Source organism: Niabella beijingensis (assembly GCF_020034665.1).
GTDB classification, from domain to species: domain Bacteria; phylum Bacteroidota; class Bacteroidia; order Chitinophagales; family Chitinophagaceae; genus Niabella; species Niabella beijingensis.
The window spans coordinates 115343-230685 of sequence record NZ_JAIQDI010000001.1 but is presented as its reverse complement, the minus strand read 5'-3'; the positions used below and the strand labels follow the sequence as shown (position 1 = coordinate 230685).

Sequence of the window (115343 nt, the reverse complement as noted above, 5' to 3'; positions counted from 1 at the left end):
TACGGTATCGTTCCAGCCGGATGTATGGCCGATCCCCAGGAGGCTTAGCGTGGGGAAGCGTTCTTTTATGGCGGATGCCCACAGGCGGAGCCGTTCTGCATAAACGGTGTCCGCATCCTGTATCCTTGCGGCCCGGCTTGGCAGGTAGTTCTCATTACCAATGCCCCAGTATTTTACGGCGTAGGGATCTTTATGGCCATTGTATGCCCGCAATTTCCCCATGTGAGAACTCTCTGGTCCGTTTACATATTCGATCCATTCCAATGCCTCCCGGAGCGTGCTGCCATAGAGCGGATGGGTCCCCATATTCAGGTTGATATAAGGAGTGGTCCCGATCTTCCGGCACCATTGCAGGAATTCATCCGTGCCAAACTGGTAGTTCTCTTTTCCCCGCCAGGCAAGCGTGGGCACTACGGGCCGTAAAGAACGGGGGCCGATCCCATTGCGCCAGTGGTATTCATAAACCACGGTGCCGCCCGGCCATCGCAGCACCGGTACCTGCAGGTCTTTTAACAGGGGAATGACCTGCTTTTGCTCATTGCCCTGCAGGTCGGTAACACCGCTGTAGATCATGCTGTCGTTCACATTTTCCAGCATTTGTCCGTAGATCATCGGATCTACCGAAGCCGGCTCCCGTGGTATGTGAAGCGTGATACTGGTTTTTTCCTGTCCGTGACCGCAGAGCTGCATGGTCGTGAAAAGCAACGCCAGCAGCGGCTTCCGCTTAAATAAAAATGAGACTGTTTTATGGGTTCGTTGCATGAGCTGATAAATACGATAACAAGCCAATAAATTAATACCCGGGATTTTGAGTGAGTTGTTTGTTGGTCTGTATCTCAATATCGGGTATGGGCCATAAATAATTGGCGGGATTAATGAACGTGCGCACCTGTATCACCCGCATCTTGTCCCTGTCTGGTACATTGGCATAATCCGGCGTGCCGTTGGCATCGATAGCGGGTGCCGCAGAGAGAAATCCCCTGGGGTTGCGGCCGTAGCAGGGACCGTTGAGCACGCGGTCGGCGATCTTCCAGCGGATGATGTCGAAATAACGCAATCCTTCACCGGCCAGCTCTACCTTGCGTTCCTTGCGAACGATCGAGCGTAGCTCTGCGGTGGATTTACCTGTGGTAATATCCGGCATGCCGGCCCGTTTGCGGATCTTATTGATGGCCGTATAGATCGACTCATCAGTTTGCCCGGCCTCAATTTTTGCTTCTGCATAATTGAGCAGCACCTCCGCATAGCGGATGATGATCGGGTTGATCTCCGACCGGGTGGCATGGGTCTCCGTAGGGTCCGCATATTTCCGCCAGCAATAACCGGAGAAACTGGCGAAGGTATGCGTGGCATCCAGGTTATCGACCCGCACCGCCGGTGATACATTGTAGTTCCAGCATTTGAGACTGTCCTTATGCGTTTCGAACTGGTAACCGTAATAAACGGATCCGGGCAGGGCAATGGTCTTGGCCAGCCGGGGATCGCGGTTTTCAAACGGATGTGCAGGATCATACCGGGGAGATTTATCAATGGGCAATCCATCCGTACAATCATAGGCATCCACCAGCGCCTGTACCGGTATCCGGTTGCTGTATCCTGCTGCCATCCTGGACCGGAAGGAGAGGGGTGTTTCATGAAAGATATCGTTGTAGTTGAATTGTATGGCCCAGATGATCTCTTTAGAGGTCTTTCCCGCGCGTTGCGCGATCGTGGCATAATCAGGATTGAGCACAAACTCCGTTCCTTCCTGCCCCATTACTTTTTGGGCTGCTTCAATCGCATCGGTCCAGCGCTCATTATACAGCGCCACACGAGAAGCCAGTGCCCATGCGGCCCCGGAGGACAGGTTCATGGTGTTGGGCTGGTTGGTGGCGGGAAGTAATGTAGCCGCCTCCTTAAATTCGGTAAGGATAAAATCCACCACTGCTGTTTTTGCTGTGCGGCTGATATAGGCTTCGTCCAGGCCAAGCGTTTTGGTGACCAATGGTACATCTCCATACAATTGAGAAAGAATACTGTAACAATAAGCCCTTAAGAACCGCGCAGTGCCGGCCACTTTTGCCTTTGACTGATCAGTGGCCCCGGTAACCCGGTCCATATGATCCAGCAGGAAGTTACAACGGGAAATAACGGTATACATCGTATTCCAGATGGTATTTACATCTCCGGAAGTGGGCGTGCCCCAGGAGGCATTGGGTGTAACATCCCGGTTGGCTGCAATGTCCGAATACATTTCAAACCAGATGGCATAAGGATTCTCCCCAAACCGCAGGTTTAATGGTGAAAAGCAACCCACCAGCGCCGCCTGCATTTCGGACTCCGTGGCAGGGAAGGTCTCGGTGGATGGCGCATCCAGCGGCAGCCTGTCCAGCTCCCGCGTGCAGGCCGTCATCAGGAGGATGATATATATAAAGGAGATCTTTTTCATTTGTATCATTTTGAATGTTTAATAGCCATTGGCTGTTTCGTTTGAAATATGCTGCTATCAGAATTTAAGATTAATGCCGAGGTTATAGGTTTTAACCTGCGGATAATACGCGCCATTACTGGCTGCATCTATTTCCGGATCCCAGCCCTGCCAGAACTTATCTGCGGTGAGCAGGTTCTCGCCGGAGAGGTAGATCCGCAGCTGGCTGATACCGGCCTTTTGTAACAGCTGTTTGGGAATGGTATAGCCCAGTTGTACATTCTTGATCCGCAGGTAGGCAGCGCTCTTCATCCAGAAATCAGAGATCTGGGTATTGTTGGTTTCCCCAAACGCAAACCGTGGAAAAATAGCGTTGGGATCGGGATTGTCAACAGTCCACCGGTTTTTCTGGTATTCATATGCCGTACCGCCGGCAAGGAAGGGGGTAATAGCGTTGCCCGTCAGGTAACCATCGCGCTTGCCTACCCCCTGCAGGAATATGGAAAAATCAATGCCCTTATAATCTGCATTCAGGTTAAGACTGTAAGTGAAACGGGGAATGGTGCTGCCCAGTACCTGGCGGTCGCTGCCATTGATGATACCATCTTCCACTACGTCTGTATAGCGGATATCGCCCGGGCCGAGCTTGCCAAACTGCTGCGCATATAAGTATTTGCCGCTGGCATCAAAATCAGCTGCAGACAGCAGTCCCGCTGATTTTAAAAGATACAATGAGTTGATGGGATAACCCTCACGGTTTACCAGGGTGCCTGTCTGCTGAATGCCTTTGATGTCGAGCACTTTATTTTTTACATCAGACAAAGTGAATGTGGCCCCATACTTAAACGCATGGGCGGAGTTGGTATAATCCACCTGGAAGTCCCAGCCTTTGTTCTCCACCACACCTGCATTCTGGAAGGGAGCCGCTACCCCCATGGTCTTGGGAATACTGAGCTCCAGCAGAATGCCTTTGGTTTTCTTGTAGTAATAATCAAAAGACACCGACAGGTTACGGAACAGGCGTGCATCCAGTCCGATATTGCTCATCTCTGTGGTCTCCCAGGAAATATTGGTGTTGGCCAGGTTGAGGATGGCGGCGCCGTTCTGGATCTGTCCGTTGGAAATATATTTCGGATCGAGTGATACGGTGGGTGCAAAGGGGTAGTTGGTTCCGATCTCCTGGTTGCCGAGCCGTCCCCAGGAAGCTCTTAATTTCAGTTCACTCAACACATCTTTTGTAGCAGCCATGAATTGTTCTTCAGAGATACGCCAGCCGGCAGAGAAGGAGGGGAAGGTTCCCCATTTGTTACCGGCGGCAAACCGGGAAGAACCATCGTACCGGAGGTTGGCTTCCAGAAGGTACTTATTGTCAAATGCGTAGTTAACGCGCCCGAAGTAAGAAATCAGCGTCCATTCCGTAGCATATCCGCCGTTTTTCATATTGGCAGAAGAACCGCCGGAAAGCACAGGGTAATCAGGAAACAGGAAGTTATCGCGGAAGGCGCTGAAACCGCTGTTGGACCCGGTATAATACTGGTAACCCGCCAGTGCGCCGAGGGAATGTTTGCTGATGTTTTTGGAAAGGGTCAGTGTCGCTTCGAGCTGATTGGTCTTGTCCTGCGCTGTGCTTTGATCCATCGTGTTAACACCGGGAACCGTAAAACGCAAGGTACCGTTGGGATCGTAGGTCTTCACCACATTTACAAAGGAACGTACATTGGGCTGCGAATACGTAGGCGCAAAGCTGATCTTACCGGTTAAAAATTCAAAGGGCTTATAGCTTAAGGAAAAATTACCGGATATGGGATAACTGGTCTCCCGCCAGAAGCCACCATTGCGGATGATGGCAACGGGGTTCACCCCATTCTGCCCTTCCGCCCATTGCCCGTTGGAATAGTTCACTGCCTGTATCGCCGGCAGCTTATTCATCAGTCCGAATATAAGCGCGGTACCCGTAGTGCTGCCAAGCGCAGCGCCGGAGCCACCCGGGAACTGGGCTACGGATTTGCGGTCATTATTTACCAGGAATACATCAAAGGATCCGCTGAGCTTGGGAGAGATCTGCACGTTGGTGTTTAGACGCGCATAGTAACGCCGGAAATTCACATCGTCGATCAGTCCGGCCTGATTCAGATAACCAAAACTGCCAAAGAACTGCACCCGCTCGGTACCACCCGAAAGTGCAATGACATGGTTGGTCTGGATACCGCTGCCGGATAGTACTTCCTTTTGCCAGTCGGTATCGGGATACAGATCCGGGTTACTTTCTTTATTAGTTTTATAATTATTAATGTATTCTTCAGAATACAGCGGACTTAATCCAACATTGGTATGCGCTTCGTTGATGAGCAGCATATGATCCAGTCCGTTTACCATTTTGGGGCGGTCGGTAGCGCTTTGCTTGCCTACATAGCCATCATAGGAAAAAGAAAATTTTCCTTTCTTTCCTCTTTTGGTGGTGATCAGGATCACCCCGTTTGCCGCGCGTGATCCGTAGATGGCGGCGGAGGCCGCGTCTTTTAATACGGAGATCGATTCAATAGAAGATACATCCACGGCGTTCATAGACATCACAATCCCATCCACTAATACCAGCGGATTCGAATTGTTGAGCGTGCCGATACCACGGATGCGGATGGTGCCGGCGTCCACACCCGGCTGGCCGCTGCTTTGTGTTACCGTAACACCCGGTGCCACGCCCTGTAATGCCATGGACGTCTGGCCTACCTGGCGTTTGGCCATGTCTTCACCGGAAACGGCGGATACCGCACCGGTAAGGTTGACCTTCTTCGTGGTGCCATAGCCGATGACGACCACTTCTTCCATCCCTTTGGTATCCGCTTCCATTGTTATGGGCAGCGATGTTCTTCCTTCTACCGGCAGCTCCTGTGTAATATAGCCGATGGCAGAAACGATGAGTACCGCATCCGGAGCGGTTTCCAGCCGGAAGTTGCCCTGCTCGTCGGTTGTTGTTCCCTGAAGCGGATTGTTCTTTACGCTTACGGATACACCCTGCAACGGACTACCGGGTGCAGCGGTGATGGTTCCGCTTACCGCTTTTTTCTGCTGGGCAGCGACAGCCGCCGAAATAAGAAGACAGGCGAGTAAGCAGTGCAATAGCGGACTACGGGCATGGTGCAATAGCTTTTTTATCATATGGACATAATTTTGGTGATCAATGTTAATGTTGCAATCGTCAGATCTATAAGTTTTTTAAACCTTATAGGTTTTTAAAGTTGAATGATCCGGCCCAGTTTGCCGATCAGTAGTTGTACGCCAAAAAAGGTAAGCAGGTACATCAATCCTACGGCAATAAAGACCGGCGTATAAGAAAGGTTCTGAACCGTCCACCCGATGGCGAATTGCGTAAGGATGGATGCACATCCGCCGAGTGTGCCACCCAGTCCGGTGAGCGTGCCCTGTACCGCCTTGGGAAATACTTCAGCAGGAATGGTAATGTTTCCCCATAACCCATGCCCGAACATCACTCCGGTAAGGGCGAGTAAGGCGATCGTCAGACTGTGTGAAGTGAATAACAACAGGCAACAAAGGGGGATAAGCAGGGAGGCCGCAAGCATCACGGTTTTGCGGGCACGGTTCAGCGACCAGCCGCTGCCGATGAGCCGCCGCGGAATGATGCCACCGGCAATGGTACCGATGGCCAGCGCCAGGTAAGGGATCCAGGCGAAATAGCCTACAAGGCTCAGCGTCATACCCTGTTCTTCCTGTAAATATTTCGGGATCCAGAAAATAAGAAAATAGGTACAGGGATCGATAAAGATCCGCGCCACAAAACAACCCCAGGATTGCCGCATACGCAGCAGCCGGCCAATGCTTATTGTTTTCTTTGTGTTCTCCGGCTCTGCGTCGCTTTCGATGTATTCCAGTTCTCGTTTTGAAATACGCGGATGGGTTTGGGGCGTATAATAATACTTCCACCAGAAATACACCCATATAAAGCCGATAAGACCCGTTGCAACAAATGCGGCCTGCCAGCCCCAGGCAATGGTGATAATGCTTACCAGCGGAGCCGCTACTGCTGCGCCCGCAGAAGAGCCGGCATTCAGCAGCCCGATGGCCAGGGCACGTTCTTTTAACGGGAACCATTCGGCAGCTGCTTTTACCCCGGCAGGAAAATTGCCGCTTTCCGCCGCACCCAGTAAAAAACGGGCGCCACAGAACTGCGCTACGGTCTTTGCAAAACCATGCAGCACATTGGCCACCGACCAGCTGCCGGCAAACCACAGCAGGCTTTTACGGGTTCCCCATTTATCTACCAACCGGCCGCTGATGGCATACATGATGGTATAACTGAGCAAAAAAGAAGAGGTGATATAGGAATAGTCGATATCCGACAGCCGCAGCTCCTTCTGGATCGAAGGTGCCAGTACCGAGAGCACCTGGCGGTCCAGGTAGTTCAATGCCGATACAAAGAACAGCAAAGCACCAATGCCCCACCTTAGATTCCCCTTGCTTTTATCCATGTTCAATGTCTTTAAACGGATTAAAATGACTGGCCGTGGCGCCCGAGCCTTCTCCTTTGTTGAGCGCCAGCCGGGGATCGGCTTCCAGGGCGTCTTCCATACCGATCAGGTATTGTCCCTGCCGGATCAATGTTTCCCTCACCGCACCTGTATCCACCTGCCTTGTGGTCAGCTGCTCTTTGATCATGGCAGCGGCAGCCACACCGGCACCCTGTCCGATGCCCATACAGGTGGCCATCACACGTGCAGAGCCAAAGGCGGTATGCGTGGCAGAAATGCTTCTGCCGGCTACCAGTACATTATCCAGCCCGGCAGGTAATAAACTCCGGTAGGGGATCTCATAAACAGCCTTGCCGGACCCGGTAAAGATCTGCTGTTCGCCTTCGGGCGGATGAATGTCGATGGCAAAAGTACCGCAGGCAATACCGTCTTCAAAGGCACGGTTGGAAAGTACATCCTGTTCGGTAAGTTTGTAATCGCCCTGGATATGTCTTGTCTCGCGCACACCTACCTGCACGCCGGTGTCGAGGATATAAGATTGTTCAAAGCCGCCCACATGTTTTTTCAGAAAATTATGGATCTGCCAGGCCTGTGAGCGGGTCTCTACTTCCGCTCTTGTAAGATCGGCGGCGTTGGTGCCGTCAATACCCTGGAGCCTCGTGGCATTAACAGCGATCTGTCCTTCTACCGGCAGCTGATAAAACAGGATCCTTGGTGCTGCATCTTTGGGGAACTCGCCGCTTTCCATTCCTTTTTTTACCAGTTCCTTTAGGCCCAGGAATGCAATGGCTTCACTGGAATCGATTTCTTCATCCGTAGGGGCATCTTTCAGCAGATCCCGGTTTTGCTTCATCCAGCTTCGGAGCGCGATCATGTCAATGCCACCGATACGGTAAAATAGCGTTACCGGCTGCATGGCACCGTCTTCTTCGCGGCCTTTTACAAAAGGAACTCCGGCCATAGCGGCAATGTCGGCATCGGCGGAGCAGTCAATGATCACCTGTGGACAGATGGCCTGGCGGCCTGATTTATTTTCAATGATGACGGCTGTTACTTTCCCATTTTCTTTTTGCACGCCGACGGCCCAGGTATGCAGCAATAATTCTACCCCGGCTTCCAGTGCCATCTGAAATAAAAGATACTTCATGCCTTCGGGATCAAAAGGGGTCATGGAAGCATTATCAAAAGTGAGATCCGTAATATGTCCCTGTGAGGATTTTAACGCCACCAGGCGGTTCACCAGTTCACCGGCAATACCGCGGATCACCTGTTTGCCCTTTACATCATGAAACGTAAACATCGGGTTTACCATAGCAATGGTGAGATTGCCGCCAAGAAAACCATAGCGTTCCAGCAACAATACTTTCGCCCCGTTCCTGGCTGCAGCGATGGCCGCACCAATACCTGCCGGACCTGCGCCCACTACCAGTACTTCCGGACGGGCATACACGGGCAGCTCGCGTTTTTCTTCTTCGATCACATTCATATGACAAATAATTTTCTGCTAATCTATTACCCTCTTTTGGATAAAACAATGATCGGACCGGTAAATTCCGCGGGAACATTCCCGCAACCGTTCCCGCAATTTCGTATCTTTCCGCAAGACCAATGATTTTGTTTTTATGGAGAGAACCCGGTTGTTTTGCGGGGGATTATTGCGGGAGTAACGAACCCTGCTGCATTATCAGGTTGTTGCGGACGCGCCATGACCACTGTAATAAATAAAAAAAGCAATAGATGAAAAATCATCAGGTAACGATTGTTGATATAGCCCGGGAACTGGGTATTTCCAAATCCACCGTTTCCCGTGCATTGACCAACAGCACGAATATCCGCCCGGAAACGAGAGAAGCGGTACTAAAAAAAGCCAAAGAGCTGGATTACCAGCCCAATATGCTGGCGCTGGGGCTGATCCGTAATGAGTCGCGCACGCTTGGAGTTGTGATACCGGATATCCAAAAACCTTTTTTTGCGGCCATTGTAAGCGGTATTCAGCACACCGTAAGCCGCATCGGTTACCGGATCGTTATTGCGCAGTCGGATGAATCACCCCTGGAAGAAAAAGAGAATATAAAGGCCCTGATGCTGAGTCGCGTGGATGGGTTTATTGTTTGCCATACCCGCGACACCAGGGATTTTGAGCACATCAAGCTCCTGCATGGTAAGGGCTATCCGCTGGTATCGTTTGCGCGTATCTGTCCGGAGCTGCCCATTCCTAAAGTGGTGGAAGATGATTTTAACGGGCTTTATACCACCACGCAGCATCTGATCGAACAGGGAAAACGACGCATTGCACTGCTGGCAGGACCAAGGCAATTGCTGGCCAGCAAACTGCGGGTGAATGGTTACAAAGTAGCGCTGCAACAGCACGGCATCCCTTTTGATAAGGAACTGGTGGCGCATACAAAGTTCCTGCATGATCAGGTAGCAGCCGCGCTGGAACGCTGGCTCAGCCTGAAACGCCCGCCGGACGGCATTTGTACGGTGTATGATGCGGGAGCGGTAAAACTGATCGAGTTACTGAAACAAAAAGGGATCAGGATCCCGGGGCAAATTGCTGTGGCCGGTTTTGGGAATGATCCGGCCGCATCCATTATTGAACCGGGATTGACCTCTTACGCGCAGCAACCCTATGAGATCGGCGTGATCGCCGGCCGGTACATGCTGGATCTGCTGAGTAAAAAATACCCCGTGCATCATTCGGATATGACGATTTGCAAAGGTGCGCTGGTGATAAGAGGCAGCACCGATAAGTGATTGTTTTTTTATTAACCAGGGTAATTATGGACCCGGCTGCAGCACTGCTATTGGGCCCGGTTGCGTCGCACACTTCAGGGGCGGAATAGATCCGTTTAGTGAGACGAGGGAACCCAGGGTACATCACTGTTCCACATGTAATTATTGATGCTGCAAGGTCTTCTGGATATTTTTTAACAGCATACATAAGTTATTTTAGCGTCATTATCGAGCATAAAAAATAATTAAATAATAAATACAGTTTTGCACTCCTTATGAGAAAAACGCGTAATATAGCAAAGCTTTTGTTGGGGATAACAATAATGATGTTCTCTTTAAAAACAACCGCTCAAAAAAATATGCGACCCATTGATGAACTTATAAATACCACGGATCCGTCCTGGCCCCTGTTGCAGGACTGGATCAAAAATGCAACGAACAAAGTGGAAGTGTTACCGGTGGATTCGGTCAAAGCCAAAGACGCCCTGTTTAAAGTGCAGGTGACCACCCGGTCTCCCATGGGAGCAGTTGTTTATGAAACAGGCGGATTGCTGATCGACGACGGCTGGATCCGGATCCTGGGTTCCGGTAGTGAAAAGCTCAGTCGCAGCCTGCCTGACTGGAACAAAGGCAAAGCTTTTAAGGATTACGGTGCAGCCCCTTCCTTTTTATTGATAGCGGATGATGCCATCGGCGGGTTTTTCCTGCTGAACGGAGGAGCACTGGGTGAGGATGCGGGCAAGATCTATTATTTCTCACCGGATAACCTGGAGTATGAGCCACTGGGCATCTCCTATACCGAGTTCCTGAATTTTTGTTTTAATAGTGACCTGGAGCGGTTTTATGAAGGCAACCGCTGGACGGACTGGCGGAGTGAGGTGCTGAAACTGGAGGGAGATAAGGTGTTTAATTTTTATCCCTTCTTATGGTCAAAGGAAGGTAAGGAGATCAACAAAAATTCAAGGAAGATAATACCGATTGAAGAACAATATCATCTGAACATCGACTTCCGGAAACAACTGGGGCTGGATAAGTAGTTCCGTTGAGCTGTTAAAAGTTATAAATGAAATCCTGTGAAATTCTTTAAGAAAAAGACCACCACAAAAACCTTTGACGATTTCCCGCCCATCGGAGGACTGATGGTCTCAAAAATGGTAGTGGACAAAAAGATAAAACCCCGGTTTATGTACCGGGAAAAGCGCATCCGTCCGGAAGACAGCGGCTGGCGCATCTTTACCGGAATGGAAACAGATGCATACCTCGATGATCCCCAAAATTCGGGGATCTATAACCCGTCGACCATTCTTGCTATTGATCCATCGATAGAAACGATCCTGTTAAAAGGTATTGGCTCGGTGTACGAGCGGGCGGGTGATCAATCGGACTGGTATAAGGTAACCGACTATAAGCTGGAAGATGATTTTATGGTTACACACCGGCTTACAGAAAAATGGACCATCCAAATCAATAACCTTTTTGAGCGTAAAATAGAGGATAGCGGTGATCTGTTGTATACGACAGGGGATAAGTCGGTACGGCTTACGATCTGGAATGATGCGAATAAAAACAAGGAACAATTATACCAGGAGCACAATAATCTTATAAACAATCGCGATCAGAACAAGGCAGCTACTGTCAATATATTTGATTTTTCCGACGCAACGGTCTTCCGGACAGGTTACCTGATAAAAGAATCTGACGGTTCTAAATCCTATGATGTGATCTATGGCTTTTCGATCATTGACAACCAGGTGATCCAAATAGCGCTGTACTTTGACGAACCCCAGGACCAGGACTGGGCGATCACAACCTGGAAAAATATAAGGCTACTCAGTTAAGTACTAATAAATGAAGGTGCAAATAGTGGCTTTTAAATTAGTTATTGTCAGTATGAACGAGTAAATGAGAAGGTTAAAATAGTACTAGAACTATTGGAAATTCTTATAACACGCCTCTTATGGAGTTTAATAAAATAGTGATTTAATTAAAAGCGGTAAATACTTATGTTGATTTCAAGAGAATACAAGCCGAAGAAGAATGAACTGATATATCACTATTGTACATCTGACACATTTCATTCTATTTGTGTAAATAAAACTATTAGACTGAGTGATCTGTTCTCAATGAACGATTTTTTGGAAATTCACTGGGGGTATTCGATTTGGGAGAAGGCAGCTAATCAAGTTGTAAACCAAGTTGAGGAAGGTTTTTTGGAGAGGATTGATTCTATTATTAAGGCGTCAAGCCTAAAGACGAATATTCTAGCCAGCTGTTTTTCCCTCAAACCTGACATTTTGAGTCAATGGAGGGCATATTCCAATGATGGAAATGGGTACTGTATTGGATTCAAGGCGAGTGACGTTTTGCGACTTCCTGTACGCCCACTGAAAGTACTATATGACGAAAAGAAGCAAATTAAAGAAACAATCGCTATGCTTAAGGCCATTCATGAAGTGGAGTGTTTTGAAAATCAGAATGACAAGTATGGTGCAGATTTTTTTCGAGCGTGTGCTACTTTGGCCGTAGATCTAGCTGCGTATAAGAATCCGGCCTTTGCTGAAGAATTGGAGATTAGATTACTACATCTATTGAATTTTGTTCCAAGCAACAGATTTCTGAAATTAGTGGATAACGGTGGTACTTATTTCGGGGATGAAAAAACAGGAGAACTAGTTAAATTTAGAATGGCTCAAAATTTACCTATACCATATATCGATATAAACTTTACCAATGGGGGTGAAGTTAATCCGATAACGAAGGTTTATATTGGACCTAAAAATGACTCAAGGGAAACAGCTATTTCAGTTTTTTTGGAAACTGTTGGGATTGGGAATGTACAGGTTGTTAAATCAAAAGCTTCATATAGATGAATTAAATGGTGTATCTCTGTAAAACTGAAGTATGAGCTTCTTTTATGATGTATGAATGTGGATTTCAATGTGAGCAAGGAAAAGACAATAGACTGATACCTGGTGAATTTGAAAAAAGGCAACAGATAGATTAAAATACTTTGCAGCTCGGATCGAAACTACTCTCCGGAACCGGTGATACAGGATACACAGGATAAAAAGATAAGGCAGAAAAATAGCTGCATATTCCTTGAGACTTTCCGTAATAGCGCCCATTAACGCCAGCAGCACAGCGGCGGTAGGCAGCGGCAGCAGGAAAAAACTGAGCAGCGACAGCCAGCGGCGGGTCCGGATCTTTTTATAAAGGTTCAGATAGACGGTTGTGGTGCTGAGGGTGAGCAGAATGATAACACCCCATCCTATCCCAAATAGCAGACCTGAGAAATCGCAGCGGATAGTATTGTGGTCTGGAGGACGTTGCGAAAGAAGGAACATCAACAGGAGTGTTGTTGCCGCCAGACTGGTCAGCAGGGTAACGAATAAAAGAAGGGTGAAGCGTTTTGCTGTTTTTGACACGGAATGCTTTATGCCTTTATTTCATAATGTTAAATAAGTAACCCTGTGAGACAAGGAAGGCAGCAAGGTCCCTTTGATATTAATCGTCAATCTCCCGGTTATAGCTGCTCTTTTCTGCCATCAGTAAAAGAAATAGTTGCTGATTTTTATATTCTATTTCAGATATGGCAGGCTTTTCCACATGCCAGCCGTTGATCTCCGTTTTCCCAAAGAATCTGAGAGCAGCCGACTTTTTTATTTTCAGTTCCTCTGCTTCCATATCGTTAAAAAAATCAATGAAACTCGTCCAGTAAGGAGCCGCTTTCTCTAGCGTAAATTGCAGCGCCGCCTGTGTGGGAGTATCGGCTGCCACATTAAATTTCTGATAATTAGGCATCACATGCAACAATTGCACATCGAGCATGTGCAATTGAAAAAGATCCGGGCTATAGCTGCGGTAATTTCTGAAATGCTGAATAGCCGTCATACGTTTCGATTCATTCAGGAAAGACCTGTACTCCTCTTTGATAAAATGAATTTTTGATCTGTACTCATTGAAAGGCAACGGGTATTTCAGTGTTACCTGTAGTAGTTGCGGAATGTATATGTCGGCATAATAGGTCAGGAGTTCTTGTTGATAGTCTATATTGGGTTTTATTTTTTCATCTTGCTGCTTTAAGAAAGCAATGGTGTGCTCTATATCAGCGGTACGTTTTTTCTGATAAAGCGCAAACTGCTCTGCGTCAAGAATTTTTTTGAATATGTGATGATCATAGTCGTATTGCTCCCATTTTGTTAACCAGTTTTCAGCGGAAATGGAGGCTGTTGCATTGTAATGTTTCCAGATACGTACTGCCTGTTCATCAGTAAGCTGATAGCTGGAATATTGCTGTTTTATCTGCAGGATCTCTTCTTTGTACAGATTTATATCCATTTTTTATTATTAAATAAAAGCAGTTTTTCATCCACCTGCCAGTGGTGGAGTTAAAAAATATAGGCCAGTTTTAACCCGAGGTTATGTTCATTCACATTGGCAGGGCGGTCTTTTTTCTCGAACCGGGAGCGACCTACTTTTACGGTGACATCAAAGTGGGTTGCAAATTCATATCCCAGGGAAAAATAATAGGTAAAGCCACCCGGTATCTTTTTCCCATCCTTTATAAAGTGCACATCAGTAGCAAAAGTATAACCCATGGCATCCTGTCCGTACAGGTTTTTGATAAGAGGCAGTGGGTATTTGATCACGGCCAATACAGGAATGGCATTATATCGTATTGTTCCCGATGGGATCAGCGGCCGGGTGCTGGCGAATCGCAGGAAGCCGGTATTCAGACCCAGGCCCAGGCGCTCTTTTACCCACACTTCACCCTGTACTGAAGCACCGGCGCCCCAGAACGGCATGTCATGATTGAAGGACCGGAGCAGTTCCGGACCTGCATTGACTTTGATGGTCTGTGCTTTTACTGCACAAGCAAAACTCAGCAATGTGATCAGCAGGTATAACTTTCGCATCTATTTTATTGTATGTAAAATTAATAACTACTTTATATCTTCCGGCCGGTTTATCGTGGAAGCGCCCGGGAACCTTTTCTCCGTTCTAAATAATACATCAGGTATTCTCCCAGTTTTCTTCGTTTGCCGGATTCTTTCTCAAAGATAGCGGACAGTTCGGGATCTTTTTGCAGCAGCTCTCTTAGAATGCCTTTTGTCAGTTCGGTCATACCGCCGGTCCTCAGGTCCAGCAGATTGCCCCGCTGGTATAACGTGCGGCTTTGCCCCCCGTACGCCATCCCGTTTGCCCCCATCATCGGAGCTCCAAAGGATTGCACCACGCCTATATCTTCGAAATAGCTAAGCGTATCCAATAGCAGCAACTTGGTAAAACGCGTTTTTGGCCCGATGATATCACTGGAGAATGAAGAAAAAGCGCCTCTTTTATAGGAACGTACCCATATATAAATAGCAGTGCCGTCACAAAAGCCAAACACCGGCCCGATCTTCTTGCCTTCTTTTTTTCCGACCTCCAGCCCGTAAAGACGTTGTGGCCGGTTGTTGAAAAGGGAAATGCTGATGTCATCGGTAATTACCTTGTATGAAAGAGGCAACGACGGATTATTATCCCTGAATTCTTCGAAATTCCTGTAGAGGCCCGGTTTATAGCCTGCTTTCTGCAAGATCGGGTACTGTGCTTGCACAACAGTGGTGATTAGCAACAGAAGTAAGGTCCATTCTTTTCTCATAACGGTTTGTTTTGTGCGGCAAAGATAGGGGAAACGCACTTTGTAAGCTATCGCTCATACAACTCGATCGGCAGGCCATCGGGGTCAAAAAAGAAAGTGAATTTTTTACCGGTGTATTCATCAATACGGAGGGGCTCGGCCGTTATATTTTTTGCCTGCAGCTCCCGGATCGAAGCTGTAATATCCTCCACTTCAAAAGCGATATGCCGCAAACCGGTGGCTTCGGGTCTGGTGCGGCGTAGCGGCGGATCCGGGAAGGAAAATAATTCGATAAGGTAGCGGTCGTTCAATGACAGGTCCAGTTTGTACGAAGCACGCTCTTCCCGGTATACTTCCTGCAGGACCTTAAACCCCAGGACTTCTGTATAAAATGTTTTAGAGCGTTCGTAATCGCTGCAGATAATGGCAATATGATGGAGCCTTTTTAATGATAACATAGAGCCGGTTTGTACTTGTTACAGATAAAAGAAGTCTTCCGGATTGGGGTCTTCTTTCGAGTATATTTTACTTGTACTTTTCACCATTTACTTTATTACGGTAACCCTGCCGCCCTCGCTGTGTGCGGTAAACTCGGGGGCGTACATGCACTGGATACTGGTAATGCCATTGCTGAAATTTCCGGCAACTGTTGCAAACAGACTGTATTCGAATACATAAGTTCCTTTAGGCAGGTATCCGAAAAAGAAATTGGTGCTGGCGTCTTTTGTGGTTTCATAATAACCCAGTCCGCCCTGCCACTTATAGCTGCTCAGCACATTCACCGGCTCAAAACCGCTGGCACGCATATCCTTCATATGCACGTATTCCATATCGCGGTCAACCCGTAACTCCACGCGTACTTTTATTTTATCGCCTGCTTTTACCGTACCTCCTGTTGCTATGGGGGTTAACACCGGTCCCCGGTCGCTGTTGGTCTCGACAAATAATTTCTTGCTGAGTTTTAGCGGTGTTTCAGCAAAGCTGATCTTGTCGAGATCTTCAAAATATTGCCAGTATAAGCTCCCCCAGGTTGGTAACGTATTGCCTGTAGCCGGTGTGCCGGCGGGAGCCGCTACAGACACCGTAACAGCGCCCATTGCCGGTCGTACTTTTTCTCCGGGAATGGTCTTTTTAAAATAGCCTGTTCCGGCACTGGTCTTTTCCAGCGCAGATTCCACCTTTAATCCACCCAGGTCAATGGTTACTTCAGGGGTAATGGTTAACCATTGTGTGCCCTGTAATAATAAAGCATAGCAGGCTTCTGCGGTGGCTTTTGTACTTTCCCAGTTATTGGTCTGTTTGTTTTTCAATAACCAGGTCCTTAAATCATCTGCTGTTTTTTTGTCTTTGGCAATCTCTTCAAAAGCTTCAATGATCAGTGCCTGGCGCTCGATGGGAGCCTGGTACCACCACCAGCTGCGTGCAGCGTCTTTATAATACATGCCCAGCTCTTCATTATTGATGGCGGTTTCCTGCAGCGATTTTAAAATAGCATTGGGAGTGGCCGCATCCCCTTTACGATGCAGTGCCAGAGCGGTCATCCCCTGCATATATTTGTTTGCTTGTGTCCATGTCCGGGTTGCCCGATCAGTAAAATAAGCCATGGCCTTCTGTGCCCCGGGAGCTACACGGATATTGCTGAAAAAACTCCGCATGTATAAATACTGGATCACATAATAGGAGGGAACGTATTCACCCAATTTTGTTTTGCTACGGATGAGCTCCTCATACTCTTCTTTTATTTTTCCATCCAGATAGGGGATCGCCCTGTTTATGATATTATCCAGTTTTTGTGTCTGCGTTTTTTCGATCGCGTTTATTTTTTTCAAATGCCCGATGCCTGTTACGATGTATTGTGTCATATAGCGGTCGTCCCTGCCGCCTTTGAACCATACAAAGCCGCCATTCGGGCTTTGCAGCTGACTGAGCTTGTCGTATGCCGTGTTCAGTTCCCTGCTCATACGCACCAGGTCAAACAATAAAGCAATGTTCTTTTTTTGCTGGGTCTCGCTCTGCGCCTGTAATACCCACGGGGTTTCCTCCAGTAATACGGCCTTCAGTTCCTGGTTCTTTTGCAGGTTGCCCAGCAATGCAGCAGTATCCTGTGTTTTCCAGCTGTCAAAGACCTGTTTGATCTTTGGCGAGCTGTTTGCGATCAGGGTGGCCAGGGAATTGGCATAGTAGCGGTTCCAGGTTTGCTCCGCACATTCATAGGGGTATTCCATCATATATGGTAAGGCCTGTACGGCATACCAGGCAGGATTGGAAGTATACTCCACGGTTAAAGCCTGTGTGGTCAGTGTTTCGCTGCCACCACTTTTGAGCAGCTTGTCGAAACTGAATTTTTTGGAACCAAAGCCGCGCAGTTGAAGCGGCAATGTTTCGGTAACCAGCATGCGGTTGGTCAATACCGGCAGAGCGTTTTCTTCCCCGTCACTCAATGCTGCTGCATCGTTGCTGGTTACCTTGGCTATAATGCGCCAGTTGACCGGCTTACTGAACTGATAGGGGATTTCTGCGGGGAAGGCGACTGCCTGACTTTGTCCTGCTGCAATGGTGAAATATTGTTGCGGAATGGCATTTTTAAACCAGCCGTCAACCGCCTCGCCGGTGGCTGCATCAAAAAGCTGAAGTGTGGCGATGCCGGTCACTTCTTTTGAAGAAAGGTTGACCACCTTGCTGCTGAATTCCATTTTATCGCCTTCTCTTAAAAAGCGGAGCATATTGGGCTGTACCATCAGCTCCTTTTGGGTAACGATCTCTTTCGAAGAATAGCCAAATGCCAGTTCTTTGGTATGCGCCAGCGCCTGGAACTTCCAGCGGGTCAGTGCTTCAGGCATGGTAAATGAAAAACGGATATTCCCTTTTTCGTCGGTCTTCAGATCGGGGAAGAAAAAGGCGGTCTCATTAAAGTTCTTCCGGATCCGGGTTTCCGGGCCTTGTGCGGGAGCTTCCTGCGGAGCAGGCTGGTTGGTTGCCTGGTCGTTTACTTCAATGATTCCTTTCGGAGCGGGTTCAACACCTTCAGGAGGAGCAGCGGCCGCTACGCCTCTTAACCGGCTTGCGGACTGGGTAACAGCATTTTTCTTTTGTGCGCCGTAACCTACGGTCACTACTTCTTCCAATGCAGCATCTCTTGTTGCTAATCCTCCGATACTACCGCCCCATCCGTCGGCCATACCCGATCCCAGTATCCAGTCATACCGTTTGTCAAAACTCCGGTAATCGCTCGGGATAGTGCGTTTTGTAAGGGCCTGCACCGTGGTGAAATTAACACCTGTATTCCAGTTGCTGTAATTGTAACGGGTAGTCCATACAGACGGAAGCTGCCACTGGTGCGGATAGAACTGATCCAGCGAAGCATCATACATGCTGGCCAGTAGTTCGGCAGCAACCTTGTCACCCTTATATCCGCTGAATTGCATGCTCCATTTTTCTTCCGCTCCCGGCAATGTCTTATCACGAAAGGTCTCATAGGTGATCTTTAGTTCCTTATTGCTCCAGGGGACAGGGATGTTATTATCATTGCTAAAAAAGCGGTTATTTTTTACAAACATGTAGCTGACCTTGTAGCCGCCGCGGTCGGCTTCTGTGGCACCGAATTCAAACTGTTTGATCTCTTTGTTGAGCGGCATATACGTGTAAGCCGTTTTTTCCTTGGTGAGTCCCTGCACCAGGAATACGTCCGGTGCGGCGCTGCCGATCCGGATCATAGTTTTTTCTCCGGGTTCTATGGCTCCGGGGCCGGTGGTCCATAGGTATTGTGGAAATGCCGGCTGCTTTTGGTCTGCTTTATATACTTCTGCGTATTTAATATCCTTTACCTCGTTGCCATCCTTGTCTTTTGTGATAATGGTGACAGCGTAGTACCCCGGCTCCGGTGCACCGGTAAGAATGAATTGCCCGGTAGAGTCCGTTGGTCCGGTTTGTGCCAGCACCTCCTTGTCTTTAGGCCAGCTGGCCGGTTCCTGCTCATTTTTATAGATATCATTGGGGAAACTGCTGATATAGGCTTCCTTTGTCATGACAAACTGATCGGGTTGTTCCCATAAGCGGCTTCTTAATAACCGCGGCTCGGGCTTGAGCCGCGTTACCGCTACACGGATATCGGCTTTCTCAAATTCACCGGCCATGTTTTCGGTACGGATATGCAATGTCTTTAGCTGTTCTGTGGTTAACCGTTCCGGTATAGCGGCTTTTATCAGTAATGATTTATAGCCGACCGAAATTCTTTTTTCCCCGCTCCTTACCTCGCCGTTTATGTCGGTTACATCCGCATAGATCTTATAATCAAATACCGGCTCCATTTTTGGATCGATGGTAAGGTCCGGAAGAGCTGTGAATGTAACGGTGAACCGGCCTTCTGCATCCGTCACTGTTTCGCCATGCGTCATCTCTGTTTGCTGCTGGTTGACCGGCCACCAGTAACGGGAAAAGATCCAGGGGTAAGGGAACCGGGCCTCGCGTACCACACGGAAGCTGACCTTTGCACCATCCACTGCATTGCCTGCGTAAGCCTTCGCAATACCAGGTACTTTAATGACCTCATTTAACTTGTAAGTGCCCTTCATTTTCTCAAAATCTGTAAGAAAAGTGGGGCGTTTGTATTCTTCCATTTTGAAAGAGGCGGTGCCCTGGGGGGTGGAAATACTGAAATTCCCGTTCAGGCCGCCTTCGGGCAATCTGAAACTGCCATTGAACGATCCGAATTCATTGGTGGTTACGTCCAGGTCGGTTACTTTCTGCCGGTTGGCATCATAAAGCGTGGCAGTGGTTTTAAGACCGGCCAGCACCGATGATCTTTTTTCTGAAGGGTCATAGTTTACTGCAATGCCTTTAAAATACACGGTTTGCCCGGGGCGGTAAAGACTCCGGTCGGTAAACAGGAAAATAGAGGTCGTTTTCTTCCTGCTTTCTGCCTGATAATCGTTGTAATAGTAATAACCGTAATACTCCTCATCCATGAAGAAACGTTCATCGCGGTAGGTGATATCCAGGAGGTAGTTGCCGTTGTTCCGGATCTTTGCTTTTGCAGCGGAAGTCGTGGTTTTAAAAACAAAGTGCCCGTTCCTGTCCGTAACCGCTTCGCCGATTTCGGTGTTCCGATAGGAGCTGGACTTGTAATCGTATTCTTTTTGCCAGATGGTGACGTTGGCTGCAGGCAGTGGCTGCCCGCTGTTACGGTCCAGGACAAAGAAATCATTCTTATTATTTACATAACTGATGCCGGATACGTATACCAGCTGAAAGGTAAGGATGTTTTTTTCCTGGCTAAAATTCTTGTTTAAAGACGTTACGATATAGTATTCCCCCGCAGGAAGCCGGTCTGCTTTGATTTCAGCAGTGTGCGGTTTATAATCATCTGCTGCCGGAAGCGCCTGTTGCCATTCATTTACAGGTGTTGCTGCAGCCAGCTGATTCCAGTATTTTTCTTTTCCGCTGCGATCTTTCACTGCTGCTTTTAATGCCGCCGTGGCTTTTATGGCACGCAGGTAAACAACCGGTACATTCCGGTAGGACACCAATACCCGGAACGGTGCATCCGGCAGGGTTACTTTTTCCATCTGGAAACTGAATTCCGGTTGTTGGATCTGTTGCAGCAGGTTGTACGCGTTGGCACTGCCTTCGCTTTTTTCCGGCCGGCCGGCAATGGGTTCGAGCAGCGCCCTGGCCTTCATCATATCCCGGTTTTCCGGGTTCTTACTGTTAACCGGCAGCTGCGCCTGGCTGTAATGCCATTGTGCCATCAGGAATGAAGCTTGTTGCGCAACGGGTTCTGAAGGGTATTTTTCGGCTATGGCCTGTAATGCTTTATAGTAAAGTGCTTCTTTACCCGGGTGAACCGCATTTTGATAAACAAACTGAATACGGCTGATATCGGCATCGATCAACGCATCAGGCCGTGCATCCTGCAGGTGAAATGCCACCAGCTTTTGATAAAGCTGCAGCGCTTTGAATGATAAAGACAGGGAATCCCGGGTTTCAAATCGTGCCGCAGCAAATACTGCAGCGGGTGCGAAAGCGCTGTCCTGACTGATCGTAAACGCATAGGCCGGTCGGGTCACCGAGCGTTCACTGCTTTTGAAATAGTTCAGCGCGCGAAAGGCCAGCAGGTCATACAGGGTAGGGCGCAGGTAGCGCATATTCCCTTTTTCGATCAGCGCATCATAGTTTTCCAGTCGCACCTGACGCAGCAGGGCTTCCTCTTTCAGGGACTCCAGATAGAGACTGCTGATCTTTTGTGTGAAATCATCGATGGTCCAGGTAGCCGGGTCTGACTTCTCAAAACCGGTCGTATTGGTGCGGTCATAAAGTTTATAACGGTTGCGATTAAAGTACTGCTGGTACACCCCGGCGAGATAACTGTTGAGCAACGCCGCTACGGTGCCTTTATTCCCTTTTATTGTTTTCTCCAGCTCCGTAATGCTGGTCAGTTCGTTGTTCTCGCGGTTCTCATCCTGAAGCTGGTTCATGTAGATCAATGCCTTTACCTGCTGGGCTTCCTGGTGATCCGCCGTTGCTTTGGCGTATATATCCTTTACCGTGGCAAGGGCAGAGGCCGGTAAACCCTTGTTGATATGATCCTCAACGGTTTTCCAATCGGCTTCGTAGTTTTTAATGGTTTGTGCGTTTGATTTCATAAATGCAACTAGAATGATCAGTAATAAAATGGTGCGGCTGCTCAGGAACTTCATAAAAAATGGTTTATTTATAGATGCGCATTGCTGTAAAATTACATAAACCCTGCGCATTTTACCGATGGTAACGAAGAATGGGGGAGGAACGCAACATCCGGTGCTGCCGCGATCTGCGGATGGGGATAATATTTGGCGGATATATGTAGCAAATCGCCCCGGCTTTTTTACATTTGCACTCTTATGAGGAGGACGTTAGAAGATACATACAGACATAAGGGATTAAGAAAAAAGCTGGTAGAAGTAATAAAGGAAAAAGGAATCACAGATGAAACGGTGCTGGATGCCATGAACACCATTCCCCGTCACTTCTTTTTGGATTCAGCCTTTGATGATGTGGCCTATGAAGACCGCGCCTTTCCTATCGGGGAAGGACAAACCATTTCACAGCCGTATACTGTAGCCTATCAGTCGCAGCTGCTGGAAACAGCACCGGGACAAAAAGTGCTTGAGATAGGCACGGGAAGCGCGTATCAGGCCGTGGTGCTGGCAAAGATGGGGGTAAAATTGTTTACCATCGAGCGCCAGAAAAAGCTGTTTGAAGAAAATAAGAAATTTGCTTACCTGAAGCAGTTTCCTTTTATAAAATTCTTTTATGGTGATGGTTACCAGGGATTGCCTACCTATGGGCCTTTTGACCGGGTGATCATTACTGCTGCTGCCCCGGAGATTCCTCAAAAGCTGATCGAGCAGCTGAAGCCGGGTGGCATGATGGTAATACCCGTGGGGGCCGGGAACGTACAGCAGATGCGGCGGATCCATAAACAGGCCGATGGCACCATAAAAGAGGAATTGTTTGATAATTTTTCATTTGTGCCGATGCTTGCCGGCAAAAACTAAATGATAAACCGTGACGGAACAACAGCGTGGGGGACTGATACGAATTTTTTTTACCGGGATGCTGGTCAGTTTCCTGGGCTCGCTTCCGCTGGGAACATTGAATATCGCGGCTATGCAGATCGCGATCAGCCAGTCGGTTAAAAACGCCCTGCTGTTCTCCCTGGGTTCTTTAACGGCGGAGATGGTCTATGTACGCCTTTCACTGGTGGCCATGGATTGGGTACGCAAACAGGAAAAGATCTTTCGTCTGCTGGAATGGCTCACGCTGGTCATTATCGTTGCCCTGGCGGTTTCCAGCCTTTATGCTGCCATGCATCCTTCGCAGGGGAAAAATGTAATACTGAACAATAACCTGCCTTCTTATTTACTGGGGCTGACCATGAGTGCCGTAAACCCGGTACAGATACCGTTCTGGTTTGGCTGGAGCACGGTATTATTCACCAAAAATGTGCTGAAGCCCAAAGCCTCTTTCTACAATTTTTATATCGTGGGCATCGGGTTAGGGACCCTGGCCGGCAATTGTGTGTTTATTTTTGGTGGCCGGCTGATCGCGAGTAAGATCCAGAACAACCAGTCGTTGATGAATTATATCATCGGCGGTGTTTTTGTTATCACCGCGCTGATCCAGGCCTGGCGGATGTTTGTGAAGAAAAAGGATATTGCTGCCAAGCTGCACGAAACGGAGAAAAAAGATTGAACGGATGCGCTTTGTTCGCGCTGTTAAAAAAGATGCTTACAGCGAATAACATTTTAAAGGGCGGCACCTTAATACGAATACTGCTGCCGGCAGACCGGCTCACCGCAAAAGATCAAACAACCTGCTGACGAAAAAGCATACAGGATTTATACGGTCTGTGTCCAGGCATCGCGGTCGTCCGGACTGAATTTCCAGGGAGCAAAGTTGTTCTCCACATTGCTGAACAAGGTATTCCATTCCTGCGGGGCATTGCTCTCTTCCATTACGAGGTAACGGCGCAGCTGCAGGATAATATCAAGCGGGTTGATGCTTACCGGGCATTCCTGCACACAGGCATTACAGGTGGTGCAGGCCCTCAGCTCTTCCACCGAAATATAGTCGTGCAGCAGGCTCTTGCCGTCTTCTTTCCATTCCTTGTTTTCATTCAGCTGTTTGCCGATGGCTTCCGCCCGGTCGCGGGTGTCCATCATGATCTTGCGGGGTGAAAGCAGCTTGCCGGTAAGGTTAGCCGGACAGGCCGCACTGCAGCGCCCGCACTCGGTACAGCTGTAGGCGTCCAGGAGGTTCTTCCAGCTGAGATCGGTAACATCTTTTGCGCCAAACCGCATCGGCGGCGCTGCTTCAGCAGGCGCCAGCTCCGGTTGCATGGCGTATAGTACTTCATTTTGCACGGATGGCATGTTCTCCATTTCACCCATGGGTATCAGCCTCGAATAATAAGCATTGGGGAATGCGAGGAGGATGTGCAGGTGTTTGGAGTAGGGGAGATAATTGAGGAATGCCAGGATGCCGATAATGTGCAGCCACCAGCAGGCACGCTCCAGCAATTCCAGCGATCCGTCGGACAGCCCGCTGATCAGCGGCTGAAGATATTGGGAAACGATAAAATTACCGGTAGGATGAACCGCATAATGTTCCGCCCCGCGGGATTGTAACAGGGTATCACTGGCGTTCATGGTGAGAAACAATGTCATCAGCACGATCTCTGTAATGAGGATGTAATTGGCGTCGCTGCGGGGCCAGCCATTGAGATCCCCGCTCAGAAAACGCCGGATCTTCAGGGCATTTCTGCGGACCAGGAAAATGGCGCAGAAAACAAGGACAGCCAGTGCCAGCAACTCAAATGCATTGATCAGGAAGGTATAGAATCCTCCCAGTACCCCGGCAAACAGACGATGAGTGCCAAATGCCCCGTCCAGGATGATTTCAAGAACCTCGATATTTATAATGATAAAACCGGCATATACAAAGAAATGGAGTACACCTACCAGCGGGTTCCGGAACATTTTTTTCTGTCCGAGTGCCAGCAATAACACATTGCGCCAGCGTTGTGCAGGGTGGTCATTAATGGCCTCATCCCGGCCCAGATTAATGTTCCGGCGTATCTGTGTTATCTTTTTGGTGAAAAATACAACAGCGAGTATAAATAACAGTACAAATAAAATTTGTTGAGCAATTTGCATGAGCATTCAGTTACAAAGTGCTAATTTACGGCTTCCTTTACAAGTAGAGGCATTTTGAAAGCAAATTAAACAGACAGCAGGTGAAAAAATATTTACTAAATGCGGAAACCGTGGAGAAAAAACTGCAGCGGCTGGCGCTGGAGCTGATCGAGAATAACCTGGATGCGGAGGCCCTGATTCTGGTGGGAATTGAAGAGAATGGCGTGGTGCTGGCCAAAAACATACAGCAACGGATTCAGAAAAACAGCAAGCTCTCCTCGGAACTGCTGACCCTGCGGTTGAATAAAAAGAAGCCTGCGGCAGTGACACTCAGCAGGGAAATGGATTTTACCGGTAAAGTGGTGGTGCTGATCGATGATGTTACCAATAGCGGCAAAACGTTGTTGTATGCCCTGAAGCCCTTTCTGAACTATCACCCTGCAAAGATCCAGACCCTGGTGCTGGTGGAGAGGACACATACTGTATTTCCCATTACACCGGATTATAAAGGGATTTCGCTTGCCACTACCCTGCAGGATCATATCTATGTGGAAGTGGAAGGCGATACCGTAACCGGCGCCTACCTCAGTTAGGATCCTGCAACCGGTGTACCGGACCAGCCGTGAATTACTGAAATATCTTTTCCAGGAATTTTTTCATTTCCTCCCAGGAGGCTTTATCCGCTGCTTCGTCGTATTTGATGTCCAGCTTGAATTTTTCGCCCAGTGCAGTGGCGCCGGGATTGGTGAAGGCATGTTTGGCATTAGGATAACCAATAAACTGCATGGAGGCATTGGCCGCTTCCATTTCCTTTTTAAATTCATTGACCGTACTTACAGGAACAAAAGAATCCGCATCCCCGTTTAATACTAAAACCGAAGGGATGATGCCGCCTTTGCGCGCCGTGATACCGTGATTTTCCAGTCCGCCGTGAAAGCTGACAACCCCTTTAAGGCGCTCGCCCAGACGCGCCATGTTCAACACCATGGTACCGCCAAAACAATAGCCAATGGCAGCAATTCTGGAAGTATCGGCCTGGGGGTAGGACCTTGCTATAGCGAGCGCATTATCAAACCGCTCCTGTGCCAGTTGTGGGTTTTTGTAATATTTCATGGCCTCATTTCCCGCATCTTTTGGATTGCTGAGTACCTTGCCGCCGCCATACATATCCACTACCATCGCGAAATATCCCAGCTCTGCAATCTGTTTTGCGCGATCCTTGACATAATCGGTAACCCCCCACCATTCCGGTATGATCAGTACAATGGGCTTTTTACCTGCATTCGCGCTGTCGAAAGCTGCAATGCTGTTAAAAGTCTTGATCCCGTCCTCATATTCAACCGGCTCTGTTTTCACATGTGGAAGCTCCCGCACCACAGCGCCATTGGTAGTGGCCGCACTGTCTGTGTCTGTTCCCGCAGCAGGTGTTTTATCTGCCCCGCTGTTGCAGGAAACAAGGATCAGTAATGCAACGGCCGGGAAGATGGAGGAGATCTGTTTTACTGTCATAGTAGAAGGTTTGTCTGAATATACGAATAAGATTTCAATTGAAGTACCGGATGCAAATTTATTCCAAAAGCCACAAATTTCCCTTAATAAAATTGTATCTTGCCGCTGAAATGATGCAGGGCAGTATTCTGTGTTTTAAGGAGGTACAGCAGATAAAATGAAAAAGATCATTGTTGCTATAGATGGTTGGTCCAGTTGTGGGAAAAGTACTCTGGCTAAACAGATGGCTAAAGAACTCGGATATGTTTATGTGGACAGCGGTGCAATGTACCGGGCTATTACCCTTTATTTCCTTCGGAATCATATCGACTGGAATGAAAAGAAAGAAGTAAAAAAAGCCTTAAAAGATATAGAACTGGACTTCCGGCTGAATGAGCAGAATGCCAATGTGGAGATCTACCTCAATGATGAAAATGTAGAGTACCTGATCCGCGATCTTATTGTTGCAGAAAAAGTAAGCGAGATCGCTGCCATTAAAACGGTGCGGGAATTTGCAGTGGATCAGCAGCAAAAACTGGGAAAGAAAAAAGGAATTGTAATGGACGGACGGGATATCGGAACCGTGGTATTTCCCAAAGCCGAACTGAAAATATTTATGACCGCGGATAATGCGGTACGCGTTGAACGACGATTCAAAGAGCTGGTTGATAAGAATCCTAATATAACGATTGAAGAAGTAGCCGAGAACCTGCAAATGCGCGACTATATTGATTCCAACCGGGAAGTAAGCCCCTTACGCCAGGCAAAGGATGCGATCGTGATCGACAATACGAACCTGACGCAGGAAGAACAACTGAAAAAGGCATTAAAGCTTGTAAAAAACATAACGGGATAACGAGCCGCCCCGATCCAGTAACCGGTGCGGTGCGCCCTGAACCCTTAAACAATCATTACATGAGCACACGCCGGAATTTCCTCCAGAAAATGGGGCTGTCTGCCCTTGGTATCTATACATTTAACGGTCTGAATGCCGGACCTCTTTTTGCTGTCACCCCTACAGCGGAAGGACCTATTTTAAGAGTGGCCTTAATGGGGCTGGGAGGGTATGCCACACGCGTTGCCGAATCCATGCAGCAATCCAAACGGGCTAAAATAACCGGTCTTATCAGTGGAACCCCGGAAAAACTGAAAACCTGGGGTGAGAAATATGGCGTGCCCGAAAAAAGCCGTTATAATTATGAAACCTTTGATGCCATAAAAAATAATCCGGACATTGATGCGGTATATGTCATTACCCCCAATGCGCTGCACCATGATCAGGTGATCCGCTGTGCCAAAGCCGGCAAACATGTGATCAGTGAAAAGCCGATGGGACTGAATGCACAGGAAGGCAGGGAAATGGTGGAGGCCTGCAAGAAAGCAGGAAAGCAATTACTGGTAGGTTACCGGATGCATTTTGAACCGCTTACCCTGGAGATCCACCGCATGCGGACCGCCGGAGAACTGGGCAGTATAAAATTCTTCCAGGGACTTTCCGGCTTTAAGATCGGCGATCCCACACAATGGCGGCTGAATAAGGCATTGGCGGGCGGAGGCGCATTGATGGACATAGGGATCTATGCACTGAACGGCTGCCGTTATATGGTAGGTGAGGAACCGGTATGGGTCACCGCACAGGAAACAAAGACCGATCACGTGAAATTTAAAGAGGGTGTGGATGAGACCATTACCTTCCAGCTGGGATTTCCCAGCGGTGCAACAGCATCCTGCCTTTCGTCGTATAATATGAATAACCTGGACCGCTTTTTCCTGAACGGAGAAAAAGGGTTTGCGGAGCTGCAACCCGCCTCCAGCTATGGCCCCATCAAAGGGCGTACGAACAAGGGGCCGCTGGAACTGACCAGCGACCGCCCGCAGCAGGCGATACAGATGGATGAGATGGCGGCCATCATTCTTGATGGTAAAAAGCCGGTCATTCCCGCTGACGGGGAAGAAGGCGTGCGCGACCTGGTAATCATTGACGCCATTTATAAAGCCGTAAAAACCGGCGGCAAGATCACATTAGCCGGAATCGGATAAAAAGGCTTCCAGCCATTATTAAAGACCGGGATCAATAAGCGCATACGGTACACGAATGGCCTTCGGCCGGTAATAGTCGGGGTTCATGCGTCCGTTCTCACAGGTATTGACACAACTGTCGTACCCGTTTATGCAATAAGTGATCAGCAGCTCGTTATTGTCACTGAACTGTGGATGTGCGTTGGCGATGTAAAAGAACGGATGATGCCCTTCCAGCGTGTCGTCCACTTCCCAGACCACATGCCGGTTTGTAAAGGGACCATAGGGCTGATCGCTTACAGACACAAAGATCTCCTTTCCCTGATCGCATCCCACGCTTAAAGCCGTAGTGATTAAAATGTATTTCTTGCCGATCTTACATACATTGAAACTGGCAGTGAATTCCGAGTGGATGGGATGCGCTTCCCCGCTGCTCCTGCTCCATCCGGTACCATCGAAATATTCCCGGGAATGAACAACAGCGCCGGCCTTAAAGCGGGCGACAAAAAGATCATTGCCCATACCATTACTCTTGATGCCATACACATAGCAGGTGTCATTAAGACCCTTTACTACTGCGCTGGTAAAAACAATACCATTTGATGGCGGAAGCAGCCTGTAATCCACATGGGAGAAATTATCTTTACGGATAACAGCCACATAACCGGAATCCACATTTTCAAACCCCCACATGCCTCCCGGGCCCGTTTTGTGCAATCGCCCGAGGAAAATATAAACAGAGTCGCCATGCGCATAACCACTGCCCGGCCAGAACCAGTAATGAGGGTCATGGCCCAATGAAAAATAAGAGGGCGGAGTGGCAGTACCGGTATAGGTTATGGTACGCATGGGATACCGCTGATCCATTGTAAATACGGCATTCCTTACCTGGAAGAGACAGGGTGTTGTTTGGGTACTGGAGTCAAAATCGTTGATGTGGCTGTCGCCAAAGGTCCACAGGGACTGCCCGTTTCCCAGTGGGATGGAATAGGCCCCATCTCCGGCGATCCAGCCGGATGTCTTCTGAAAGTAAGAAGTGAACAGGTGATCCTTCCTGGCTGCAGGGGCTTGTTGTGCCTGGCAGGAACAACAGCACAAGAGGATCCCGCTAAAGATCCCGGCGGTGATATGTGATAAAAATCTCATGGTATTGCGGAAGATGCTGGCGTATCGTTATAAAGATAAATTATTTCCCATGAACCGTAAGCGCCTTCTGCTGTATAACGATGCAGGAGCGTGGTTTTTGCCTCTTCGGTGCCGGATGAAAAAAAGTATTCTCAAAAGGCAGGAATGATATTTCCAACGATTAATTTTATAGAAAATTTTAATCTATGCCTATCAGAATGACAGATGATCCCAATAGCGGGGATAATGACTTTAATGATGACAGCGGCGGTGGCGGTGGCCGTGGCCCCGGTGGTGGTGGCAGTGGCTTATTTGGTCTGCTGCCTTTATTGCTGGGCCTGTTCCGCGGAAAGGGTATTATTCTGCTGGTAGTGATCGCTGCAGCCGTTTATTTTCTGGGTGGACGTGGTGGCTGCAGTAATATCGGGGGGCTTAGTGATGCGGCAAAGCAGCTTTTCTCGCAAAGCGGTTACAGTTATAATCCCAACGAATTCAATAAAGCGAAGATCTATGAAGGGCTGGAGGACAACAGCGGAAAGAATCCGTTGCCGGAGGCGGTTTCCCTGCTGCGTTTTGCGCCGAAGCGGGGCGATCAGGGGCAGCAGGGGAGTTGTGTGGCCTGGAGCAGTGCTTATGCAGCACAAACCATTCTTACTTCAGCCGCAACGGGGCAGGATCCCAATTCCATTGCCTTTAGTCCCTCGTACCTGTACAATCAGATCCGGCTGGGCAGCGATTGCCAGGGCTCTTATATACAAAGGGCTATGGAGGCCATGAAGGCAAACGGCGGTGTTGCATTGCGTAATTACCCCTACAACGACCAGGATTGCAGCAGAACACCCGATGGTGCTGTTATACAGGAAGGACGGCAGCATACCATTCATGGATTTACGCGACTGACCCAGGGCGACAACCTGAACCAGATCAGCGTGCGGGCGGTAAAGGAACACCTTGCCAAAGATGCCCCCGTGGTAATAGGGATGATGGTGGGGCAGAGCTTTATGCAGGATATGATGGGCCGGGACCTGTGGCAGCCGCAGGGAATGGACCAGTCGCAGGTAGGTATGGGCGGTCACGCCATGTGCGTGATCGGGTATGACGACCGGAAATACGGGGGTGCCTTCCAGATCATGAACAGCTGGACGCCGCAGTGGGGAACCAACGGCATCGCCTGGGTGCGCTACGGCGATTTTAAGAGCTATGTGCGGGAAGCTTATGGTATTGATCCCCTGCCCAAAAATGCCAATGTAGCGGCCATGCCGCTGGAATGCAATGTAGGACTGGTAGATAACAGCACCAAACAATATATTAAATTAAAAACAGCCGGCACAAATGCTTTTCAGACGGCTGCTCCTATAAAGATCGGTACCCGGTTCAAGATGGAAGTAAAAAACACAACAGAGTGCTATATCTATATTTTCGGGCAAGAAACCAATGGCAGCAGCTACGTGCTGTTCCCTTATCTGAAACCCGGGCAGGCGGTTTCCAAACACTCGCCCTATTGTGGCATCACCGGTTACCGCCTGTTTCCGAAATCAGAATCCATGGAAGCCGATAATCAGGGCACCAGGGATCAGATTGCAATTGTAGCCAGTAAAAAAGAACTGGATTATAACAAGGTCAATGATGCCATTACCGCCAGTGCGCAAGCTACTTATGCGGGGAAGGTGAATGAAGCACTGAAAAGCCTGCTGGCGCCCGGTGCCAGCTATAACAGCACATCCGATGGCCGCATTTATTTAAAAGCGACGGTCAATCCCGGCCAGGCAATAGCTACCATAGTCGCTTTTGACAAAGTGCCGTAAAAAGCAATAAAAGAACAAAATGGTTTCCCGGGGCGGTGGCCCGGCAGGGAGCCCCTTTTTTTGTTCCGGAACTGCAGGACGGCTCTTATAGAACGCCGGTGCTTTCCCGCATTACCAGCATATAGTTCAGGTCTGTCATGGGCGCATCGGTAAACCCGAGTGCTCTTCCAATGGTTACCAGTTGTCCGCGGTGATAGGTGCTGTGATTGAACAGGTGCTGAAGATAGATATAACGGGGGGAAGCGCAGCTGAACCATTCATTGATGATCTCTATCGTTGCTTCCAGTTCTTCCTCCGTGTAGGAGCAAACCAGCTCTTCCAGTTCTTCCGATTGACGCACGAGCGCTCCGAAAACCTCAATGCCGCTGGGGTCTTCATCAAAATGCCGGGTATGGGCGGGAGGCGTCCGGGTAATGATGGAGTGCCAGTACTCCTCCGTGGCCAGTATATGATTGGCCGTTTTTACAAGACTGCTGAAGCTGGAAGGAATTGCTGTATACCAGGTCTGCTCCGGCTTTGAGCGGATATAGTCAATGAGGGTTCTGTTGGCCCAGGCATTGTAACGGGCATACTCGCTGATTAAATTTTTTAAGCTCATGGTATTCTTACTTTAATACCTCAAAGCTAAAAAGGGCCTGTGACAGCCTAATGTCAGGAGGTTTTCAGGAACCGGATTTTTAATTGAAAGCGATAAACCCGTTGTTGGCGTGACCGGAGAACTGCGCAATCGGTTGCTTTACCGGCGTACTGTTTTTATTGATAAATTACATATAGAAACGGTGAAACGATTGTGACGGCGAACAGCAGCCTTGTTTTTTAATCTCAATAAATACACTTATGAACCCTCAAAAAAAAATGATCGCTTTGTCTTTGCTGGGACTGAGCCTGATGTCCTGTCAGAAAACAACTTTTCAGGGTGAGCCGGAAAACGGTACGCTTGCAAGGGCCGTTACACCTACCTCAAATGCAGCACCTTCCATGCACCTGATCCAGCAATTCGGGTCTCAGTCGGTACTGAAAATGCAAAAGATCAAAGTAGTGCAGACCGCTTACGCGGAGTACTTTGAAGTGAACAGTTTTACAGGCGGCTATGCAGGTCTGCAACACACTATTGACAGTGCATCTGCAGGAGGCAGTACTTCAAAAACGCTGATCGCGTCCTTGTGGGATCCCAATACCGCGGGCGGCATTCATGCCTATGCGTCCTACAGGGGCACCAACACGGTTTACAGCCGGTTTGGTGGTGAAGGAGATGGTGCCAAAACGGTAAATCCGTACGGCTGGAAAATAAACAGCTGGTATAATATCGCGCACCGTTCATGGAAATCGGGCGACAGTATTTTTATCGCCACTTTTATACAGGACCTGTCAACCGGAAAATGGTTTCACACTTCCACACTTTCCGCACCGGGAACATCGGAAGCCCTGGGCAATTATAATGATTCCTTCCTGGAAGACTGGGTAGGCAATGACGACCGGATGGACGGCCGGTTCCCGCGGAAAGCATTCTTTAAAGATTGCTGGGCATTAACGGCGTCCGGGACCTGGCAAAAGCCCTCCGGCCGGTATGTAAGCATTAATACCAGCAGTGCCGACTCAGCGCGTAATGGTATTTATAACAATAGTTTTGATGCAGGGTATAATAATACGGAAGATGCCTTTTATATGGCCCACGGGGCGGGAGTTACACCCTCTTCGATCTTTAACGGAACACGTTCCGCAAACCTGCCGGCACAGACGGGGCAGGGTACAGCACCTTCCGTTACTGCGGTGGTCACCGATTCGCTGACCGCCTATTATTCCGGAAATAAAATAGAGATCAACTGGGTGAATAATACCGCCACCGGTCCGCAGCTCTCAAGCAGGATCGAAGTATTGAACGCGTCCGGAACCGTTATAAAATCCGTACAGGATACGATTCCCCAGAAACGGAAGGCCTCTATATCCCAGTTGCTGAGCGATGGTACTTATACCATTCGTGTTACTGTGACGGATATCTTTAATAATACCGGAAGTCCTGTGGCATATCCCCTGGTCGTTAACGGGGGCACCAGTATAAAACCCAATGCAGTCTATGAATTAAAACCGGCCAGCGCACCCGGAAGGAACCTGGATGTGGACTATTCCGGTACCGCCAGCGGATCCAATGTGTCGGTATATACGGATACAAACGGCAACAATCAGCGCTGGCGCATTGCTTACACCGGAAACGGCTATTTCAGATTAACGCCGCTGCATGCCCCGGGCCAGTCACTGGATGTTTATGCCGGGTCTTCCGTGTCGGGCACCAATGTAGAAATATATGCCAGTCACAGCGGTGCGGCCCAGCAATGGAAATTTCTCAGCCTGGGTTCGGGATATTACCGGCTGCAGCCGGGTTGCGGACCACTGCTGAGTCTTGGTACAGCCGCCGCTACGGATACAAACGGCAATGTAAATGTGACAACAGACACCGGAGCCGGCACCCAGAAATGGATGCTGACCTATGTTTCTGATTAAGGATAATGGCCGTTTGGGAACGGGCGCAGCCAGATGTCTTTTTTGATGACTATTCTTCTTCATCGTAACCCAGCAAATTCAGGTCTACCGACTCCAGTCCGCTGATGCCGTCGATGGATCCCCGGATATGCGTGGCGTTGAGCAGCACTTTCTCCAGTTGTTTTTCACGGGCCTTCCAAAGACGCTCCATGGCGTCACGCTCACGTTGGATGGAGACCTTCATGCTCAGAAAACCCTCCCGGATGGCCTTCCATTGTTCGGCAAATTCGGGGCTGGTAAGATAGGAGTAAAGCAGGTTCATTTTATCCCCCTTATTTTCCTGGCTTTTGGAGCTATTGAACACCTTTATGATCCCGTCGCGGAGCACGCTGGCCAGCGCCCTGGCTTCACTGAAATTGCAGATCCAGACACCTTCTTTCTCACCAAAGCGCTCCATATCCTTCGGGTAGCGTCGTGTTACCAGTACGGCCACATCTGCACCCTGGCTACGCATATCGGCTTTCAGCTTTTCGATCCAGTCGCCGCCGAAGTTCTCCGCCCTTTTGCTTTCCCAGATGATCTTGCCGCATTCCATACCCAGGTTGTTGCGGACGATCTGTATCGAATCCGCGCCCCGTACGCCTTTGCCTACTTCTGTGATCAGGTCGAAAGGAAATGCGGTGGTGAGCATTTCTTCCAGGGCCAGCTCCTGGCTTTCGCCCTGCAATTGCATGGAGCCCTGTTCCGCCTTGCGCTGCATTTCTGCAGCCAGTTTTTTCTGTTGTTCCAGCTGGGTCTCCAGTTCTTTTAGCTTTAACTGGTATTCGCTTTCCTTAAGTGCCGCTTTTTCATTTTCGATCCGCCGTAATTCCTCCGCCAGCCTTTCGCGTTCCTCATTGAGTTTTTTCTGGACCGTGATCTCGAGTTCGGCCTCCCGTGTTTTAAACTCCTGCTCCATCCGCAGAAAGGCCGCTTCCTTTTGCCGTGCCAGTTTCAGTTTCTCTTCATTTTCCTCGTTGGCCTTCTGAAGCGAGCCAATACGGTTTTCAAAATCGTTGCTGATGCTTTTACGCAATTGCTCTTCCAGTTGCTGTTGCAGGAGTCGTTTTTCATTGTCGAGCTTCTGCTGCCATTGTTCATTTACCTTGGATGCTTCGGTTTCCGCTACTTTTTTGAGTTGTGCGATCTCGTCGTCCTTATTTTTTTTATAATCCTGCATTTGTTTGCGCAGGGTGTCCTTTTCTTTTTCGATCACCTCTTTTAACTCATCCGTCAATGCCGCTTCCAGCGGGAATTCATGAAAACATTTGGGACATTTTATTTTTGTAGGCATAATTTTCTCATTCTGTCGACCAAACTTACAAAAAAAAACCACGCTGGTTTCCCAGTGTGGTTTTTTAGTTAAACGGATTCCTTTTGACTAAGCTTCTTGCTTTTCAGCTTCGGTCACTGTATTTCTGGTGCCCAGCAGTTCCCTGCTTGTAGCAACCCAAACATAAGTATTGTTTTTTACCGAAGGCGCAACAAAAGCTTGCGGGGGAGTAGGTGTAACTGTTGTGTCTTCTTTTTTATCTGTGTCTGTTTGTGTGGAATCAGTAGCCACAACGGTGGAGTCTGTTTTTGTACTGTCTACCTGAGCAAATGCACTTCCGGTGATTACTGTTGCTGCCAATGCCAACATTACTGTTTTTGTAGTTCTTTTCATGATTAAAATTTTAATAAAAAGTATAAATAAAAAAGGTTTACTTACTTGTTTAAAAACGTAGAAAAGTAGTTGTTGTTATACAGGAGTTGTTAAGAAATAATATCAAAAATCTTAAAACGTTTTCGGCTGTAAGCCAATCCTGCACACGGTTTAAAGGCTGATATCAATAAGATATAAAGAGCTTTTCCAAGTATTTTTCTAATTAGTAACAATGCGAATACTGATTAGTAACATGCAAATACAATACCACTAGTGGCCAAAAAATAAAAAGAAAATGTTAATGTGCAAATGCAACAGCTAACTGACTGGCATCAAAAAAAATAGATATAGGGATAAAGTGGCAAGGGTTTCATCAGAGTTTCCAGTCAACGATCTCGTTCTCCCATTCCCGGCGGTAAGGAGTGGTGATACGGATATAATTATCCGTATAGCCTTCCATCATACCATTCTTATTATGGTTTTCAAACAACACGTTGCGGGTTTGTCCGGCATGCTGCTGCTCGAAATACTGCATCTTCATATAAGAAAGGTTACGTAGTGTTTTGTTCCGCTCATTCCTGATGGATACGGGAACAACAGGTCCAAGGGTGAGCGCATGGGTATTGGGGCGTTCGGAATAGGTAAAGACATGAAAATAAGAAACTTCAAGTTCGTGAAGGAAATCACAGGTTTCTTTAAAATGCTGTTCGGTTTCACCGGGAAAACCCACGATCACATCCACACCGATACAGCAATGGGGCATCAGGGTCTTTATCAGCCCCACCCGTTCGGCATACAGCTCTCTTTTGTACCTTCTGCGCATGGCGCCAAGAATGGCATTGCTGCCGCTTTGCAGCGGGATGTGGAAATGCGGCATGAACCGGTTGCTGCTGGCAACAAATTCAATGATCTCATTGCTTAAGAGGTTGGGCTCGATAGAAGAGATCCGGAAACGTTCAATGCCTTCTATATGATCCAGTTCCTGTATCAGCCGGTAAAAATTCTCCGGCCGCCCGCTAATGGCGGCAGCTGCAGCTCCATCCGGCCCTTTACCGAAGTCGCCGAGGTTGATCCCGGTAAGTACGATCTCTTTCGCACCGGCAGCAGCGAGTGACCGGGCATCGTTGATGACCGCATCTATCGTAGCGCTGCGGCTTTTGCCCCTTGCCATGGGTATGGTACAAAAAGCACAGGTGTAATCACACCCGTCCTGAACCTTCAGGAAGGTCCGGGTCCGGTCATTGATCGAGTAGGAGCTGTGAAAACCGGTAACCGCTTCAATATCACAGCTGCAGATCTTTGCCGCATCATTTTTTGAAAGCTCTTTGATGTGTTTTACGATATTGAATTTCTCTGCAGCACCCAATACCAGATCCACGCCCGGTATGGTGGCGATCTCTTTGGGTTTCAGCTGGGCATAACAACCGGTGATGACAACCACGCTCTCGGGCGCTTTACGCTGGATCCGCCGCACCAGCTGACGGCATTCCTTGTCGGCATTATCCGTTACCGAGCAGGTGTTGATCACGTATACGTCTGCAACGTCGGTAAACTCTTTTTTTTCGAAACCCTCCTGCTCCATCAGACGGGAAAGCGATGAGGTTTCAGAATAGTTGAGTTTACAACCAAGTGTGTGAAATGCCACTGATTTTGAACGTTGCATAAGGGCTGCAAAATTACGGAAAAAACCTGAAGCGGTGTTTTTTGACAAATGTTGAGAAATAACAGTGTTTGATGTTGCATAACCATTTATTTTTGAGAGCCTAAGCAATATGTTGCGCGTACTTTATACCTGTTATGCAGCGGTGATCTTCCTGGTAGTGATGCTGCTTATTTTTCCGCTCTGCGTTATTGCGGCCTTTTTCGGCCGGATAAGGGGCGGGAACATCATTTACGGACTCTGCACCATCTGGGCTGATCTTTGGTTTGCCCTTACTTTCATCCGTGTAAAACGGTTTTATGATGCGCCGTTTGATACCGGAAAAAAATACATACTTATCGCCAATCATATATCCTACCTGGATATTCCTGTAATGGTAAAAGTGTTCAGAAAACCCATGCGGGCGCTGGGAAAGAAAGAAATGGGAAAGATACCCCTGTTCGGCTTTATCTATAAACGTGCCATCGTAACGGTAGACCGCAATTCAACGGAAGGCAGGGCACGGAGTATCCGGATATTGCGTTCAGTCATCCAAAAGGGGATCTCTATTTTTGTTTTTCCCGAAGGGACTTTTAATGAAACCAATCAACCGTTAAAGGCGTTTTATAACGGGGCGTTCCGGCTGGCATTGGAAACCAATACGCCGATACGACCGGTATTGTTCCTGGACACCTACGACCGCATGCCTTATACGCGGCCTTTTTCGCTCAATCCCGGAAAGTGTCGGGTGATATTTATGGAGGAGGTGCCGGTGGAGGGCTGGTCTGTCAAAGATCATGAAAAATTAAAGCAACAGGTTTTTTCACTGATGGAACAACGGCTGGAGGCCTCCGGTGCTTCCTGGATAAAACACGAGAAGGAGAACCAATGAGTAATGAAATACCATATATAGAGGGCGCCGGAACAGCAGATTTTGCTGAAGTGGTAATTCCGCTGGCATTGCCGCTGAACTATACCTGGTCGCTGCCTGCGCATCTGAAAGATGCAGTGGCAGTGGGGTGCAGGGTGGAAGTAAACCTGGGGAAGTCCAAAAAATATGCAGGAGTGGTGAAGAAGATCCACCAGACACCTCCCGAATTCTTTGAGGCCAAAGAGGTGGTCAATGTGCTGGATGCGGAACCTGTTGTTTTTGAAGAACAGCTGAAACTGTGGGAATGGATGGCCCGTTATTATATGTGTACAGAGGGCGAAGTGATGGCGGCTGCGTTGCCCGCGCATTTTAAGCTGAGCAGCGAAACCATACTTGTGTTTAACGAAGAGGCGGGAGATGATTTTACAGACCTGGATAACGAAGCGTTCCTGGTGGCGGAGGCGTTATTGCTGCGAAAGGAATTGCAGCTGGCTGAAGTGCAGCAGATCCTGGACAGCAATCATGTCTACCCCGTGGTCAACCGGCTGATCCAGAGCAGGATCTGCTATGTCTGGGAATCTTTAAAAGAGCGGTACCGGCCCAAAACGGAAACCTATGTAGCGTTGCATCCTGATTATAATAATGACAAGGCGCTGGAGCAGTTGCTGAATAGCGATGCACGACTGCAGCGCGCTGAAAAGCAACTGGAGCTGTTGCTGGGGTATCTTCATTTTCAACGGACAGAGGGAGAGATCACCAAACAGGGGCTCCTGAAAAAAACAGGAGCCAGCGAGGCTCAGCTTAAAGGGCTTGCGGATAAAGGCATTCTGTTGCTGGAAAAGCGGTCGGTCGACCGGATCCGGCTGCTGCCCAAAGATATACAGCTCAATTTTGAATTGTCGGCCGCACAGGCCACGGCTTTGGATTCGATCCGGGAAGCACTGCGGGAAAAAGAGGTCTGCCTGTTACATGGGGTTACTTCCAGCGGGAAAACGGAGATCTATATTCATTTGATAGAGGAACAGCTACGCAAAGGAAAGCAGGTCCTTTATATGCTGCCGGAAATTGCGCTGACTTCGCAGACTATCCGGAGATTGCAACGCCATTTCGGAGGGCATATCGGTGTATACCATTCGCGGTTCTCGCAGAATGAACGCGTGGAGATCTGGAATAAGGTAAAGGACGGATCGCTCAAGATCGTTTTAGGTGCCCGGTCCTCCCTGTTCCTGCCATTCAGGGAGCTGGGACTGATCGTGTGTGATGAAGAACACGATACCTCCTACAAGCAGATGGAGCCGGCTCCGCGGTATCATGCGCGGGATGCAGCTATTTATTTTTCTTCCCTTTTTTCCGGATGTAAGGTGGTGCTGGGAAGCGCCACGCCTTCTTTTGAATCGTACAGCAACGCCCTGAATGAGAAATACGGGCTGGTGACCCTGACGGAGCGGTTTGGTAATATCCAGCTTCCGCAGATAGCATTGACCGATACCCGAAAGTACCGTAAGAAAGAGTATGCCGATACGATCATCTTCCCCCCGCTTGCAGAGGCCGTTCAACAAGTGCTGGAACAAAAAAAGCAGGTCATTCTTTTTCAGAACCGGAGGGGCTATACCCCTTACCAGCGCTGCAACACCTGCGGATGGGTGCCGCAGTGTAAATATTGCGATGTATCGCTGAACTATCATAAATTTTATAATAAGCTGGTTTGTCATTATTGCGGAACCAGTTACCCGCCCATGGTGACCTGCCCCAGCTGTGGCGGTCATGATTTTGTCCAGAAACAATTCGGGACGGAACGGGTGGAAGAGGCCCTGCAGGAATTGTTTCCACAGGCCCGGGTGGCCCGCATGGATATTGATGCCGTTCGCGGCAAACATGCCCATGACCAGCTGATACAGGCGTTTGAACAACAGAAACTGGATATACTTGTGGGCACGCAGATGGTGGTAAAGGGGCTGGATTTTGAGCATGTTGCCCTGGTGGGTATCGTGGATGCAGACGGCATCCTTTCCTTTGCCGATTTCCGGGTGAACGAACGGGCATTTCAGCTGATGGAGCAGGTGAGCGGCCGGGCCGGCAGAAAACATGGGGCCGGAAGGGTGCTGGTACAAACCACCCAGCCCGAACATCCGGTATTGTTGCAGGTGCAGCAACATAATTACCGCGCTTTATTTGACGATGAGCTGATGAAACGGGAGCAATTCGGTTACCCGCCCTATACCCGGCTGATCCGGCTGACATTTAAGAACAAGATCCGCGATGTGGTGCGGGATGCAGCGGCCTGGTTCTCATCAGCACTGCAAAACCGGTATGCTTCGTATCTCGTGGGACCATCGGAACCCCTGATCAATAAAGTACGCAACCAGCACCTGATGGAACTGTTGTTAAAACTGCCGCGGAACAGCCGGCTGATCGAACAATGTAAAAAGGATATCCTGCACCAGGTAGCTGTGCTGCACCAGGAGAAACGGTATAAGTCGGTGGTGGTGCTTCCTGATGTGGATGTGTTGTAACCTTGCCGGAGACCAGGCATCATACAAAAAAAATCCCCGAAACAGATCGGGGACAATTGGTCTTGGTTTATGACTGAGATCCTTAATTCACTTTTACCATAAATACATAATCCTGGATCTTTTTTGCCTGCTGGGTGCGGTTGAGATTGGCAATCGAGGACCTGGTATTCAATTTTATATTCTGAATGGAGGAGTCGGTCTTTTCTTTTCCTCTCACTTCATTGAGCACATTATACAGGTTTCTTGAACGTATAAAGAATGCCACACCTTCCTGGTCTTTCTGCCGGCCATTTAAAATACCGATCACATCGCCTTCATTGTTCAGGATAGGGCTGCCGCTGTTGCCACGGTTGGCGGCAATTTCGATCTGACAGCTCAGCGTGTCGCCATTGAATCCGGTTTTAGCGCTCAGGTATCCCTGGTTGTAAACAATATCTTCCCGGGGATATCCCAATGTGAATACCGGTTCCGCCAGGTCGGCCATTTTACGTGTAAATCCGTAGGGCACAGGAGGCAGGGGTTTAAAATCCTTGTCTGTTATTTTCAGCAGGGCAATATCCCTTACCGGGTCAAGGTAGACTACTTTGGCAAAATATTCGGTACCTGTTGAACTGGCCACTGCAATATTTTGTGCATTCTGGATCACATGAGCGTTGGTAACCAGCAGCCCCTTGCTGTCGATAATGAACCCGGTACCGCCGGAACTGTAGGTGATCTCCGGTGTTTTTACTTCTGTGGTCTGATTATTTTTAAGAAGATTGATCTGCTCGGCCTGCTGGCGGGAAGTGGTCTTTAAGGTATTGATACTCCGGTTTAACAGGTCTAGTTTGGCACTCTGCGTTTTTGGGGTAACCGACCAAAGTATTGCCGAAACCAGCAAGGCGGTAAGCCCGGCAATGGAAGCTGCAATGGAAGCCACTCTTTTATAGCGGTTGTACAGGTACACCAGTTTGGCTTTGCCCTTCAGGGCAGGTGAATCAATTTTTCCCTGGGTGGCGAGATTTGTATGGATCTCATTTAAAGAGGCCTGGAATTTCTGCCATTCATTGTAACGGTTCATCCGCTGCATGAACAATGTATGGGTTACCACCATCTGATCAATCTCGGCATCGGCCTTCCTTAAATTTTCGAAATGTAAGCGCTCATCCGGGCTCATCTCACCTGAGATGTACCGTTCCACCGCCTCCGTCAACATTATGTTGTCATGCTCGTGCATTATAAGACTACTTTTTATTATACTGAGAAAAGAATATTTTTTTCAACCGCATCAGGCATTTATATTTCTGTGTTTTAGCATTTTCGGCATTTGTGTAGCCAAAGGCTTCAGCAATATCCTGCATGCTTTTTTTCTGAAAATAAAATGCTTCCAGTAAACTTTTACAGGGCTCACCCAGGTGCTGGATTGAATGATGCATCAGATCATATTCCTGGTCTTTCTGCTCATGTGCTTCCAGATCTTCCTCCACTTTCACCATATTACCAGAATCATTCCATTCCTCGGTATACCGGTTCTGCTGTTGTAACTTCTTTAACCACAGTCGTTTGGCCACCGAGTACAGATAGGTTTTGATCTGGCAGTTCAATTCAAACGTGCCGGAGCGGGCCTTTTCAAATAATACCACCATCGCTTCCTGAAAAATATCCCGGGCATCGTCGGCAGTACCACTATTATTGACTACCAAAGCCTGAATGAGGTTGTAATGCTGTTTATATATTTCCTCGGTTGATTTCTTATCATTGCGCGCTAAACCCTTCAGTAGCAATATTTCCTGTTCTAAGATCGTCTCTTTCACGCTTTGTGCTATTTATAATACTTTTTTTTAAAAATAGTAACCCTTTGGGACTAAGAAAAACTTTTTTGAACCGGAGCGGGTTACCTTTCTTTAACTTTTGTATTAACCTAAAATTGTAAATAAAAATTTAAGATAATGAAAAAGTTGTTTATCGTTCTGGCAATCAGTTCTTTAGGTTTTGCGGCCTGTAACAGCGGCGCTGAAGGTGATAATAACGGCGACTCTACGGCGACAGCTCCTGTTGATACGGCATCTGTTACTCCTCCTCCTGCAGTAAGCACCGACACTATGGTGAACCTTGACACAAACAATGTGCCTCCGGTTGATACTGCAGCCAAGAAATAAGTCATTTATATTCGGCAATCAAATATAGCCATCCCCGGCAAGGCGGATGGCTTTTTTGTGCACTTAAAGGCCGGCCCCGGCATTGTCCCGCAAATGTCCTACCTTTGCGGCCTCATTTTATAAAAATATTTTAGTGGTTACATTTGAATCGTTGGGGATTGAAGAGGGTCTGCTTCAATCATTAGAAAAGATCGGGTTTAAAACACCAACCCCGATCCAGGAACAGGCAATACCCGTTCTGTTGCAGGGAACAAAAGATTTTATCGGGCTTGCACAAACAGGCACAGGTAAAACTGCGGCATTCGGTCTGCCCCTGTTACAACTGATCGACCGGTCTTTTCCTTCTCCGCAGGCATTGATCATTTGCCCTACACGGGAATTGTGTCTTCAAATAGCCAATGATCTGCAGGCCTTCCGTCAAAAGAATGCGAACATCGGGGTTACCGCTGTATACGGTGGTACCGCCATCAGCCAGCAGATCCGCGAAATCAAAAGAGGAACACATGTTGTAGTGGCAACACCCGGTCGTCTGATTGATTTAATCGAGCGCAAGGCCATCAACCTGGAAGATATTCATTATGTGGTGCTTGATGAAGCGGATGAAATGCTGAATATGGGTTTTAAGGATGATATTGAATTCATCTTAAAAGAAACCCCCAACCGGCAGAGCACCTGGTTGTTCAGCGCCACGATGCCCAAAGAGATCCGCCAGGTGAGTAAGCGGTATATGGAGAACCCCTTTGAAATTACAGTGGGGAAAGCGAATTCCGCCAACACCAATATTGCACATCAGTATTACCAGACACAGCATATCAACCGTTACGAAACATTAAAGCGTATTATTGATTTCAACCCGGGTATGTATGGTATCGTATTTACACGAACCAAAGCGGATGCCCAGCAGATCACCGAACAACTGATCCGTGAGGGATATGATATTGAGGCACTGCATGGCGATCTTACGCAGGCACAAAGAGATAAGGTAATGGCCCGTTTCCGCGAAAAATCGCTGGAACTGCTGATCGCTACGGATGTGGCAGCGCGTGGAATTGATGTGCAGGGGATCACCCATGTGATCAACTACGAACTTCCGGATGATACAGAAGTATATACTCACCGGAGCGGGCGGACGGGTCGCGCAGGTCTTAGTGGTATCTCCATTTCCATCGTAACACCGAAAGAAGTATACCGGTTGAGGCAGATTGAAAAACTGATCAATACAAAATTTAATAAGATCGATATCCCCTCCGGTAAGGATGTATGCCGCAAGCAATTTTTTCATTTTATCGATAAGATGCTGAAAGCAGATATCAGTCACGGAGAATATGAAGCCTATGTGCCGGTGCTGGAAGAAAAATTTGAGAACATCAGCAAGGAAGAAGTATTGCAACGCGTGGCAGCCCTTGAGTTTGACCGGTTCTTAAAGTATTACGAAAACTCTGCAGACCTGAACCTCCGGAACGACCGGGGCGGCGACGATCGCAGGGGTGCCCGCGGCCAGGAGCGCGGCGGCCGTTACAATTCCGGCAGCGGACAGTACCAGCGCCTGTTTGTGAACCTGGGTACCAAAGACGGTTTTTATAAGGCGAGTTTCCTGCAATTCATCCTGGATATGAGCCGTCTGAGTAAGGACAACCTGGGCCGTATCGATATGAAAGAGATGAACAGCTGGGTAGAAGTGGATGCAGCTTCCGCCCGAATCATGATAAAAGCACTGGACGGTAAGAATTACCGGGGCAGAAGGATCCGTATGAATGACGCGGAAAGCGGCGGCGGACGGAGAAAAGGATAGCTTCTTACGGTCGTGCACAAAAGTAAAAAGTGAGATGTATTGCGTCTCACTTTTTACTTTTATTTCACCACACATTCCAGGTTTACGGTAATGCTTGCTGTTTTGTTTTTAGAAGAGGTATTAAAAGCGCCGCCATAACTGTAATCCTCGTTACTGTTCTGACCAGTGATCTGGAAGATACCCATATTGGCCTTTACCACATTCCCCAGGGATCCTCCGGTGTTTTTAGCGATGGTCTCCGCACGTTTGCGGGCATCCTCGGCGGCCTTGGCCAGCAGGTCCAGTTTCAGATCAGCCAGCTTTGTATAGAAATAAAGCGGCTCCGGTGAGTTCAGTTCAATACCGGTTTCGATCAGTTCCGTGATCTCACGGGACAGCGCCTCCACTTTTGCAATTTCATTCGATTCCACTTTTACGGTTTGCGTAAGGTTGTACCCGTTAAAGGTAGTGGTAGTGGATTTTGTGGTTTCGTTATAATCGGAGCGGAACATCTTGTCGATTTTTACAGAAGAAAAGATCATCTGTTTTGGAGTAATACCTTTTCGGGTAAGATAATTTTTTATATTGGTCTCGTCCTGTTTTAGCTGCGCATAGGCGGCCTTAAGATCGAAGTCTGCCCGGCTGTAACTGCCGTTCCAGGCGACCAGGTCACTGGTAAAGTCTTTTTCGGCGCTGCCTGTAACCCGTATGGTTTGCCGTGTTTTGAATTTGTATTTATAAGCGCCGGCAACGATAAAGCCTGCCAGTACAATACAAATGCCGATAATTACCAGACCGATAAAGTTGCGGTTACCGGTGGTTGGGCCGGGTGCTGTGTTTTCCGTATTATTCATAGTTTGAATTTAACAAAAAAAAAGAAGAGTATCAAATGTATTCCTTTTTTTTATCAACAGGATCAATTTCGGATGATTCTAAAATAAAAATTAAACCGGGCTTGTGTATATTCCTGATTGTTAAGCGCTTTAATGCAGGCCCTGTTTTTTCACAAATAATTTACACCGCCGCTGTTATCCATTTTCCGTTTTCTGCGTCTTATTGGTAGAAAAATGAAAAGCGATGAAAAACCGAGTCATAAAATTTTTAGGAGTGGCTGCCGTGATCGTTTTTGTGCTGGCTGGTTGTGGCCCTTCTGCGCATGTGGAAACTTCCCGCAATGCCAATTTCAACAAATACCGGACGTTTGCCTGGGCGGAGAAAAAGGACCGCCGCGGACGCACGGGTGGAAGTACAATGATGGAGAATCAGATCAAAACGGCGATTTCGAGCCGCCTGGAATCCCGGATGGGGTGGCAGCAGGTATCCCGTAACCCGGATGTGGTATTGAGCTATGATGTACTGGTGGAGCGGGGTTCGCGCGTTGAATCAGATCCAAGGTACAGCTGGGGCGGATTCCGTACTTTTTACAATCCTTACAGCCGCCGTTTTTATAATGTTTATTATCCTTCACGATTTATGGGGTATGATAATTATGAAGTGCCTACAAAAGAAGGCACCATCACCGTTACGATGGTTGATGCGGATAACGACGAAACGGTAATGCAGGGCTGGGCTACGGATGAAGTGAACAGCCGGAGGATCTCGGCTAAGGAGATTGACCGGATCGTGGATGCGATCTTCAGAAAATGGGAATCTAGTACGCGCAATGCAGGAACAGACGGAAGAAGAAACGCTCCGCGTTATGGCGGACGTTAATGGACGATAGTAGTTTGGTTTGGTAGTTACAACGGGCCTCTGTTATTTTTAGCGGAGGCCCTTATTTTTTAAGCATTCCGTTTGAGGACTGATTGATAAAACCATTAAACAATTAAGGGATATCAAGGCTCTTTGTTCTTAATTCCTTAACGATTTAAAAAAGTGAATGTTGCAGGGCGGTCTGATGTGGCAGGAGCGATGGGAACCATTAAGCAATGAAGGGGCATTAAGTTTTTTTATTCTTAACTTCTTACTGGTTTAAAAAAAAACATAAGTGTTGCAGGGCGGTCTGATGTGGCAGGAGTGATGGGAACCATTAAGCGATTAAGGGGCATTAAGTTTTTTTATTCTTAACTTCTTAATGGTTTAAAAAAAAACATAAGTGTTGCAGGGCGGTCTGATGTGGCAGGAGCGATGGGAACCATTAAGCAATGAAGGGGCATTAAGTTTTTTTATTCTTAACTTCTTACTGGTTTAAAAAAAATACCATAAGTGTTGCAGGGCTGTCTGATGTGGCGGGAGTGATGGGAACCATTAAGCGATTAAGGGGCATTAAGTTTTTTTATTCTTAACTTCTTAATGGTTAAAAAAAAACATAAGTGTTGCAGGGCGGTCTGATGTGGCAGGAGCGATGGGAACCATTAAGCAATGAAGGGGCATTAAGTTTTTTTATTCTTAACTTCTTACTGGTTTAAAAAAAACACCATAAGTGTTGCAGAGCGGTCTGATGTAGTAGGAGCGATGGGAAACATTAAGCGATTAAGGGGCATTAAGTTTTTTTATTCTTAACTTCTTAATGGTTTAAAAAAAATACCATAAGTGTTGCAGAGCGGCCCGGTACAGAAATTATTAAGCTGTACACAAAACGGCGGTTCTTAATGTTTCTTAATCCCTTAATGTTTTATACTCTTACTGTTCTTCCCTTTCCTGCAGCAACCGGTCGAGATCCAGTTCCCTCGTATACATTTCAAGACTGCCATCAGGATGCTGCGGCCAGTTTTCTTTTGGCCGGTCCCAGTAAAGTTCCACGCCATTTCCGTCCGGGTCGTCGAGGTACAGTGCCTCAGACACTCCATGATCCGCGGCGCCGGTCAATGGATAATTGTTTTCAATCAGCCGGTGAAGAATGTTGGCCAGATCTTTTCTTGTAGGATAAAGGATGGCGGTATGAAAAAGTCCGGGTGCTTTTACCGGGGCCGGCGGAGCACCCTTGCTGTACCAGGTATTCAATCCGATATGATGATGGTAGCCGCCTGCAGAAATGAACACAGCCTGATCGCCATAGCGCGTGGTGATTTCAAATCCCAGTAAGCCGCAATAGAAATCAACGGAGCGCCGGAGATCGGATACTTTTAGATGTACATGCCCGATCCGGGTAGCCGCGGGAATTTTATAGTCCATTGTTTGTTTAATATACGATGGATAAAAATTAAAAAAGGCGGTATCAAAAGCCGCTATTCATATATTGTCCTGAGCCCGCCGGGATCGAATGACAACACATGGTAAACGTACTTTCGGGACCGCCCCCGTATCTCAGGTCATTCAGGCCTCCCAAACAAGCGCGCTGGCGCCCAGTATGGCGGCATCGGCTTCTTTGAGTTCGCTGAATACCAGTTTTACTTTATTCTGGAAGATGGGTAGCAGGTTCTTTTCCATATGCTCCCTGGTAGGTTTCATGATATATTCCCCCGCTTTGATTACGCCGCCAAAGAGGATGATGGCTTCCGGAGAGGAAAACATGATAAAATTCGCCAGGGCCTCTCCCAGGATCTGACCGGTATAGCGGAACACTTCAATAGCGGTTTCATCGCCTTTCTCCGCCATTTCAAATACGGCCAGCGAATCGAGCTTTTCCTCCGGTACTTCATTCAGTTTGGAATGAATATTTTCTGCCCTCAGTTTTTTTGCAGTAATGGTGATGCCGGTAGCAGAACAATAAGCTTCCAGGGAGCCATCTGCCCCGGTGCTCCAGTGCTTGCGGCCGCCGGGGCGCACAATAATATGTCCCAGTTCGCCGGCAAATCCATCGTGCCCGTAAAGCATCAGACCATTCGCCACAATACCGCTGCCCACGCCTGTTCCCAGGGTGATCATGATGAAGTCTTTCATTCCTCTTGCTGCGCCATACATCATTTCTCCCATGGCGGCTGCATTGGCATCATTGGTAAGTGTGGCGGGAACGCCGAATTTTTCGCTTACCAGTTTGGCAATAGGGATAATCCCTTTCCAATGGAGGTTAGGTGCATATTCAATGGTGCCTGTATAATAATTACCATTAGGGGCGCCCAAACCGATGCCTTTAAGGCCATATCCGCTTTGCCGCTCAATGAGGGGCTTCATGGCATCGTACAACGCATTGATAAAACCTTCTATAGTTGGATAATCATCCGTTTTTAGTTCACCTTTTTCCAGGATCTCACCACGGTGGTTCACAATGCCGTATTTGGTATTGGTGCCTCCTATATCAATCCCAATCGCTAAATCATTAGACAAGTCTAAAAGTCCCATATCATTTTTCAATTTATTACATACTTAGTGCCCGCCGCCGGAAGTTTTTACATCGTAGTCGATGCCTTGTTGTTTCAGGGCGGCCTTTGCTTTTATTGCGTAGAAGGCAAGATAAGCAAAGCAAGCCACACCAACAAAGTAAGAATATTGAATGCCCAAATGTTCGGGTGCCGCCAGCCAGCCCTGTAGCAGGCTGACAAAACCGCCACCCATGATCATAAGGATGAGAAGGCTGGAACCTTTGTTGGTAAATCTGCCCAATCCGGCAATCGAGAGGGTGAAGATACAGGGCCAGAGGGTAGAGCAAAACAGCCCCACGCTGATGAAGGCATACACGCTGATCATTTTATCGGAAAAAATTCCGACCAGCAGGGCCAGTATACCCATACAGCTGAATATGAGAAGCTGGCGGGCCGGGTTTCCTTTGCTTAAAATATCACAAACGATCAGGCCGACAATGAGGATGGCATATACATAAAAAGGTGTGACATCATGGTTGGCTATTTTATTTACAAGCAGGAAGACCCCGAAGGCGATGTACGGCATCAGAAAGCGCAAAATGCTTTTTGCACCCTGAGAGAGGTTAAAGGCGCCCACGGATCCGGTCCAGCGGCCGATCATCAGGCTGGCCCAGTAAAGCGATACAAAAGGAGCGATCTTGTCGGTAGGGGTTTGCAGGTGCTCTTTCATAAACTCCGGCAGATTGGCCGCCGTGCTCACCTCAACTCCTACATATAAGAAGATCGCGATCATACCCAGCACAAGCTGGGGATAGGCCATTACCGAATGGCGGCTCTGCGGAAGTTCTTTTTGCTGGGGCTTGCCCAGCTCTAATGCATCGGCACCTTCCGGTTCTGCAGCTTCCAGGTCGATCTTATTGGGCACCGAAGATACCCTGAAGATAATGGCGACAATTACAAATGCCAGTCCCAGTACGAGGTACGGCACTTTGATGCTCTGGATGTCGGCGCTGGCACTGGAGGCTGTAACGGATCCGAAGATCGCGAAGCTGACCACAAGCGGGCCGATGGTGGTGCCAAAATTATTGATGCCGCCGGCCAGGCTCAGGCGCTGGGAACCCAGCTTCGGATCTCCCATGATAATTGCCAGCGGGTTGGCTGCGGTCTGTTGTAATGAAAACCCCAGGCCTACAATAAAGAGTCCTATAATAAATAAGGTAAAGGATTCCTGCTCGGCGGCGGGATAAAACATGAGTGTGCCCAATGCTGAAATGATCAGCCCCAGCGAAATGCCGTTCTTGTAGCCGATCTTTTGCAGGAGGTCTTTTCTGATGGCACTGCTGATCAGCAGGAAGATCAGTGATCCTACGGTATAAGCCACATAAAAGGCAAAAGAAACCATCTGCGACTGAACCTGTGTTAAATGAAGCTTTTCTTTAAAAACCGGGATCAATATATCATTACTGGCAGCAACAAAACCCCAAAAAAAGAACACGATGATCAGTGTTCCGAATTGTGACCACTTGGTCGTTTGATTACTCATGTCAATCGTTTGTTTTTTATCAGGAAGTAAATGTAAATAGTTATCATCTAAATAAAAATTTTAATTCTTTCCGTTTCAATTTATATTTTCATTTGTAAATATTGCTTACATTAGTAACGGAAGAAATCAGTATTATGGAAATAATTCATGTATCGGCAGAGTGCTATCCCATGGCCAAAGCCGGAGGATTGGGAGATGTTGTGGGAGCGTTGCCGAAGTATCAGAATGAACTGGGCCATATCGCCAAAGTAGTGATGCCGATGTACCGCACAAAGTTTTTATATCAGAACGAATGGGAACTGGTACATGAGGGCGGGCAGGCGCTGGGAAATGAATGGTTCAAATACAGTGTGATCAAGGAAAAAACCAATAAGCTGGGATTTGATCTTTACCTGGTAGATATCAACGGTAAACTGGACCGCGAACGCATCTATGGTTATGAAGACGACACAGAACGCTTTATTGCTTTTCAGCTGGCGGTTTGCGACTGGATCGGCCGCTGGCAACACCGTCCGGATATCATTCACTGTCATGATCATCATACCGGGCTGATCCCGTTCATGGCACGTCATGCCTATGCCTTCCGTTACCAGCTGGGTAATGTGCCTACCGTATTTACGGTGCACAACGGCGAATACCAGGGGCAGTTCAGCTGGGACAAACATTACTACCTGCCGGCCTATGATTCGTGGAACTGGGGATTGCTGGACTGGAACAATGCCATAAACCCCATGGCCGCAGCCATTAAATGCGCCTGGAAAGTAACGACGGTAAGTCCCAGCTATATGGATGAACTGAAGCATTCAGCAAACGGACTGGAAAATCTTTTTGAATATGAAAAAGGAAAGAGCATCGGTATCATTAATGGTATCGATACCGCGGTCTGGAACCCGCAGACGGATGGGTTTATTGCAAAAAACTACGACGATGAACAGGTGATCCAGGGGAAGGAAAAGAATAAAAAAGAATTATCGGCGCAGTTCGGACTGGATCCTGAAAAACCGCTGATCACTTTTATCGGAAGACTGGTGGGAGAGAAGGCTGCCGACCTGTTGCCGGATGCGATCGGTCAATCCATTTACCAGTACCAGGGCAAGGCCAATTTCCTGGTGCTGGGTTCCGGTGATCCTGAAATAGAGAATCAGCTGGACCAGATGAAACGCCGGTTCAAAGGTTATTTTAATGCGTATATCGGCTATAATGAAGGGCTGAGCCACCTGCTGTATGCCGGCTCCGATTTCCTGCTGATGCCCAGCCGGGTGGAGCCCTGCGGACTGAACCAGTTGTATGCACTGCGTTACGGAACGGTTCCGATGGTACGGAACATCGGCGGGCTGAAGGATACGGTGGTGGACTATGGCGACCAGGGCGGATTTGGTATTAAAATGGAGCAGTCCAGCGTGGGCGATATAGCGTATTCCGTAGGGCGCGCGATCGATCTTTATTCGAATAAACAGGATCTTTACGATGCCATGCGCACCAGGATCATGACCATTGACCATGGCTGGGATATGTCGGCAAAGCAATACCTCCAGCTCTACGAATCCCTTCGGCCCAAGCAATAAAATAATAATACCGGGTTTTATTGATTCCTGATTATATTTATAACGCCAAGCAATTTTAAACTATTATATATGTCCATTTCAAATCAGATTATCGCCATGATCTTGGGAGGAGGAGCGGGATCCAGATTGGCGCCGTTAACCAGCACCCGGTCGAAGCCGGCCGTACCCATTGCGGGGAAATACCGGCTGGTAGACATACCGATTTCCAACTGCATCAATTCAGAGATCCACCGGATGTTTGTATTGACCCAGTTTAACTCCGCTTCCCTGAACAGGCATATAAAGAATACGTATCGTTTCAGTGCTTTCAGTACCGCTTTTGTAGATATACTTGCTGCCGAGCAAACCCCCGATAACCCGACCTGGTTCCAGGGTACGGCGGATGCGGTACGCCAGAGTTTCCGGCACCTGGCACCTTTTCACAGCGATTATGTACTGATTCTTTCCGGCGATCAGCTGTATCAGATGGACTTTAACAAGATGCTGCAGCATCATAAAGAGACCGGCGCGGAAATTTCCATTGCAACCATACCCGTGGGAGAACGGGAGGCTCCTGAATTCGGGATCCTGAAGACGGATGAAAACCACTACATCACCTCGTTTATAGAGAAGCCGTCAAAAGACATACTGGGCGACTGGGAAAGTGATACAGGTGCTGCGATGCAGCAGAAGGGGAGGAACTACCTGGCTTCCATGGGGATCTATATATTCAACCGGAAACTGCTCGAATCCCTGTTGCTGAAGAAACATCCGGAGGCCACTGATTTTGGAAAAGAGATCATACCTGCCTCCATCAGCGAATACAAAGTGGCCAGTTTCCAGTATGAAGGCTACTGGACCGATATCGGTAATATCTATTCGTTCTTTGAAGCCAACCTGGAGCTGACCTCCGACATACCGGAATTCAATTTATTTGATAATACCAAAGCGATCTTTACACGTCCGCGGATGCTGCCACCCGCCAAGATCAGCGGCACCACACTCGAAAAAACGGTGATCGCCGAAGGATGCATTATCAATGCTTCCCGTATTGAGCACAGCGTGGTGGGTATTCGCTCCCGCATCGGGTATGGTTCCACGATCGCCAGCTGTTATATAATGGGCAGTGATTTTTACGAGACCATCGAAGATCTGAGCCGGGATCAGAACAAAGGGATACCTCCTATTGGTATCGGGAAACGGTGCTACCTGCGGAATTGTATCATTGATAAGAACTGCCGGATCGGCGACGATGTGCGGCTGAACGGGGGAACACACCTGGAAAATACCGATCACGAACTGTATACCGTAAAGGACGGCATCATTGTGGTAAAAAAAGGAGCAGTGCTTCCCAATGGATTTGTTGTCTGAACGGAAAACGGCGGCAGGAACCCATAACCAGTAATTGCAACCATTACCATCCTATAAAATGCTCTAAACTGGTTGAACGACCAGTTTTTTTGAAAATAATTTTTAATGTGTATTAAATACATATTAAATTTGCTGCTTAAACGCTTGCTATGTCTGTAATATCAACCGCTTCCAAGCCGAAATTATCCCTGGTGCAGATCATTAATATGAGCATGGGCTTTTTGGGTATCCAGATGGCCTTTGGCTTACAAAACGGGAATGCCAGCCGCATACTGGCCAATTTCGGGGCGGATGTGCACCAGTTGTCCTGGTTCTGGCTCGTAGCGCCGCTAACCGGATTGATCGTACAGCCCATTATCGGGCACCTGGGGGATCATACCTGGACCGTTCTGGGAAGACGGAAACCTTATTTCCTGATCGGTGCCGTTTTCTGTGCCCTGGGGCTGGTGTTTCTGCCGAATGCGGCCAGTGTCACCACATTTATCGGTGCTAATGTTTTGCTGCTTGCCGTGCTGTTCCTCACATTAATGGATGCATCGGTCAATGTATCCATGGAACCCTTCCGGGCGCTGGTAGGCGATATGCTGCCAAAGGAACAGGGGACCCTGGGCTTTAGTGTACAGACCATCCTGATAGGGATTGGCGCAGTTATCGGCTCTACATTGCCCTCATTACTTACAAAGATGGGCGTATCCAATGTGGCGCCTGAAGGGTATGTGCCCCAAAATGTCATCTATTCTTTTTATGCAGGCGCCCTGATATTATTGATAACGATCCTTTATACCATTTTCACAACCCGGGAATATGATCCGGATACTTTTAAAAAGTTTGCGGGTCAGGACAGGGCTGCTGCAACGCCACCCCGCTGGCGGGATATTTTCAGGGATATGACCACCATTCCCCCGGCCATGTGGCAGCTGGGAAAAGTGCAATTCTTCAGCTGGTTTGCGCTATTTACCATGTGGGTATTCACTACCAGTGCAGTGGCCACCCACCATTTTGGTTTAAGCCCGGATGACACCCATTCTGCAGCTTTTAACAGGGCCGGTGATTTTGTGGGCAACCTGTTCGGCCTCTATAACCTGTTCGCCATCCCTTTTGCATTTTTGCTGATACCACTGGCAAAAAAAATAGGAAAAAAACAAACCCATGCGGTAGCGCTGCTGGCGGGCGGGATCGGGTTGCTGTTGTTATATTTTATAAAAAATACCGGTTATCTGTGGATCAGTATGGTGGGGATCGGTTTTGCCTGGGCCAGTATCCTGGCAATGCCTTACGCGATGCTTATTGAAACCATTCCACAGCATAAAATGGGGGTCTATATGGGCATTTTCAATTTTTTTATTGTGATCCCGCAGATCGTAAATGGCATTATCGGAGGTCCTGTTGTAAGCCATTTAATGGGAAAACAGGCGATCTATTATCTTATGATTGGAGGTGTATTGATGGTGTTGGGAGCCATAAGTGTGCTGCGCACCCGTATCAGCGATCCTCAAAATACCGCCATTTAAAACTGTTGCACTATGCGTAAACCTTTTTTAGCAGCAATTTTATTACTGATGCTTGTCCGGCTGGATGCCGGGGCCGCTTCCGTCGCCCTTTATCCTGCCAACTGGTGGATCAATATGAAATGGAACAAGGTTCAGCTGCTGGTACGTGCGGCAGACCAGAACCTGAAAACACAAGCGGCATCGGTTCAATATCCTGGTGTGAAACTGGAAAAGATCTCCCGGTTTGACAATCCGCATTACCTGGTATTGCATCTTGTCATTGGTCCGGATACCCGGCCGGGGATAGCAAAGATCACAATAGGAAAGGAGGTGGTAGACTGGCCGATCAGCAACCGCCGGGCGGGAAATGGTACGGCGTTTGCGAACGGTGCCACTTCTGCAGACCTGATCTACCTGATCATGCCCGACCGGTTCAGCAACGGAGACCCTTCCAATGACCGCGTAAGCGGAATGCGGGACCAGTCGCTGAACCGCGACTCCGTATTTGAGCGGCATGGCGGTGATCTGAAGGGTGTGGAAAACCACCTGGATTATTTAAAAAACTTAGGCGTGACCGCGGTCTGGCTGAACCCCGTGATCGAAAATGATATGCCCAACCGTACGGAGCATGGATATGCGTTTACCGATCATTACCGGATCGATCCGCGGCTGGGCGGCGCTGCGGCTTATAAAAGGCTGATCGATGCGGCACATGCCAAAGGATTGAAGATGATCCAGGATGCCGTTTACAATCATACCGGGCTGGAGCATGTATTGTTCCGGGATCAGCCGGACAGCAGCTGGTTTCACCGCTGGCCGGGGTTTACACAAACCAATTATAAAGACCAGGCGGTGTTTGACCCCTATGCGGCCCGTATTGATAAAAAAATTATGGAAGACGGATGGTTCGTTCCATCTATGCCTGACTGGGATCAGTCGAATCCGTTTGTACAGGCCTTCCTGATCCAGCACGCCTTGTGGAGCGTGGAGGAGTTTGGCATCGACGGATGGCGGGTGGATACCTATGCCTATAACGATCTTCAGTTCATGAACCGCTGTAACCAGGCCCTCTATGATGAATATCCGCGCATCAGCATCTTTGGAGAAACCTGGGTACATGGTGTGCCCAATCAAAGCTATTTTTGTGAGAACAATTATTCCATTCCTTTTAAAAGCAACCTCCAGGCGACCACCGATTTTCAAACCCTGTTTTACGGCATCATTCCGGCGGTAACGCAGCCCTTCGGATGGACAGAGGGGGTGAACAAGCTGTACACGACGCTGGCGCAGGATTTTGTGTATAAAGATCCCATGCGCCAGGTGATCTTTCTGGACAATCATGATCTGGCCCGCTTTTATTCCGTGGTAAATGAGGATACGGCAAAGTACAAACTGGCCTTTGCGTGGCTGCTTACGGGAAGGGGGATCCCGCAGATGTATTACGGCAGCGAGGTGCTGATGAAGGGAACCACCTGGCCCAATGACGGATATGTACGTCTGGATTTTCCGGGTGGATGGCCCGGTGATCCGCAAAATAAATTTATCGCTTCCGGTCGCACGGAAAAGGAAGCGGCGGTATTCGATTATATTAAAACCCTGGCCAATTTCAGGAAGCGCTCCTCTGCCCTTACGCATGGGAGGTTGTTGCAGTTTGCGCCTTATGATGGGGTGTATGTTTATTTCCGGTACGATGACCGGCAAACGGTAATGTGTGCCATGAATACGAACGGTAAGCCGGCAACGGTTGCTACTTCGAGGTTCCGGGAAGTGCTCCACCGTTTTAAACAGGGAAGGGATGTGGTTAATGGCAGCCCGATTGTCTTTAGTGATTCACTTACTTTACACCCGATGTCGAACCTGGTGCTGGAGCTGCAATAGCGAAGGAGCTAAAGAAACGTTCTCCATATCAGGGTGTTGGCGTATTTGTTGCCGCCGGTCCATCTTTTGCCATATTCTTTTAATGCATTTATGACAAAAGAATCCGTGACTTTTTTGCCTTTGGATGGTGGGGCAACAGGGGCGGATACATCCAGTTTCAATGAAGTGGCGATCCAGCTGGTATAGAGACGGGGTACGGTAAGACCGAGGATCAGCCCGGGTAATCCGTGCACGCCCATGGGGCCTCCGGTTACGGGAATCTCTTCCGTATAGTAGGCAAAAATGTACACGCTGTCAAAGAGGATGGCACTTGCTTTACGACAGTTAAATCCCGCGATCACTGTGGATTCAGAGGGACTTAACTTCCACTTTATTTTTTTCAGATCGCCTTCCACAATATTGTAATTATCGATAGTAATGAGGTTGGCGTACTTGTTGGTGGCATAGTCGTTGTACCAGACATTCTCTTCTTCCACTCCAGTAATCCAGCTGCTTATTTTCTGGCGGTCGCCGGTACGGTCAAATTTGTATATACCCTTATTGTCTTTAAAAGCATAGGAATAGTAATTTACGGAAAACTGAGGCATCTTATCCATTAGGGCGCGGCTCCACATATCATCTTCGGCCTCCAGTCCTTTTCTGATATTGATCCGGACTTCATATTCAACTGTTCCGCTGTTAATGAATTTTTGTGCATGGCCCGGGAGCGTTGCATAAATGAATGTCAGCAGAAGCAATGTAATGGGATATTTCATGTTGCTGTTATTTTATTTTGCAGGAGCTGCGCCTTTATTGCTATTCAGATTCCAGACAAAGGATAATAAATAAAATCGTTTCAGAACCGTGCGGTAGGTTTCCGTAAAACCATACCGGCTGAAGCCGGTGTTCTGATTCAGAATGTCATTGACCCGGAACCATAGCTCAAATTCATTTTTATAAAAACGTTTAACGGCTGAAGCGTTCCAGATGGTGAAATTTACATTGTTGGCGAAGTCCGGTGTCTTCTGCCGGTAGGTTCCGTCTACATCCGTCCTTAATTCAAAGTCCTTGGTGATCTTCGCAGCGATGTCGCCATTGATTCCATAGGACCAGTAGTTCTGATTTACGCGTGTATTCACTGTGGCTCTGGTATTGTTATAAGCAGCCTGTGGACGCACCCAGATAGTGAACTTTTGATCCTGGATCGATTTCTGAATGCCCAGGCTGAGCTCATAGGAATTGCGGGTAGTAATGTTCTTAACGGCTTCCGGGTTGCTGTTGTCTTTTATAAAATCAATACTTCTACCGCCGTTATAACCTGGATTGATGTTAAAACGGATGTCTGGCTTCTTTAATTTGAATCCGTAACCCAGGTAGGCGTAAAGATTGGTGACGCCGCTGGCATTCACGGTCTGGTATTTCTGAACAGGGTTGGTATAGTCGTTCAGGTTTACAAACGCATTCTGCGTAGTACGGTAGTTGGTATAAAGATAGATATTGCGCTCTGTAAGCATTTTCCACGAACTGAATCCCAGGTTAAAGGAATGTGTGAAGGAGGGCTTCAGGTCTGGATTACCTATGCGCTGATTCAATTGCTGGGTATTGTCGATAATGGGCTGCAACATGTCGAGCGATGGTGCGGTGGCGTTGCCGTTATAACCTCCATAGATATTTTCAGAAGGTTTGAGTTTATAATTGAAATTGGCTCTCGGATAGTAGTTGGTGAAACTGTACGGACTACTGCTATTGTCGGTATGGTTGATCCGCACATACTGGTTAAAGTTGACGGTAGAGCCAAAAGAGTAATTGTATTTTTTCTTGTTCACCCTGAAATTCACCCCTGGTGCATTGCTGGTGTTATTAAACTCAAAATTATTGCTGAAATCTGCATTCAACTGATCGTATGCACCTGAAACACCTTTGTCGTAACTGTCGCGTTTTCGTGTGGAATTGCTTTTGCTAAAAGCATAACTGAACTCAAGATAAAAGTCTTTTATAATGGGTTCGGTGTACGCAATACGTGCGTTAACAGATTTGGTCTCATTATTATTGGTACGTTGCTGATCAATGGTCAGTGTGGAATCGGGCTCCGGACCAAGACTGGTGTAAAAATCGGCCTTCGAATACTGGTATCCTGTATTGTCGGAGTTGCTGTAATTGATGCCGGCAGTAGCTGAAAAGGTGCGGTATTGTTTTTTGAATTTGTGGGTCCATAGCACGTTGGCATCAATGCTGCCATTATCAGTTTCTCCCGAATTCCGGGCCTCACTTTTGGTAATGTACCGGTTGTCTTCCGTAAGATTCTCCGTAATATAGGATCCTTCGGTTTTGAGCACACCCTTATTACCGTTGGCACGTATCCTGACGGTATTCATAGAGTCGATCTTGTCCTCCACCATCAGGTTCATGCGATGGCGCATGTCGGAGCTGAAGTTATTGTTTACGGAATTACTACGCCAGGTAGAGTCATTTGCAAACTGAAGCGAGTTGGTGCGAATGTAGGCGGGAGCATTGATCTTTACAAATTTATAACCTGTGTTAAGACTGTACTGGTCCGCCGCAAATTTGTTACTGTAGTGAAAGCCTGCATTCCAGTTGGTGGGAATACCATCGCTCCGGTTGTACCCGCCTCCGCCAAAGTACATCATTACACTTCCGTCATCCGATACCTGCATGTTGTCATTGTCACCGCCATATTTTTCCTGGTCGTCCCAGCTCAGGTTCAGCATACCGGTATTGCTCATGATGCCATAGGCTGCAATCTTCCGTTTCGCCTTAAAGGCATTCAGCATGACCGAATTGTTGAATTTATTTTGTCCCCCCGTTTCGGATCTGTCCTTTAGGCCTCCTCCCACCTCTATTTTTCCAAAGTATCCTTTTTTCTTATCTTCCTTCAATTTCAGGTTTATTGTTTGTTTGCTTTGCCCGTCATCAATACCCGTAAAAGCTGCCTGGTCGCTTTTTCCGTCGTATACCTGTACTTCTTTTATATTATCGGCCCTCAGGTTTTTAGTGGCAATACCAGGGTCGCTACCGAAGAATTCCTCTCCATCTACCAACACTCGTTCCACCTTTTTTCCCAGCGCCGTAATCTTCCCGTCTTTGTCTACCTGGAAACCCGGGAGCTTTTTCAGGAGCTCTTCCACATTGGCCCCTTCCGCTACCTTAAAACTGTCTGCAGTGAACACTGTGGTATCCCCCGACATAAAAATGGCCCTATTCCCCTTTACAATCACTTCCTCCATCAGCTTGATCTTGGAGAGCATATAAAGTGTTTTCAGGTCGACGGGTGTAGTTCCGTTAATGGTCGCATTTTCAAAAAGGTCGGCAAAGTAGGGATGGGTGATCATCACCACATAGTTCCCTGTATCCAGGCCGGGAATCTGGAACATACCATCTTTTCCCGTCCGGATAAAGCCGGCCAGCGATGAATCCGCTGCTTTCATTACAGTGATCAATGCATTGCTTAGATCTTTATGTTCTGTTGTATCTGTCAGCTGGCCTTTGATACTGCCGCCCGACTGGGCCTTTGCCGCCTGAAAGAAGCAAAGAAACAGCGCAAGCAAAACGAGAGTTCTTGATCTCATGGACGTGTTTTGATAAAGTGTTTGTTATATGGTAGTCGCTATCCGACTTGTTTTGTTACAGTTCACGATCCGGCAAATCTACGAAAAAAACGTAATGAAACTAAGTCGGTAGTTATTTTATTTCATCCGGCAACGCTGTTGGTTTCTCATCATTTCTGCTATGGTTTTTTTCAGTAGAAAAATTCATGACGCAAAAATGAAGGTTTTCCATAATACCTGATACCGGCCTGATTGTAAAATACGTTAAAGTATATAAAAAACTGATATCAAAGATGCGAAGGGGGGCAAAAGGCCGGGGCGATTTCCTGAAAAAATGTTGTACATTGCTGAACAACTGTTCATATGCCAATCGATCTAAAAAAAATCCAGGAAAGGTTTGAAGCTGCGAATTTTATTGATACTACAAAACCGGTCTGGAATTATTCGCTGCTGACCGACACTGATATAACAAATTTTCAGAACGGTACTCATTATTCATTATATGAAATCTTCGGATCCCATGCCCTGCAGGTGCAGGGGCAATGGGGCATGTATTTTTGCGTGTGGGCACCCAATGCACAGTTCGTATTCGTAACCGGGAACTTTAATGACTGGAGCAAAGTGACCCATCCGCTCACAGCGCGGTGGGATAACAGTGGGGTATGGGAAGGGTTTATTCCGGATTTGAGTTTTGGTGAATTATACAAGTATCATATTGCGGGAGCCCATAATGCGGTAACTGAAAAAGGAGATCCGTTTGCCAACTACTGGGAACTGCGTCCCATGACTGCTTCCATTACCTGGGAGCTGGGTTACGATTGGGGAGACGAAAAGTGGATGGAGGAGCGAAAAGAAAAAAATGCGCTGGACGCCCCCTGGAGCGTATATGAAGTACACCTGGGAAGCTGGCAGCAACCGGACCCTTCGGACGAACATTCCTATAATTCTTACGACCAGCTGGCAGCGCGACTGGTGCCCTATGTAAAAGAGATGGGGTTTACCCACGTGGAGCTGATGCCGGTAACGGAATATCCGTTTGATGGCAGCTGGGGCTACCAGACCACCGGTTATTTTGCACCCACTTCACGCTTTGGCGATCCTCAGGGATTCATGCGTCTGGTGGACGCCTTTCATCAGGCGGGTATCGGCGTGATACTGGACTGGGTGCCTTCTCATTTTCCTTATGACGCGCACGGTTTGTACCTGTTTGACGGAGAACACACCTATGAATACGCAGATATGCGCAAGGGATATCACCCGGACTGGAACTCTTATATCTTTAATTATAAAAGGGGAGAGGTAAAGTCCTTTCTGATCAGCAGCGCCCGTTTCTGGCTGGAGCAGTTCCATATCGACGGGCTGCGGGTGGATGCCGTAAGCTCGATGCTTAAGCTCAATTATTCGCGGAAAGAAGGCGAGTGGGAGCCTAATGAATTCGGCGGCGACGGAAACCTGGAAGCGATCACATTTATCCGGCACCTGAACGAAACCATTTACCGCGACTTCCCGGATGTGCAGACCATAGCAGAAGAAGCTACGGACTGGCCGGGCGTGTCGCGGCCGACCTTTGAAGAGGGCCTGGGCTTTGGCATGAAATGGATGATGGGCTGGATGCATGATACACTGGACTATTTCAAACTGGACCCGATACACCGCCGGTACCATCAGAATGATTTTACATTCAGTATGATGTATTACTATGATGAGAACTTTATGCTGCCCATCAGTCATGATGAAGTAGTACATGGTAAGAGCCCGCTGATCTTTAAAATGCCGGGCGATCTCTGGCAGAAGTTTGCCAACCTGCGATTGTTCTTTACCTATATGTGGACACATCCCGGCGCCAAGCTGCTGTTCATGGGATCGGAGTTCGGACAGACAACAGAATGGAATTATAAATCCGAGCTGGACTGGTCATTGTTACAGCACAACAGTCACAGAGGCGTACAGGAATGTCTTAAGGCGCTGAACGGGGTACTTGTAAGCGAACCGGCAATGCACATCCGTCAATTCAAAAACGATGGCTTTGAATGGGTGGATCTGGATCACCGTACAGAAAGTGTTATGGCCTATAAGAGAAAAGGTCTCCACCCCGGAGAAGACCTGCTGGTGCTGCTGAATATGACGCCCGAAGTGCGTTACGACTGGGTGGTGGAATGCACAGGTAAGGAATATACGGAAGAACTGTTCAACTCCGACAGCAAAGCATACGACGGTACGGGAGATGTATTTAACAAGGACATCCGGATTGAATTGATCGATGTTGCCACAAAACGCTACCGCATTACCCTCAACCTGCCTCCGCTGGCCGGGGTTATTTTAAAATAAGTGAGGCATGTGCCGCAGATGACACAGATCCGGCGCAGGCAATCGTCGGCTCTACGGGAGATTTTGTAAAACCAGGTTGTTCTCCTCAGTCTTGTTTTTATAAATTATAGCACAAAAACCATCTGCGGTATCAGTGGATCCATCAGCGATCATCTGTGGACAAGCGGTTGCAGCTATTTACGCTTCCATACTTCTTCTATCAACCGGAAACTGCCATCCGAATTGGTATATTTATACCGCATCACGAGATCGCCCGTGGCACGGTCGATATAGCTCCTGCCGGCGGTAGGATGGTTTTCTATGGGATTGGTGACGCCGATGTATCCGGAAACATCAATGGTCCCGTCTGCCGCGAAGGTGAGGATCATGCGTGTATCCCCGTTATTGGCAAGATTGGCTACATCATCCGTCCGGACGCTTATATAGTCTGTTTTTTCTATTTGCTTGTCGATATCAATTGCGGTGGTACCGGCGGCACTGCCATCGCTGTTGTAGTTATACCTTGTGCCGGTGGCCCGGTAGGAATAAGCAAGTGCCGTGTCTGTATAAGGAGTAAACTGGATCAGGATGGTAGAGTCCGGTTTCCGCGTCCGGAAGGTGTCAATGGCCGTAAGGCCGGGTAGAAAATAGGATTGGATCGCCGCTTTTGTTCCCAGTTTATAATTTTCTAATGTGACTGAATCTTTTGAAACGGTTATACTGTCCAGTGTATTATCCTGTTTGTAATAATAGACCTTTGAATAGATGTTTGTAGAATCCGATTTAGTAAAATACAATCTTACCGAATCGTTGCCAAAAATCCGGAAGGGGGTGGTATTGGTCAGCAGCTGTTTATTGTATAGTGAGGACTCATAAATGGGGCCATACATCCTGGTAAGCTGCGTCCGTTGTCCGACAGAGCGGTTACCGGCGGCATCATAGGTGTAAAGCAGGAAGCTTTGTACATCTGATTCCTGCAGATGGGTGGAGATAACCGTACTGACCGTATCCGATGTTTTATTGGTGGTCGCCGGCAGCACCAGGGAATCGCGGCCATTGTTCCAGTAAAGTATGTATCCCGTAATGCTGGGATCCGGACTGGGATTCCAGCTTACCTTTATTCTAAGGTTGCCGGGCCGGGTGGTTAAATTAGCGACAGTGCCGCTATAGACCACTTCTTTATTATCCTGGAATTTTTTGTAGTCGTCAATTTTCCGGCTGCAGCTTAAAAGCAGGATCCCGGAAAATGCAGTTCCTGCAATGATGCGTAAAAGCGTCGTTATAGTGTTCATAATCTGTAAATACGTTGATGAAAAAATTATCTGGGGTCACCATAAAAAGTGAGCTCCATAATATGGGCAAAATTGTTGTCCCCGCCCCAGTTCTCAGGTACCACCACCCGCAGGAATTTTACTTTGGGTGCGGCAAAGGGTACATCAAAGTCAGTTCCGGGACGTGCCCATGCCCGATCGGCATCGGTAGGTGTAAGACTGCCCGAAGGTGGATCCGGGTACCGGTAGTTGCCGATATTTACCCAGTCTCCCATTACCGTTCCTTCATCGGCGAAATAAGGAGGACTGAAGTCTCCGGGTTGCTCTGCGCTCGATCCCCATAACATGAAAGACTTGGGGTTGCCATGTGCCCACAGGTAGCCGTCACGCGGTACCAATTTGAACCGGCTGAGTTTTGCCAGGACGCCGATGCCGAAGCTGGTGGTTGCAGGGAGGATGATCGGCGGACGGCTTTGATTGGTATGCCAGCCGCTTCCATTGTTATTATCCCACAGCCGGGGTGTCACCCATCCGAATTCATCTGTTTTACTGTTGCTGGGCAAATTGTATTCAAAAAAATTACTTTTATTCAGCTCGATCTCATAGAGGGGTTTAATGGTTTGAAAAAGGGTATCGGAAGTATTGCCCCATTGATCGGTGGTATACGCTGCTACGGGCTTGGGCAGGGTGTCAAAGCCACGCGAAGGAAAACTGATCTGGGAAAAACTGGAGAAAACCTGTTGGCGTATAGTATACTTGCCATAGTAGGGGTCGTTGTAGAGAAAGACAACCCCCACATTTTTCTGCAGCTCATTGATCGCATTGATCCGTACGCCCGCAAAATCCGCACTCAAGGAAAGGGTTTTGGCCACCACCTGGTACACCGGTGTATCCGGATGTACTTTTACCTCTACGGGGTCGGATTCTACATTGGCACGGCTTACCACCCTCAGGATAACAGCGTATTCTTTTTTTTCGGCAAACCCGTTTACCGTCAGCGTATCGGAATAATAACTCGATTTTGTTTCCAGGCTGGTCCCGGTCTTATCATTAACTACATAATTGGCTTTTACGTATAATATATTGTCTGATTTAGGAAGGCTATAGGTGATATAGGCGCCCCCGTTAAAATTAGTGACCTTAATGTCGGTGACGGTTCCGGGTTTTGTTTTGTCGGCGGAAGCCGGTGTGTTAAAATCCGAAATTTTTGTACAGGCTGTTACATACAGCAGCAACATAACTGCGATGACAGCGTATAGAGCGGAAAAAAAGCGGTTGTTCATATCAAATTTTTAAAAACTGCAAACATTAATTCCAGTAAGGACTTTGTACGAGGTTTTCGTTAAACTGCTGCGCCTGATCTGACAACGGCCAGAAATAATCCTTAGTAGTGACGGATGGTATAAACTGGGTGACGGGCACGTAAAAATCCGGCGCATTTTTCTGGAAGATCGACCATCCCTGCATGGGCTGTGCCATTACCGTTGTCCATTCTTTCCAGCGGCGCAGATCCCAGCCGGCCTTTGCTTCAAAGCACAGTTCAATACGGCGCTCGCGGTGTATGATCTCGCGCAGGCCGTCCTTTGTCGCGGGCTTTGCCGCATTAAAGGAATGGGCTGCCCAGGATGCTACAACACCCTTTAATCCTGCGCGTATCCTTACACTGTCCACATAAGCGTATGCTTCATCGGAAGGACCGCTGCGTTCGTTCAGGCATTCCGCATAAAGAAGGTAGAGGTCGGCCATTCTTATCCGGGGAAGGCGGAATGCTGTTTGCGCAAATCCATTCTTATCGTAAACGCTCAAATAGTTTACCAGTTTTTTGGGCCAGATGCCGGTGATGTTCAGCCTTGAATTGTCCTTTGGTGCCGCCGGGCCGGAACGCGCCTGTACTGAAAGTGCTGCATTCGGATCGGTAACGCCGTTGCCGTACCATACAGCCCCGTCAAAACCGATATTTGCGTAATACCGGAGCTCACGATCAAAATTGTTTTTTATGGTCTGATAACTCTGTGCAATCAAATATTTATTATCAGCATCTCCGGTACGGAACGAAAAACGCCCGGCGAAATCCCAGTTCTTATCTTCTGTAATCGGCACGCCATTTTTAGTATAAAACAGGTCTGTGACACCAAACGGAACGGCCAGTGTTCCGGGAGCGGCGCCCAGACTGAAGTCGGCGGTAAGACGCGGACAGGCATTGGACTGCTGGGGAAAATAGGGGTTGAGCGCCCAGATCACTTCCGGGTTCAGGTTCCAGCGTTCCGTTACGGCATTCTGCAACGTCAGTTCCTGGAGCAAGACGGCCGGGAGGTCCGCCGGGAGGTTGGCGGGTCTTACAAATTTATACAAACCCTGGTTCCGGCTCTTGGCTGCGTCAATGGCGGCTTTACAGGCAGTGGCGGCAACGGCCCATTTTGCAGGATCAAAGCTGGCGGAGAACAGGGGCTGACCATCTACATTTTTATAACCCGCATAATCGGAATTACCGTTGTATAAAGGACTCGCCTGTGTGGTGCGGATCTCGGCTTTTACCGCCAGTGCAATTACCTGGGTGATCCTTCCCTGTTCCCTGTTGATATCGGTAATTACTACGGGAAGGTTGGGGATCGCTTCGTCAATTAAACGCACGGTATAATCAAATACCGAATCCACATGCTGTCTTTTTACGCGTAATTGTTCTATGGGTGTGGTGATATCATCGTCCTTGTCATAAATCGGCACCGGACCATACATTTTTACCAGGTAGTAGTGATAATATGCCTTCAGGAATTTTAATTCGGAGATCCAGCGGGCTTTTTCAAATTCATCCAGGTCTATCGGTTTATTAATATTGGCCAACATGATATTGCAACGCCGGATGGCTTTAAAAACAGAAGGAGCACCGTTGGTCCCATCCCAGTAATTGAGTACGGGGCTGGATATGTTCTGTGTGCCTCTTATCATGTGAAAGCCCTGATCGTACAATTTGGGACCTTCGCCGATAACGGTGGGATATATGGTTTCTCCCGATGTAACGAATGAAGGATCTCTTGTTACATCCGCAAAGCTCTGCAGGGTACTGTAACAGGCAAAAAGATAGTTCTCCGCCTCATTCCTGTTCCGGAACGCATAATCAAGAGTGCCCACATTTTCCGGAGTCACGTCGAGGTATTTTTTACAGGAAAAAGCAGTGAATGAAATAAATGCATACAAAAAAACCGAAGCAATACAGGTTGTGAGACGCATAAGTTTACTCATTTAAAAGGTGATGTTGATGCCAAGATTGAATTTCTTTTGAAGCGGATAAATAAAGCCATTGGCGGTTCCGTCGCCATTCTTTTGTTCTACATCCCATAGTTTAAAATTGGAAAATAAAAACAGGTCAGCACCGTTGGCATATATCCGGCAGGCCTTTATTCCCAGGCTGTGTGCCAAATTGTTGGGCATGCTATAGCCGAGCTCGATCAGCTTTAATCTTAAAAAGTCGCCATTACGTAGCCACCAGGTGCTGGGCTGCAGGTTGTTTGCTATGATATTGGCATCTGTTCCCAATCGCGGATAGAAGGCATACAGGTTCTGATTTCCTTCCGACCAGTAATTGTCGGCCACAGCCTGCATTACCTGTGCCTGACCTGGTATATTCCTGTTTGCTTCGGGTATTACGAAGGGGCTGATGTCCCTGGGATTGATGAGGAATGAAGTACGGGCATTGCCCTGGAAGCGGAATCCGAGGTCAAAAACTCCATACCGGATGCTGGGACCAAAACCATAAGAGATCTGTGGTGTGCCCGGCAGACCGATGGGAACCATATCTGCAACGGTGATCTGGCCATCCCCGTTAATATCGCGGTACTTTATATCTCCGCCCCTGGGTGGCTGGGTGCCAAAATTTTGGGTGGGAGAGGAGGCGGCTTCTTTGTCGTCTACAAAAAGGCGCTCGGCAATATAACCAAAAGGCTGACCTACGATGGTCCCGGTTCTGCGGCGCCAGGGCTCATCAAGATAGGCCGGTTCTTCATAATTCTCATATATGGCCTGGGAGTAGGTGAAATTAGACATGAAGGCCACCGACAATTTATCGGAGAATATCTTGTTGTAGTTAAGTGTGAGATCCCATCCGTTTGCTTTTACCACCCCCACATTGGTAAACACCCCAGCTTCCAGTCCGGCGCTGGTGGGGATACTACGTGATTGTAAGATATTGGTTCTTTTTTCATTCCAGTATTCCGCGATGATATCAACACTTCTGAACAGCGACAATTCTACTGCCCCGTTGAACCGTAATCCTTTTTCCCAGGTGACGTCTTTGTTCTCGTAATTCCGTATGGTCACCCCCGGCCGGCTGTACCCGTTGTCGATGCCAAAAGTAGCAGGGTTGCCTCCGGCGAGTTCCACATCCGACAAATAAAAGAACCGCTGATCGCCGATCTGGTCATTACCGCTGTAACCCAGGCTTGACCTCAGTTTGAGGGAAGATATAATATTGGAGATGCCCTCTTTCCAGAAATTTTCTTTTGAAATGATCCAGGATACGCCGGCGGTTGGGAAGAATCCGAACCGGTTCTTTTCATCAAAACGCTCTGTGCCGTTATAGGCGCCGTTAAGACGGAGAAAGTATTTGCTTTTATAAGCGTATGCCAGTTCAGCTGCATAATTCAGGTTCCTGTAAGGAAGTGCATAAGGCAGGGAGGGGGCTCCGGTTCTGGGATCCGTTCCGTTGGCTTCCAGCCGCTGCATTCTGATCACGTTTAATGTAGCGCCTATATCGTGGTCGCCGATACTTTTTGTATAATCCAGCCTGCCCTGAAAATGAATATACGCCGTTGCATTCTTATCGCCCGGGTTGTATACCAGGTATTCGGTCGCGGCACCGCTGTTACCAGCCGAATTAATGCCACCCACGAATATATTTCCGCTGGGCAGGTTATTGATCCATTGCAGCCGGTACGAATTGCTACCGATGTCGTATCCTCCAAGTGGGATGGTATAATAAAAAGGATTATATGCCATCGTATTATCGAAATATGAGTAGCGGTTCACATTCACGAATCCGTCAAAGACAAGTCCTGGTGTAATAAAATCGAGTTTCTGGTTCAGTTTTACGGTACTCAGCATCCTCGAATTGGAAAATCGTTTATACCCCCGGAGCATCTGTGCGTAGGGGTTGGCATAACCCACTGAATTGGGAGTAGATCCGTAAGCATTACCAAATAAAATATGTTGTGTTAAGCGGTTGGCAGAATCCGGCGCATAATAAGCGGGGAACAGCACGGGACTGGTATGCGTGGCCATATTGAACAGGTCCGTTGAAAAGCTGGCATTGTTTGTAATAGGCCCGCTGTATTCATTGAAGATGCCCCATAGCTGTACCGACAGCAAGGTGGTTTTTGTGATATTGAAATCGATATTGGAGCGTAACTGATAGGTTGTGAATTTTAAATTGTTTTTAAAACTGTTGGCCGCGTCATTTTTTAAAATGCCGTTATCATTGCTATAGGAGCCCGAGATAAAATAATGTGCAAATTCGTTACCCCCGCTGATATTCAGATTGGCCCGCTGTGTAAAGGTTCTTTTTTTGAAAAGGAGGTCCATCCAGTCCACCGCGGGATAAATGTATTTATTGCCATTCGGATCATTCTTCATTGTGAGGTCCGTATAGTATATTTTATCTGCAGAAAAAGGAGGGGCCAGCGTTGGGTCACGGGTTACTGTAGCCTCATTGTACATTTTCATGTACGTGATTGGGTCCGCCAGCTGAAGCCGGTTCGTAGGCTGGGATATTGTATTTTCAATCAGTAGATTGAGTTTTGCTTTTCCTGTTTTGCCTGATTTTGTCGTCACCAGTATTACCCCGTTGGCACCTCTCGCCCCATACATGGAGGTGGCACTGGCATCTTTTAAAATTGTAAAAGCCTCCAGGTCGTTTACCTGCAGCCGCGCCAGATCATCACTGCTGACCTCAATATTGTCAATCAATATCAGCGGATCGGCCCGGTAACCGAAAGTGGTGACCCCGCGAATGAAGAAATTGGAATTGTCCAACCCCGGTTGCCCGCTGTTCTGAAAACCGATCACCCCGGCTACCTGCCCAACGATCGCATTGGTAAGGTTGCTGGAAGGGATCCGCAGATTATCCGGTTTGATTGTTGAGACCGATCCGACAATCGATTCTTTTATCTGCTTTCGCCCCAGCGCGGTAATAATAACTTCGTCATTCGCGGCAACGATCTTTTGTATCATGATGACTTTCAGGTTAGGGTCAGCAACGGCGGGTACTTTATAGGTATAATCTTCATAAGATACCGCGGTAAAAATCACCGTGCTGCCTGCCGCAACATCCAGTACGAACCGTCCGTTATTATCGCTGGCGGTGCCGGTTTTTTCATTTCCCTGTACGGTGACGCTCACATTGGGCAACGGGGCCCCGGCAGAATCCACAACCGTGCCTACCACGGCTATTTTGCCCGCATTCTGCGCGCTCAGAGAGGGGATACAAAAAAGGAACAGAAACAGGATGCATAGTAATTGCAAGGTTTTCTGGTTTGGATAGTACATAAACAAGGATTTCATGGGCCGTATTATGGTTTAAACAATAAAAGGTCACTGGCATCTGAATGCTCAGATGTCCTAAGAAATGCCGCGCCTCCGGGGCTCCGGCCGGTGCGTTATAATTTATATGCCATTCTATCGGTAACCGCTGCCGCGCCTGTGGCGGATGGTGCTACAGGGGTGCAGTTCCATGAGGAGATGGCGTTGCAATAAGGATTCCGTTGGAATCAATTGTCGGACAGCAATCATAACAGTAGACATCGATTTAATTAAATCAAATTTATAATGGACAAAACCCAAATTCAATAGCTTTTTAAATTAAAAAACTGGACAATTCGATTTTATAAATCCATCCTGAGATCTGACAATTTTTTTTATTTAAAAAATGTTAAATCGGATAAACCGGTTATTTTTTACTATTTTGATGGACTATTTAATCTTTTTACTGGACTATCTTATCGAATGCTATGACCAATTTTAACCGGAGAGACGGCTTTACGGGTCAGCAGATGATCGTTTTGCCAAACCGGGTGATCAATAAGATCATCCATACGGACCCCTTGCTGGAACATATGTATATCACCCAGATCGGCTATTTTCCCAAAGCACTGTTTCACTACCGGGAGCGGCGGAACGGCTGTGCCGACAATATCCTGTTGTATTGTACCGAGGGAAGGGGCTGGTACGTGATCGGAAAAACGCGGTATGAGGTGTCGGCCAACCAGTATGTTATTTTACCGGCTACGGACAGGTACATGCGATACGGGGCCGATAATGATGATCCCTGGACCATCCACTGGGTGCACTTTACGGGTACTACCATTGACATGTTTAATAAAACAATGAAAATAACATTGCAACGGGGCCCGGGGTCGATACATTACAATTCATTTGCACTGAAATTATGGACGACAATGTATCAGAGTCTTGAACAGGCACATTCCCGGGAGAATGTGATCAATGCGATATTGTGCCTGCATGCATTTATCGCGTCGTTCCTGTTCAAGGAGATGTACCTGCAGGAGCCCGCCATGAACTCCGGCAAGATGATTGCGGATACGATCGCTTATATGAAAGAACATATCGGCGAGAAAATATCCATTGAAACCTTTGCGGCAAGATGCAATCTGTCTGCTTCTTATTTTTCCAGTCTTTTTAAAGGGGAAACGGGAAAGGCTCCGCTGGAATATTTTATCCAGCTTAAAGTGCATCATGCCTGTACCCTGCTCGTGTCTTCAAGAATGAAGGTAAAGGAAATCGCAGCAATGGTTGGATATGACGATCCCTATTATTTTTGCAGGATCTTTAAAAAACTGACAAAGACCTCTCCAAAAAAATACATGCAGCTGAACCATGCCAAAACATAACAGTGGTCCCATTTCCGCCGGATATCCCGGCGCTTGTAATATTGGCTGCTGCTATTAATGTGTTTTATCCACACATTTACCAACCCAATGGTATTTTCTGGTGATTTCTTGTCATAAATCCCTTATTTTGCTAACCGTTAAATAAAGTGAGATATGAGTTTTGAAAATTTTAAGGTTCCTTATGAGGTTGATAAGAATTATGGAAAACGCGTGGCGTATTTTTCGATGGAGTATGCGATTCACCAGCCGCTGAAAATTTACAGTGGCGGCCTGGGCTTCCTGTCCGGGTCACATCTCCGCAGTGCATATGAACTAAGACAGCATATGATCGGCGTTGGTATTTTATGGAAATACGGTTATTACGATCAGGAGCGCAACCAGGACCAGACACTGGATGTGGCCTGGAATGAAAAAAGCTATAGTTTTCTTGAAGATACGGGAATTAAATTCCAGATACAGGTACACGACGCGCCGGTATGGGTAAAAGCATACTATCTGCATCCGGAGACATTCAAAACCGCGCCTTTATTTTTGCTGAGCACCGATCTGCCGGAGAATGACTATGTATCCCAAACGATCTGCCATAAACTGTACGATGCCAATGTGGCGACCAAGGTAGCGCAGTTCATCCTGCTGGGGGTAGGTGGGGCCAAACTGATGGACCTGCTGGGTGTGGATCCGGAGATCTACCATCTGAATGAGGCGCACGGCCTTTCTTCGACCTTTTACCTGTATCAGAAATTCGGCAGGAATCTCGATGAAGTAAAAAAACGTCTTGTATTCACCACACATACGCCGGAAGAGGCAGGAAACGAAAAGCATGACATTTACCTGTGTCATAAGATGAGCTATTTCTGCGGACTGGGAGTGGATGAAGTAAAAACACTGACAAAGGATTACAGCGATCAGTTCAATCATTCGCTGGTGGCATTGCGTTTTGCGCACGTTGCTAATGGAGTGTCCAAACTGCATGGTGAAGTATCGCGGGATATGTGGGGGAAATATGAGGGCATTTGTCCCATTATCTCCATCACCAATGCACAGAACTGGAATTACTGGGCCGATAAGCAAATGTATAAATTCAAAGAGGTAGGGGACGATTATGGGTTTGATGACCGTAAATGGTTCCTGAAGAAAAGGGCATTCGAAATTGTGGCGGATCAAACCGGCAAGCTGTTCGATCCCCGTGTGTTTACCATTGTCTGGGCCCGAAGGTTTGCGGGCTATAAAAGAGCAGGGCTGATCGCGTCAGACCTGCAGCGCTTTAATCAGTTGCTGAACAACGCACCCTTCCCGGTTCAGATCATATGGGCGGGAAAGCCCTATCCCATGGACTTCCCGGCGATCTCTGAATTCAATGAGCTGGTACACCTGAGTAAGAATTATAAAAATGTGGCAGTGCTTACAGGATACGAGCTCGGATTGTCCAAACGCCTGAAACAGGCGGCGGATCTGTGGCTGAACAATCCCCGCGTACCGCGTGAGGCATCCGGCACCAGTGGTATGACAGCCGCGATGAATGGTGCCGTTAATTTCTCTACGGACGACGGGTGGATCCCCGAATTCATCAATCACGGGCATAATGGATTTGTAATACCCAAGGCCGATTATGCGAATATGAGTGTTCACGACCAGGATGAATATGACCTGAACAAGCTGTATGAGATCCTTGCCGGACAGATTATCTCGCTTTACTACCAGGATTATAATACCTGGAGACAGATCATGAAGAATGGCATGCAGGATGTACGCTGGCAGTTTGAAAGCAACCGCATGGCACATGAATATTATGCGCTGATGTATAATGCAGCAATCTCCCAGGTCTGAACGGTTCCGGATAAATTTATCAAAGTGCAGTGACATCCGTCCTGCACTTTTTTATCGGGGATAATACCTGCGCTGCCGGAATTACTTCACAAGTGCTTCCGCTCTTTTTCTCCGGGCTTGTTTTTCTTATAAGATTGGATATTATTTAATTACAGCTGATAAGTAAAGAGGAGTTGCCTGTCTATTTATTGATTTCACTGCTCCATTTTATTTCATTCTTCCTGATCTTCCAGATAAAACCATCCAGGATATAATGAGTGAACTGAGGCAGGGCCAGCAGGGGAACCAGGATATTCAGTATTTCCCCGCTGGGTTGGAATGCTGCAAAATAACTGCCTCCGAATGCCACCCTGTGTTCTTTCCATACCGCAATATCCCAGAAAAATTCCTCCATAAAGGCCAGCCCAAATATGATGAATAAAAAAATAAGGATTCCTTTTTTGGAAAAAACCCTGTGTAAAAAGGGGTTCTCCTTCTTTTGTTTCGAATAGACTTTTCTGCCGTGCACCCATACCAGTGCCATGTAAGGAACACCGTGGCTTACTACATTAAGCAGCGTAAATGCCATATCACCGTTGAAGTAAACAATCCCGAAATACCAGGAAATAACGGTGCCGGCAATGATGCCGAATTTGGGCAGGTTAAAGTGCCGGGTTTTTATGGTCTGAATGGTCAGATGAAAGATGTAAACAAGGAGCAATATGAAATAAAGGCCGCCGAGAATGGGCAGTAGCGCACTCCCGCCGAAATAAACAAAATCCCCCGTAATGAACCAGTTAAAATTACGCGGGCCCGAGATGTGCCAGTAGAAAAGCGGGTAAAGCGTGGCACTGTAGATCACTGCTGTATCCAGTTTTGCAGTAAAGGACCGTTTGTTTTCAAACCGGCTGTACAGCCGCATGAAACCGTATTGCTGTCGTATGAAATGATATACCGCTGCATAAGCCAGCACCCTCCAGAACCAGAGCGCGCTGAAATTATAAAGCAGCAACCCAGCAGTAAAAGCAACGAATGGAATGACCCAGAGGATCGTACCCTTTGTTTTTAATGCATTCCGGTCGAAATAAGTACGATAGAGGGTCGTATATACATGACCAACGTCAATCAGCAGGACCAGGAGGATCCATCCGGTAAGTGACATCCGGTCATCATTCCGAAATAAATGAGGGAAGGAGATAATAAGAAGCAAACAGACAAAAGGAGGCGACAGAATAAAAAATAGATCTGTGCCTTTGTTTTGCAGCCAGGGTTGCCGGTATTTATATAATTGTTGTTCAGCCGGCATTGATTATTTTTTGTGCAGCGTTAATACCCTGGTAAAAACCTTCTTCAAAAATACTGATGCCCGCGTAGTCTGTATGAGCGAAGAAGATCTGGTTATTGACTGGTTGTTGCAAGGTCTGACGGACTCCTCCGAATATATGCCCCGGCACAGGTTTAGGCATAGCATGCCCCCATACCGTTATATTTATCTCTTCGAGATACTCTTCAATCCGGGGATGAGCGGTTTTCAGGTCACTCAGGACCTTTTGGCACCAATCGGTATGATTGTTCCCGTATGCAGCAATACGCGCGGTAGTAGCATCTTTATCTGTTAACGGCAGATAATAGGTGATGTTTTTATAGGACGTCAGCTGATCAATCAACTGGTGGGTGGCATCTACATAGCCCAGCGAGGCGCTATTGTAAATTACATTGTCCCAGCAGATGCCTGCCCAAGTTGATACGGCCGGTTGCCGTAATTTCAGGTTGGCTACCATCCAGGGGGTGTAAGTGAACGAATCCTTTGCCTTTTTGAATGGTTCCTGGTCCTTCATCAGCCTGCCGGTTACAAAGACAGGGGTCGCCAGAATACAATTGTCTGCCAGTATTCCCCGGACCTGTTTGCTTTTTACATCCAGGTAGTGAACCGCCACCTTTTTGTCTTTCTGAAAAACAGCGAGCACCAGACTGTCGGTTATAATATGATCCTTGAAATCTTTTTTTAATTGATCTGCCAGATAGCCGTTACCCTGTGGCCAGGTGATCACATCGCCATGTGCCGCATTGACTGCCTCGCCTTTTCGGGAGGCAAAATAGTGGATGCCTACCCAGGCGCTGACGGATACCGCATCACAACCAAAATCATCACGGGTGCAGTAGTTTACATACCAGTGTAAGGCAGGGGCTGTCAGCTGCTCCTGTTGAAGCCATTCACTCATCGTAATCGTATCCAGCTGCGTATATACCGGCTGCCTGCTCGACCGGTCAACAGGTATGTCGAAAACATATTGTCCTTCGTCATCCTTCAGGTGCCGGTAGTGGTCCATCAGGGCCAGAAATTTTTCAAATTGTTGCTTTTCATCTGCCGTGATGCCTCTTTGCGGTATCAATCCGTCCTGCCAGCTTCCGTTAATATATAGCCGCTCCTGCGGATCATAACACAGAAATTCCTCATTATAAAACGGAAGTCCGCTTTCGTCCCGGTACAGGATCACCCTGGCATCCTCCAGAAAATCGAGGTATTCTGTGAGGTGGTTGTTAGGGACAGGGATATAGTGCGCTCCCATCGGGTAAGCGGAAACCTCGTTTTTGCCATAGGCCGCATTACCCCCGGTATAGCTTTCCAGCTCCAGTACAATAAAATCTTCTCTTCCATGCTCATGCAGCCATCGTCCGGCACTAAGACCACTGATCCCTGCTCCTGCAATGACAGTGCCGGCAACTGTGTAATGTTTCGGGGAAGGAATGTTTTTCATATCCCGTAATATATGCCCTATTTGTGCAGAAGCACCGGTGATGGTGCCTTTAAAAGAGGCCCGGGGACGTTTGCAGCCGGTTTCAGTCAGTAATGCCGCGCTGCCGGCCATACAAAGTTCTATGAAATTTCTGCGTTTCATTATGAATCAAGATAATGGCTCCACTCTTCTTCAAAATAACTTACCAGGGACTGGTTATTGAGCTTATTGACCGTGATCTTTTTTGTAGGATGCATGTCCGGCGGGAAATAAAACATCTGCTCAACACTTTGTCTGTCTGCAAACCGCAGGTGATCCGGTAACTGCAAAAACCATCCTTTAGCTGTGTCTTTCATGGCCAGGATATAGCCCCAGTCTCCAAAAGAGGGGACAAGATTGTGATACGGTTTTGTGCTAAATCCGCAGGACCTCAGTGTTGTATCCACGCACCAGAAACTGTTGGGTGCGACGAAGGGTGATGTGCTCTGAATCACGGCAATACCGTCAGGCTTTAGCCGGCGAAACAGCGTTTGATAAAAGCTATTGCTGTAGAGTTTCCCTATCGAATAATTGGAAGGGTCGGGGAAATCGATGATTATTGCATCGAAACATGTAGCAGATCCTCTGAGCCAGGTAAAAGCATCTGCGTTCTGAACGGTCACTTTGGGATTGCTGAGGGAATGATTGTTGAGCTCGGAGAAACGCTCCTGGGTGGTAAATAATCGGGTCATGGCCGGATCAAGGTCTACCAGGGTGATCCTCTTCACATCAGGATATTTCAGTACCTCACGGGCGGCCATTCCATCGCCACCGCCAAGGATGAGTACCTGTTCACGGCGGGTAATTGAAGAGAGGGCCGGATGTACCAGCGCCTCATGATAGCGGTATTCATCGGCGCTGCTGAACTGCAGATTACCGTTTAAAAACAAGCGGGTCTCCCTTTTATTACGGGTAATGACAATACGCTGATAAGGTGTGGATTTGGCATATACAATATTGTCTGCAAAGCTATTGGTCTCCGCCTGTTCCATGATGCGCTCAGCATATACAAATGCAACAAGCTGGAGCAGAATGATGCTGATGGCGGCAGTTGTCAGCGCCCGATGATTTTTTAGTTCGGGCTTGAACCGGACAGAAAGATATAATCCCACGAAAGTGTTCATCATCCCAAAAAACAACGCCGTCTTGATCAATCCGAGATGCGGAACAAAAACCAGGGGAAAGATAAGACTGGCAAGCAATGCACCAATGTAGTCAAATGTAAAGACCCGGCTTACAAGCTCTTTAAAGACCACTTTGCCTTGCAGGATGCGCATCAGCAGCGGGATCTCCAGGCCTACCAGGATACCTGTTACCGATACCAGCGCATAAAGGATGATCCGGAAGGATGCTGCAAGCGGAAATACATAAAACAGAATAACCGCACTGAAGCCACCGATAAGGCCGACCAGTAACTCTATTTTAATAAACCAGGAGAGGAGGTGCTGCCCGATGTATTTGGAAAGAAAGGAGCCGATTCCCATCGAAAAAAGGTAGACACCGATGATGGTGCTGAATTGTGTTACGCTGTCTCCAAGAACATAGCTGGCCAGTGTGCCGGCCACAAGCTCATAAATAAGCCCGCAGGATGCAATGACAAAAACGGCCAGCAGTAAAATAAGCTGATTGTTACTTTTGAGGGAACGCATATCAATGAATGGCGGAGGCGATGATAATGGCAACAGATAACATAAAGAATCCTGCCAGCACTGCCAGCGCCATATTTTTGTGCTCTAATATTTCCTTCCGGATATTGTGTTTGGGGGTTAATATTTCCACCAGAACAAATGCAACTATCAGAATGGCAATGCCCAATGCGGAATAAATGATGGAGTTGATAATAGATTGATACATAAATAAGGATTTGATATTATTTGTGATAACCGGTTCTTGAAGAACTGTAACTGCTGCCGTTTTTGTTGTTCCCGCTGAACATCGAATCTCCATTATAATCGTACCAGGCCATTGCGGCAATACATCCGATGATGATCAGGATAAACCACCGGTAATGGAACAGGGAATGATTGGAGTTGAATATGTTGAACCGTTTCATTTTTGTTTATGCGTTCCAGCGTTTGTTTCTGTTGTTATTACTGATGAGAATATATGCCGCACCTGTGGCTGCAACAATAAGCAGAACAATAAACAGGTTCCGGTGAACGGGGACGTCATATAAAAGGGTCGCCGTAAGTTGTTCTGTATAACTGCTGATATCGCTGGTGCCTTCAAATTCGATATAATAATTTCCCCGGGGGATATCTGTTAGTAGCACGCTGCCCCGGGTACCCCCTTCAGACCAGCTTTCCCCATTTTCCACACCACTGTAAAAGGACAGTGTTTCGGTAAAAGGGACCTGGAGCCCTTTGTCGGTGTTAACCAGATTGCCACTGACTTCGATCCAGTTGTTGGAAAGGCCGGGTGCGCTAAGCTCGATCTCTACATTGCTTTCTTTTTTGTTCAGGTAAAACCTGTTGCTGGTATAGCTGTGATTTTTTGCTGTGTCACTGAACTCCATAGAAGTGGTAATAACCCGTTCGTTTCTTTTGTTTACAGCAAAAATTATATGAAACAATATCATCAGCAGGATCGCTGCAATTCCGATCATAATGGTCTTACCCACGTCAACGATCATCAGCGGCTGTATGCTGCCAATACCGCGTCTTGCCGGCGGTCTGGTATCCAGTTTGAAAGCTTCCTTTACCTCGGAGGGGTTTATATGTTCGCCGTAGAACCAGCATTCTTCCGTGTCTGATTTTTCTTCTATCATCAGTTGAGGCGGGCAGACAAATTCACGGCAATAACTTTTTCTGGTATTGTTAATGTCATAAATATGCTCTCCGATCGCATCCGTTACTTTATACCTGTATTTGTTATAAAGATCAAACCGGTTGCCGGTCTCTATAAAATAGTCGTTTCCGCGCTTGGATATTAATGGCGGTCGCGGCCATTCTTTTACATAAACCCAGTGCCCGTTGTATTCGCTGAGATAGGAAAACCCTTCCACTGGATTGAAAAGTGTATATTCTCTCCAGGATGCAAACGCTCCTGAAAGCTCTTCTTTGCTGCAACATCCTATAACAGTAAAGAGGATCCTGTTAAAGGATCCGATATTTCCCGGCTGGAGATAAAATGCAGTGGCTGAGTTATGAAACGCTGCTTTTGTTATTAGCTGGAATTTTTTTTTCTTATAGTTGTACCCGTATTCCGTTTTACAGGAAAAGCAAATCAGATCCCTGGTATAAGGTATGGCTACTATGGGAAGTGCTGTATTGCATTTCTCGCACTGTAATGAAAAAACGGATGATCCTGACACCGTATTCCCGAATTTAAATTGCCGGGGTTCCAGAAAATCCAATGAAAATGCAACTGATTGTTCATTATGATAATACTGAATTTCTATATATCCCTCTTCCTCATTAAAAAACGCTGCCGTAAAAAACGGCAATGCCGGTTCGGGAGTACAGAGTGCTCCTTCTATGCTGATAGAATCGGCTTCAGACCTCCTGATCAGCCGGTATTGCCGGTCGCCGTTAAATTTTATAGTTGTTCCGGCCCTCGACTGACTAAGTTTTTTTCTTGTCGGTTGATCAGTTACCGTGATCTTTTGTAATATACTGTAATGTCCATAGCCTTCCGATAGGACTGCTGTTCCTCCATCTTCAAAGATAATTGTCCAATAGCTGAATGCACCATCGGTGCCTTCAGCAAGGAATCGGCCGCTTATCGCAAACTTCTTGTTTTTCCATAAGCCGGTTGTTCCGGGTTGCAGGTAATGGTTGCTTTCGGGCGCGAGCCTGTAGATGCTGTCTTTTACCAATGAAGTCGCGCCCGTATCCTGTAGAATATTTACAATCATTCCGCACTCACAGGGAACAATCAGGATATCCCTGGCCGGCAATTGGAGTGCTTTTTTACAGTTGGGGCATTGATACATTGAATTATCGTATTATCCGTTGTTCAGATTCGATTGTTGCCTGATAAAAGGAGACCACTTCATTAAAAATACGACTAACAGTTTCGTCATTACTGCGCTCGTGGTTACTGAGATAAATGTCCAGATTTACAAGGTCATGCTCGGGCCAGGTATGGATGGAGATATGACTTTCGCTCAAGCAGATCACGGCTGTAAACCCCTGGGGCGAAAAATTATGATATACTTCTCCCAGTTTTGTCAGGGAAAAGACGGTTATTAACTTATCTGCAAGCTTTTGGAAGCCGGTATAGTCATTGGTTTTGGCCCGGTCGCTTGTTTTTAAGGTTGCAATTATATGCGTTCCTGGTTTGTACATCCTCTATCAGGAATGAAATTACAAAAAAAGTTTTACCATTTGATCGATGCGGTTGCTTTCTCCAAAAAATCCCGTTATTTTCTCAATGACCTGTTCTACCAGTGCATCCGGACAGGAAGCGCCACTGGTGATCAGAATCTTTACAGGATGATGCTCCGGCAGGAAGTTGCGGGTCTGTAATTCCTCGCGGGTATGGAAATTATAATGCATGATCGCATCACGGCTGAGGATCTTTTCTGCGTTGCTGATAAAATAGGTAGGCAGCCGTTCTTCACAAAGCTCTACCAGGTGGGAAGTATTGGAGGAATTATAGCCGCCAACCACGATCGCAAAATCAGCGGAAGTATCCAGCATGGCACTTACGGAGGTCTGGTTGTCATTGGTGGCATAGCACAATGTGTCCCTGGTGTCAGCAAACCGTTCGGCTAGTGTTTCTTTTGTTAACTGGTATTTATCGATCATCACCTGTTTCAGGTAGTCAGCGATCGCCTGGGTGTCGCTGGCCAGCATGGTGGTCTGGTTCACCACACCGATCCGGTGCAGGTCCCGTCTGATATCAAACCCGCTGCTGTACTGCCCTTTAAACTCTTCATAAAAAGCTTCGGGCGGCTTTTCACCGGTGATGTATTTTGCCAGCTCAATGGTCTGCCGCATGTTCTTTACCACTACGGAGGGCGCATTGAATGCGGCATGGGAAAAGGTTGCCCGCGTTTCCTCATGTGTGGGTTTACCGTGTATGACGATGGAGTAATCCTTTTTGGCGATCCCCTCGCTCCGGTTCCAGACCTTTTCCACAAAGGGACAGGTGGTATTGTATTTTTCAGTATGGATCCCGATCGTGTTGAGCCGCTTTTCTATTTCCAGGGTGGTGCCGAAGGCGGGGATCAGCACAATGTCTTCCGGTTGAAGCGCATCAAAGGGGATGATCTGATTGCCATGGGTGTCCTGAAGAAAATGTACGCCTCTTGAAAGCAGGTCTTCATTTACCTGTGGATTGTGGATCATTTCGCTGAGGAGGTAAATCCTTTTTCCGGGATTTTCGGCAATGGTTTTGAAAGCGATCTCGATGGCGTTCTCCACTCCGTAACAAAAGCCAAAGTGCCGGGCAAGGTAGATCTGCACCGGGCCGAAGTCCAGAAAAGTAGGCGTGAAGTCCTTTTTTAGTTTGTCGGCCTCCTTACGCTTCTTTTTTATGGCAGATATCAGCGGGCTTCTGTAAAAAACGGGTACATCAAATTGCTTCATGGCGCAAAATTACTCTTTATCTGCTATAAGGTGAAAACAGATACCGGAAGTGGTAGTAAAATGGCGGTTTTGAGGTCCGCTTCGCGGGAAAAACGCCGTATCTTCCGTAAAACAATGCCATGTTCAGGATCAGTTTAATAATAGTTTTGGTGATAACAGCCGGGGCTTGTAAATTGATGCCCAGGGATAACAACAAACCAATGAAGGAAAAATCAACAGCAAGGGCGCAAAAAGAAGGTACAGACTGGAAACATACGACCAGTATTTATGAGGTGAACCTGCGGCAGTACACGGCAGCAGGCACTTTTAATGCGTTTGCCGCCGCCCTTCCCCGGTTGAAGGAGATGGGCATTCAAACACTCTGGTTCATGCCGGTGACGCCTATTGCGAAGGAAAAGCGAAAGGGGACACTCGGCAGTTATTATGCCTGCTCCGACTATACAGCAGTGAATCCCGAATTTGGAACAATGCAGGATTTTCAGCAATTGGTAAAACAGGCCCATGCAATGGGTTTTAAAGTGATCCTCGACTGGGTGGCCAATCATACCGGCTGGGGCCATGTATGGACCGTTTCCCATCCTGAATACTACCTGAAAGACAGCACCACCGGTACGTTTAAGGTGGCCAGCGGAATGGATGACATCATTGAGCTGAACTACGGGAACCCGGCATTGCGGAAGGCCATGATCGATGCAATGAAGTACTGGGTAACAGAAGCAGCTATCGATGGTTTCCGCTGTGACCTGGCCTCCTGGGTGGAACTTGATTTCTGGAAAGAAGCCCGCCCGCAGCTGGACGCGGTGAAGCCTTTGTTCTGGCTGGGGGAATACGATGAACTGGAGAACCCGGATTATGGGAGGGTGTTTGATGCCAGTTATTCCTGGAAATGGATGCATAAAACGGAGGACTTTTTCAGACAAAAACAACCGCTGTCCGGATTATACGACCTGCTGCTGCAATACAATACCATTGGTGATTCCAGTATGCGCGCCTGGTTTACAAGCAATCATGATGAGAACAGCTGGAACGGGACCGAATATGAAAAATATGGCCCATTGGCAATACCGCTGGCGGTATTCAGTTGTACCTGGAACGGTATCCCGCTGATCTACAGCGGACAGGAAATTCCGCTGAAAGACAAACGGCTGCAGTTCTTTGACAAAGATCCTATTCGGTGGCCGGAGAAGCCCGCTCTTCATGATTTCTACAAAATACTGCTGCACCTGCATGCCACCCATCCTGCCCTGAAGGGAGGGGATCCGGATGTAACCACATTTAAACTATCAACTACTGCGGATGACAGGATCTTTGCCTACCTGCGCAGGAACGGCAGCCGGGAAGTGCTGGTCGTGCTGAATTTTTCCGATGCTTCCAACCTTCGTTTCGATATAACGGATGCGCACCTGACGGGCCCGTTTAATGATGCATTTTCCGGTGCGGCCCGTGATTTCTCCGCCACTAGAAATTTTGAGATACCGGCGTATGGGTATTTTGTGTATGTGAAGTAGCTATCAGATTTGAGCTATCAGAATTCAAATCTGAATCTGTAATCTCAGCTCTCAACTCTCAAATCACTGAGAGGCTGATAACTCAACGCTGCAGGCCTATTGCTGAAAAAACATGGATCTGTATCGGCCAATAAAAAGTAACAGGTGAAATGCAGATTAAATAGCAAGCTGTAATCTCAGCTCTCAAATCTCAACTCCCAAATCACTGAGAGGCTGATCGCTCAAAGCTGAAGGCTTACAGCTTATCGCTATCCATTCCCATGTATATAATCCTGCAGATGATTGATCGTTTCCTTTTGCTGCAGGATGGTTTCTTTTACCACATCGCTGATGGAAATGATCCCGGCGAGACGGGCGTTGATAAATACCGGCAGGTAGCGGATATTCTTGTCGCTCATCAGTTCCATACAGTGCTCCACCGAATCTTCGGGAGAGATATGCGGAAGGTCGGTAGACATAATCTCTTCCACCGTGGTGTCTGAAGAGTGCTTGCCTTTCAGGATCACTTTCCGGGAATAATCGCGTTCGGTGATGATTCCCAGGTAGTTCTCTCCCGTCATAACCACCAGGGCCCCAATATTCTTATCGGCCATCAGTTCCAGTGCCTGGTATACGGTAGTGGAAGGTGGTATGCTGATCGTGTCATGCCCTTTACGGGCAAGTATATTAGAGACTTTTGCCATGGTAGCAATGTTTGATTTAGATCAGCAATATATCAAAAAAAAAGCAAAAATCCTAATCGGATCCACGGCTCTGGCCTCCGCTTCATCGTGCATTGGCGGCAGCTGAAAGCTTATTGTTCATGAACCAGCTCTTCTGTGCCGTAGTCTTTTATCACATTATAAAGAGTACCTCTTTCCACTGGTTTGCGTTTGGCCTGGCGGATCAGTATTACGAGGTCTTCGGTGGACATGGAAGGGGTCTGTTCCTCCGACCCGGCCATCGAATATATTTTTGTGGTATCGTCAATGGTACCATCCAGGTCATTCACCCCAAAAGAAAGGGACAGCTGTGCATTCTGACGCCCCAGCATCGGCCAGTAGGCCTTCAGGTGCGGGAAATTGTCCATATAGATGCGTGCGATCGCGTAGAGCCGCATATCTTCCACCAGGGTGGATTCCGGAATATGGCTCATGTCATTGTCCTTATTGCGGAATTTCAGGGGAATAAAGGTGTTAAAACCTCCTGTCCGGTCCTGCAGCTCGCGCAGGCGGCGCATATGGTCCACGCGGTCCTCAAAACGCTCAACATGTCCGTACAGCATGGTGGCGTTGGTATGCATGCCGAGGTTGTGCGCCGTTTCATGGATCTTCAGCCATCCTTCGGCGTCCACTTTATCCGGGCAGATCTGTTCGCGGACGCCGGGTGCAAAGATCTCGGCCCCTCCGCCGGGGAGGCTTTCCAGACCGGCATCTTTGAGGTATTGCATGCCTTCGGCAACGGTTTTTTTTGCCTTCCGGAACATGTAATCCAGCTCTACGGCTGTAAATCCTTTTATATGAAGCTCCGGCCGGTGCTCCCTGATCTTGCGGAGCAGTTCTGCAAAAAATTCCAGGTTCATTTTCGGGTGTACTCCGCCCACAATGTGCACTTCGGTCACCGGTTCATTGTCGTATTTTTTTACGATGTCCATCATCTGCTCCAGGCCCAGTTCCCAGGCCTCGTCCCTGTGGGCATACAGGCGGCTGTAGCTGCAAAAATTGCAGGTATAGATGCAGGCATTGGTGGGTTCTATATGAAAATTCCGGTTAAAGTAAGTAGCATCGCCATGCAGCCTTTCGCGTACGAAATTGGCCAGGGAACCTACAAATCCCAGGCTGCCTTTCTCAAAAAGCAGGAGGGCCTCTTCGTCGGTGATGCGCTGGTTATCGTAAACTTTCCGGGCTATATTTTTCAGGTCGGTATCTTCAGGTAAAAAATGGGTCTCTAACACTGTTGTCATGCTGCGTATTTTTTGCAAATTTAACGCTTTTCGTTTTAGGTCTGTACCGGAGTGGCCTGGCCGGTTGTTTTAAGACTGAAGATTTCCTGTTGGTCTGCAAAACCAAAGAACATTTGTTAGGTGGAATCTGCAAAAACTTCGGGTTTAATAGTTATCTTCAATCGCTGTATCGCAGGACAGAAAACTAAAGTTTACTATGAGTTTAAAATTCAGATTGACTATCTTAAGCTTCTTGCAATTCTTTATCTGGGGAGCCTGGTTGATTACGATTGGCGCGTATTGGTTTCAAACCAAAAAATGGTCAGGTGGTGAGTTCGGGGCGATCTTTTCCACGATGGGAATCTCGGCTTTGTTTATGCCTACGGTAATGGGAATGCTTGCCGACCGGGTGATTAACGCAGAAAAATTATTGGGCATTTCACATTTGATGGGTGGACTGGTGCTGATGCTGGTGCCGCTGGTAGACAGTCCGGTGACCATGTTCCCGGTCATGCTGGTCAATATGATTTTTTACATGCCCACGATCTCGTTGGCAAACAGCGTCTCCTATACTTCTTTAAAAAATGTAGGCAAAGATGTGGTAAAAGATTTTCCGCCAATAAGGGTTTGGGGAACAATCGGATTTATTGCTGCAATGTGGACGGTCAGTTTGCTAAAACTTGAAAAAACTGCCGGTCAGTTTTATGTTGCGGCCGGAGCTTCTTTTTTACTGGCCGTTTATTCTTTCACCTTGCCCAAATGTCCGCCTCCATTAAAGGGGCAATCCAATAAAGAGGCAGGAGCCCGTATGGGTAAAGACATGTTTTCGCTGTTCCGGAACCGGAAAATGGCGCTGTTCTTTATTTTTTCCATGCTGCTGGGTGCGGCGCTTCAGCTTACGAATGCTTATGGAGACACTTTTTTGCACGATTTTGATAAGGTTCTGGAATATAAAGACACTATTGCCGTTAAATACCCGGCCATCATTATGTCTATTTCGCAGATATCAGAAACGTTGTTTATCCTGGCAATTCCTTTTTTCCTGAAACGATTTGGGATCAAACAGGTGATGCTGATCAGTATGATAGCCTGGGTGCTGCGGTTTGGCTTATTTGCTTATGGAAACCCGGCTGAAGGACTTTGGATGATCATACTTTCCTGTATTATTTATGGAATGGCGTTCGACTTTTTTAATATATCGGGTTCATTATTTGTAGAAACACAGAGCAGCCCCTCCATCCGGGCAAGCGCCCAGGGCATTTTCATGATGATGACGAATGGAATCGGCGCTGTTCTGGGAAGCGTGATCAGTGGTATCGTGATCCAGAAATTTTTTACTGCTGCAAACGGAGCAATGAACTGGCATGATATCTGGCTGAGTTTCGCCGGCTATTCTCTTGTGGTGGCGGTCCTTTTTGCCGTACTTTTTAAACACCGGCACAATCCACAGGCGGTTGAGAAGGTCGCCGGCCACTAGATGAACAGCCGTTAGCGGTCATTTGTCAGGCGGTTTACCTGTATTGACATTTTCTTCACAACTTTTTGTCAATATTGCCTGTTATTTAAATGGGAACTAAATTTGTTATTCTTTATCAACAATTAAATCAATTAAAATATTTCAAATGGCAAAAGAATTTAATGATTCCAATTTTCAGGCAGAGGTACTGGATTCTGATAAATTAACGGTAGTGGATTTCTGGGCTGAATGGTGCGGTCCCTGTCGCGCTATTGGTCCCGTAATTGAAGAATTGTCAAAGGAATACGAGGGTAAAGTGAACATCGGTAAAGTGAATGTGGATGTAAACCCGCAGGTTTCCATGAATTACGGAATCACATCTATTCCGGCGATCCTGTTCATTAAAAACGGCCAGGTGGTTGATAAGCTGGTAGGTGCGCAGCCCAAGGGCAATTTTGTAAAGAAAATCGAATCACATCTGAACTGATAGCAGTCTAGTTTATTATTAAGCCCCGGGATGCGATATCCCGGGGCTTTTTGCTGTGGGGATCAACAGATGCGGAATGGGGCCGGCATCCTGATAACGGCTTGATCCCCGTTTTTTATTAATGCCGGTAAGCTGTTTGCAGGTTTTCGGATACAGGCGGCAAAACTGGTCGCTGGGAAACCGGTTGCGCAAAAATGCCCGGCCTGCACGGGGCGGAACAGTTTTTGTCCGGAATGCAGCAGGGATACGGGTTACAGGGTATTGAACCCCTGGGTCCGTTTAAAGGTCGGGGGAGTGGTTTTACAAGAAAAATTTCCGGAGACGGGGTGTAAATGATAAAAACAATTAATTTTATCACTTCTGCATTGGGGCAGCACCCGTTGCTGAACAGCAGATCCTGATCATTTAGTGAAACATTTATCCATCAAAGATATTGCCCGGCTTGCCGGTGTGGCGCCGTCCACCGTTTCTTTTGTTGTAAACGGAAAGCACCAGGAAATGCGCATCAGCGAAGAGATGGTAAAGCATGTTCAGGCCATCATCAAAAAAACCGGGTATATCCCCAACCGGGCTGCTGCCAGTCTGCGCACAGGGAAAACACATGTGATCGGTCTGATCGTGGAAGATATCGCGAACGCCTTTTTTGCATCGCTCGCCAAATCTGTGGAATCGGTTGCGGCAAAGGTCGGCTACCGAGTGGTTTACGGAAGTACGGAAAACAGCGACGAAAGGGGCAATGACCTGATACAGCTGCTGGCAAAGCAGGTGGATGGTTTTTTGATCACCCCGTCCACCGGGATGAAGGCCAGTGTGCAGGCCTTAAAGAAGACCCGCAAACCACTGGTGCTGATCGACCGGTACTTTCCCGGAGAAGAAATTCCCTTTGCCCTTGTAGATAACTATGCCGGCGTAAGCCAGGCCACAGAATACCTGATCGGGAAGGGCAAAAAGCAGCTCGCATTTGTAAATGTTGCCACGAGCCAGGTGCAGATGGAAGAGCGGGAGCGGGGCTTTGTGGAAGTGATGCGTACCCGGGGACTTTTTCAAAAGAAGCTTTTATTGCGGTTGCCCTATTACCAGGATAAGGCACAATATGAGCCGCGTATCCGTAATTTCCTTCAGAAACATACAGAGATCGATGCCATTATTTTTGCAACGAATTACCTGGGAATGTTTGGTATAAAGGCATTAAAGGACCTGGACATTGCCATACCCGGACGGGTATCGGTACTGAGTTTTGATGACACCGACCTTTTTCGCTTTTCATCTCCTGCCATCTCGGTGATCAGCCAGCCGGTGCAGGAAATTGCTGCTGAGGCTATGCGGCTGCTGCTGGATCAGATCAGCGGACAGAAGAAAAAGCCGGCACAGGAAGGCATCCTGATTCCCCCCGAACTTATTTTACGGAATTCAGTATAAAAAATTTTGTTAATTCACAACAGTGTCTTAATTTCATGGTATCGCAAAAACGATTTTGCTGACATTGAATCAGTTAACGCTTTTTCTGAAATCAGAACCGGCTTTAACATAAAAAAAGTTGCTTTAACGATTGAGGTTCGTATGATGTTTCACTAAGCCCTGTTCCGTTTAATAGTGTACAAGTACTTCGTGCACGTCAGACGCCCGCAGAACGGAAGGTATACCCTGGAAGTGCGTCGCATCATAAGTTTGAAAGAACAGCAACTTCGCACGCCCGTCCGCTGCAGCAACGCAACGGCAGAACGGGATTGTATTGCATGTTTGATATTAAACCAACAATTAATCATTTTTTATGAAGTATTTTCTGTTGCTGCTGCTCGTGACCGTATTTGCCGTCTGCAGTAAAAAATCAGCTGGCCAGGGGACGGATTCATTGAAAAGGGTTACCGGTGTTGTAAAGGACGACCAGAACCTCCCGTTACAGGGGGTGAGCGTACAGGTGAAGAACAGTACGGCAGGTACCATTACCAACGACCAGGGCACGTTCGGCATCAGTGTGCCCAGTAATACGGCGGTACTGGTCTTTTCCGCGGTCGGCTACCGGTCGCAGGAAATAACGGTGGGATCTGCGCTGAATTTTGATATCACCATGCTGCTGACCGCCGACAGCTCGATGGATGAAGTGGTGGTGGTAGGATACGGTACCCAGAAGAAGTCTTCACTTACCGGGGCCGTCTCTTCTATAAAAGGGGAGGACATCCGGACCACCAAAAATGAGAATCCCCAGAATATGCTGACGGGAAAAGTGCCCGGTGTGCGTATCGTTCAGAAAACTGCGGAGCCGGGTGCGTTCAATAATGCGTTTGATATAAGAGGGTTCGGATCTCCGCTGATTATCATAGACGGAGTGCCCCGTTCTAATGCCGATTTTCAGCGGATGAATGCAAATGATATTGAAAATATTTCAGTGTTAAAAGATGCATCTGCTGCTATTTATGGTGTACGTTCTGCGAATGGTGTTGTGTTGATTACAACAAAAAAGGGTAAGAACAACGAAAGTATTTTATCCTATGATGGCAGCTTTATGTGGCAGTTCCCTTCGGGGTTGCCAAAAACAGTGGACATTTATGAATACATGACCTTGCGCAATGAGGCTGCCATGCACAACATCAACGGAGGTTCCCCGGTTTATAACGATCAGGCATTTGAGGATTACAGAAGCGGTAAGAAAAAAAGCTACGACTGGTATCCGCTGGTCTTTGCCAAGTCGGCACCGCAAACCCAACATAACTTAAGTGTGACCGGAGGGAATGAAAAGATTCAGTATTATGTCGGAGGCGGGTACCTGAATCAGAGCAGCTTTTTTCAGACCAATGACCTGAACTATAATAAATACAACCTGCGGACCAGTGTTACCGCAAAAGTTGGTAAGCGATTCACCCTGGATGCAAACATTAATCTTGTTTCAGAAACGATCAATCAGCCTTATCAGAGCGCCTGGTGGATCATCCGGGGGTTCTGGAGACAGGGGCCTCACATACCAGCCTATGCAAATGATGATCCCACAAGACCTTATCATGGGTTGATTGAAGGAGATAACCCGATATCGTTTATGGACAAGGATATAAATGGTTACCGGGTTTACAAAAACAGCTGGGTGCAGCCTGTTTTAAGTTTAAGGTATGATATCCCGGGTGTAACAGGCTTATATGCTAAAACATTGTTCAGCTATGATTATTCCATTTCCAACAGGAACTATTATCAGAAGGAGTATAAGCAGTACCGGTATGATGAAACGACCAAGGAGTATGCTACTTTTACCCGGCAATCCCCTGACCGTGTAACCCGGGAAGCTTATTTTTATTCGCAGCTTCTTAGTCAGACCTCACTTAACTACAACCGGGTATTTAATAACCGGCATCAGGTAGATGGTGCGCTGATCTGGGAAGTACAGAAAAGGGAAGGAGATAATTTTATAGCCCAGAGAGATCTGGCATTGCAGCTTCCTTATTTGTTTGCGGGTATTTCACTGAACCAGCAAGGCCGGATGAGTACGGAACCGGGAGATTTTTACGAAAATGCCAATGTGGGTCTGGCCGGCAGATTGAATTATGCATTTAACAATAAATACCTTGCCGAGTTCCTGTTCCGTTATGATGGATCATCAAAGTTTGCCGGAGGGTATCAATGGGGTTTCTTTCCGGGAGCTTCAGTGGGGTGGCGGATATCCGAGGAGCCCTTTTTTAAGAATGCGACGGCCCTTTCATTTGTGAAGCAGCTGAAATTGCGTGCCTCCTATGGTACAATGGGAGATGACGGTGCCTCTGCTTATCAATGGGCGCCGGGATATGTGTACCCTTCCAATACCGACACCAGGAATTTTACCGGCGGCTATGTGTTTGACGGAAATTTTGTTGCCAGTGCCAATAATAAAGGGATCATCAATCCCTCGATAACCTGGTTTACTTCCAAATCGTTTGACGCCGGGATCGATTTTGTAGGCTGGAACGGTTTGCTGGGGATTACATTTGATTATTTCAACAGGAGGCGGGATGGTCTGTTGTCTGCGCGTAATGGCGGTATACCGACCGTGGTTGGAGCTGCACTACCCGAAGAGAACCTGAACAGCGATCTGAATTATGGGTATGATTTTCAGATCACACACAATAATAATATTGGAGAGATGGCCTATAGCTTAAGTGGTATTTTTTCTTATGCCCGCATAAAAGCGTTATATGTGGAAAGAGGGCCTAACGGGAGCTCCTATTCCAACTGGAGAAATAACCAGAACGACCGCCTGCAGAATATATGGTGGGGCTATACCGGTGATGGCCGCTATGAGTCCTGGGAGGAGATCTGGAACAGCCCGGTATATGTGGGGCGTGGCACATTGCCGGGGGATTACCGCTATGAGGACTGGAACGGGGACGGAGAGATCAATGACCTCGACCGGCATCCCTATCAGCTGAGTTCAACGCCCTGGATCAATTATGGCTTTTCCGCCAGCTTTTCTTATAAAGGGATTGATCTGTTCTTCCTCCTCCAGGGGTCGGCACTTTCCACCGTGCAATACGTAGAGCAACTGTATCAACCCCTGTGGGGCAATAGTGAGTCCGGGGCAATGGTACAATTTATGGATCGCTGGCATCCAAAAGATCCCAAGGCGGACCCCTATGACCCTAAGACGGAGTGGATCCCGGGGTATTATGGTTATACCGGAACTTTGCCGGATGCAGGATCTTCCTATAATTCCGTTAATGGCGCTTATCTCCGCCTGAAATCGGTGGAACTGGGCTACTCGCTGCCTGAGAAATGGTTAAAAAGACTTGCGGTAAAAAATACGCGCTTCTATGTGAATGCATACAATCTGCTTACATTCACAAAGGTGCGGTATATAGATCCGGAGCATCCGAGTGATACTTATGGCTACCTGTATCCGTTGAATAAGACAGTTTCGGTTGGTTTAAATGTTACCTTTTAAAATTCTGACCAATGAGAATAAAATATTTTACATATGCATTGCTGAGTCTTTTTTGTTTAGTCAGCTCCTGTAAAAAATTCCTGGATATTCCGCCAAAGAATATTGTGGAAGAAGAGGAGTTGTTTTCTTCTCCAAAAGGGATGATACTGTATCTATCCCGGATGTACAGCCAGATGCCTTTTGAAGATTTTAAATATTCTCCGGCCCGCCAATTCTTCGATGACTGGCTGGTAACCCCTGGAACCAACGAAGGCTCTTCATTGGGACGGGATGCGGGTGAGGCCATGACCTCTGAAGGATGGGCCCGCAACGGTGCATATTGGGTGAGGGGCTTTAATTTGTTGAGGGATGCAAACATTCTTCTGGATACACTGCCAAAGTATAAGTCCAATTTCAGCGAAGCTGAATTTAATCAGTATAATGGCGAAGCTTATTTTGCCCGGGCTATGGTATTTTATGCATTGGCGAAAAGATATGGCGGGGTTCCCCTGGTAACAAAAGTGCTGAAGTATCCGGAGAGCCCGGCGGCAGAACTGGAAATTCCCCGTTCCAGCGAAGAAGAAACCTGGAACCAGGTGCTGGCAGATTTTGACAAAGCCGCGGAATTCCTGCCGGAGGCCAGTCCTGTAAAAGGATATGCCAATAAATACGTGGCGCTTGCCTTTAAATCGGAGGCCATGTTGTTTGCCGGCTCTGTGGCAAAGTACAATGAAATCACCGGCTTTGGACAAAAAACCAAGGTACGGGTGATCGGTTTTGATGCCCAATCGGAAGTGGCCGCAAAGAAATATTTTACAGAAGCGTATAAAGCGGCAAGCGCTATAGTAAAATCGGGAAAATATTCTTTATACAAAAAGACATGGGCAGCCAATAATAAAGAAGCGCAATACCAGAACATGGTGGATATGTTCTTTGATGCATCCAGCCCCGAAAACATTTATACCAAGGATTATAAGTTCCCGGACCTGGCACATGGGTTTGATTCGTATAATATTCCGCGCCAGTTGATGGGAGGAAGCGGTTATTCCGCTGGTAATTGCCCTACGCTTGACTTTGTCGAATTGTTTGACGGGATTCCCAAAAATCCCAACGGAACCATAAAGGTGCTGGACGCTAACGGGAAGTATGTGCTGTATGATAAGGTAACGGATCTTTTCGCCAATGCAGAACCAAGATTACGTGCCTATGTGATCCTGCCGGGGGATGTGTTTAAAAAGGAAGAGATCGAAATTCGCCGTGGCATTTTTACCGGACCGGTAACGGGTGGTATTGCCCCGTTGCGCACGGTGAACGGAAGCACCAACTATTCGATCGCCGGTCCGCAGACCTATAACCAGGTAGATGCCTATACTGCAAAGGGGGCCTTTGCCGGTAACAAATCACTGTTTCTCTCACAGAATGGCACCACACATGAAGTGGTGAAGCTGCTCAACGGAACGGAGATGAATGGCGGAGGTAAAAGTGGTCCCTTTGGCAACTCGGATATGACCGCCGCTTTTACCGGGTTCACCATCCGCAAATGGCTGAACCCGAATATGCCGCAATCACTGGTGCTGGAAGGAAGATCAGAACAGTCATTCATCCTGATGCGGTATGCCGAGGTGTTGCTGAATGCGGCGGAAGCAGCGGCAGAGCTGATGCTTGCCGGTGAAAAATCCTATGAAGGAGATGACCTGCAGACGGTTGCTTACAATGCCATTAAAGACATCCGTGAAAGAGCAGGCGCAGATCCGCTGGTGAGTGCGGGTGATATCTTGGGCGCTCCGGGATTGAAAGTGATCCGTAAGGAACGCCGGAAAGAACTGGCATTTGAAAATAAGATCCTCTGGGACATCCGCAGGTGGCGCACCCAGCACTCGGATATGCTGAACGGCTTTACACAGGCGGATGGTGCTTATTACAGAGGATTATATCCGTTTTACTCATCTGTGGCCAATAAGTACTTCTTTGATGCCGGTTTTGAGGAAGCCCGCAAGCGCTTCCGGTTTACAGAACCGGAATATTATTTCCTGATTCCTTCTGATGAAGTAAATAAAAGTCCGGTTATCGATCAGCAACCCGGCCGGTAAGCGGATGCAGTGCTACAATCATAAAAAATAAGGTATGAAAAGATTATATTATATCATTTTGAACAGTGTTTTACTTGCGGGAATCTTTTCCTGCACAAAGATCGATAATTACGACGAGCCCAAAGAAACGCTGAAGGGAAGGGTAGTGGATGTAGCTACCGGGGAACCGGTGCTGACCGATCAGGGAAGCGAGGGCACAAGGGTGCGGATGCGGGAACTGAGCTGGACCGCCGCCAACCCGGAAAATCTTGATTTCTTCTGTATGAAGGAAGGGGTCTTTCAGAATACAAAAGTTTTTAAAGGAACTTACAATGTAAGAGTGGACGGAGCCTTTATCCCCCTGGTACGATTAAATGATAACGGAGACACCATTGCCAATGAATCAAAAACACTGGACATAAAAGGCGTGACAGAGCTGGAATTTAAAGTACAGCCTTTCCTTAAACTTGAATGGGTGGGCACGCCATCAGTGGCCAACGGAAAAATCACTGCTACGGTGAAAGTGACCCGGGCGGTAAGTCCGGCCGATTTTAAAGCCAAGATCGGGCCTATGGGAAACTACAGCGATGCCGAACTGGATGAAATGCTGCAGGTGACGGATGTGCGGCTGTTTGTAAGCCAGGTGCCCTATGTCGGGTACCGCGAATGGGATAACCGGTATTCTGTGATCAACGAATATTCGGGAAATGATTTTGAGGCCCTCCTGGGACAACCGATCACCATTACAACGCAGGAGACCATTCCTTCGGGACGGACGGTATTTATACGCGCTGCGGCACGTATAAATTATGCCACGGAAAATATCAAACGGCATAATTATAATGCAGCAGCACGTGTGGATATCCCCTAAAACCAGCTTAAAATTTAGCCATGAACCAGCTTCGATTATCTGTAACCGGACTCGTTATCTTTTTATTTATTGCATTCAGCGGACATGCACAGGAAAAAACTGCTTTTCAGATAGCGGCTCCCTGGAATCCGGCGTATGATGTACGGTCGGATATTGCCATTGTTTATGGAGTAAATGATGCCGGCGGCGGATTTGAAGAGCGGGTCAAAGGATGGCGGGATAAGGGATACCAGGTACATTTTATGACGGGCATTGCCTGGGGCCAATACCAGGATTATTTCAAAGGGACATTCGATGGAAAGCAGCATTTTGATGAGGGGCAGGTGCAGCAGAATGGCGATACGATCTGGCATGGAAAGGACGTGCCGTATATCGTTCCGTCGCAAAATTATCTCAACTATATCAAAACGCACCTGAAACGGGCTATTGATGCGGGTGTGACGGCCATTCATCTCGAAGAACCCGAATTCTGGGCAAGAGCGGGATACAGTGCGGCATTTAAGAAAGAATGGCAGCAGTATTACAATGCTCCCTGGCAACCACAACACGAATCGCCGGAAGCTACTTACCTTTCCTCCAAACTTAAATATCATCTGTACCTAAACGCACTCCGGGAAGCCTTTGCCTATGTAAAATCCTATGCCCGCAGCCAGGGAAAGGAGGTGCGCTGTTATGTACCGACGCATTCATTGCTGAATTATTCCTCCTGGAGGATCGTAAGTCCGGAAGCCAGTCTGGCCTCGCTTAAAGATATGGACGGTTATATCGCCCAGGTATGGACCGGTACTTCACGTGAGCCCGTGTATTATAACGGGGTAAAAAAAGAACGGGTGTTTGAGAACGCTTTTCTTGAATATGGTTCCATGGTTTCGATGACAGCGCCCACCGGTAAAAAGATGTTTTTCCTTACTGATCCGATCGAGGACTGGCCCCGCACCTGGGACGATTATAAGAAGAACTACCAGGCCACTTTTACAGCGCAGCTGCTGTATCCGACAGTGGCTGATTATGAGGTGATGCCCTGGCCGAACCGTATCTACCTGGGGCGTTTTAAACTGGAAAACGATACGACGCGGCACCCGATCTCAAAAGCATATGCCACACAGATGCAGGTGATGGTAAACGCATTGAATGAAATCCCTGTATCCCCCAACAAGATCAGCGGAAGTCATGGCATCGGCGTGCTGGTTTCCAATTCCATGATGTTCCAGCGTTTTCCGACCCATGCCGGCTATGAGGATCCCCAGCTCTCGAATTTTTATGGTATGGCGCTGCCATTGCTCAAGAACGGAGTTCCGGTGGAAACGGTACATATGGAGAATCTTGAAAATGAAAATACACTCCGGGATATCCGGGTGCTGATCATGAGCTATGCCAATATGAAACCGCTGAAACAGGAATACCACCAGGCGCTGGACCGTTGGGTGCGTTCCGGCGGCGTGCTGCTTTACTATGGAAGGGACAATGATCCGTTTCAATCCGTAAAGGAATGGTGGAACAGCAACGGACTTACTTATAAATCCCCCTCAGCGGATCTTTTCCGGTTGCTGGGTTGGAAAGAAGGACAGCAGGGTTTTGTAAAAACGGGTAAAGGCTGGGTGATGGTAAACCGGATGGATCCCAAGGAACTGGTGCTGGATGCTGGTCGTGACCAGCCGTTTTTGGATGAAGTAAAAAAAGCATATGAAACGCTTGCCCGTGCGGGGAAGCTGGAACATAAAAATTCCTTTTTGTTAAAAAGAGGCCCTTATGTGATTGCCGCAACACTTGATGAGAACACTGATAAACGACCGCTGACAGTCAGTGGCCCCGTAATCGATCTGTTCGATCCTGAATTACCGGTTCTGCCTGGTAAAACGATACAGCCGGGCCAGCAAGCATTCTTATACGATCTGAAAACTGTAAAAACAGACCGGCCAAAGATCCTGGCAGCTGCGGGGCGGGCATATAATGAGTCTTATCAGGATGGGGACTATAGCTTTTTGATGAAGAGTCCGTCCGGAACCCAGAACGCCATACGTATTTACCTGCCATCGGAACCTAAACAGCTAACGCTGAGTGAGGGCGGGACGGTTGTTACTCCCGCAGGTAAGCATTGGGACGCGACATCGAAAACCCTCCTGCTTCAGTTTGAGAACAGTAGTGAGGGGGTAGTAGTTGCGATGCACTTTTAAGAGGAGTTGGTTGAACCTTGTTGTTATCAAAGAGTCGGTGAATTTATATGATACATACAGCTGCGAAGTTAAAAGCGGATGTAAAATAGAGCAATAACAAATTGAATATTATGGTCTTTTTATCTGCGTTTTTTTTATTCAATAAATATGGGATTTAATTTGAAAAATTAAACGATTAAGCGTAACTTCGGTTTAAGGATTGAGAGATGGTCTTTTATATGATTGTATCCATAGCCTGGAACGCTTTCTGAAGAAATAAACTATAACTAATACGATTATTAAATCAAATTAACGATTAAAGCTTGCTATTCTGTTAAGTAGTATCGATTGGTATGTTTGATACCTGGTCCTAAACAAATTTTAGGGGTTGCTGCATTTTTTGCATGAATCAACGTACTTGATTGCTTCGCTTTATGGGATATCATTGCAAGTAATTAAACACAAAATGGTAATATGAAAGTAATAGGAGTGCTTTTATTTATTTGCTGCTACGGGGTTAGCTATGGCCAAACGAAAACCATATCCGGTGTTGTTAAAAATGCAACTGATAATGCCCCGTTGGCCGGGGTCACTGTAAGTGTCATAAAGGCGCCGGCCACTGCCACTACCGACGATAATGGTGAGTTTAAAATTAACGCCACAATTGGGGATACGCTTTTGTTTACATTTATAGGTAAGAACGAACATAAGGAAGTGGTGGGCGAAAAAAGTATTCTGAACATATTGATGTATGATGCTACATCCGGAATGGAAGAAGTGACCGTTGTTGCCTTTGGTAAACAGAAGAAGGCCAGTGTTGTAGGTGCAATCACTACCGTAAACACCAAAGATTTAAGAGTGCCGGCATCAAACCTCACCAGTGCCTTTGCAGGACGCATTCCGGGTCTTATCTCTTATCAGAATACCGGCGAGCCGGGGGCTGACAATGCGCAGTTTTTTGTGCGGGGGGTAACTACCTTTGGATATCAGGCAGCGCCGCTTATTCTTATTGATGGATTTGAGTCTTCTACTGATAACCTGGCACGCCTGTTGCCCGATGATATCGAATCCTTCTCTATTATGAAGGATGCGCTGGCCACATCGTTGTACGGAGCTCGGGGGGCCAATGGAATAATCATAGTAAATACAAAAACGGGCAAGGAAGGAAAGATCGCTGTAAATGCACGGATAGATGTAAACGTTGCTACACCTACCCGGAAAGTAAAAATGCTTGATGGAGTCCAGTACATGCGGCTTTATAACGAAGCCCGTGTATCGCGGGATCCGGCGTTGGGTACCTTTTATTCCGAACAAAAAATACAGTCTACCGCTAATGGCGAAAACCCTATGATATACCCTAATATAGACTGGCAAAAAGAGCTGTTTAAAAACTCAACAACCAATACAAAAGCTAATATCAACCTGGGAGGCGGCGGGCAGGTGGCCACTTATTATGTATCATTTGGGATGGATAAAGAAACGGGCCTTTTAAAAGTAGACCCAAGGAATAATTTTAATAATAATATAGATATCAGCAGATGGTTGATCCGGTCGAATGTGATTTTTAAACTGACTCCCACAACAAAGTTGGATACCCGGATACAGGGACGGTTTGAAGGCTATAAAGGGCCGTTTATATCGGCAAGCGACCTGTTCAGAAATGTAATGAACAGTAATCCGGTTGATTTTCCAGCTTATTATGAGCCTGATTCGGCCAATCTTTTTACTGAGCATATTTTGTTTGGCAGCACTTTTGTAAACGGCGGGCTGAAGGTAAACCCGTATGCGCAAATGGTGAGGGGATATGACGAAAGAAATGAGAGTACCATTACAGCGCAGGCAACTTTAATGCAGGATCTGGATTTTATTGTAAAGGGTCTCAAATTTCAGGGAAAAGCATCTGCCACTACCTGGAACAAGTATACCGGCACGCGGAGCTACTTCCCGTATTTGTATGAATTGGACTCGTACAATCAGGTCACCCGGGCACATACACTTTTTCCGTTGAATCCGACAACCGGTCAGGCCTACTTAGGAGATGTAAACCCTTCGAGAGATGGCGATGCTCTTTATTATTTCGAAGCGAGATTTAACTGGGATAAAATAATCGGCAAACACAATATCTCTTTAATGACGGTGGGTATGTGGCAGAATAAGTTGCTTACTGCCGGTAACAGCACATCTATTTACGAAACACTTCCAGAGCGGAATATGGGTAACTCAGGTCGTGCCAACTATACCTACGATAACCGTTATTTTCTGGAGTTTGCCTATGCGTATAATGGCTCGGAAAAATTTACCGGGGCACAGCGCTTTGGTTTTTTCCCGTCAGTAGGTGGTGGGTGGATGGTATCTAACGAAGACTTTTGGGAACCTTACAAAGATGTGATAAGCACCCTTAAGCTGCGTGGCTCCTGGGGCTTGGTGGGTAACGATGCCATTGCCGGCAGAAGTGGCCGTTTCTTTTATCTTTCAGACGTAGCGTACAGCACAAATATTTTTAATGATGGCTACCGCTGGGGCGAATCGTTTATGAATGCTTATCCGGGCTTTTTGATCCGGCGTTATGCCAATCCCAATATTACCTGGGAACAATCGGAAAAATGGAATGCAGGGTTGGAACTGAACCTGTTTAAAGAGTCCTTAAAAACCACGATCGATTTCTTTAAGGATAACAGACGGAATATTTATATGCCCCGGCAGAATTTTCCGGCAACAGCAGGTCTGGAAGCCGCCATCAGTGGGAATGTTGGCGAAGTGGCGTCAAAGGGGATCGATGCATCGATTGATTATACCAAGAGCATTACTGCGGATTGGTACATCAACCTGAGAGCCAACTTTACCTATGCTACCAATAAACTGGTAAAAATTGATGAAAAGGATTACCCCGACAAATACTTAAAACGACTGGGCAGCAATATTAATCAGCAGTGGGGACTGGTGGCGGAAAGACTGTTTGTTGATGATTACGAAATGAAGAACTCGCCGGTGCAGGATTTCGGAAGATATATGGCAGGGGATATAAAGTATAAGGATATTAACGGGGACGGTGTGATTAATGATAACGACAGGGTGGCACTTGGGTTCCCGACCGTCCCCGAAATACAATACGGGTTTGGTGCTACCATTGTGTATAAAACGGTTGATTTTAATTTTTTCTTCAACGGTAATGCCCGCACGTCATTTTTTATTGATGCTACCGCGGAAAGCAGGGGGGGCGGTGATCCCAGAGACGGTATTGCGCCATTTGCAAACCGGAGAAATGCGTTGGCGATAATTGGCGATGATTACTGGAGCGAGACCAACCCCAATGTACACGCGTTTTGGCCCCGGCTTTCTGCCGATCCGCTTGAAAATAATATGCAGCAATCCTCGTGGTGGCTGCGCGATGGTTCTTTTTTAAAATTAAGGTCGGTGGAGCTGGGCTATACACCCAATCTCAGCCGGTGGAAAATAAAATCAGGTAGCCGGTTTTACGTGAGTACCGAGAATCCGTTAATATTCAGTTCGTTTAAACTATGGGATCCGGAAATGGGGAGCAGGGGCCTGGGGTATCCGCCTAACAGAAGATTCAATATCGGGTTTCAATTATCATTATAAAAAATCAGTCAAATGAAAGTTATTAAATATATCACCTTTTTTATAATACTTGCGGCTCCGGCATCCTGTAAAAAATATCTTGATCTGGTACCGGACAATACCCTAAAGCTGGAGAATATTTTTACGCTCCGGGAGGATGCCTGGAATGCTTTGGCAAAAGTGTACAGCTATATGCCTAAAGATGGAGATGTGCATGCAACCACCTGGACCCTGGGCGATGAATGGATCGGACGACTGGATTATAATGACAATACGGGTTTATTAAGAGCAATGCGGATCATGCGGGGCCTGCAATCGCAGAGTTCACCGCAATTGGGATTATGGTCGGGCACGCAGGGCGGCAGGCCTATGTACCAGGCCATCAGGCAGGCTGATGTGTTTTTGGCTAATATAGACAGAGTGCGGGATATGACCGAAGTAGAACGCAGCGATTGGAAGGCCCAGGTGAAAATGCTGAAAGCTTATTATATGTTCCTGCTGGTAGAGCGCTACGGCCCCATTGTGATACCCGATAAAATTGCTGAACCTGAAACACCCACAGAAGAGCTTTTTCTTCCCAGGTCAAAAGTAGAGGACTGTTTTACCTACATTCTAAACCTGATTAATGAGGCCATCCCGTTACTGGACGAAAGGGCCGGTGAAAATGAAGCAGGACAGATCGACCAGATTGTGGCAAAAGCTATAAAAGCACGTATCTTATTCTTCAGAGCCAGCCCGTTTTTTAACGGGAACAGAGAATACTATGGTGATTTTGTAAATGAAAAAGGCGAACCGTTTTTTCCGCAGCAGTATGATAATGAAAAATGGAAACTGGCAATTGACGCGATAAATGAAGCGATTGCAATTGCAGAAGCTAACGGGAAGGGGCTTTATACGTTTGACAAAGTGCCTTATCTATATGACAGGACTGCATTTGATAAAAACGGAGCCAATATGCAAAAGCTGTATGATCTCAGGATGCTGATCGTAGATCCCTGGAATAAAGAAGTGGTTTGGGGCAACTCCAATATCGATTATTATGGTGGCGGTGAAATTCCGCATGGTTCCAATATGCGGTTGCCCGAAGGGTACGGAGATGGGGTAATAAACAACCCGGGATTTTCCTGGCAATGGCTGGGGGCTACCTATCAAATGGCCGAACGTTACTACACCAAAAACGGGCTGCCTATTGAAGAAGATCTTACCTTTAATATGAGCACCCGACAAAATATCACCCGCACACCGGGAGATGGAACATCCGAATATGAACCGCTGAGAGGTATCATGCAGCCCAATGTGGAAACCATTAATCTTTATTTGAACCGGGAACCCCGTTTTTACGCAAACCTGGCCATAACAGGGGGGTATTGGAGAACACATACCGTAAGGATAAATACTATAATGTATGCGAATCGTGATGGCGGCTTTAACTCTTCTCAGCATACTACCGATTATTTCGCTACAGGAATAGGTGTTAAAAAGTTTGTACATCCCGAATCGCAATCCGGTGCCTGGCAACGAACGGTTAAATATCCCTACCCGATCATCCGGATGGCTGATCTTTACCTGATGAAAGCTGAAGCATTAAATGAATATTCGGGTCCCAGCGCTCAGGTATATGAGGAAATAAACAAAATACGTCGCAGGGCGGGCATTCCCGATGTACAAACAGTCTGGGCGAATGGAAGTGTGTGCCGTACCCCGGGTAAACATTTAACTAAAGAAGGGTTAAGGGATATCATCCTGCAGGAGCGTTCGGTTGAATTTGCTTTTGAGGGCCAGCATTATTGGGATATGCTAAGACATAAAAGAGCACCGGCTGTATTTTCGGCGCCAATCTGGGGCTGGAATCATGCTGGCACCAATGGTCAGGACTTTTTCAGATTGCAGGTAAAACAGGAGCGCAGGTTTACGATTAACGACTGTTTGACCCCAATTGATTTGAATGAAATGAATACAAACGGGAAATTGATTCAAAACCCGGGTTGGTAAAAAAAAAAGATAAATCTGTAAATGATAACAATATGAATTTTAATAAGCGTTATTGTTTTCTGTTTTTAATATTGGCAGCCGTGTTTACAAGCTGCAAGAAAAAAGAAAGGTTTGAAACACAGGGCAACGACTCTACCCCTCCGGGCAAGGTTACCCTTAACGAGTACAAGCCGCTGTATGGAGGTGCGCGTTTCTTTTATACGCTGCCTAAAGATGAAGACCTGCTTGGAGTAGAGGCGGTATATACCAAATCCGATGGTAAATCATTCACGTTTATGTCATCCTACTTTGTAGATTCACTGGATGTATACGGGTTTGGCAGTATAAACGAATACAAGGTACAGCTTTTTGCTGTGGACAGGGCCGGCAACCGGTCGGAACCACTTGATGTTACAGTAACTCCGCTCGAACCTGCCTATTCCCGTGTAGCCAGTACTATCGAGGCAAAACCAGGTTTCAGTTCTTTCTTTCTCGACTGGACAAACGAGCTGGAGCAGAATATTAATGTGTATGTGGATTATGAATTTAAATTAAACGGGGAAAACAGAAAACTGACCACGGTCTTTTCTTCCAATACGCCAACGGACCGGAAATTTATTAATGACCTGGTCCTGGGCACAAATGAAAAAGTAAAAGTTGGTGTGCGGGTGGAAGATCTCTATGGCAATATAACCGAAACCATCAGCAAAGGAGAACTTACTTTGCTGGAGGATATAGAAATACCTAAACAAAACTGGACATTACCAAGTCCCGATGATTCTATTGGAGGCGTACCGATGGTTTTTGGAAATGGCCTGGAAGGCAGAAATTCTAAGGTGATTGACGGGATGATCGATAAAGGGGATAATCTGAACTTTATGCATACGGCCGGCAGGGGCAGAACAGGAAGATCGGCGGATGGTAATATGCCCTGGAATTTTATTATCGATCTTGGCGCGCACTACCAGATCAGCCGTATCATTACAGTACAACGCCACTCCGGTGGGTTGCAAAACGTCAGCCGGGGCCAGTATTACAGGTATGAAAATGTAGGGATATACAAGATTTATGTGTGGGACGATGCAAAAAATGAATGGGAATTTGTAACAGAAAATAAGGTACTTGAACCCCAGGGCTTGACCGAACTGGAATTTGTGAAAAAAGGCGAAGCCGGCGATATGGCATATATGTACCCCGATAATCCACAGTATACCAAACCTACCCGCTGGTTCCGGTATGAAGCTGTAAAAGGGTTTGGCGGAGATTATACATTGGATGACGCCAACTGCCTTTCGGAAATAACTCTGTTTGGTAAGAAAGCCAACTGATTTGCTGCCTTAAATTTAATATCATGAACAAGAAATTACTTATACCCTTTTTATTGCTTTTGCTCATCGTCGTGTCCTGCAGCAAAATGTACGACAATATAGAAAAGTATGCAGGAGAAACCGTGTATCCCGGGAAATTTGACACCCTGATCGGTCGTGTCGGCTTTGAACGTATTGAGCTGGATTTTATGAAAGACCGCAGCCGCATACCGGCAAGCCAGATGAAGCTGGGTAAAGCGACCAAGTCGGTTTTTGAATACGACGGGAAAACGGTAACAGTTGATACACTCACGTCCTGGATTAGTATAACAGGCCTTTCCGAGTCGAAACTTTACAGGATCAAAGCTTATACAATTGATGACAACGGCAATAAATCGATACCTCAGGAGATCGCTTTAATCCCTTATACAGAAGGTGAGAAAGAAAATTTAACCATATCGCCTCCAAAGATTACAGCAACACCCGATGCTGCTGCGTTGAGCTGGCCGGGCGGCTTATCATCATTTTTGCTTGATTATTATGGCCTCAAATATTCCTATAAAGATAAAACAGGTGTGCTGCATCAGGGAACACTGAATGAGAAATCCAATATCGTTATGCAGGGTTTAAAATCCGGGGAGATCAACCCCATCGATATCAGTTTTAAGGTCATCCCAAAAATGAACGGCATTCCGATACTTGATACAGTATGGCTGGATGAAAAAATAGAAGTGAGTGTGCCGGCCACTGCCGATCCCTATTACGGACAGGAACAGTCCCTGGGAGCGATACTCACTGCAAATAAGGAAAATGGGGGAGGACCTGAAGGAAATGAAGGATCTACCAAGGTCATGGACTTTGATCCGCGGACCAAGTTTCTTATTGGTGGATATGCTTCCGATTTTTGGATACAACAGGAGCTTTTTGCACCCTCTGTGGTTAATGCCTACTTATTGTCTACAGGTGATGATGCGCCGGGCCGGGATCCCAAGTCGTGGCGTTTGGAGGCCTCTCAAAACGGAACACAATGGACGGTATTGGATACACAGACCAATCAGCTTTTTAGTCAACGCACCACGGCATATATATATACTATAAATAATAGTACCGCCTATAAGTTTTACCGCCTAGCAATAACCGAAAACAATGGCAATGACCTCTTTCAATTAGGTGAGTGGCGATTGCTGCTTAAATAGGAGCACCGCAGCAAAAAGACCCGGTGCTCCTGCAACCGGGTTCCGGGCAGTCATACAGATTAAAATAACCCAGGCGCAGTACGATCACCTGGGTTTATTCTGTTATCCAGGAAAGGGATACTGTTATAATAAAGCTGGTATCATGTAATAGTGAATACGACAGGCAACGCTCAAAATTGGGAATTGTTTGGTTGTCTGGTTGGTGGTTATTATCTTTGCTTTAACGATTAAGTAGCGCGTATGAAAGCAATCCTTCCCAAATCTTTCGCTGCCGTTTTACTGTTGTTCTGGAGTGTATCATCCTACGGCCAGCAACCGGTCTCCTTTACTTCATCCCTGGAGCGTCTTACAAATCTTAGTGCCTGGCCTCAATTTACTGAGGGAACACTGGTAAAACAAATCTCTTCCTATGACACTACGGGAGGCAATAATGATGGTTTTGGGGGAAACTATTCCTACATCCGGAAAGAGGCCGGCGGGCTGGTCATTTTTGATGAGAAAGGGCAGGGTGTTATCGAACGGATCTGGACACCAACACCAACGGATGACACGCTGGATTTTTATTTTGACGGAAGCATAAGTCCGGCATTGTCCATAAAATTCAGGGACCTGTTCAATAACACCGTATTCCCATTCCTGAAACCGCTTGCGGATCATAAGGTAGGCGGATTTTACAGCTATGTCCCCATCCCTTACAAACAGGGATGCAAGATCGTTTTCCGGGGACCGAAGATCCTGTTTCACCAGATCCAGTACCGCACCTATGATCAGCGCTACCGCGTGGAAACGTTCCGGAACCGGTTTACAAAAAATGAAGAAGCCCTTTTGAACCGGACGGCTGCACTTTGGAGCAATGAAAACCGCGATATACAGCAGTGGTATCCTGTAGATCCGGAAACAGTTTCCCATGAGTTGCTGCTGAAACCCGGTGCAGTGGCCAAATTGGCTGATCTGCGGCAGGGCGGAAGGATTGTCGGTATTGAACTGATGCCGGCAGCTGCTTTCAGCGGCCTGCACAAACAGATCGATCTGAAGATTACCTGGGATAATGAAGCGTTTCCTGCAGTATATATGCCGGTAGCGGATTTTTTTGGATTCGCCTATGGCGCGCGTTCCATGGAAAGCCTGTTCCTGGGAGCCACGCCGGTAAAGGCTTACAGCTATCTGCCCATGCCCTTTGACCAGCGTGCAACAATCGAGCTGGTGTACCGAGAAGGCGCAGCGGCTGTACCCGTTGCACTTACTGCAAAGGTTTTTTATACCCGTCAAAAAAGAGATGTGGTGAAAGAAGGACGCTTCTATGCCTTCTGGAAAAATGAACAACCTCAGCAGGGAAGTCCCTATGTTTTTTTGGAAGGCCGGGGGAAGGGCCATTATATAGGCACCTTGCTGCAGGGACAGGCTACAGATGCAACCCATTTCACCGAATTTTTTGAAGGGGATGACCGTACCGAGATCGATGGCGTGATGACGGCGCATGGAACGGGTTCTGAAGATTATTTTAACGGGGGCTGGTATGCCCAGCCCGGTGGCTGGGTAGAACGCCTGGGCGCTCCTTTAAGCGGCTGCCTGGATTATACCCTGCCCCTGGGAAGGACCGGCGGGTACCGTTTTTTCCTGTCGGACAAAATGCCGTTTTATAAGGAGATCCGTCATACGATCGAGCATGGTCCCGAAAACAATAACCGGGCGGTTCAGTATATTTCGGTGGCGCTGTATTATGCAGAACGGCCGGTTGCCCCCGTTACCGTTCCGGTTAATGCGCTTACAACTGTATTTATCCCCGACACCGTTACCTTCTATACCCGGCTGATGCAACAGCTGACCTATAACGGCAACCTGGAACTAAAGGAAGGCGTTGCCGTATTGCAGGGGAGTTCCAATGCGAGTCTGAATATAAATGTTTCAGAGATCCCGAAGGGAACCTACCGGGTCTTCCTGCATGCTGTAGAAGCCACTGCCGGAAAGCTGGAAGTATGTCTTTCCGGCGCAGCAGGGGGCCGGAACTGGCAGCAGGTGCTGCTTTCAGCGGCACCCGGGGATCTGGAACTGGGCCGTGTAACCATAACGGATGGCAGCATCCCGGTAAACCTTCTTTTCCGGAGCGGGGAGCCACACCCTGATCTTAAATTCGACCGGGTACTGCTGGTGAAAGAACCGGCACATTAAAGCGGCAGGAAGCAATCCGGATTATTCCGGAATAAAAATAAAATACATGGAAAAATGTTTATTTTAGAGGAGAAGCCCAAACTTTGCAGACACCCCTTTATAGCAGCATGTACCGGATAAGGAGGATAACCCTAAAATGAATGAAGACTAAAAACGAATGCGGATGATAAAGAAAAGAGTATCACTTAAAGATATTGCCCAGAAAGTAGGAGTGTCCACTGCCCTGGTTTCTTATGTGCTGAACGGAAAGGAAAAAGAGGCCCGGGTAGGAGAAGCCGCCGCGAAGAAAATACGGAAAGTAGCTGCTGATCTGAACTACCAGCCCAACCTGATTGCCCGGGGGCTGAAATTCGGGAAAACACATACCATCGGTTTGATCGTTGCTGATATCTCGAATCCCTTCTTTGCCATGCTGGCACGGATCATAGAGCTGGAGGCACAACAGCGGGGATATACGGTTTTGTTCGGCAGCAGCGATGAACAGCTGGAAAAATCGCAGAACCTTATCAGCACCTTTCTCAACCGCCAGGTAGACGGCCTCATCATTACCCCGGTAGCCGGCTCACAATCGCAGATCGAAGAGCTCCGTAATAAAGGTATTCCGTTTGTACTGATGGACCGCGGGTTTCATGAGATCGAAACCAATGTGGTGGTTACCGACAACCACGATGCGATGTACAATGCAGTGAAACTGCTGATCAGGAATGGATATAAAAAACCAGGCATTATCGCCTACGATACCACACTGACCCATATGATCGACCGGGTGGCGGGCTATAAGGATGCGCTAAAGGACAACGGCATCCGGTTCAATTCCCGGTGGTTTGCAAAAGTGCCTTATGGAAATTACAAGGAACATGTGACCGGTGCGCTGGAACGCCTGCTGGACCCTAGGAACCGGGTGGTGGATTCGCTGGTATTTGCTACCAACAGCATCTCGGTGCAGTCGCTTAAGGTGATCCATGCAAAAGGGATCCGGGTACCGCAGGATCTTGGCGTGATCAGTTTTGATGAAAGTGATGTATTCGATTTCTTTTACTCTTCTATAACCTATATAAAGCAGAATCTTCAGGCCATCAGCGAAAATGCGGTTCAGTCGCTGATGCAGTCGATCGATGCGCGGAGCAAAAAACCTGCTAAGATAACAGTGCCATCCATCATTATAAAAGGAGAGAGCAGCAACCGCCGGAAATCCAGGGACGGTGTTGATCGCAGGTAAATGCAGTTAACGATCTGCAGCGATCGGGGAAGGCTTTCCCGCGATAAGCGCGGGTTGGCCATGCAGCGTGTTTATCGTAATGCTCCGCAGTAATCAGCAGAAAAAAACTTCCGCGGATCGGCCTGGCTGAAACCCGGTCTGGACCCGGATTTGACGGCTTTTCAACAGGGAAAAACTTTTTCGAAGAATAAATTGGTAAATAAAAACAAACACTTTATTTTTGCTTAAACGTATAAGCTTACTGTCACGATTGTTCATTGTTTAAAAAAGTCTGTATGAAAAAAATTGGATTCCTGTTGTTACTGTCAATCGCCTTTTATTCGGGCTTCGCACAGGAGAAATTCAACGGGCTCGATATGAGCCTTGGAAATCTATCGCGTCTTTCCGATGCTAAAACCCGCTCCATCAGTCCCGAGAATTTCACAGGGGAAAAAGCGAAGGGGGGAATGGCCGACCCGGTGCGGGATAAAGGAAAACGCAATGTGGCCAACGCCGCCAATGAAGCCCGGGATCTGGGTAAAGGCTGGAAAGTAAATCCTTTTATAATCATAGAGCCCGGCGAAACCTTTACCATGGCAGATATAGCCGGTCCGGGTGCCGTTCAGCATATCTGGATGACCCCGACAGGGAATTTTAATTTTTCCATTTTCCGGATCTATTATGACGGGGAAGCCGATCCTTCGGTAGAGAGCCCGGTGGGCCCGTTCTTTGGTATCGGATGGAATGAATTTTCTCCACTGAATTCGCTGGCAATGACGGTTAACCCCGGAAGCGCGTTTAACAGCTACTGGAAAATGCCGTTCCGGAAAAACTGTAAGATCACGATGCAGAATCTCGATTCGCAACCCATGCGCCTGTATTATCAGGTGGATTATACCCTGACGGATGTTGGACCGGATGAGGGTTATTTTCATGCGCAGTACCGCCGCAGCAAACCCAATATGGGATCACTGCATACCATCCTCGATGGTGTAAAAGGAAAGGGGCAGTATGTGGGTACCTATATGGGTGTAGGTGTTACCAATAATGGCTGGTGGGGTGAAGGCGAGATCAAATTCTTTATGGATGGGGATGATGATTATGCCACCATTGTGGGTACCGGTACCGAAGATTATTTCTGCGGCTCCTATAATTTTGAGAACAAACGTACCCGGCAGTACCAGGAGTTCTCCACTGCTTACGCAGGACTGCATCAGGTATTGCGACCGGACGGGATGTACGGATCGCAGATGCGGTTTGGAATGTACCGCTGGCACATCATGGACCCGATCCGCTTCGACAAGGATCTTAAAGTGACCATCCAGGATCTGGGCTGGAAGTCGGGCGGAAGGTACCTTCCACAGCATTCTGATATAATAACCGTGGCCTACTGGTACCAGACCGAACCGCATAAAAAATTTCCCAAACTTCCCGAAATGGATATACTGGAAGTGAACTGATGCTTTCCGGTAGCAGCGGGAAATGCAGCGATAGCCTGTCTGTTTTTATTAAGGCGTTCTTTGTAAAAAATTATAAAAATGAAACTGAAAAATCAGCTATTCCCGGTGCTGGCCGCCGGCGTATTGTTGTGCTCCTGTAACGGAGGCACAAAAACACCGGCTGCCTCATCGGATTCGGCACAAACAACTGATACTATGACTGATCATGCGCCCGGAAGTTTTGGATATGATGTGCATTTTCTTCAGCAGAAGGACAGCGGGCTGATCGTGCTTAAAAGTGCCGACGGAGCCAGTCAGGTCATTGTTTCGCCCCGGTACCAGGCAAAAGTATTTACCTCTTCTGCCGACGGACCGGCAGGTAAAAGCTTTGGATGGGTGAACTACAAGGCATTTGAAGGACCGGAAGATGCGCACATGAACGCCTATGGCGGAGAAGACCGGCTATGGCTGGGGCCGGAGGGTGGTTTGTTCTCGCTGTACTTCAGGCCGGGAGCGAAGATGGAGTTTGAGAACTGGAAGACGCCTGCATCCATCGATACAGAACCCTGGAAGCTGGATGCTTCCGATGCTTCTTCTGTATCCATGAGTAAAGAAATGAATCTTCTGAATTATGCAGGTACACAGCTGCAGATAAAAGCTGCCCGCCAGGTAACCCTGATCGGTAAGGAGGCCATCGCTTCAGACCTGGGCGTGGCCCCGGCAGAAGGAATTAAATCCGTTGCGTTCCAGACGGTGAACAGCATTACCAATAGCGGCACGCAGGCATGGGATGAAAAGACCGGTGCTCCCTGTATGTGGAACCTGGATATGTTCACGCCTTCTGAAGGCTGTACGATTGTGATCCCGTATAACGACGGCGCTTCCGGAAAAGTGGCCACTACGGATTATTTCGGGGAGATCCCCAAAGGCCGCATCCATTTTTCCAACGGGCTGCTGTTTTTTAAAGCAGATGGTAAGTCCAGGGGCAAACTGGGCATTCCGCCGGGCCGTGTAAAAAATGTAGCGGGCAGTTATGATGCCATTGGTAATGTGCTGACCATTGTAAGGTACGATATCGACCCGGCCGGCAAATACCTCAACCAGGAATGGCGTACCGACCGCCCTCCGTTCAGCGGGGATGCGATGAATGCTTATAATGACGGCCCCCTGGCCGATGGCAAACAAATGGGGCCGTTCTATGAGATCGAGAGTGTATCTCCTGCGGCATTTCTGAAACCGGGCACGGCCCTTACGCATCGCCATAATGTGTATCATTTTACCGGAGCGAAAGAAGGGTTGAACAGCATCGCTCAGAAGGTGCTGGGCGTTTCTGTGGATGAGATCGCGAAAGCTTTTAAATAATACAGTAATCAGCTGCAGTGCAGAAAGAATGTTTTTAAAAATAAACTATGCGAGTAAAAGATAAATCAAAAAAGAATCAGTACCCCCGCATCGGTATCCGTCCGATCATTGACGGCCGGCTGGGAGGGATCAGGGAATCGCTGGAAGCAACCACGATGGGAATGGCAAAAGCGGTGGCTGCATTCTATTCGAAGCAACTGAAATATCCGGACGGTACGCCCGTGGAGTGTATCATCGCTGATACCTGTATCGGTGGGGTAAAGGAAGCTGCGGATTGCGCAACAAAATTTGCAGCTGCTAATGTAGGGCTTTCGCTGTCGGTAACACCTTGCTGGTGTTATGGCTCGGAAACAATGGATATGAACCCGGACATTCCCAAAGCGATCTGGGGCTTCAACGGTACAGAGCGGCCCGGTGCGGTATACCTGGCAGCAACACTGGCGGCGCATAATCAGAAAGGACTGCCCTGCTTCGGGATTTACGGGCAGGATGTGCAGGATATGGGAGATACTTCCATACCTGGTGATGTACAGGAAAAATTATTGCAGTTCGCAAAGGCCGGACTGGTAGTGGCGCTGATGAAGGGCCAGTCCTATCTGGCAATCGGATCTGTTTCGATGGGGATCGCCGGCTCGATCGTGGATCCGCAGTTCTTCCAGGAATACCTGGGGATGCGCAACGAGTACGTGGATTCTTCTGAGATCCTGAGACGGATCCAGCTGAATATCTTTGATGCTGCAGAGTTTAAAAAAGCGATCAGCTGGGTGAAGAAGAACTGCAGGGAAGGGAAGGACTACAATCGTAAGGAAAAGATAAAGAGCCGCAGGGAAAAAGATAAGGACTGGGAGTTTGTGGTAAAGATGACCATGATCATCCGTGACCTGATGATCGGTAATCCCCGGCTGAAAACCATGGGATTTGCAGAAGAAGCCCAGGGACATCAGGCGCTGGTCTCCGGTTTCCAGGGACAGCGGCAGTGGACCGACTTCCTGCCCGATGGCGATTTTTCGGAAGCGTTGCTCAATTCCTCATTCGACTGGAACGGCATCCGCAATCCCTATATGGTGGCTACCGAAAACGATTGCTACAACGGGGTATCGATGCTGTTCAATTACCTGCTTACCAATACGGCGCAGATCTTTGCGGATGTGCGTACTTACTGGAGTCCGCAGGCTACCGAGCGGGTATCCGGATGGAAGCCCGAAGGAAGAGCGGAAAACGGGTTTATCCATCTGATCAATTCCGGCTCCGCCACACTGGATGGAACAGGACGGCAAAGCAGGAATGGCAAACCTGTCATGAAACCTTACTGGGAGATCAGCGAAAAGGAAGCAGCCGCTTGTCTGGCAGCTACTACCTGGAGCCCCTCCAACCGCGATTATATGCGGGGTGGCGGTTATTCCTCTACCTTTCTTACAAAAGGAGATATGCCGGTAACCATGTGCCGGCTGAATTTGATAAAAGGGCAGGGGCCGGTATTGCAGATCGCAGAAGGGTATACGATCGACCTGCCTACACAGGTGCATGATATTTTGAATGAACGTACCGACCGGATCTGGCCAACCACCTGGTTTGTGCCCAACCTTACGGGCAGCGGCCCTTTTAAGGATGTTTATGCAGTAATGGCCAACTGGGGGGCCAACCACGGTGCCATCAGTTACGGGCATATCGGCGATCAGCTGATCACCTTAGCGTCCATGTTGCGCATACCGGTGGCTATGCACAATGTTGCGGAAGAGAAGATCTTCCGTCCTTCCGCATGGGGCGCCTACGGAATGGATCCTGAAGGATCTGATTACAGGGCCTGCGCGGTGTACGGCCCGCTGTACCGGTAGAAGTGTGGCTTGGGGGAGTAAACAATATTCACCTTTTTGTATCCGATATTGTTCCTGAAGTAGGGTTTCTGCAAAAAATATGTATTTTACCGGCTGATAAACTTTTAAAAGAACGATCGGGAATGTCAATGAAAAATGGAATAACTTTCTTGCTGCCGGTGCCAGTCGGCTTCAACTGCGCTATACCGTTTATTGTTCCGGTTGCTGCGTCCGGTACACCTGCTGTTCCGTTTTTTGATAAAAGTTCGTCACGGTATAAAAAAAAAGTTTCATTCAATCTACCTATTTAATATGAGCAAAAAGAAATCACTTTTTATCAGGGACGGAGTTAATTATGTTGCGCCGTTTGCGGCGATCAGCGCATTATTTTTTCTTTGGGGCGTGGCACATGGTATGCTGGATACACTGGATAAGAACTTCCAGGAAATGCTGCATTTGAAAAAATGGCAGTCCAGTTTTATCCAGTTCTCGCTGTATGGTGCCTATTTCGGCATGGCGATACCCGCTGGTTTGTTCATGAAAAAATACGGGTATAAGAAAGGGGTGATCTTTGGATTGATTCTTTTTGCAGCAGGAGCGCTGCTTGCTGCGGCAACCGCCCCTTTGCAATCGTTTATATTATTCCTGATCTGCCTCCTGGTGATCGGTGCAGGTTTAACCACGCTCGAAACAGCGGCGAATCCCTATACCACCAAACTGGGTCCCCCCGAGACCGCTGAACGACGGATCAATTTCTCGCAATCCTTCAACGGACTTGCCTGGGTAGTGGGCCCGCTCATCGCCTTATATGTTTACGGCAATCAAAGTCATGTGGAAGGGGAGAAGATGATGTCGATCGTGCTGCCTTTTGCGATTATTGGACTGGCAGTATTGATTGTGGCCTTTATTTTTATGCGGCTGAAGCTGCCCGAAATTACGGAGGAGGATGAAAACGCCGCGCATGGCGGACATGGTATTTCTGCAACTCCCGGAGCGGATATGGAAGTGTCCGATCCGGCAGATCCAAGATATATTTCCAGGAAACCCCTGTGGGAGAACCGGCATTTTGTGCTGGGGTTTATCGCTCAGGCCTGCTATGTGGCGGCGCAGACCGGTGTGTTCAGCTACCTGATCAATTTTGTTACCGACCATGATATGCATCCCCGTTTTGATGTAAAGTATGGTCCATATTTTTTATCGCTCGGGTTCCTGTTGTTTATGATCGGGCGTATCTCCGGCAGTGCGTTGATGAAGTACTTCAAACCCACACGAATGCTGGCACTTTATGCGCTCGCGGTTTGTGTGTTGCTGCCGGTAGTGGCCTCTGAGATGGGATGGGCTTCGCTGATAGCGCTTTATGGCGTATTCTTTTTTATGTCGATCATGTTCCCCACGATATTCGCATTGGCTATTAAAGGACTCGGTGTTAAAACGAAACAGGGAGCTTCCTTCCTGGTGATGGCTGTGGCGGGCGGTGCCGTATTTCCGCCGTTGATGGGACTCATTGCGGATACCTATGGGATGGCTACCGGTTTCTTTGTTCCCATTCCCTTGTTCCTGTTCATTCTTTATTATGCAGTGAACGGATATAAGGTAAAAGCCTGACCGGGCAGAACGGCTGAAAAAGGGTAAAAAGGACGTCTGGCCGCAGGCGGGTAGAATCGACAAAAACAGGAGCGGTCACTATTATGGACCGGATAGGACCGGGATACAGGAGTGGCTGCCTTGTGTTGGAAAAGTAAGGATGTTTTAAAGGTCTTTACCGATCGGATGATACTGCAGAATTGTTCCTGAATACAGGTGCAGTGGTGATTTGTTGTAGGCGGGCAGGCTGTTGTTGGAAAAGAAAAGCCGGGATCAACCGGCATGAAAAAACCAGATGAAATATACCGGGAAACAATAATGAAACAAGGGCACCAGCCCTTTTGGAATGATAACGTTTGTTGGAGCTGCTGTGTGATTGCCTGACAGGGAAGTTGAAAACAGCCATAAAAGGGCATTGCCCCAAAAGAAAGCATATAAAGTGTAACAGCTGCGGTGTTTGCCATGCACACGCATGAAATGTGGCGGTTTTTTTGGTCCGGTTGCTTAAACGATTAAACTAAAATAAAACATGCTCGTATTCGTATGAGAATTCTGTTAACGATTAAAAATGATGCTTATGAAGTCTGATTTTTTTGGATGCCTGTCCAGACGGCCCGGAATATTTGTCCGGTACCTGCTGTTATGGGGCCTATTCCAGCTAATGGCTGCTGCTTTGTATGCTGCCGGGGAGCGTAAGACGGCAGTAACGGCCGGTATCCCGCTCTGGCAGGATACTGTTCCTCCTGAGTCCTGGGTACTTAGAGGAACCGTAGTTAATGA

83 protein-coding genes (2 of these 83 running past the window's edge) are annotated in these 115343 nt (G+C 47.6%); 42 read left to right on the top strand and 41 right to left on the bottom strand.

Annotated features, from left to right (window positions below):
- From K7B07_RS00870 to K7B07_RS00850, 5 genes are all read right to left on the bottom strand, one after another.
- Positions 1-762, bottom strand: partial view of an alpha-L-arabinofuranosidase C-terminal domain-containing protein gene (locus K7B07_RS00870; RefSeq protein ID WP_223706598.1) — the 5' portion only. Its footprint begins 858 nt before the window's first position; only the first 762 of its 1620 coding nucleotides appear in the window; its start codon is at positions 760-762; the stop codon falls past the left edge of the window.
- Between the two features lie 31 nt (positions 763-793).
- Complete coding sequence (locus tag K7B07_RS00865; protein WP_223706597.1) at positions 794-2428, bottom strand: RagB/SusD family nutrient uptake outer membrane protein; 1635 nt, start codon at positions 2426-2428, stop codon at positions 794-796.
- Between the two features lie 57 nt (positions 2429-2485).
- Positions 2486-5563, bottom strand: coding sequence for a SusC/RagA family TonB-linked outer membrane protein (locus K7B07_RS00860; protein ID WP_223706595.1), 3078 nt, complete (start codon positions 5561-5563; stop codon positions 2486-2488).
- Between the two features lie 74 nt (positions 5564-5637).
- Positions 5638-6891, bottom strand: coding sequence for an MFS transporter (locus K7B07_RS00855; RefSeq protein ID WP_223706592.1), 1254 nt, complete (start codon positions 6889-6891; stop codon positions 5638-5640).
- Complete coding sequence (locus tag K7B07_RS00850; protein ID WP_223706591.1) at positions 6884-8377, bottom strand: FAD-dependent oxidoreductase; 1494 nt, start codon at positions 8375-8377, stop codon at positions 6884-6886. Before K7B07_RS00850 ends, K7B07_RS00855 begins: the two co-directional genes overlap by 8 nt.
- A gap of 251 nt (positions 8378-8628) precedes the next feature.
- Between K7B07_RS00850 and K7B07_RS00845 the strand changes: the two genes are divergently transcribed.
- From K7B07_RS00845 to K7B07_RS00830, 4 genes are all read left to right on the top strand, one after another.
- Positions 8629-9648, top strand: a complete 1020-nt coding sequence (locus tag K7B07_RS00845; RefSeq protein ID WP_223706589.1) for a LacI family DNA-binding transcriptional regulator — start codon at positions 8629-8631, stop codon at positions 9646-9648.
- 338 nt (positions 9649-9986) lie between these two features.
- The gene (locus K7B07_RS00840) at positions 9987-10664 is read left to right on the top strand and encodes a DUF2625 domain-containing protein (protein ID WP_223706587.1); all 678 of its coding nucleotides are present in this window, start codon (positions 9987-9989) and stop codon (positions 10662-10664) included.
- 36 nt (positions 10665-10700) lie between these two features.
- Entirely contained in the window at positions 10701-11465 is a 765-nt protein-coding gene (locus K7B07_RS00835; protein WP_223706585.1) for a DUF2185 domain-containing protein, read from the top strand.
- A 165-nt stretch (positions 11466-11630) separates the two neighbouring features.
- Positions 11631-12497 carry a DUF2971 domain-containing protein gene (locus K7B07_RS00830; RefSeq protein WP_223706583.1) on the top strand — a complete coding sequence of 289 codons (867 nt, stop codon included), beginning with the start codon at positions 11631-11633 and terminating at the stop codon, positions 12495-12497.
- A gap of 42 nt (positions 12498-12539) precedes the next feature.
- On the opposite strand, the gene K7B07_RS00825 is transcribed toward K7B07_RS00830, so the two are convergent.
- The 6 genes from K7B07_RS00825 to K7B07_RS00800 form a co-directional block, all read right to left on the bottom strand.
- On the bottom strand, positions 12540-13052 hold the full coding sequence (locus K7B07_RS00825) for a hypothetical protein (RefSeq protein WP_223706581.1): 513 nt from the start codon (positions 13050-13052) through the stop codon (positions 12540-12542).
- Positions 13053-13131: 79 nt separating this feature from the next.
- Positions 13132-13965 (bottom strand): hypothetical protein, encoded by an 834-nt coding sequence (locus K7B07_RS00820; protein WP_223706580.1) that lies wholly within the window; start codon positions 13963-13965, stop codon positions 13132-13134.
- Between the two features lie 50 nt (positions 13966-14015).
- The gene (locus tag K7B07_RS00815) at positions 14016-14543 is read right to left on the bottom strand and encodes a porin family protein (RefSeq protein ID WP_223706578.1); all 528 of its coding nucleotides are present in this window, start codon (positions 14541-14543) and stop codon (positions 14016-14018) included.
- A gap of 50 nt (positions 14544-14593) precedes the next feature.
- A complete protein-coding gene (locus K7B07_RS00810) occupies positions 14594-15271 on the bottom strand; it encodes a hypothetical protein (protein ID WP_223706575.1) in 678 nt (225 codons plus the stop codon).
- Positions 15272-15318: 47 nt separating this feature from the next.
- Entirely contained in the window at positions 15319-15708 is a 390-nt protein-coding gene (gene gloA2, locus K7B07_RS00805) for an SMU1112c/YaeR family gloxylase I-like metalloprotein (protein WP_223706574.1), read from the bottom strand.
- Between the two features lie 87 nt (positions 15709-15795).
- Positions 15796-21945, bottom strand: a complete 6150-nt coding sequence (locus K7B07_RS00800; RefSeq protein WP_223706572.1) for an alpha-2-macroglobulin family protein — start codon at positions 21943-21945, stop codon at positions 15796-15798.
- A gap of 183 nt (positions 21946-22128) precedes the next feature.
- Between K7B07_RS00800 and K7B07_RS00795 the strand changes: the two genes are divergently transcribed.
- Entirely contained in the window at positions 22129-22785 is a 657-nt protein-coding gene (locus K7B07_RS00795; RefSeq protein WP_223706571.1) for a protein-L-isoaspartate(D-aspartate) O-methyltransferase, read from the top strand.
- A gap of 10 nt (positions 22786-22795) precedes the next feature.
- Positions 22796-23482 (top strand): LysE family translocator, encoded by a 687-nt coding sequence (locus tag K7B07_RS00790; RefSeq protein WP_223706569.1) that lies wholly within the window; start codon positions 22796-22798, stop codon positions 23480-23482.
- 146 nt (positions 23483-23628) lie between these two features.
- On the opposite strand, the gene K7B07_RS00785 is transcribed toward K7B07_RS00790, so the two are convergent.
- Positions 23629-24945, bottom strand: a complete 1317-nt coding sequence (locus K7B07_RS00785; protein ID WP_223706566.1) for a 4Fe-4S dicluster domain-containing protein — start codon at positions 24943-24945, stop codon at positions 23629-23631.
- An 80-nt stretch (positions 24946-25025) separates the two neighbouring features.
- Here K7B07_RS00785 and K7B07_RS00780 point away from each other — a divergent pair, with 80 nt between their 5' ends.
- Positions 25026-25517, top strand: coding sequence for a phosphoribosyltransferase family protein (locus K7B07_RS00780; protein WP_223706564.1), 492 nt, complete (start codon positions 25026-25028; stop codon positions 25515-25517).
- Positions 25518-25551: 34 nt separating this feature from the next.
- Here the strand turns inward: K7B07_RS00780 and K7B07_RS00775 are convergent, their stop codons facing one another.
- Complete coding sequence (locus K7B07_RS00775) at positions 25552-26433, bottom strand: dienelactone hydrolase family protein (protein WP_223706563.1); 882 nt, start codon at positions 26431-26433, stop codon at positions 25552-25554.
- A 223-nt stretch (positions 26434-26656) separates the two neighbouring features.
- On the opposite strand from K7B07_RS00775, the gene cmk reads away from it, so the two are divergent.
- Together cmk and K7B07_RS00765 are read left to right on the top strand one after the other, a co-directional pair.
- Entirely contained in the window at positions 26657-27268 is a 612-nt protein-coding gene (gene cmk / locus K7B07_RS00770; RefSeq protein ID WP_420847736.1) for a (d)CMP kinase, read from the top strand.
- Between the two features lie 59 nt (positions 27269-27327).
- On the top strand, positions 27328-28452 hold the full coding sequence (locus tag K7B07_RS00765; protein WP_223706559.1) for a Gfo/Idh/MocA family protein: 1125 nt from the start codon (positions 27328-27330) through the stop codon (positions 28450-28452).
- 18 nt (positions 28453-28470) lie between these two features.
- Here the strand turns inward: K7B07_RS00765 and K7B07_RS00760 are convergent, their stop codons facing one another.
- The gene (locus tag K7B07_RS00760) at positions 28471-29577 is read right to left on the bottom strand and encodes a hypothetical protein (protein WP_223706557.1); all 1107 of its coding nucleotides are present in this window, start codon (positions 29575-29577) and stop codon (positions 28471-28473) included.
- Positions 29578-29762: 185 nt separating this feature from the next.
- Between K7B07_RS00760 and K7B07_RS00755 the strand changes: the two genes are divergently transcribed.
- A complete protein-coding gene (locus tag K7B07_RS00755) occupies positions 29763-31361 on the top strand; it encodes a C1 family peptidase (RefSeq protein WP_223706555.1) in 1599 nt (532 codons plus the stop codon).
- Positions 31362-31446: 85 nt separating this feature from the next.
- On the opposite strand, the gene K7B07_RS00750 is transcribed toward K7B07_RS00755, so the two are convergent.
- A complete protein-coding gene (locus K7B07_RS00750) occupies positions 31447-31959 on the bottom strand; it encodes a DinB family protein (RefSeq protein WP_223706553.1) in 513 nt (170 codons plus the stop codon).
- A gap of 239 nt (positions 31960-32198) precedes the next feature.
- Here K7B07_RS00750 and K7B07_RS00745 point away from each other — a divergent pair, with 239 nt between their 5' ends.
- Positions 32199-33860, top strand: a complete 1662-nt coding sequence (locus K7B07_RS00745; RefSeq protein WP_223706551.1) for a DUF3472 domain-containing protein — start codon at positions 32199-32201, stop codon at positions 33858-33860.
- Positions 33861-33909: 49 nt separating this feature from the next.
- On the opposite strand, the gene K7B07_RS00740 is transcribed toward K7B07_RS00745, so the two are convergent.
- The 3 genes from K7B07_RS00740 to mtaB all read right to left on the bottom strand — a co-directional run bounded on the left by K7B07_RS00740 (position 33910) and on the right by mtaB (position 37186).
- Positions 33910-35172, bottom strand: a complete 1263-nt coding sequence (locus K7B07_RS00740; protein WP_223706550.1) for a DUF2130 domain-containing protein — start codon at positions 35170-35172, stop codon at positions 33910-33912.
- An 87-nt stretch (positions 35173-35259) separates the two neighbouring features.
- Positions 35260-35544, bottom strand: coding sequence for a hypothetical protein (locus tag K7B07_RS00735; protein WP_223706548.1), 285 nt, complete (start codon positions 35542-35544; stop codon positions 35260-35262).
- A 352-nt stretch (positions 35545-35896) separates the two neighbouring features.
- Positions 35897-37186: a tRNA (N(6)-L-threonylcarbamoyladenosine(37)-C(2))-methylthiotransferase MtaB gene (gene mtaB / locus K7B07_RS00730; protein WP_223706547.1), complete on the bottom strand. Its 1290-nt coding sequence runs from the start codon at positions 37184-37186 to the stop codon at positions 35897-35899.
- 109 nt (positions 37187-37295) lie between these two features.
- Here mtaB and K7B07_RS00725 point away from each other — a divergent pair, with 109 nt between their 5' ends.
- Positions 37296-38054, top strand: coding sequence for a lysophospholipid acyltransferase family protein (locus tag K7B07_RS00725; RefSeq protein ID WP_223706545.1), 759 nt, complete (start codon positions 37296-37298; stop codon positions 38052-38054).
- Entirely contained in the window at positions 38051-40546 is a 2496-nt protein-coding gene (priA, locus tag K7B07_RS00720) for a replication restart helicase PriA (RefSeq protein WP_223706544.1), read from the top strand. Before K7B07_RS00725 ends, priA begins: the two co-directional genes overlap by 4 nt.
- A gap of 82 nt (positions 40547-40628) precedes the next feature.
- On the opposite strand, the gene K7B07_RS00715 is transcribed toward priA, so the two are convergent.
- Both K7B07_RS00715 and K7B07_RS00710 read right to left on the bottom strand, forming a co-directional pair.
- The gene (locus tag K7B07_RS00715; protein ID WP_223706543.1) at positions 40629-41762 is read right to left on the bottom strand and encodes a S1C family serine protease; all 1134 of its coding nucleotides are present in this window, start codon (positions 41760-41762) and stop codon (positions 40629-40631) included.
- Between the two features lie 7 nt (positions 41763-41769).
- Entirely contained in the window at positions 41770-42339 is a 570-nt protein-coding gene (locus K7B07_RS00710) for an RNA polymerase sigma factor (protein ID WP_223706541.1), read from the bottom strand.
- Between the two features lie 135 nt (positions 42340-42474).
- On the opposite strand from K7B07_RS00710, the gene K7B07_RS00705 reads away from it, so the two are divergent.
- Positions 42475-42684 (top strand): hypothetical protein, encoded by a 210-nt coding sequence (locus K7B07_RS00705; protein WP_223706540.1) that lies wholly within the window; start codon positions 42475-42477, stop codon positions 42682-42684.
- Between the two features lie 133 nt (positions 42685-42817).
- A complete protein-coding gene (locus K7B07_RS00700) occupies positions 42818-44476 on the top strand; it encodes a DEAD/DEAH box helicase (RefSeq protein WP_223706538.1) in 1659 nt (552 codons plus the stop codon).
- Between the two features lie 59 nt (positions 44477-44535).
- On the opposite strand, the gene K7B07_RS00695 is transcribed toward K7B07_RS00700, so the two are convergent.
- Positions 44536-45309: an SIMPL domain-containing protein gene (locus K7B07_RS00695; RefSeq protein ID WP_223706536.1), complete on the bottom strand. Its 774-nt coding sequence runs from the start codon at positions 45307-45309 to the stop codon at positions 44536-44538.
- Positions 45310-45532: 223 nt separating this feature from the next.
- On the opposite strand from K7B07_RS00695, the gene K7B07_RS00690 reads away from it, so the two are divergent.
- Positions 45533-46168, top strand: coding sequence for a DUF4136 domain-containing protein (locus K7B07_RS00690; protein WP_223706534.1), 636 nt, complete (start codon positions 45533-45535; stop codon positions 46166-46168).
- A gap of 909 nt (positions 46169-47077) precedes the next feature.
- Here K7B07_RS00690 and K7B07_RS00685 read toward each other — a convergent pair.
- The 3 genes from K7B07_RS00685 to K7B07_RS00675 form a co-directional block, all read right to left on the bottom strand.
- On the bottom strand, positions 47078-47569 hold the full coding sequence (locus tag K7B07_RS00685) for a VOC family protein (RefSeq protein WP_223706533.1): 492 nt from the start codon (positions 47567-47569) through the stop codon (positions 47078-47080).
- 141 nt (positions 47570-47710) lie between these two features.
- Positions 47711-48676 (bottom strand): ROK family protein, encoded by a 966-nt coding sequence (locus K7B07_RS00680; protein ID WP_223706531.1) that lies wholly within the window; start codon positions 48674-48676, stop codon positions 47711-47713.
- Between the two features lie 24 nt (positions 48677-48700).
- Positions 48701-50179, bottom strand: coding sequence for an MFS transporter (locus K7B07_RS00675; protein WP_223706529.1), 1479 nt, complete (start codon positions 50177-50179; stop codon positions 48701-48703).
- Positions 50180-50313: 134 nt separating this feature from the next.
- Here K7B07_RS00675 and K7B07_RS00670 point away from each other — a divergent pair, with 134 nt between their 5' ends.
- The 4 genes from K7B07_RS00670 to K7B07_RS00655 all read left to right on the top strand — a co-directional run bounded on the left by K7B07_RS00670 (position 50314) and on the right by K7B07_RS00655 (position 56462).
- Entirely contained in the window at positions 50314-51744 is a 1431-nt protein-coding gene (locus tag K7B07_RS00670; RefSeq protein WP_223706528.1) for a glycogen synthase, read from the top strand.
- Positions 51745-51813: 69 nt separating this feature from the next.
- Positions 51814-53094: a glucose-1-phosphate adenylyltransferase gene (locus K7B07_RS00665; RefSeq protein WP_223706526.1), complete on the top strand. Its 1281-nt coding sequence runs from the start codon at positions 51814-51816 to the stop codon at positions 53092-53094.
- Between the two features lie 149 nt (positions 53095-53243).
- A complete protein-coding gene (locus tag K7B07_RS00660; protein ID WP_223706525.1) occupies positions 53244-54605 on the top strand; it encodes an MFS transporter in 1362 nt (453 codons plus the stop codon).
- Positions 54606-54617: 12 nt separating this feature from the next.
- Positions 54618-56462 (top strand): glycoside hydrolase family 13 protein, encoded by a 1845-nt coding sequence (locus tag K7B07_RS00655; protein WP_223706523.1) that lies wholly within the window; start codon positions 54618-54620, stop codon positions 56460-56462.
- An 8-nt stretch (positions 56463-56470) separates the two neighbouring features.
- Here the strand turns inward: K7B07_RS00655 and K7B07_RS00650 are convergent, their stop codons facing one another.
- On the bottom strand, positions 56471-57217 hold the full coding sequence (locus K7B07_RS00650) for a GLPGLI family protein (RefSeq protein ID WP_223706521.1): 747 nt from the start codon (positions 57215-57217) through the stop codon (positions 56471-56473).
- Between the two features lie 12 nt (positions 57218-57229).
- The gene (locus tag K7B07_RS00645) at positions 57230-60028 is read right to left on the bottom strand and encodes a TonB-dependent receptor (RefSeq protein ID WP_223706519.1); all 2799 of its coding nucleotides are present in this window, start codon (positions 60026-60028) and stop codon (positions 57230-57232) included.
- 342 nt (positions 60029-60370) lie between these two features.
- Between K7B07_RS00645 and glgB the strand changes: the two genes are divergently transcribed.
- Positions 60371-62335 carry a 1,4-alpha-glucan branching protein GlgB gene (gene glgB, locus K7B07_RS00640; RefSeq protein ID WP_223706517.1) on the top strand — a complete coding sequence of 655 codons (1965 nt, stop codon included), beginning with the start codon at positions 60371-60373 and terminating at the stop codon, positions 62333-62335.
- A gap of 173 nt (positions 62336-62508) precedes the next feature.
- On the opposite strand, the gene K7B07_RS00635 is transcribed toward glgB, so the two are convergent.
- The 4 genes from K7B07_RS00635 to K7B07_RS00620 are packed head-to-tail and all read right to left on the bottom strand — an operon-like array spanning position 62509 to position 70122.
- Positions 62509-63606: a DUF4998 domain-containing protein gene (locus K7B07_RS00635; RefSeq protein ID WP_223706515.1), complete on the bottom strand. Its 1098-nt coding sequence runs from the start codon at positions 63604-63606 to the stop codon at positions 62509-62511.
- Between the two features lie 26 nt (positions 63607-63632).
- Positions 63633-64868 carry a DUF4959 domain-containing protein gene (locus tag K7B07_RS00630; protein ID WP_223706513.1) on the bottom strand — a complete coding sequence of 412 codons (1236 nt, stop codon included), beginning with the start codon at positions 64866-64868 and terminating at the stop codon, positions 63633-63635.
- A 25-nt stretch (positions 64869-64893) separates the two neighbouring features.
- A complete protein-coding gene (locus K7B07_RS00625; RefSeq protein WP_223706511.1) occupies positions 64894-66813 on the bottom strand; it encodes a RagB/SusD family nutrient uptake outer membrane protein in 1920 nt (639 codons plus the stop codon).
- A gap of 12 nt (positions 66814-66825) precedes the next feature.
- Positions 66826-70122 (bottom strand): SusC/RagA family TonB-linked outer membrane protein, encoded by a 3297-nt coding sequence (locus K7B07_RS00620; protein WP_223706509.1) that lies wholly within the window; start codon positions 70120-70122, stop codon positions 66826-66828.
- A 461-nt stretch (positions 70123-70583) separates the two neighbouring features.
- On the opposite strand from K7B07_RS00620, the gene K7B07_RS00615 reads away from it, so the two are divergent.
- A complete protein-coding gene (locus K7B07_RS00615; protein WP_223706507.1) occupies positions 70584-71483 on the top strand; it encodes an AraC family transcriptional regulator in 900 nt (299 codons plus the stop codon).
- Between the two features lie 153 nt (positions 71484-71636).
- Positions 71637-73310: an alpha-glucan family phosphorylase gene (gene glgP, locus K7B07_RS00610; RefSeq protein ID WP_223706505.1), complete on the top strand. Its 1674-nt coding sequence runs from the start codon at positions 71637-71639 to the stop codon at positions 73308-73310.
- 181 nt (positions 73311-73491) lie between these two features.
- On the opposite strand, the gene K7B07_RS00605 is transcribed toward glgP, so the two are convergent.
- From K7B07_RS00605 to K7B07_RS00570, 8 genes are read right to left on the bottom strand one after another with little or no spacing between them, the layout of a single operon-like run.
- Entirely contained in the window at positions 73492-74595 is a 1104-nt protein-coding gene (locus K7B07_RS00605; RefSeq protein WP_223706503.1) for a hypothetical protein, read from the bottom strand.
- On the bottom strand, positions 74585-76189 hold the full coding sequence (locus K7B07_RS00600; protein WP_223706501.1) for an FAD-dependent oxidoreductase: 1605 nt from the start codon (positions 76187-76189) through the stop codon (positions 74585-74587). Before K7B07_RS00600 ends, K7B07_RS00605 begins: the two co-directional genes overlap by 11 nt.
- Positions 76189-77715 (bottom strand): polyamine aminopropyltransferase, encoded by a 1527-nt coding sequence (locus K7B07_RS00595; RefSeq protein ID WP_223706499.1) that lies wholly within the window; start codon positions 77713-77715, stop codon positions 76189-76191. The genes K7B07_RS00600 and K7B07_RS00595 overlap by 1 nt, the downstream gene beginning before the upstream one ends.
- A 1-nt stretch (position 77716) precedes the next feature.
- On the bottom strand, positions 77717-77920 hold the full coding sequence (locus K7B07_RS00590; RefSeq protein ID WP_223706497.1) for a DUF350 domain-containing protein: 204 nt from the start codon (positions 77918-77920) through the stop codon (positions 77717-77719).
- Between the two features lie 16 nt (positions 77921-77936).
- Positions 77937-78119, bottom strand: coding sequence for a hypothetical protein (locus K7B07_RS00585; RefSeq protein ID WP_223706495.1), 183 nt, complete (start codon positions 78117-78119; stop codon positions 77937-77939).
- Positions 78120-78125: 6 nt separating this feature from the next.
- Positions 78126-80000, bottom strand: a complete 1875-nt coding sequence (locus K7B07_RS00580) for a DUF4178 domain-containing protein (RefSeq protein ID WP_223706493.1) — start codon at positions 79998-80000, stop codon at positions 78126-78128.
- A 4-nt stretch (positions 80001-80004) separates the two neighbouring features.
- Positions 80005-80355: an adenosylmethionine decarboxylase gene (gene speD / locus K7B07_RS00575; RefSeq protein ID WP_223706491.1), complete on the bottom strand. Its 351-nt coding sequence runs from the start codon at positions 80353-80355 to the stop codon at positions 80005-80007.
- Between the two features lie 18 nt (positions 80356-80373).
- Positions 80374-81600: a 4-hydroxy-3-methylbut-2-enyl diphosphate reductase gene (locus K7B07_RS00570; protein ID WP_223706489.1), complete on the bottom strand. Its 1227-nt coding sequence runs from the start codon at positions 81598-81600 to the stop codon at positions 80374-80376.
- Positions 81601-81800: 200 nt separating this feature from the next.
- Between K7B07_RS00570 and K7B07_RS00565 the strand changes: the two genes are divergently transcribed.
- Entirely contained in the window at positions 81801-83108 is a 1308-nt protein-coding gene (locus K7B07_RS00565; RefSeq protein WP_223706488.1) for an alpha-amylase family glycosyl hydrolase, read from the top strand.
- A 248-nt stretch (positions 83109-83356) separates the two neighbouring features.
- Here the strand turns inward: K7B07_RS00565 and K7B07_RS00560 are convergent, their stop codons facing one another.
- Both K7B07_RS00560 and mqnE read right to left on the bottom strand, forming a co-directional pair.
- Positions 83357-83791 (bottom strand): CBS domain-containing protein, encoded by a 435-nt coding sequence (locus K7B07_RS00560; RefSeq protein WP_223706486.1) that lies wholly within the window; start codon positions 83789-83791, stop codon positions 83357-83359.
- Positions 83792-83901: 110 nt separating this feature from the next.
- Positions 83902-85050: an aminofutalosine synthase MqnE gene (gene mqnE, locus K7B07_RS00555; RefSeq protein WP_223706484.1), complete on the bottom strand. Its 1149-nt coding sequence runs from the start codon at positions 85048-85050 to the stop codon at positions 83902-83904.
- Between the two features lie 214 nt (positions 85051-85264).
- On the opposite strand from mqnE, the gene K7B07_RS00550 reads away from it, so the two are divergent.
- The 16 genes from K7B07_RS00550 to K7B07_RS00475 all read left to right on the top strand — a co-directional run bounded on the left by K7B07_RS00550 (position 85265) and on the right by K7B07_RS00475 (position 113000).
- Positions 85265-86506: a nucleoside permease gene (locus K7B07_RS00550; RefSeq protein ID WP_277355654.1), complete on the top strand. Its 1242-nt coding sequence runs from the start codon at positions 85265-85267 to the stop codon at positions 86504-86506.
- A gap of 145 nt (positions 86507-86651) precedes the next feature.
- Positions 86652-86972, top strand: coding sequence for a thioredoxin (gene trxA / locus K7B07_RS00545; protein ID WP_018626163.1), 321 nt, complete (start codon positions 86652-86654; stop codon positions 86970-86972).
- A gap of 408 nt (positions 86973-87380) precedes the next feature.
- Positions 87381-88391 (top strand): LacI family DNA-binding transcriptional regulator, encoded by a 1011-nt coding sequence (locus K7B07_RS00540; protein ID WP_223706480.1) that lies wholly within the window; start codon positions 87381-87383, stop codon positions 88389-88391.
- 352 nt (positions 88392-88743) lie between these two features.
- Complete coding sequence (locus tag K7B07_RS00535) at positions 88744-91872, top strand: SusC/RagA family TonB-linked outer membrane protein (RefSeq protein ID WP_223706478.1); 3129 nt, start codon at positions 88744-88746, stop codon at positions 91870-91872.
- A gap of 11 nt (positions 91873-91883) precedes the next feature.
- Positions 91884-93941 carry a RagB/SusD family nutrient uptake outer membrane protein gene (locus K7B07_RS00530; protein WP_223706476.1) on the top strand — a complete coding sequence of 686 codons (2058 nt, stop codon included), beginning with the start codon at positions 91884-91886 and terminating at the stop codon, positions 93939-93941.
- 34 nt (positions 93942-93975) lie between these two features.
- Positions 93976-94791: a DUF3823 domain-containing protein gene (locus tag K7B07_RS00525; RefSeq protein ID WP_223706474.1), complete on the top strand. Its 816-nt coding sequence runs from the start codon at positions 93976-93978 to the stop codon at positions 94789-94791.
- A gap of 20 nt (positions 94792-94811) precedes the next feature.
- The gene (locus K7B07_RS00520; protein ID WP_223706471.1) at positions 94812-96965 is read left to right on the top strand and encodes a hypothetical protein; all 2154 of its coding nucleotides are present in this window, start codon (positions 94812-94814) and stop codon (positions 96963-96965) included.
- A gap of 453 nt (positions 96966-97418) precedes the next feature.
- Complete coding sequence (locus tag K7B07_RS00515; protein WP_223706469.1) at positions 97419-100544, top strand: SusC/RagA family TonB-linked outer membrane protein; 3126 nt, start codon at positions 97419-97421, stop codon at positions 100542-100544.
- A gap of 12 nt (positions 100545-100556) precedes the next feature.
- Complete coding sequence (locus K7B07_RS00510; protein ID WP_223706467.1) at positions 100557-102515, top strand: RagB/SusD family nutrient uptake outer membrane protein; 1959 nt, start codon at positions 100557-100559, stop codon at positions 102513-102515.
- A gap of 80 nt (positions 102516-102595) precedes the next feature.
- On the top strand, positions 102596-103822 hold the full coding sequence (locus K7B07_RS00505; RefSeq protein WP_223706465.1) for a DUF4959 domain-containing protein: 1227 nt from the start codon (positions 102596-102598) through the stop codon (positions 103820-103822).
- 23 nt (positions 103823-103845) lie between these two features.
- The gene (locus K7B07_RS00500; RefSeq protein WP_223706463.1) at positions 103846-104997 is read left to right on the top strand and encodes a DUF4998 domain-containing protein; all 1152 of its coding nucleotides are present in this window, start codon (positions 103846-103848) and stop codon (positions 104995-104997) included.
- Between the two features lie 240 nt (positions 104998-105237).
- Positions 105238-107166, top strand: a complete 1929-nt coding sequence (locus tag K7B07_RS00495; protein ID WP_223706461.1) for a glycoside hydrolase family 172 protein — start codon at positions 105238-105240, stop codon at positions 107164-107166.
- A gap of 163 nt (positions 107167-107329) precedes the next feature.
- Positions 107330-108385 (top strand): LacI family DNA-binding transcriptional regulator, encoded by a 1056-nt coding sequence (locus tag K7B07_RS00490; RefSeq protein ID WP_223706459.1) that lies wholly within the window; start codon positions 107330-107332, stop codon positions 108383-108385.
- Positions 108386-108660: 275 nt separating this feature from the next.
- Positions 108661-109824 carry a glycoside hydrolase family 172 protein gene (locus K7B07_RS00485; RefSeq protein WP_223706458.1) on the top strand — a complete coding sequence of 388 codons (1164 nt, stop codon included), beginning with the start codon at positions 108661-108663 and terminating at the stop codon, positions 109822-109824.
- Positions 109825-109902: 78 nt separating this feature from the next.
- The gene (locus tag K7B07_RS00480) at positions 109903-111165 is read left to right on the top strand and encodes a DUF6786 family protein (RefSeq protein WP_223706456.1); all 1263 of its coding nucleotides are present in this window, start codon (positions 109903-109905) and stop codon (positions 111163-111165) included.
- A gap of 47 nt (positions 111166-111212) precedes the next feature.
- Complete coding sequence (locus tag K7B07_RS00475) at positions 111213-113000, top strand: L-fucose isomerase (protein WP_223706454.1); 1788 nt, start codon at positions 111213-111215, stop codon at positions 112998-113000.
- Positions 113001-113028: 28 nt separating this feature from the next.
- Here the strand turns inward: K7B07_RS00475 and K7B07_RS00470 are convergent, their stop codons facing one another.
- Positions 113029-113277 (bottom strand): hypothetical protein, encoded by a 249-nt coding sequence (locus K7B07_RS00470; RefSeq protein WP_223706452.1) that lies wholly within the window; start codon positions 113275-113277, stop codon positions 113029-113031.
- A gap of 14 nt (positions 113278-113291) precedes the next feature.
- Here K7B07_RS00470 and K7B07_RS00465 point away from each other — a divergent pair, with 14 nt between their 5' ends.
- Both K7B07_RS00465 and K7B07_RS00460 read left to right on the top strand, forming a co-directional pair.
- On the top strand, positions 113292-114584 hold the full coding sequence (locus tag K7B07_RS00465) for a sugar MFS transporter (RefSeq protein ID WP_223706449.1): 1293 nt from the start codon (positions 113292-113294) through the stop codon (positions 114582-114584).
- A gap of 556 nt (positions 114585-115140) precedes the next feature.
- Positions 115141-115343: the beginning of a SusC/RagA family TonB-linked outer membrane protein gene (locus K7B07_RS00460; RefSeq protein WP_223706447.1), read on the top strand. The gene runs 2953 nt beyond the window's last position; the window shows 203 of its 3156 coding nt (coding positions 1-203); it begins with the start codon at positions 115141-115143; its stop codon lies beyond the right edge, outside the window.

Bases quoted from the DNA above. Each gene is read 5' to 3' on its own strand.
- K7B07_RS00585 (WP_223706495.1), bottom strand. From the start codon at position 78,119: ATGAAACGGTTCAACATATTCAACTCCAATCATTCCCTGTTCCATTAC.
- trxA (WP_018626163.1), top strand. From the start codon at position 86,652: ATGGCAAAAGAATTTAATGATTCCAATTTTCAGGCAGAGGTACTGGAT.
- K7B07_RS00475 (WP_223706454.1), top strand. From the start codon at position 111,213: ATGCGAGTAAAAGATAAATCAAAAAAGAATCAGTACCCCCGCATCGGT.
- K7B07_RS00570 (WP_223706489.1), bottom strand. From the start codon at position 81,600: ATGAAGCAATTTGATGTACCCGTTTTTTACAGAAGCCCGCTGATATCT.
- K7B07_RS00620 (WP_223706509.1), bottom strand. From the start codon at position 70,122: ATGTACTATCCAAACCAGAAAACCTTGCAATTACTATGCATCCTGTTT.
- K7B07_RS00655 (WP_223706523.1), top strand. From the start codon at position 54,618: ATGCGTAAACCTTTTTTAGCAGCAATTTTATTACTGATGCTTGTCCGG.
- K7B07_RS00510 (WP_223706467.1), top strand. From the start codon at position 100,557: ATGAAAGTTATTAAATATATCACCTTTTTTATAATACTTGCGGCTCCG.
- K7B07_RS00520 (WP_223706471.1), top strand. From the start codon at position 94,812: ATGAACCAGCTTCGATTATCTGTAACCGGACTCGTTATCTTTTTATTT.
- speD (WP_223706491.1), bottom strand. From the start codon at position 80,355: ATGTACAAACCAGGAACGCATATAATTGCAACCTTAAAAACAAGCGAC.
- K7B07_RS00605 (WP_223706503.1), bottom strand. From the start codon at position 74,595: ATGCCGGCTGAACAACAATTATATAAATACCGGCAACCCTGGCTGCAA.
- K7B07_RS00665 (WP_223706526.1), top strand. From the start codon at position 51,814: ATGTCCATTTCAAATCAGATTATCGCCATGATCTTGGGAGGAGGAGCG.
- K7B07_RS00840 (WP_223706587.1), top strand. From the start codon at position 9,987: ATGCGACCCATTGATGAACTTATAAATACCACGGATCCGTCCTGGCCC.
- K7B07_RS00810 (WP_223706575.1), bottom strand. From the start codon at position 15,271: ATGAGAAAAGAATGGACCTTACTTCTGTTGCTAATCACCACTGTTGTG.
- K7B07_RS00635 (WP_223706515.1), bottom strand. From the start codon at position 63,606: ATGAACACTATAACGACGCTTTTACGCATCATTGCAGGAACTGCATTT.
- mtaB (WP_223706547.1), bottom strand. From the start codon at position 37,186: ATGCAACGTTCAAAATCAGTGGCATTTCACACACTTGGTTGTAAACTC.
- K7B07_RS00515 (WP_223706469.1), top strand. From the start codon at position 97,419: ATGAAAGTAATAGGAGTGCTTTTATTTATTTGCTGCTACGGGGTTAGC.
- K7B07_RS00625 (WP_223706511.1), bottom strand. From the start codon at position 66,813: ATGCGTCTCACAACCTGTATTGCTTCGGTTTTTTTGTATGCATTTATT.
- K7B07_RS00530 (WP_223706476.1), top strand. From the start codon at position 91,884: ATGAGAATAAAATATTTTACATATGCATTGCTGAGTCTTTTTTGTTTA.
- K7B07_RS00775 (WP_223706563.1), bottom strand. From the start codon at position 26,433: ATGACAGTAAAACAGATCTCCTCCATCTTCCCGGCCGTTGCATTACTG.
- gloA2 (WP_223706574.1), bottom strand. From the start codon at position 15,708: ATGTTATCATTAAAAAGGCTCCATCATATTGCCATTATCTGCAGCGAT.
- K7B07_RS00740 (WP_223706550.1), bottom strand. From the start codon at position 35,172: ATGCCTACAAAAATAAAATGTCCCAAATGTTTTCATGAATTCCCGCTG.
- K7B07_RS00845 (WP_223706589.1), top strand. From the start codon at position 8,629: ATGAAAAATCATCAGGTAACGATTGTTGATATAGCCCGGGAACTGGGT.
- K7B07_RS00785 (WP_223706566.1), bottom strand. From the start codon at position 24,945: ATGCAAATTGCTCAACAAATTTTATTTGTACTGTTATTTATACTCGCT.
- K7B07_RS00645 (WP_223706519.1), bottom strand. From the start codon at position 60,028: ATGAGATCAAGAACTCTCGTTTTGCTTGCGCTGTTTCTTTGCTTCTTT.
- K7B07_RS00680 (WP_223706531.1), bottom strand. From the start codon at position 48,676: ATGGGACTTTTAGACTTGTCTAATGATTTAGCGATTGGGATTGATATA.
- K7B07_RS00705 (WP_223706540.1), top strand. From the start codon at position 42,475: ATGAAAAAGTTGTTTATCGTTCTGGCAATCAGTTCTTTAGGTTTTGCG.
- K7B07_RS00500 (WP_223706463.1), top strand. From the start codon at position 103,846: ATGAACAAGAAATTACTTATACCCTTTTTATTGCTTTTGCTCATCGTC.
- K7B07_RS00830 (WP_223706583.1), top strand. From the start codon at position 11,631: ATGTTGATTTCAAGAGAATACAAGCCGAAGAAGAATGAACTGATATAT.
- K7B07_RS00765 (WP_223706559.1), top strand. From the start codon at position 27,328: ATGAGCACACGCCGGAATTTCCTCCAGAAAATGGGGCTGTCTGCCCTT.
- K7B07_RS00760 (WP_223706557.1), bottom strand. From the start codon at position 29,577: ATGAGATTTTTATCACATATCACCGCCGGGATCTTTAGCGGGATCCTC.
- K7B07_RS00745 (WP_223706551.1), top strand. From the start codon at position 32,199: ATGAACCCTCAAAAAAAAATGATCGCTTTGTCTTTGCTGGGACTGAGC.
- K7B07_RS00815 (WP_223706578.1), bottom strand. From the start codon at position 14,543: ATGCGAAAGTTATACCTGCTGATCACATTGCTGAGTTTTGCTTGTGCA.
- K7B07_RS00490 (WP_223706459.1), top strand. From the start codon at position 107,330: ATGATAAAGAAAAGAGTATCACTTAAAGATATTGCCCAGAAAGTAGGA.
- K7B07_RS00800 (WP_223706572.1), bottom strand. From the start codon at position 21,945: ATGAAGTTCCTGAGCAGCCGCACCATTTTATTACTGATCATTCTAGTT.
- glgB (WP_223706517.1), top strand. From the start codon at position 60,371: ATGCCAATCGATCTAAAAAAAATCCAGGAAAGGTTTGAAGCTGCGAAT.
- K7B07_RS00630 (WP_223706513.1), bottom strand. From the start codon at position 64,868: ATGAACAACCGCTTTTTTTCCGCTCTATACGCTGTCATCGCAGTTATG.
- K7B07_RS00565 (WP_223706488.1), top strand. From the start codon at position 81,801: ATGAAGGAAAAATCAACAGCAAGGGCGCAAAAAGAAGGTACAGACTGG.
- K7B07_RS00495 (WP_223706461.1), top strand. From the start codon at position 105,238: ATGAAAGCAATCCTTCCCAAATCTTTCGCTGCCGTTTTACTGTTGTTC.
- K7B07_RS00525 (WP_223706474.1), top strand. From the start codon at position 93,976: ATGAAAAGATTATATTATATCATTTTGAACAGTGTTTTACTTGCGGGA.
- K7B07_RS00670 (WP_223706528.1), top strand. From the start codon at position 50,314: ATGGAAATAATTCATGTATCGGCAGAGTGCTATCCCATGGCCAAAGCC.
- cmk (WP_420847736.1), top strand. From the start codon at position 26,657: ATGGCTAAAGAACTCGGATATGTTTATGTGGACAGCGGTGCAATGTAC.
- K7B07_RS00480 (WP_223706456.1), top strand. From the start codon at position 109,903: ATGAAACTGAAAAATCAGCTATTCCCGGTGCTGGCCGCCGGCGTATTG.
- K7B07_RS00580 (WP_223706493.1), bottom strand. From the start codon at position 80,000: ATGTATCAATGCCCCAACTGTAAAAAAGCACTCCAATTGCCGGCCAGG.
- K7B07_RS00615 (WP_223706507.1), top strand. From the start codon at position 70,584: ATGACCAATTTTAACCGGAGAGACGGCTTTACGGGTCAGCAGATGATC.
- K7B07_RS00750 (WP_223706553.1), bottom strand. From the start codon at position 31,959: ATGAGCTTAAAAAATTTAATCAGCGAGTATGCCCGTTACAATGCCTGG.
- K7B07_RS00860 (WP_223706595.1), bottom strand. From the start codon at position 5,563: ATGATAAAAAAGCTATTGCACCATGCCCGTAGTCCGCTATTGCACTGC.
- K7B07_RS00865 (WP_223706597.1), bottom strand. From the start codon at position 2,428: ATGAAAAAGATCTCCTTTATATATATCATCCTCCTGATGACGGCCTGC.
- K7B07_RS00685 (WP_223706533.1), bottom strand. From the start codon at position 47,569: ATGGACTATAAAATTCCCGCGGCTACCCGGATCGGGCATGTACATCTA.
- K7B07_RS00695 (WP_223706536.1), bottom strand. From the start codon at position 45,309: ATGAATAATACGGAAAACACAGCACCCGGCCCAACCACCGGTAACCGC.
- K7B07_RS00595 (WP_223706499.1), bottom strand. From the start codon at position 77,715: ATGCGTTCCCTCAAAAGTAACAATCAGCTTATTTTACTGCTGGCCGTT.
- K7B07_RS00755 (WP_223706555.1), top strand. From the start codon at position 29,763: ATGCCTATCAGAATGACAGATGATCCCAATAGCGGGGATAATGACTTT.
- priA (WP_223706544.1), top strand. From the start codon at position 38,051: ATGAGTAATGAAATACCATATATAGAGGGCGCCGGAACAGCAGATTTT.
- K7B07_RS00715 (WP_223706543.1), bottom strand. From the start codon at position 41,762: ATGCACGAGCATGACAACATAATGTTGACGGAGGCGGTGGAACGGTAC.
- K7B07_RS00650 (WP_223706521.1), bottom strand. From the start codon at position 57,217: ATGAAATATCCCATTACATTGCTTCTGCTGACATTCATTTATGCAACG.
- K7B07_RS00485 (WP_223706458.1), top strand. From the start codon at position 108,661: ATGAAAAAAATTGGATTCCTGTTGTTACTGTCAATCGCCTTTTATTCG.
- K7B07_RS00850 (WP_223706591.1), bottom strand. From the start codon at position 8,377: ATGAATGTGATCGAAGAAGAAAAACGCGAGCTGCCCGTGTATGCCCGT.
- K7B07_RS00820 (WP_223706580.1), bottom strand. From the start codon at position 13,965: ATGGATATAAATCTGTACAAAGAAGAGATCCTGCAGATAAAACAGCAA.
- K7B07_RS00660 (WP_223706525.1), top strand. From the start codon at position 53,244: ATGTCTGTAATATCAACCGCTTCCAAGCCGAAATTATCCCTGGTGCAG.
- K7B07_RS00600 (WP_223706501.1), bottom strand. From the start codon at position 76,189: ATGAAACGCAGAAATTTCATAGAACTTTGTATGGCCGGCAGCGCGGCA.
- K7B07_RS00855 (WP_223706592.1), bottom strand. From the start codon at position 6,891: ATGGATAAAAGCAAGGGGAATCTAAGGTGGGGCATTGGTGCTTTGCTG.
- glgP (WP_223706505.1), top strand. From the start codon at position 71,637: ATGAGTTTTGAAAATTTTAAGGTTCCTTATGAGGTTGATAAGAATTAT.
- K7B07_RS00735 (WP_223706548.1), bottom strand. From the start codon at position 35,544: ATGAAAAGAACTACAAAAACAGTAATGTTGGCATTGGCAGCAACAGTA.
- K7B07_RS00725 (WP_223706545.1), top strand. From the start codon at position 37,296: ATGTTGCGCGTACTTTATACCTGTTATGCAGCGGTGATCTTCCTGGTA.
- K7B07_RS00690 (WP_223706534.1), top strand. From the start codon at position 45,533: ATGAAAAACCGAGTCATAAAATTTTTAGGAGTGGCTGCCGTGATCGTT.
- K7B07_RS00675 (WP_223706529.1), bottom strand. From the start codon at position 50,179: ATGAGTAATCAAACGACCAAGTGGTCACAATTCGGAACACTGATCATC.
- mqnE (WP_223706484.1), bottom strand. From the start codon at position 85,050: ATGACAACAGTGTTAGAGACCCATTTTTTACCTGAAGATACCGACCTG.
- K7B07_RS00590 (WP_223706497.1), bottom strand. From the start codon at position 77,920: ATGTATCAATCTATTATCAACTCCATCATTTATTCCGCATTGGGCATT.
- K7B07_RS00560 (WP_223706486.1), bottom strand. From the start codon at position 83,791: ATGGCAAAAGTCTCTAATATACTTGCCCGTAAAGGGCATGACACGATC.
- K7B07_RS00465 (WP_223706449.1), top strand. From the start codon at position 113,292: ATGAGCAAAAAGAAATCACTTTTTATCAGGGACGGAGTTAATTATGTT.
- K7B07_RS00795 (WP_223706571.1), top strand. From the start codon at position 22,129: ATGAGGAGGACGTTAGAAGATACATACAGACATAAGGGATTAAGAAAA.
- K7B07_RS00535 (WP_223706478.1), top strand. From the start codon at position 88,744: ATGAAGTATTTTCTGTTGCTGCTGCTCGTGACCGTATTTGCCGTCTGC.